Source organism: Streptomyces aculeolatus (assembly GCF_020400605.1).
Lineage (GTDB): Bacteria > Actinomycetota > Actinomycetes > Streptomycetales > Streptomycetaceae > Streptomyces > Streptomyces aculeolatus.
On record NZ_JAINRD010000005.1, the window covers coordinates 115344 to 230686 of the forward strand.

Here is a 115343-nt window from a genome sequence, read left to right on the forward strand (position 1 = left end):
GGCCGAACTTGTAGCCCACGGCGTACGCGCCGGTGTCGCTGATCACCGTGAGGATCAGGAACGTCAGCACCCGCTGCGGCCCGTCGTCGTCCGCGGCGAGCATCAGCGCGACGAAGGAGGCGAGGAACGGCACGTAGAACGCGGCGAAGACGCCGGCGGTGACGTCGCGGAGGTAGTCCTCCGCGGGGCCCGTCAGCCGCCACACGGGGACGGCGAGGGCGGTCAGCGCGAGCGCCGCCCCGGCGCCCTCGGCGCCGCGCGCGTACCCGGCGATGACCATCGCGACGCCGCCGAGCACCAGCGGCACCAGCGGGGTGCGGATGCCGCGGCACTCCGTCAGCCGCGACGTCAGCTCCCAGAGCCCGACCGCCACGGCGACGACGATGACGCCGAGGAAGAGCACTTTCACGACGAACAGCGTGGCCAGCACGATGGCGCCGAGGCCGAGTCCGACGCCTATGGCCGCGCCGAGGTCCCGGCCGCCGCGGCGCCGCTTGGGCGGGGGCGGCGGCGCGGAGGAGGCGTCGCCCGGGACGCCCGGTTCCCCGGAGGGACCTGGGGAGGGTTCGTCGGCAGGGGCGTCGCCGGACACGATGGGCATGCGCGGAGTCTGCGCCCTTTCACCCCCGCCGTACACGGGACCCGCCGGGGCCCCCCTGGAGGAGTCGTTCATCAGACCTCGAGCAGCTCTGCTTCCTTGTGCTTGAGCAGCTCATCGACCTGGGCCACGTACTTGTGCGTGGTGTCGTCGAGCTCCTTCTCGCCGCGGCGGCCCTCGTCCTCGCCGATCTCGCCGTCCTTGATGGCCTTGTCGATGGTCTCCTTGGCCTTGCGGCGTACGGACCGGATGGCGATCCGCGCGTCCTCGCCCTTGGCCTTGGCGACCTTGATGAACTCCTTGCGGCGTTCCTCGGTGAGCTGCGGGAAGACCACCCGGATGATGTTGCCGTCGTTGGAGGGGTTGACGCCGAGGTCGGAGTCCCTGATGGCCTGCTCGATGTTGCGCAGGGCGCTCTTGTCGAACGGGGTCACCACCGCCATCCGCGGCTCCGGCACCGAGAACGACGCCAGCTGGTTGATGGGCGTCTGGGCCCCGTAGTAATCCGCCGTGATCTTGTTGAACATCGCCGGATGGGCCCGCCCGGTGCGGATCGCGGCGAGGTCCTCCTTGGCGACCACGACGGCCTTCTCCATCTTCTCCTCGGCTTCGAGGAGGGTCTCTTCGATCACCACTGGCTCCTGGTCTCTTCCGTGAGCGGCCCGGGGGTGCGCCCCCGTTCCGCCCGTACCATGCCTGCACGGTGTCCGACCGGCAGGCCGTTGTCCATCCCTCAGACCCGGCTGCCGTGCGCGCTCACGAGCGTACCGATCTTCTCACCCCGCACCGCCCGGGCGATGTTGCCCGCCTTCAGCAGCTCGAAGACGAGGATGGGCAGTTCGTTGTCGCGGCACAGGGTGACGGCCGTGGCGTCGGCGACCTTGAGGTCGCGGGTGATGACCTCGCCGTATTCGAGCGCGTCGAACTTCACCGCGTCCGGGTTCTTCTTGGGGTCGGCGTCGTAGACCCCGTCCACGCCGTTCTTGCCCATGAGCAGGGCCTCGGCGTGGATCTCCAGCGCGCGCTGCGCGGCGGTGGTGTCCGTGGAGAAGTACGGCATGCCCATGCCTGCGCCGAAGATGACGACGCGGCCCTTCTGCATGTGCCGGATGGCGCGCAGCGGGATGTAGGGCTCGGCGACCTGGCCCATGGTGATCGCGGTCTGCACCCGGGAGTCGATGCCTTCCTTCTCCAGGAAGTCCTGGAGGGCGAGGCAGTTCATGACCGTGCCGAGCATGCCCATGTAGTCGGAGCGGGCCCGGTCCATGCCGCGCTGCTGCAGTTCGGCGCCGCGGAAGAAGTTGCCACCGCCGATCACCACGGCGATCTCGTACCCGTCGCGGACGACGGCCGCGATCTCGCGGGCGATGGCGTGCACGACGTCCGGGTCGACGCCGAGATCCCCGCCGCCGGAGAACGCCTCGCCGGACAGCTTCAGCAGGAAGCGCGAGCTGTCCCTCTTCGTGTGGTGGCCGTGGTCCGCCTTCTCCCAGTGGCCGTGGTCCGCGTCGGCGTCCTCGTTCATGAAGTCTCCTCGTGCGCATGCGAAGGAGGCCATCGCCGTGGGGTTCTCATCCACCCATTCCCGGCAATGGCCTCCTCGTCACTTCCGCGGCCCGGCGTCGGTCGCCCGCGCCGGCCCGCTACAACTCAACCCGACCCTAGCGGGGCCGGTGGCCGTTCGCCGTACACCGTGCGCGCCGTTCGCCGTGGCGACGCGCCCTGCGGCGCGTACCACGGCGGCGTGCGCCGTCCGGTCGCGCTTACGCGCGCCGGGCGGCACGGTGCACGCCGGTGGCGCCTGCGGTCAGGCGCCGACGCGGATGCGCGCGAAGCGGGTCACCTGCGCGCCCGCCTCGTCGAGCACCTTCTGCACCGACTTCTTGGGGTCCTTGGCGAACGGCTGGTCCACCAGCACGTTCTCCTTGAAGAAGCCGTTCACGCGACCCTCGACGATCTTCGGCAGGGCGGCCTCCGGCTTGCCCTCCTCGCGGGAGGTGGCCTCGGCGACGCGGCGCTCGTTCTCCACCGTGTCGGCCGGGACCTCCTCGCGGCTCAGCCAGCGCGGGCTGAAGGCGGCGATGTGCTGCGCCACCTCCTTGGCCGTCTGCGGGTCGGCCTTGTCGAGCTCGACGAGCACGCCGACCTGCGGCGGCAGGTCGGGCATGGTGCGGTGCATGTACGTGCCCACGTAGGCGCCCTCGAAGCGCGCGAAGCGGTCGAGGACGATCTTCTCGCCGAGGGTGGCGTTGGCCTCGTCCACGAAGACCTGGACGGTCTTGCCGTCGATCTCGGAGGCGAGCAGCGCCTCCAGGTCGGCCGGCTTGGTGGCCGCGACGTGCTCGGCGAGCGCGTTGGCGACGGCGATGAACTTGTCGCCCTTGGCGACGAAGTCCGTCTCGCACTTCAGCTCCAGCAGGACGCCGGAGGAGTTGTCGTCGGCGATCAGGGAGACGACGGCGCCGTTCTCGGCGGAGCGGCCCTCACGCTTGGCGACGCCCTTCTGGCCCTTGACGCGGAGCAGCTCCACGGCCTTGTCGACGTCGCCCTCGGCCTCTTCCAGCGCCTTCTTGCAGTCCATCATGCCGGCGCCGGTGAGCTCCCGGAGCTTCTTGACGTCGGCGGCGGTGAAGTTCGCCATGATTGGGTGGTTTTCTCTTCTCGACGGGTGACTGGGATCGGCGGATCAGGCCTGCGGAGCGTCGCCGGCGGGCTGCTCGCCCTCGGCGGCGGCCTCGGTGGAAGCCACGGCCTCCTCGGCGGTGGGCGCCGGGGTCTCGTCGGCCTGCTCGGCGGCGGCGACCTCGGCGGTCTCGGCGGAGGTCTGGACCTCGGCCTCGGCGGCCGCCTCGTCCTTCTCCTCGACCGGTGCGTCGGCGGCGGCCTTGGCCTCCTTGGCCTCCTTCTCGCCGGCGAGAAGGTCGCGCTCCCACTCGGCGAGCGGCTCGGCGTCGGTCTTGACGGCCTTCTCGTCACCGGTGGCGGCACCGGAGCGGGCGATCAGACCCTCGGCGACGGCGTCGGCGATGACGCGGGTCAGCAGCGTGACCGAGCGGATCGCGTCGTCGTTGCCCGGGATCTTGTAGTCGACCTCGTCGGGGTCGCAGTTGGTGTCGAGGATCGCGACGACCGGGATGCGCAGCTTGCGCGCCTCGCCGACGGCGATGTGCTCCTTCTTCGTGTCCACGATCCAGACGGCGCTCGGCACCTTCTGCATGTCGCGGATGCCGCCGAGGGTCTTCTCCAGCTTCGCCTTCTCGCGGGAGAGGACGAGCAGCTCCTTCTTGGTGAGGCCGGAGGCGGCCACGTCCTCGAAGTCGATGGCTTCGAGCTCCTTGAGGCGCTGCAGCCGCTTGTGGACCGTGGAGAAGTTGGTGAGCATGCCGCCGAGCCAGCGCTGGTTGACGTACGGCATGCCGACGCGGGTGGCCTGCTCGGCGATGGCTTCCTGGGCCTGCTTCTTCGTGCCCACGAACATGATGGTGCCGCCGTGCGCGACGGTCTCCTTCACGAACTCGTAGGCGCGGTCGATGTACGACAGCGACTGCAGGAGGTCGATGATGTAGATGCCGTTGCGCTCGGTGAAGATGAAGCGCTTCATCTTCGGGTTCCAACGGCGGGTCTGGTGCCCGAAGTGGACGCCGCTCTCCAGCAGCTCCCGCATCGTGACGACGGCCATGGCCGCACTCCTCGTGTGTCTCGGTTGTCGCGGCGGCCGGCCGGCCACCGCTCCTGACGCCCCTGCGCGTCGTGCCTCCGGCGGGAAGCCGGCGGACCGAGTGACGCGGCCACCTTCAGGCAGGTGGCGGGGCGTGCGAAGTCGACCCGGACAGCCGGGTCGCCACCAGAAGTGTACGGGACGGCATCACCCGCCTGCGCCACACAGCCCGGTCCCCGGGCGGGCGTCGGCGGGGTCCGCGGCGCCAAGTTGTCCACAACCCGCCGGTTATCCACAGAATCCGACCATGATCCCCCAGCCCCCCGGAGTCCGGCCAGGCTGTCCCCCATGAACGGACGACGCGAACACCGCGCGACGGGACACGACACCCCCGCGGCGCGGCTCGCGGGAACGGGCGTGCGGACGGCGGCGCAGAGGACGGCGGGCGCGCGGCCCGCGGCGCGGAAGGCGACGGCGGCGGCGCCGTGGCCGGCGCGGGTCCCGGGCCGCGCGGCTGGCGGCGCGGGCCGGCTGCCGCGGTGGCTGCTCGCCGTCGGGCTCGCCGCGGCCCTGACGGCGGGTGCCTGGCCGGCACCCCCGTTCACGACGACCGGCACGGAGGAGGAGGCGGGTGGGGAGGGGGCGGGGGCGGGGCGGGGGGAACGGGGGACGCGGACGGCGGCCGTGAGTCCGGCGCCCGGGGTGGGGGACGCGGTGTGGCCGGTCGACGGGGGCGCGCGGGGGCGGCCCGTGGTGGAGCGGGGGTTCGAGCCGCCGGCCTCGCCGTACGGGCCGGGGCACCGCGGCGTCGATCTGCGTGCCGGGGCCGGGCGGCCGGTGCTGGCCGCGGCGGGGGGCCGGGTGTCGTTCGCGGGCCGGGTGGCGGGGCGGGGGGTGCTGGCGATCGAGCATCCGGGCACGGGCCGCCCGCCGCTGCGTACGACGTACGAGCCGGTGGTGCCGGCGGTGCGCAAGGGGGAGCGGGTCGAGGCGGGGCAGGTGGTGGGTCGTCTGCAGGGCGGCGGGCATCACTGCGCGACGGCTTGTCTGCACTGGGGGCTGCGCCGCGGTGCCAGCTACCTCGACCCGCTGTCGCTGCTGCCGCCCCGGCTGCTCACGGCGGGGCATGCGCGGCTGCTGCCGGTGTTCGGTGTTCCGCCACCGGCCGGCGGCGCCTGACGGCGCGCGGACCGGGGCGGTTCCGTCAGCGTGCGGCGCCGCGGAGGGCTAGGGCGACGGCGGTGTCGGCGACGGTCTCCGGGGGGTCGGTGCCGAGTTCGGTGCGGCGGACGGCCGCGTCGACGACGCCCTGCAGCAGGGTGGCGGCGAGGCGGGGCTCGTCGTGGCCGAGTTCGGCGAGGGCGTCGACGACCATCGTGATGAGCCCGCCGTGCGCGGCGCGGATCCGCTCCCGGGCGCCGGCGTCGAGTTCGCCGGCGGAGATGGCGACGACGGCCCGGTGGCGGCGGTCGCCGACCAGGGCGAGTTGCGTGCGTACGTATGCCTCGACCTTGGCTTCGGGGGTGTCGGCGCGTTCCATGGCCGCTTCGACCTCCGCGGCCCAGCGCGGGAAGTCGACGGCGCAGAGTTCCTGGACCACGGCGGCGCGGCTGCGGAAGTACTCGTACACCGACGAGCGCGCGAGGCCGGTGCGCTCGGCGAGGGCGGCGAAGTTCAGCGCTTCGGTGCCGCCTTCGCCGAGGAGTTCGCGCGCGGCGTCGAGCAGCGCGGCGTGCTGCATGGTCCGGTGCTCGGCCACGGAGGCCGCTCGAATCTTCGGCACGGTCCAACTTTAGACCGCGGATGTCGTTCAGCCGCTGGAGTCGGCCAGCTTCGCGCGCAACTGCAGGACGGACTTGGTGTGGATCTGGCTGACCCTGCTCTCGGTGACGCCGAGGACCTGGCCGATCTCGGCGAGTGTGAGGCCCTCGTAGTAGTAGAGGGTGACGACGGTCTTCTCGCGGTCGGGCAGGGTGTTCACGGCGCGGGCGAGCAGCCGGCGCAGCTCGCGGTCCTCGGCGACCTCGACGGGGTTGTCGGCGGCGGTGTCCTCGAGGGTGTCCATGAGGCTGAGGCGGTCGCCGTTGTCGGAGCTGACGTGCAGCAGTTCTTCGAGGGCGACGACGTTGGCCAGGGAGAGCTGGCTGAAGACCCCGTGGAGTTCTTCCAGCTGGATGCCCATCTCGTCGGCGACCTCGGCCTCGGAGGGGGTGCGGCGGAGGGCGGCTTCGAGGGTGGCGTAGGCGCGTTCGACGGCGCGGGCCTTCTGCCGTACGGAGCGGGGGATCCAGTCGAGCGCGCGGAGTTCGTCGATCATCGCGCCGCGGATGCGGGTGATGGCGTACGTCTCGAACTTGATGGCGCGCTCGGGGTCGAACTTCTCGATGGCGTCGATGAGTCCGAAGACTCCGGAGGAGACGAAGTCGGCCTGTTCCACGTTGGCGGGCAGGCCGACGCTGACGCGCCCGGCGACGTACTTCACCAGGGGTGAGTAGTGCAGGATGAGCTGCTCGCGCAGCCGGCCGTCACGCGTCTCCTTGTACGACCGCCACAGCTCGTCCACCGAGGAGGGCGCTGTGCGTGATACGGCGCGGTCGGACCCGGAGATGTGCTGGGGCATGCGTCGTCGCCTTGAACCGTTCTGGTGGGGGACTGGGTTCGGGTGGGGCTCGGGGGATGCGAGGGGTGTGGGGAGGGAGCGGGGCGGGGAGGGTGGAGCGGTGGGGGATGAGGGAACGTTCCGCGAGCGTAGCGTGACCGTACGGTCGCATTCTGCGACTGACGGCTCTTCATGAGTACGCAGATCCGTTCCGCGCGCCGCCCCTGCGGGTTATCGGGAGGTCACAGCGGGGGGACGGCTGCTGCGGCACCGGGTGGGGGTCGGTTTGCATCTCCCCCACCCTTTCACCCGAACGTCCCAGGTCAAGGAACGGCTCGTCACCTTTTGGGGTGCTCACTGGAGCGCGGGGCCAGGCGCCAGCCGGTGCCGTCGCGGGCGACGAAGCCGAGGGACTGCAGCTCATGAAGCCTGCCCAAGGCTTCGTCGCGCTCCGTGCCCGCTGCTTGTGCGATCTGTTCCGGCCGCAGCGTCCCTCTCCCGGGGAGTGCTTCGAGCACGCGTGCGGTGGCGGGTGGGAGCAGATCGCGTGGTACGACGGGGCCGCGGCGGGCCGGGGCGAGGTCGGCGCCGATGCGGCCGACCAGCTCGACGACTTCGGCGGCCTCCGTGACGAGCTCCGCCTCGCCGCGCAGCAGCTCGTGCACTCCTGCGGACAGCCCTGACGTGACCGGACCGGGTACGCCCATCGTCGGGCGGCCGAGGCGCTGTGCCCAGCGGGCGGTGACGAGGGAGCCGCTGCGGCGCTCGGCTTCGACGACGACGGTGCCGCGGGTGAGTGCGGCCATGACGCGGTTGCGCAGGAGGAACCGCGACCGGGTGGGGTGGTCGCCGGGGGCGAGTTCGGCGACGATCAGGCCCTGCTCGGCGACGCGGCCGAGGAGTTCGGCGTGGCCGGGCGGGTAGACCCGGTCGACGCCGCAGGCCAGCACGCTGACGGTGGCTCCGGTGGCGGCGAGCGCGCCGCGGTGTGCGGCGGCGTCGATGCCGTAGGCGGCGCCGGAGACGACGGCCCATCCGGCGTGGGCGAGGCCGCCGGCGAGGGTCCCGGCGACGTGCGCGCCGTATTCGGTGCAGGCGCGGGCGCCGACGACGGCCACGGACTGCAGCGCCCACAGCCGCAGGTCGGCGCGGCCGCGGACCCAGAGGCCGATCGGGCGGGCGGCGGCGAGGTCGTCGAGCTGCCGGGGCCATTCGGCGTCGCCGGGGCAGACGAACCGTGCTCCGGCGGCCTCGGCGGCGGCGAGGTCCTGCCGGGCGTCGGGCCCGCCGAGCCGGCGCCGGTACCGGACGAGCCGGGCTTCGGCCTCCGGGGACGGCGGCGGGGTGTCGCCGGTCACCCAGCGCAGCAGCGTCACGGCCCCGTGCGTACGCAGCCACCGGCCGGCGGCCTCGTCCCCCGGCTCGACCAGCCGCGTCAGGGCCGCCCGCGCCAGCCGCTCCGCGTCGCCGTCCCCGGGGACGGCACCGGACGGCGGGTCCGGCTGCGGTGCTGTGGCCGCCGCGCTCCGCGGCCCGTCCGGCAGGCCGCTCCGCGGCTTCCACGGGGGCTTGTGGGTCGTGTTCATTCCACGGTCTCCATCGTCGCCGGGGCGCGGGCGCCGCGGGGCACTCCCGTGCGGAGTTCCAGGGCGGCCGCCACGTCCTCCGGCCCCGGGCGGTCATGGCCCGCGAGGTCGGCGATGGTCCAGGCGACGCGCAGCACGCGGTCGAGGCCGCGGGCGGTGAGCAGGCCGCGTTCCAGGTCGCGCTCGGCGGGGGCGAGGACGCCGGGCGCGGGGTGCCAGCGGCGGCGCAGCTCGTGTCCGGGGACTTCGCCGTTGGTGCGCCAGGCGGTGTCCGCGTAGCGCGCGGCGGCGCGGTCGCGGGCGGCCCGGACCCGCGCGGCGGCGTCGGCGGTGGGCTCGGCGCGTACGCCGGCGGCCGAGAGCTCGGCGCGGCTGACGGCGTCCACGGCGACGCGGAGGTCGACGCGGTCGAGGAGCGGTCCGGTGAGGCGGCCCTGGTAGCGCCGGATGGCCATGGGGGCGCATTCGCAGCCGCCTTCCTGCCGGGCGAAGCGGCCGCAGGGGCAGGGGTTGGCGGCGAGGACCATGAGGAAGCGGGCGGGGAACTGCACGACGCCCGCCGATCTGGCCACGACGACGTGTCCGGATTCGAGCGGCTGTCTGAGGGCGTCGAGGATCCGGCCGCTGAATTCTGGTGCTTCGTCCAGAAAAAGTACGCCTCTGTGTGCGAGGGAGACGGCTCCCGGCTTGGGCAGGGCGTTGCCGCCGCCGATGAGGGCGGGCAGGGTCGCGGAGTGGTGCGGGGCGGCGTAGGGGGCTTCGCCGACGAGGGGTTGGCCCGCGGGCAGGGTGCCGGCCACCGAGTGGATGGCGGTGACTTCGAGCGCTTCGGTCTCGGTGAGCGGCGGCAGGAGTCCGGGCAGCCGTTCGGCGAGCATCGTCTTTCCTGCTCCCGGCGGTCCTTTCAGGTAGAGGTGGTGGCCGCCCGCGGCGGCGACTTCGAGGGCGAAGCGCGCCCGGTGCTGTCCGGCGACGTCGGCGAGGTCCGGCCGGTACGCGCCGGGGCCGCAGGCCGCCGGGGTGCACCAGCCGGCTCCGGGGACGGCGAGGCGGGGCGACGGGACGGCCGGTGCGGTGTCGGGGTCGGCGGGTTCGTCGGGGGGCGGTTCGTCGTTGAGGACGGCGATGAGCTGGCGCAGGCTGCGGACGCCGAGGACGGAGACGTCGGGCACGAGGGCGGCCTCGCCCGCGGCGGCTTCGGGGACGACGACCTGGCGGCAGCCGGCGTCCGCCGCGGCGAGCACGGCGGGCAGTACGCCGGGCACGGGCCGGACGCGGCCGTCGAGGCTCAGCTCGCCGACCATGACGAGCCCGGTGAGCGCGTCGGGCGCGATGCGTCCGGCGGCGCCGAGGGTGGCGCAGGCGATGCCGAGGTCGAAGCCGCTGCCCGACTTGGGGACGGCGGCGGGGCTGAGGCCGACGGTGAGCTTCTTCTGCGGCCAGTCGACGCCGGAGTTGACGACGGCGGCGCGTACGCGGTCGCGGCTTTCCGTGAGGCTCTTGTCGGGGAGCCCGACCAGCGTGAACGTGGCGACGCCGGGCTCCAGGTCGGCCTGGATCTCGACGACGACGCCCTCCACGCCGACGAGGGCGACCGAGCACGTACGGGCGAAGGCCATCAGGCGGCCCCCCGTACGTGCTCGACGACGGGGGCGCCGCGCTCCGGCAGCACCACGCCGACGACGTCGATCCGCACGCCGCCCGGCGGGGGGCCGCCGTGCCGCAGGACCCAGGCTTCGGCGAGCCGCCGCAGCCGGTCGGCCTTGGCCGGCGGGACGCCGGCCATCGGATGCTCCCAGCCGCCTGCCCGTCTGGTCTTGACCTCGCAGACGACGAGGGCTTCGCCGTCGAGCGCGACGATGTCGATCTCGCCGTCGGTGCCGCATCTCCAGTTCCGCGCCAGGACGGTCATGCCCGCCTCGGCGAGCCGCCGCTCCGCGATCCGTTCCCCGTACTGTCCGAGCGCCTGCCGCTGCTTCGGCATGTCGCACCACCTCCGCGTCCGACTGTGGCGCGCCGCGGAGAAAGTTGTTGATCTTGGTGGATAACCGGCGGGTTGTGGACAACTCCCTCACCCATGAGGGTGAGGGAGGCGGGGAACTCAGCCGAGGTCGTCGGAGGGCAGCTCCAGGTCGGACTTGCTCAGCTCCTCGATGTTCACATCCTTGAACGTGAGCACCCGCACCTGCTTGACGAAGCGGGCCGGCCGGTACATGTCCCAGACCCAGGCGTCCGCCATGGACACCTCGAAGAACACCTCGCCCTGGACCGAGTGGACCTGCATCTCGTAGTCGTTGGTGAGGTAGAAACGCCGCTCGGTCTCGATCACGTATTTGAACAGACCGACGACGTCGCGGTACTCCCGGTAGAGCTTCAGCTCCATCTCGGTCTCGTACTTCTCGAGGTCCTCGGCGCTCATGGCACGTTCCCCTTCCGCCTGTGCGTGACCCCATTGTGCGTCTCCCGGGCGCGACGGGCCCGGGCATAGCCGGAAACCGGCCCGTAGGCGGCCCCGCCCAGGATCAGCGCCGCCCCGGCGACCACTGCGAACACCAGCATCCGCAGCGGCCCGGGCCCGGAGAGCCCGCCGGGAAGCGCCGCGAAGCCGTCCGGGCGCTCCAGCATGCCCGCACTGCCCAGGGGCCACGCCGTCGCGTCGACCCGGCCCTTGACGGCGTCGCGGGGTATGGCTCCGCCGCCCGATTCGGCCAGGTGGTTGCGGGAGTCGACGGAGTCGCCGCGGTGGTCGCCGAGGAGGAAGATCATCCCCTCCGGCACGGTGGTCGCGGGGAAGTCCTCCTGCGCCGCCCGCTCACCCTCCGTGACGTACGGCTCCGCCACCGGCGTGCCGTCGATCGTCAGCCGCCCCTGCCCGTCGCAGCAGCCGACGGTGTCCCCGCCGACCGCGACGACCCGCTTGACCATCGGCAGGTCGCCCCACGCCGTGTCCTCGAAGACCACGACGTCGCCGCGGCGCACCTCGTCGCCCGAGATCCGCTCGGCCAGCACCCGGTCGCCGGAGGCGACGGTGGGCGCCATGGAGGACGTCGGCACGGTGTACGGCACGTACGCCACGGCTCCCCAGACAAAGCCGCCGAGGAACAGCACGCACCCGGCCGCCACGGCCAGGCCCGACAGCACGTTCCCCTTGCGACCGGCTCCGCTGCTCATGGCCGCACACTACCCAGAGGCCCGCCAGGCAGTCAGCCCGCTCGGTGAACCACCGCGGCCGGCGACGCCGGCCCCCGCCGCAGAACCGCCCCGGGCCCGCAGAACCGCAGGTCAGGCCGATCGCGTACGCGCTGGAGGCCGCCGGCGCCCGACGATCACGTCACCCGGACGGCCCTCTGGGCCCAGACCGCCCGGCGCCGCTCTGCCGCGCCCGCCCCGGCCAGGGGCAGGCACCCGCCCCGGCCGGGGACTGGCGCCCGGCCGGCCTCAGTCGTTCAGGTCCGCCTTGCGGATCAGCCGGCGCCGCCGCCAGAGCACCAGCGGCACCGCGCCCACCAGCCCCAGGGCCGCGGGCGCCGCGCCCGCGGCGGCGTTCAGCCCGGGCTGGTCGAAGGTGCCCGGCACCGGCAGCGTGCCCCAGCGGTCGATCGGCCAGGCCCGCGCGATGGCCCGGCCGACGACCAGGTCCTCGTCGACGAAGCCCTTGTCCGGCGACTTCTCGTGGTAGCGGGAGTCGAGCGAGTCCTGCCGGTGGTCGCCCATCACCCACAGCTTGCCCTCGGGCACCTTCACCGGCCCGAAGTCGTTGTCCTCGCAGGGGGTGTCACCGGGGAAGATGTACGAAGTCTCGTCCAGCGCCTTGCCGTTGACCTTCACCGGGCCGACGCCCTTGCACTCCACGGTGTCCCCGCCGACGGCGATGACGCGCTTGATGAGGTCCTGCTCCTCCGCCGAGGGCATGAGGCCGATGAAGCTCAAGCCCTTCTGGATGCCTTCGAGTACGGGCCCGGAGTCGGACGGCGGCGCCTCGTTCAGCCAGCCGCCCGGGTCGTGGAAGACGACGACCTCGCCGCGCTCCGGCTCGGCGCCGAACCACGGCGTGAGCTTGTCCACCAGCACGCGGTCGCCGACCTGCAGGGTGTTCTGCATGGAGTTGGAGGGGATGGAGAACGCCTGCACCAGGAAGGTCTTGATGATCAGCGCGAGGACCAGCGCGACCAGGATGAGGATCGGCAGCTCCTTCCAGAAGGAGCGCTGCTTCTTCGCACCCGCGTCTGCCGTGCCCGCGCCGTCGTCGTCCCCGCCGCTCCCCGTGCTGCCGCCGTCCGTGCCGTCCCCGCCGCCGTCGCTCATCGCTCCCGCTTCCGTCGCCGCAGGGCCGTCGGGAGCACCGGGCGCCGCGTCCTGCCGGACGTCGCCCTTGGCGAGTGAGGGTCGGTGGGCGTCGTCCCCGGGGGTGTCCGCCGTCGGGCCGTCGGCCGCCTGCTCCGGAGGGCCGCCAGGAGGGCCCGCAGCCGGCTGCTGCGCCCGCCCCTGACCGGGCCGGTCCTCGGGACCTTCGTGACCGGACCGGGCGCTGACTGCCACGTCCCCCACATCCACTCCTCACCTTGCCGCTGCCTGCCCCGGGTCAGGTGCAGGCCCACCACTCCCATAACGAGCGAGAGTTCCGCAGGAGTCGGGAGGGGCTCCATTCGGCCCACTTCTTTCGAGGACACCTTATTCGCCTGCTCGTCCGGGTCCGGAACCGAGGCATAGGTGTCCGGTGAGTCGAATTTGTTCCAGTGGTCGAGCGGCCAGGCGATGGCCATCGCCCTGCCGACGACGTCGTCCTCGGAGATCGTGCCCTGGTACGGACCGTCCAGGTGGTAGCGCGAGTCGGCGGAGTTGGAGCGGTGGTCGCCCATGACGAAGATCCGGCCGTCCGGCACGGTGACGTCGAAGGTCGCCTTCGACGGCTTGTCGCCGGGGTTCAGGTAGGGCTCCACCAGTGCGGTGCCGTTGACCGTGACCCGCCCCGAGTCGTCGCAGCAGACGACCCGGTCGCCGCCGACCGCCACGGCCCGTTTGATCAGATCCTGCTCGTGCTCCGAGGGCAGCAGCCCGATGAACGTCAGCACGTCCTTGGCCTGGGCGATGCCCACCGGGTCGTCGAGGCGGTCCTCCTCGCGGTTGCTGAGCCAGCCGCCGGGGTCCTTGAAGACGACGATGTCGCCGCGCTCCGGCTTCGCTCCGAACCAGGGCGTGAGCTTGTCCACGACGACGCGGTCGCCGATCCGGATCGTCTGCTCCATGGATCCGGAGGGGATGACGAACGCCTGCAGCAGGAAGGTCTTGACGCCCAGCGCGATGAGCATGGCCGCGCCGATGATGAGCGGGATCTCCTTTATCCGCGACCGGGTTCTGCGCCGCCGCGCCCGCTTGGCCGCCTTGCGGCGCTCCGCGCGCCCGCCAGTGCGCGGCGGCGGCTCGCCGCCCCGCCTGCGGGTGCCTTCCGGCTCGCCGCCGTCTCCCGGCTCGTACGGGTCGTCGCCCCCGCCGCCGGGACCGTACGGGTCGCCCTCGCGCCCTCCGCCCGGTCCGTACGGGTCCTCCCCGCCGCCTCCGCCTGCGTAGGGATCCCCGCTGCCGCCGCGTGCGTACGGATCCCTGCCGCCGCCGCGTCCGTACGGGTCCTCACCGGCACCACCGCGCCGATACGGATCCCCGCCGCCGCGTCCGTACGGCTCCTCGCCGCCTCCGCGTGGGTACGGACCTCCCTGCCCGCCACCGGTGCCGTACGCGCCGCCGCCGCCGTGGGGATCGCGGCGCCCCCGCCCGCCTCCCGTGCCGCGCCGGTCCTCCTGACCGCCGCCGCCCGCGTGACGCCCGTGGCTACCCCCCATATCCCGGCCGCCCCAGCGAGCCGACGCGATCCGGCGGCCACCCCCGCCAGTCCGCCCTGCCGATCACCTTGTCCACCGAGACGGTGCCGCCGCCCGGCGACCCGAGGTGGTCGCGGGAGTCGCGGGAGTCGCTGCGGTGGTCGCCCATGACCCACAGCCGGTCCGGCGGCACGATGGTGTCGAACTCGACCAGCGACGGGGCGTCGCCCGGATACAGGTACTCCCGCTCGTCGAGCGGCTCTCCGTTCACCGTCACCCTCCCCCGTGCGTCGCAGCAGGCCACCCGGTCGCCGCCGACACCGATGACGCGCTTGACGTAGTCGGTGCCGTCGGGCTCCGCAAGTCCGGTGGCCGCGCCGGCCTTGCGCAGCAGGCCCGGCACCGGTCCCCCGTCGTCGCCCGCGGCGGCGAAGGTTCCGGAGCCGTCGAAGACGACAACGTCTCCGCGCTCCGGTTCGTCCCCGAACGCGTAAGCGAGCTTGTTGACCAATACCCGGTCACCGGGCTGGAGAACCGGCTCCATGGAACTGCTCGGCACCAGGAACGGCTGGACGACGAAGGCGCTGACGAGCAGCCCGACGACGGTGCAGCCGGCCGCGAAGGCGAAGGCCCAGCGCAGCGGACGGACAAAAGAGGAGCGCGACTTCTCCTCCTGCCCGGACTCCGGGGAGGAGGAGTCGTCGCGCTCCTCGGGCCGCGGCTGAGTGTCCATCGCAGCGAAGCCTAATATGGCGGTTCGCCCGCGTGGACCGGCCGCGTCAGCTCTCGCGCTTCTCCTTGATCTTCGCGGCCTTGCCGCGGAGGTCGCGCAGGTAGTACAGCTTGGCGCGGCGCACCTGGCCGCGGGTCACGAGCTCGATCTTCTCGACGACCGGGGTGTGCACGGGGAAGGTGCGCTCGACGCCGACGCCGAAGCTGACCTTGCGGACCGTGAAGGACTCGCGGACCCCGGCGCCCTGCCGGCGGATGACGACACCCTTGAACTGCTGGACACGGGAGCGGTTGCCCTCGATGACGCGCACGTGCACGTTGACCGTGTCACCGGGCCGGAAGGGCGGTACGTCGTCGCGCAGGGAGGCTGCGTCGACGCTTTCGAGAAGGTTCATGACCGTCTGCTTTCTTCGCCGATGCCACAGGTCATCGACAAGAGTCCGAAGTGGGACGAGGATGCTGCAGCGTCGTACGGGCGTCGTGTCCCCCTGTGGCAGGGGCGCCGCGTCGGACGGCAGGCAGCAGCCGCCTATTCTTCCACGTCGCCGGCCGTACGCCAAAATCGTCCGTCGGGCCCCTCGGTCCAGCCGAGTCCGGCGAGCAGCGCCCTGTCGTGCTTGTCGTACGCGCCCGGGGCGGCCCGTTCGATCAGGTCGGGGCGGACCTCCGCGGTGCGGCGCAGGGCCTCGTCGCGGCGCCAGCGGGCGATGCGGCCGTGGTCGCCGCTGAGCAGGACGTCGGGTACGGGCCGGCCGCGCCAGTCGGGCGGCTTGGTGTAGACGGGGCCTTCGAGGAGGTCGGCCATGGCGCCGGGGGCGAAGGAGTCGTCCTGGTGGGAGGCCGCGTTGCCGAGGACGCCGGGCAGCAGCCGCACGACGGCTTCGGCGATGACGAGGACGGGGGCCTCGCCGCCGGCCAGGACGTAGTCGCCGATGGACACCTCGTGCAGGCGGTAGCGGCCGGCGTACTCCTCGACGAGGCGGCGGTCGATGCCCTCGTAGCGGGCGGGGGCGAAGACCAGCCAGGGCTCGGCGGCCAGTTCCACGGCCAGTTCCTGGGTGAAGGGGCTGCCGCTGGGCGTCGGGACGACGAGCACGGGGTCGCCCGGCCCGGATTCGGCGACGGCGTCGAGGGCGGCGCCCCACGGCTCGGGCTTCATGACCATGCCGGGACCGCCGCCGTAGGGGGTGTCGTCCACGGTGTTGTGCCGGTCGAACGCCCAGTCGCGCAGGTCGTGGACGCGGACGTCGAGCACGCCGCGGTCGATGGCCTTACCGAGAAGCGAGAGCCGCAGGGGCTCCAGGTACGCGGGGAAGATCGAGACGACGTCGATCCTCACGCGGGGCCCTCTCCCCCGCGGCGGTCCTCGGGCCCGTCCCCGCGCCCGTCGTCGGAGCCGCCGTCCCGGCCGCCGCCGGCGGTCACGTCGAGCAGCCCGGGCGGCGGCTCGACGACGACGCGCTGCGCGTCGAGGTCGATCTCGGGCACGATCTCGGTGACGAACGGGATCAGCGCCTCGCCGCCGTCGGGGCGGGCGACGACCAGCAGGTCCTGGTACGGCAGGTGGGCCACCTCCGCGACGCGCCCCACGGGGGTGCCGTCGCGCAGGACGACGTCGAGGTCGGCGAGTTGGTGGTCGTAGTACTCCTCGGGGTCCTCCGGGGTCGCCTCGGGGTCCACGTCGGCGACGAGGAGGATGTTGCGCAGGGCCTCGGCGGCGGTGCGGTCGGCAACGCCCTCGAAGCGCAGCAGCAGCCGGCCGCTGTGGACCCGCCCGGTGGCGATGGTCAGCGGCCCGGCGTCCGCCGGGTCGGTGGTGAGGACGGCGCCGGGGGCGAGCCGCCGCTCGGGCTCGTCGGTGCGTACCTCGACGGTGACCTCGCCCTTGATCCCGTGGGCGCGGCCGATCCGCGCGACTACGAGTTGCACGGGTGCCTTCCTCTTCGTACGTCGTCGGCCGTCACCCGGCGCACGCCGGGCCTCGCGGGCGTACGGGACGCCCCGCCGCCCGGGTACGGCGACGGGCCGGGGCGCCTGCCGGCCTCCCCGGCCCGTGCCGGTGACGACTGCTCCGTCCGTCGGTGCGACGGCGGGTCAGCGGACCTCGTCCACGTCGACGAGGTCGACGCGGATGCCCCGGCCGCCGAGCGCGCCGACGACGGTGCGCAGGGAGCGGGCCGTACGGCCGTTGCGGCCGATGACCTTGCCGAGGTCCTCGGGGTGCACCCGGACCTCCAGCACCCGCCCGCGGCGCAGGTTGCGCGAACTGACCTCGACCTCGTCGGGGTTGTCGACGATGCCCTTCACCAGGTGCTCAAGGGCTTCTTCGAGCATCGTCAGGCCCCGGCGGCCTCGGCCGGCGGGGCCTCGGCGGGCTCGGTGTCGGCCTTCTTCTCGGCCTTGTCAGCCTTGTCGGCCTTGTCGCTCTTCTCGGCCTTCTCAGCCTTGTCGGCCTTCTTCGCCTTGGGGGTCACCGCGCCGCCCTTGGGCTCGTCGGCGGCGTCCTTGGCGGCGGCCTCGAAGAGGGCGCGCTTGTCGGCCTTCGGCTCGGGGACCTTCATCGGCTCGGGCGCCGGCAGGCCCTTGAACTTCTGCCAGTCGCCGGTGACCTTGAGGATGGCCAGCACGGGCTCGGTCGGCTGGGCGCCGACCCCCAGCCAGTACTGCGCACGCTCGGAGTCGACCTCGATGCGCGAGGGGTTCTGGACCGGGTGGTACAGCCCGATCTCCTCGATGGCCCGGCCGTCACGGCGGGTGCGCGAGTCGGCGACGACGATGCGGTAGTGCGGCGACCGGATCTTGCCCAGACGCTTCAGCTTGATCTTGACTGCCACGGGAGTGGTGTCTCCTGGAGTTGACGTGATTGGGCCCACCGAGGTGCTGCGTGGGGTTGCAGAGCCCTGGCGCCCGATGGACGCGTCAGCCGGAGGAGAGAGGGTTCCTGTGCGGCTGTCGAGTTCAGCTCACCATTGTGCCACACGGTCCCGACGCCCCTGCCCGCGCGGTCGCACGCGTCGTACCGCCCGCCGGTGCCCGTGCGGGCATGCCGGTCGGGCGGCTGGGGTGACGTACCCGTATGGGCGGCGCATGCCGTTCAGGCGGCCGCCTCCGCGATCCGGCCGGCGCCGCCGGCGGTCGGCCGGTGTCCGGGCGGGATCGGGGGATCGGGGTCAGGAGCCGGCGGGCCGGGTCAGGCCGCGGCAGCGGCCTCCGGGATGCGGAACGGCTTGCCGCAGCCGCCGCAGACGATCGGGGCCTGGGCCAGGACCGAGGGCACGACGCGGACGTTCCGCCCGCAGTCGCACACGGCCTTCACCCGCACGCCGCCGCCCGACGACCCGTGCCGGGCCGCGGGACCGCGGAAGCTGCGGGGGCTGTCGGCGGCGGTGGCCGCGTCGTGCGCCCGCAGCGCCTTGCGCAGGCGCTCGCCGGCCGCGCGATAGCGCTTCTTGGCCGCCGGGGTGAGGGTGACGAGGGAGAACCCGCTGCTGGGGTGGGGCTCGTCGGGGTGGTCGAGGCCCAGCTCCTCGGCGATGGAGAGGAAGCGTCTGTTGTGGTAACGGCCGGCCCTGGAGGTGTCCCTGACCCCGCGGGCTGCGGCAATGCCGTGTACGGCTTCGTGCAGGAGTCGCTCGAAGGACAGCTCCGCCCCGCAGGCGGACGAGGACTCCCCGATCAGTGATTCCGGCGCGGCGAGGTCCGGCAACTCCGGGTGGTGCCGCTGAATCTCGGCCCACGCGGCTGCCAGCTCCGCGGCAAGTACAAGTGGTGTCGTGCTCACGTCGGGACTAACGAGCGGAGGGCCGGCAGTGTTCCGATTCCCGGCATCCCAAATAATTTGCTCCTACCCGTCAGTTCGCGATGATGCGGTTGGGACCGGGGCGCCTGTGCTGATCTGTGGAGGTCTGCCGTTTAACTGATCAGGTCACAACAAAGCTATACGTGACCGCTTGTGCACCGTCATGCGCCCTTCGCACCGTGCGTCCCGGCCGCGTACTCGTCGGGCGGCCCCCGCCCGGGCGGTCAGTACGCCCGGGCGACGACGGCGAGCGTACCGGGCTCGTCGTCCGCTCCCGGCACCGACCCGTCCGGCCCGATCAGGCAGCGCACCGACACGGCCTGCTCCGCCAGCCGCGCCTCGCCCGCGGGGCCGAGGTCCGCCCACGGGATACGGGCCCAGCCGCCGGCCACCGCCGCCTCGGCCGCTTCCGCGACCGTACGCACGTCCGTCGTCCGCTCCTCACGCATTCGACGTGACTCGGCGAGCAACCGTTCCTGATCCTCTTCGAGAATCTTCGGCAGCATGCCGGCCCGCTCGTCGAGCAGGGCGTCGAGCGCCACCGGCTCCTTGGTGCCGGGCACGCGCCGGACGAGCGTCGCGGTGCCGGCGGCCAGGTCGCGCGGGCCGATCTCGATCCGTACGGGCACGCCCTTCAGCTCCCAGTCCACGGCCCGCCGCCCGAAGGGGACGTCGACGCGGTCGTCCACCCTGACCCGCACCCCGGCGGCGGCCAGCCTGTCGCCGGCCTCGCGCACCTTGGCGAGCACGGCCTCGTCGCCCTTCACGGCCAGCACCACGGCCTGCACGGCCGCCAGCCGCGGCGGGACGCGCAGCCCGTCGTCGTCGCCGTGCACCATGATCACGCCGCCGACCATGCGGGTCGTGGAGCCCCAGGAGGTCTGCCAGACGTGCTCGCGGGTGCCGTCCGCGGCCAGGTACTGCGTGCCGAAGGCCTTCGCGAAGTTCTGGCCCAGCTCGTGGCTGGTGCCCATCTGCAGTGCTTTGCCATCGCGCATCATCGCTTCGAGCGTGAGGGTGTTGAGGGCGCCGGCGAACCGCTCGGCGGCGGTCTTGCGCCCGGGGAGCACGTCGATCGCCAGCACGTTCACCATGAAGTCGGCGTAGACCTCGCGCTGGATACGGGCCGCGTAGTCCCTGGCCTCCTCGTACGTGGCGTGGGCGGTGTGCCCCTCCTGCCACAGGAACTCCGTCGTCCGCAGGAACACCCGCGGGCGCAGCTCCCAGCGCACCACGTTGGCCCACTGGTTGATGAGCAGCGGCAGGTCGCGGTAGCTCTGCACCCACTTGGCGAAGTAGTCGTTGACGATGGTCTCGGAGGTGGGCCGGACGACGACCGGCTCCTCCAGCTCCTTGCCGCCGCCGTGGGTGACGACGGCCAGCTCGGGCGCGAAGCCCTCGACGTGCTCGGCCTCCCTGGCCAGGTAGGACTGCGGGATGAGGAGTGGGAAGTACGCGTTCTGCGCGCCCGCCGCCTTGATCCGGTCGTCCATCTCCCGCTGCGTGCGCTCCCACAGCCCGTACCCGTACGGTCGGATGACCATCGTGCCGCGCACCGGGCCGTTCTCGGCCAGCTCGGCCTTGGCGATGAGGTCCTGGTACCAGCGCGGGAAGTCGTCCGCCTGGGGAGTGAGCACGGGTGCCTTTGCCATGGCGCAGATCGTAAGGGCTCACCGCGGGCCGCTGGTACTCGTTTTCGAGGACGCCCGCGGCCCGCCGGCCGCCGCCGTCACAGCAGCTTCTTGAACTCCTCCGGCAGCTCGAAGTCCTGCGGCGGCTGCTCGGCGCCGCCGCCGAACGGGCTGCCCGCGGCCCGGCGCTCGGCCGCGGCCTGCTCGTCGGCCTTGCGCTTCATCGGATTGCCGCTGCGCTGGCGCCCCTTGGCCTTCTTCTGCTGCTTGCCCTTGCGCTTGCCGCCGCCCGCGCCCGGCATCCCGGGCATGCCGGGCATCCCCGGCATGCCGCCGCCCTGGGCCATCTTCGACATCATCTTGCGCGCCTCGAAGAACCGCTCCACCAGGTTCTTCACGGCGCTGACCTCGACGCCCGAGCCGCGCGCGATACGGGCCCGGCGGGAGCCGTTGATGATCATCGGGTCGTGGCGCTCGCCCGGCGTCATCGACTTGATGATCGCGGCGGTGCGGTCCACGTCCCGCTCGTCGAGGTTGTTGATCTGCTCCTTCATCTGGCCCATGCCGGGCATCATGCCGAGCAGCTTGGAGATGGAGCCCATCTTGCGGACCTGCTCCATCTGCGCCAGGAAGTCGTCGAGCGTGAACTCCTTCGGCCCCTTCGCCAGCTTGGCCGCCATCTTCTCGGCCTCTTGCTGGGTGAAGGTCTGCTCGGCCTTCTCGATCAGCGACAGCATGTCGCCCATGCCGAGGATGCGGGACGCCATGCGGTCCGGGTGGAACGCGTCGAAGTCGTCCAGCTTCTCGCCGTTGGAGGCGAACATGATCTGCTTGCCGGTGACCTGCGCGATCGACAGCGCGGCGCCGCCGCGGGCATCGCCGTCGAGCTTGGAGAGCACGACGCCGTCGAAGCCGACGCCGTCGCGGAACGACTCCGCCGTGCTGACGGCGTCCTGGCCGATCATCGCGTCGACGACGAAGAGGATCTCGTCGGGGCCGACCGCGTCGCGGATGTCGGCGGCCTGCTGCATCATCTCGGCGTCGACGCCGAGGCGGCCGGCGGTGTCGACGATCACCACGTCGTACTGCTTGTCGCGGGCGTGGGCGATCGAGTCCTTCGCGACCCGGACCGGGTCGCCGACGCCGTTGCCCGGCTCGGGGGCGAAGACGGCGACGGCCGCGCGCTCGCCGACGACCTGCAACTGGTTGACGGCGTTGGGGCGCTGGAGGTCGGCGGCGACGAGCAGGGGCGTGTGCCCCTGGCCCGCCAGCCACTTGCCGAGCTTGCCGGCCAGGGTCGTCTTGCCCGCGCCCTGGAGGCCCGCGAGCATGATCACGGTCGGCGGGGTCTTGGCGAACCGGAGCCTGCGGGTCTCGCCGCCGAGGATGCCGACGAGCTCCTCGTTGACGATCTTGATGACCTGCTGGGCGGGGTTGAGCGCCTGGGAGACCTCGGCGCCGGCCGCGCGCTCCTTGACCTGCTTGATGAAGGCCCGTACGACGGGCAGCGCGACATCCGCCTCCAGCAGGGCGACGCGGATCTCCCGCGCGGTGGCGTCGATGTCCGCCTCGGACAGCCGGCCTTTCCCACGGAGGGTCTTGAAGGTCGCTGCTAGGCGGTCGGAGAGCGTATCGAACACGGCGTTCGCGATTCCTTGGCTCGGGTGGTGAGGCGGTGTCGGCTCCCCAGGGTATCCGCCCGGCGGCGCGCGCGGACCGGCGGTGCGCGGACGCCCGGATCAGACCAGCGCGGACTGGAGCCGCCGGGCCAGCTCCTCGGCGTCGCGGTCGGCGAGCGGGCGGCCGGCGGGGTCGGTGACGTAGAAGGCGTCCACGGCGTTGGCGCCCAGGGTGCTGACGTACGCGCCGCGCACCCGCACGCCGGGCGCCTCCAGCGCGCGGCCGATGCGGTGCAGCAGGCCGGGGGCGTCCTGGGCGCGGACCTCGATGACGGTGGCGAACCGGGAGCTGCCGTGGGCGACGGCCACGCGGGGCGGCGGCGCGGGGGCGGCGCGGCGGCGGGGGCGGTACGCCTTCTCCCGCTCGGCGAGGCGGGCGGGGACGTCGAGGGTGCCGTCGAGGACGCGCACGAGGTCGGCGCGGAGGCGGTCGGCGGCGGGGAGGGAGCCGAACTCGGCGGCGACGCGCCAGGTGAGGAGGAGGACGTGGGGGACAGCAGCGTCGTCGGGGCCGTCGGGGCCGTCGGCGGCGGGCTCGGACCGGTCCGGGGCGGGGCTGCCGGGGGCGGGGGCAGCCGGGGCGGTGGTGTTCGCGGTGTCCGGTGCGCCCGCCTCCGTCGCGGGTACGGCGGATTCGCCGGCCACGCCCGGGGGCAGCCGCAGGGGGCGCAGCTCCGCGGTGCGTACGGTCAGCCGGTGCAGCGCCAGTACGCCCGCGAGTGCGGCCAGCGCGTCGGGGCGGTCGGGGACGGCCACGAGCAGCTCCACGCCCAGCGGCAGGGTGCCGCCCTGCTCCGTACCTGCCGCGCCTGACGCCTCCCCGGCCGCCGCACCCGCCGCCGCGGGCTCCCCCGCCGCGGGCGGCGGCTGCTCGGTCCTGGCGCGCATCGTCAGCGCCGGTGCGCGCGTACGCCACGCCTCGACCGCAAGCCGCTCCTCCGCCGCCCCCGGCGTCCGCCCGGGCCGCTCCCCCGCCGCCGCCCCGGCCGGCCCGCCGGCCAGCGCGGCGTCGACCCGCCGCGCCAGGTCGGCGACCAGCGAGGCCCGCCAGGCGCTCCACGCCGCCGGGCCGGTGGCCAGCGCGTCGGCCTCGGTGAGCGCGTGCAGCAGCTCCAGCGTGCCGCGGTCGCCGACGGCGTCGGCCACGAGGCGTACGGTCGCGGGGTCGTCCAGGTCGCGGCGGGTGGCGGTCTCGACGAGCAGCAGGTGGTGGCGGACGAGGGCGGCCAGGACGCCGGCGTCGGCGGGCGGGAAGCCGATGCGCCGGGCCATGTCGCGGGCGATGGTCTCGCCGGTGGCGCTGTGCCCGCCCGGGCCGTCCGGCCAGCCCTTGCCGATGTCGTGCAGCAGCGCGGCGACAAGCAGCAGGTCCGGCCGGCCCACGCGGCGGGTGAGCGCCGCGGCCCGTACCGCGCTCTCCACGAGGTGGCGGTCGACGGTCCAGCGGTGCACGGCGTTGCGCTGGGGCCGGCAGCGCACCCGCTCCCAGTCGGGCAGCAGCCGCGTGATGAAGCCCTCCGCCTCCAGGCTCTCCCACACCGGCACCGTGGCCTCGCCGGCGCCGAGCAGCGTGACGAGCTGCTCGCGCGCCTCGTCCGGCCACGGCACGGGCAGCGGCGGCGCCTGCGCGGCCAGCAGCCGGACGGCGTGCAGCGACAGCGGCAGCCCCGCCTGCGCGGCGGCGGCAGCGGCGCGCAGCGGCAGCACGGGGTCGCGGGCGGGCCGGGCCGTACGGGCGAGGACGACCTCGCCGTCCTGCTCGACGACGCCGTCGGCGAGGGGGGTGCGCGCGGCGGGGCCGCGCTGGCCGGAGCCGATGAGGCTCCGCAGCCGGGCGGCGCCGCGGCGGCCGCCGCGGGCGCGCAGGACGCGGTCGACCTCGCGCCAGGTGACGTCGGTGGCGTACGCGAGGGTGCGCGCGGCCTCGTAGACCTCGCGCAGCAGCGTGTCGGCGTCGAGCAGGCCGAGGGCGGCGGCGACCTGGTCCTGCTCCTGCAGCGCGAGGCGGTCGGTGGCGCGGCCGGTGGTCAGGTGCAGTACGTCGCGGGTGTCGAGGAGCCGGACGCGGGCGCGGTCCAGGCCCTCGCGGGGTGCGTCGGCGAGCCAGGAGGCGGCGACGGCACGCAGGGCGGTGGCGTCGCGGAGGCCGCCGCGGGCCTCCTTGAGGTCCGGCTCCAGCAGGAACTGCAGCTCCCCGTGGCGCTCGGCCCGCTCGCAGCCCAGCTCGCGCAGCTCGGGCAGGCGGCGGGCGGCGCGGTTGCGCCAGTCGGCGAAGACGGCGGTGCGCAGCGCGGAGGTGAGGGCCGCGTCGCCGGCGACGTGGCGGGCGTCGAGCAGGCCGAGGGTGACCTTGAGGTCGTCGCCGGCGGTCTTGAGCGCCTCGGCGGGGGTGCGTACGGAGTGGTCGAGGGCCAGGCCCATGTCCCAGACCGGGTACCAGAGGCGGTCGGCGAGGGCGGCCAGGGCGGCGGGCTTGAGGGAGCCGTCGTGGAGGAGGAGCAGGTCGAGGTCGCTGCGGGGGGACAGCTCACCGCGCCCGTAGCCGCCGACGGCGACGAGCGCGACGCCCCGGGTACCGCGGGGTCCGCGGACGTCGCCGGGGGCGAGGGTGCGGCGGGCGTCGCGGGCGTCAGCGGCACCGCGGATGCGGCGGGCGTCGCCGCTTTCGTGGTGTGCGCCGTCGCCGGCGGGTGGCAGGGGTCCCCGTACGCCGCCGGAGGGGCCGGGCTCGCGTTCGTTCGCCCCGGGGGCGCCGCCGGTGGCCCCGTGGAGCAGGCCGGCGAGCCACCGGTCCGTGGCCCGCGCCAGCGCGGCCCGCCGCGCCGCGCCGCCCTCGGCGCCGAGCAGCCGCACGCGCGCCGCGGCGTACGCCTCCTCGGCCAGCGGCGCGTCGGGGTCACCGGCCTCCGGTACGGAGTACGCGGCAGGGCCCGCCGGTTCCCCGCCGTGCGGACCGTCCGGCGGTACGGACCCGGCCGCAGCCGCGCCGCCTGCACTGCGCCCCGCAACGGGGCCGTCCGGCCTCGTACCGGCCGCCGCCGGGCCCGTGCCCTCGGGTGTGGCGGCCCCGGCGAGGCCCTCGGCCGCGGGCCCTCCCGTCGCGGTGTCCGCGCCCGGGACCTGCCGGGACCCGCCGGGTGTCCCGGCGCCGGCTCGCGCCGCGGACGCGGGCACGCCCGGGCCGCCGGGTGTGCCGGCCCCGGCTGGTCCCCCGGCTGCCACACCCGCGGGACCGCCCGTCGCGACGCCCGCGCCCCGCCGGGCCCCGCCGGGTGTTCCGGCGGCAGCCCGCGCCGCGGACGCGGACCCTGCGCCGGGCCCCGCACGCTCGCCCGGTCCCTCGGGTGCCGCCTCGGCGGACTCGGCCGGCACCGTTGCCCGCCCGGCAGGGCCGCCCGGAGCCGCCCCCCGTGAGGGGCCCCGGGGGCCCGTCCCGGTGGCGGGCTCCCCCGGCTTCCCGCCCGTGTGTCCCCCCGGCTGCTGTCCGGTCTCCGTCACCCGCGTACTCCCGCCAGTTGGTACGCCCACGGCCGGCCCGCCTCCTCGCGGGCCCGGCCGTGGGCGGGGGTCGCCGACCGCCAGGTCAGAGCGCGTCCGGGCCGCGCTCGCCCGTGCGGACCCGTACCGCCGTGTCCACCGGGACGCTCCACACCTTGCCGTCGCCGATCTTGCCCGTCCGCGCCGCCTTCACCACGACCTCCACCAACTGCTCGGCGTCGTCGTCCTCCACCAGCACCTCGATACGCACCTTCGGCACGAGGTCCACGGTGTACTCCGCGCCCCGGTACACCTCGGTGTGGCCGCGCTGCCTGCCGTAACCGCTGGCCTCCGTGACCGTCAGCCCGTGGACGCCGAAGGCCTGGAGGGCCTCCTTCACCTCGTCCAGCCGGTGCGGCTTGATCACTGCCGTGATGAGCTTCACGCGTCCACCCTCTTGTCCGCGGCCGCGGCCGCCGTCTCCCTGTCCGTGCCCGGCACCTGGCCGCCCGCCGGCCCCGGCACCGGCGCCGCGGCCACCGCCGCCGAGCCCACGCCGCTGAAGTCGTACGCGCTCTCCGCGTGCTGCGACCTGTCGACGCCCGCGAGTTCCTCGTCCTCGCCGACCCGGAAGCCCACCAGCCGGTCGATGCCCTTGGCAAGCAGCCACGTGACGGCGAACGTGTACACGAGCACCACGCCCGCGCCCGCCGCCTGCCGGCCGAGCTGCTCCAGCCCGCCGCCGTAGAACAGGCCGATCTCGTCGATGGCGAAGAAGCCGATCGCGAGCGTGCCGATGATCCCGCCGACGAGGTGGACGCCGACGACGTCGAGCGAGTCGTCGTAGCCCAGCTTGTACTTCAGGCCCACGGCCCAGGCGCAGCCGACCCCGGCGATGATCCCCACGGCCAGCGCGCCCACGGCGTTGACGGACGCGCCGGAGGGGGTGATCGCCACCAGGCCGGCGATGGCGCCGGACGCGGCGCCGAGCATGGTGACGGAGCCGTGCCGCACCTTCTCGTAGATGAGCCAGCCGACGACCGCGGCGCCGGTGGCGACCTGGGTGTTCAGGAGCATCGTCGCGGCGACGCCGTCGGCGGCCAGCTCGGAGCCGGCGTTGAAGCCGAACCAGCCGAACCACAGCAGCGCGGCGCCCAGCAGCACGAAGGGCAGGTTGTGCGGCCGCATCGGGTCCTTCTTGAAGCCGATGCGCTTCCCCACGACGAGCACGGCGGCCAGCGCCGCGATGCCCGCGTTGATGTGCACGGCGGTGCCGCCCGCGAAGTCGATGGCCTTGATGTCGCCGTTGAGCCCGATGAAGCCGTCGGGGCCCCAGACCCAGTGCGCGACGGGGAAGTAGACGATCGTGACCCACAGGGCGATGAACAGCGCCCAGGCGGTGAACTTCACCCGGTCCGCGAGGGCGCCGCTGATGAGGGCGGGGGTGATGATGGCGAACATCAGCTGGAAGGCGGCGAACGCCAGCACCGGGATGCCCTCGTCGCCCCCCGTCAGCGTCTCGGGGGTGATCCCGGCCATCCCGACGTGGTCGAGGTCGCCGAGGATGCCTCCGCCGATGTCGTCGCCGAAGGTGAGGCTGTAGCCGTAGAGCACCCACAGGATGCTGACGATCCCGAGCGAGATGAAGCTCATCATCAGCATGTTCAGGGTGCTTTTGACCCGCACCATGCCCCCGTAGAAGAAGGCAAGACCGGGCGTCATCAACATGACCAGCGCCGCGCTGATCAGTACGAATGCGGTATCGGCGCCATTCAACGTCGCGTCTCCTCCTCGTGTGGCCCGTGCGGCCCGAGCGGGCTGAATCGGTGCGGGCCGGAATGCGCACGAGGCTGGCGCAGCGGGGTTTCCGCCACCGCCCCCCGGTGTTTCGGGAAGGTGACGAAGGCCACGGAGGTGTTACGGCACGGTGAAATTCCAGCGGGCGCGGGCGGGCCCCGTTACTCTCAGCCGGACCAGGGGGCGGCCCGTCCGGGGGACGGGCCAGGGTGACCGGGTGCCGGGGAAGCCGCGGGCGGGATCAGCCGGCGGCTTCCACGGTCTCGGGCAGCTCGCGGGCGAGCCGGTCGGCCAGGTCGGCGACCTCGCCCACGGCGCCGTACCGGCGCACGGCGGTGTCGACGGTCTTCCGCAGCCGGGTGTTGACCCGCTCGGAGCGCACCTGGCCGGCGACGGTCAGCGCCTCGCCGGCGCACAGGGCGCACTGCTCGGGCTCCTCCTCCAGCAGGTGGACGGTGGCCAGGCCGACGAGGTTCAGCGCGTACGAGCGGCGGCGTTCGGCGTCGGCGGCGAACAGCTCGACGGCGCGCGCCATCACGGGGCGGGCGAGGGCGGCGTAGGTGGGGCTGCGGCCGGCGACGTAGGCGAGGTCCCGGTAGGAGTGGGCGTTCTCGCTGTTCAGTTCGGCCTCGGAGAAGAAGCGGATCCAGTCGGGCTCGGGGCTGCCCGGGTCGATCTCGGTGAAGTAGTCCTGGGCCATGCGTACGGCCCGGTGGCAGCGGTCGGGGCGGCCGAGGTTGGCGTACGCGCGTGCCTCCATCGCATACAGCATCGACTGTGTACGGGCGGTGGCGCTGTCGCGGCTGCCGTACTGCGCGAGGTGGATCAGCTCCAGGGCGTCGTCGGCGCGGCCGAGGTGGATCATCTGGCGGGCCATGCTGGACAGGACGTACGCGCCGAGGGGGCGGTCGCCGGCTTCCTTGGCGGCGTGCAGGGCGAGGACGAAGTACTTCTGGGCGGTGGGCTGGAGGCCCACGTCGTAGCTCATCCAGCCGCCGAGCTGGGAGAGTTCCGCGGTGATGCGGAACAGCCGCTCGGCGACCGCGGGCGGGTGCGGCTCCTGCAGCAGGTCGGTGATCTCGTGCAGCTGCCCGACGACGGCCTTGCGGCGCAGCCCGCCGCCGCACTGGGCGTCCCACTGGCGGAACTTGGCGGTGGTGGTCTCCAGCAGCGCCAGCTCGGGGCCGGAGAGGGCGGAGGGCGGAGGGCCGCCGGGCGCGGCGGCGGCTGCGGGGGCCGCGGGGCCGCCGGGGGCCGGCGGGGGCGCCAGCCAGCGCTGCATGGGCTCGACGAGGACGGGGCCGGCGGCGACGTTCAGGGAGGTGCCGAGGAAGCCGCGGCGGGCGAGCATGAGGTCGCTGCGGGAGAACTCGCTGATCTGCTCGACCGTTTCGGCGGCGTTCCACGGCAGGTCGATGCCGGAGACGGCGGGGCGGGGGCGGGCGGCGTGCAGCCCGAGCTGGTCGACGCCGACGACGCAGCCGAACCGCTCGGAGAACAGGTCGGCGAGGATCCGCGGGATCGGCTCGCGCGGCTGCTCGCCGTCGAGCCAGCGGCGGACCCGGGAGGTGTCGGTGCTGATGTGGTGCGCGCCGAGCTGGCGGGCCCGGCGGTTGACCTGTCTGGCCAGCTCGCCCTTGGACCAGCCGCTGCGCAGGAACCAGGAAGTCAGCTCTTCGTTGGGCCCCTTGCCCGCCCCGGTGGCACCGGTCCGGCTGCCGCCCGTGCCGTCCAACTCCAACGCCCCCATCCCGCCTCGGCCGTCGTGGTGCCCCGGATTATCCCCGGAACCGAAGCCCCCGAAGCCCGGTGGGAATTTCCTGCCGTTGGCATATCCACATGTCGCATGCCGCCGCCGCCAGCACTGAAAGTAATCCTACGATCACCGTTTCGCGAGCGGGATCCCGAAAACGCCACCATTCGCCACCCCTACGAGTGAACACCGCACGGGAGACAGGAGGTTGACTTGGCGAGGACGACTCCGCAGCGGGCGAGGTGACGCCGGCAGGGCGCACGCCACGGGTCACGCTACCCCCTGGCGCGCCAGCACACCCCGAATACACCTCCCGGCGACACTGTGTTACCAGCAGACTGCTGTGAGTGAGAAGGCGGAGTAACCAACCGCACCGGCGAGCAGTTGGAGGGGGCATGGGTTTCACGATCGGCGGCATCCGCGGCCGACGCGACGTCGGATCCGTCCGCCGCGCCCGTACGTCCGCCGGACACGCGGTGACGGCGGTGGCGGAGTACACCGGGCTGTGGGGCTGGGACGTGCTGCCCGGCGCGCCCCTCGTGCGCTCCCCCGGCGGCGGGCGCGGCTGCTCCTGCCCGCGGGGCGCCGCCTGCCCCGTACCCGGCGAGCACCCGCTGCCGGATGCCCGCCCCGTCCCCGCCGGCACCCCGCTGGACGAGGTGACCGACGCCTGGGCGGGTGCGCCGGGGGCCGCCGTGCTGCTGCCGGTGGGCCGGTCGTTCGACGCCCTGGAGGTCAGCGCCGCCGCCGGGCGGCGGGCGCTGCCCCGGCTGGAGCGCCTCGGGCTGCCGCTCGGCCCCGTCAGCGTCGCCCCGGACGGGCGGGCGCACTTCTTCGTCGCGCCCGGCGCCGCCGCCGAGCTGCCCCGGCTGCTGTACCGCATGGGCTGGGACGGCACCCGGCTCGACCTGCGCTGCCTGGGCCGGGGCGACCACCTCCTCGCCCCGCCCTGCGATCTGCGCGGCCTCGGCCCGGTGCGCTGGCTGCGCCCGCCGACGCTGGACACGGCGGGCGGCCCGCCGCCGGCCCGGCTGCTGCTGGGCACGCTGGCGTACGCGCAGAGCGCCTGGCTGCGCTCGGGCTGACGGCCGGGTTCGCCCGCCGAAGCGCCCCGGTCCGCCGGGGCGCTCTCGGCAGGCGGCTCAGTCGCCGATCAGCGCGTCCACGAACGCCTCGGGCTCGAACGGCGCCAGGTCGTCCGCGCCCTCGCCCAGGCCCACCAGCTTGACCGGCACGCCCAGCTCCCGCTGCACCGCGATCACGATGCCGCCCTTGGCCGTGCCGTCCAGCTTCGTCAGCACCAGCCCGGTGATGTCCACGACCTCCGCGAAGACCCGCGCCTGCACCAGGCCGTTCTGCCCGGTCGTGGCGTCCAGCACGAGGAGCACCTCGCCGACCGGCCCGTGCTTCTCCACCACCCGCTTGACCTTGCCCAGCTCGTCCATGAGCCCGGTCTTGGTGTGCAGCCGCCCGGCGGTGTCGATGAGCGCCACGTCAGCGCCCTCGTCGATGGCCTCCTTCACCGCGTCGTACGCGACGGACGCCGGATCCCCGCCCTCCGGACCGCGTACGGTGCGGGCGCCGACCCGCTCCCCCCACGTCTGCAGCTGGTCCGCGGCGGCGGCCCGGAAGGTGTCCGCGGCGCCCAGCACCACGGACTTGCCGTCGGCGACCAGCACCCGGGCGAGCTTGCCGGTGGTCGTGGTCTTGCCGGTGCCGTTCACGCCGACGACCAGCACGATGCCCGGCACCTCGGCGCCCTCGGGGCCGACGGACTCGGCGGTGTCCAGCGTCCGGTCGGCCTCCGTGCCGACGAGCGCGAGCAGTTCCTCGCGCAGCAGCGCGCGCAGTTCCTCGGGCGTGCGCGTACCGAGGACCTTCACGCGCTCGCGCAGCCGCTCCACCAGCTCCTGCGTCGGCTGCACGCCGACGTCGGCGGTCAGCAGCGTGTCCTCGATCTCCTCCCAGGTGTCCTCGTCGAGGTGTTCGCGGGAGAGGAGGCCGAGCAGGCCCTTGCCGAGGGAGTTCTGCGAGCGGGCCAGCCGGGCGCGCAGCCGTACGAGCCGGCCCGCCGCGGGCGCGGGGACCTCCAGCTCCGGCGCCGCGGGCGGCGGCGGCTCGGCGACGACGGTGCCGGCGGCGGCCTCGGGCTCGCCGGGCAGGTCCACCTCCTCGATGGTCCTGCGCTGCTCGTCGCCGGGCTCCCCCGCTTCCTCGCCGACCTGCGGCTCTGCGGGGGTCCGGGGGGCGGGCGGCGGCGGGGGTACCTGCTTCCGGCGGCGGGAGCCGACGACCAGGCCGCCCGCGGCGAGGACTGCGACGACGGCGATGGCGATGACGATGACGATGATGTCCATAACGCCCACCAGTATCGCCCGCCCGCGCCGTGTTCGCGGCACCCCGCCCGCTTCCGGCCCTCCGAGGGCGGGCCGGCCCGTTCAGTTGAGCCGCTGGCTGATCACCTTGGAGACGCCGTCGCCCTGCATCGAGACGCCGTAGAGGACGTCGGCGACCTCCATCGTGCGCTTCTGGTGCGTGATCACGATGAGCTGTGAGGTGCGCTGCAGTTCCTGCATCAGCCGCACCAGTCGCTGCAGGTTGGTGTCGTCGAGGGCGGCCTCGACCTCGTCCATCACGTAGAACGGGCTCGGCCTGGCCATGAAGATCGCCACCAGCATCGCCACCGCCGTCAGCGACCGCTCGCCGCCGGACAGCAGCGACAGCCGCTTGACCTTCTTGCCCGGCGGGCGCGCCTCCACCTCCACGCCGGTGTTCAGCATGTCGTCCGGGTCGGTGAGGACCAGCCGGCCCTCGCCGCCGGGGAAGAGGCGGGAGAAGACGCCCTCGAACTCGCGGGCGGTGTCGTGGAAGGCGTCGGTGAAGACCTGCTCGACGCGCTCGTCGACCTCCTTGACCACCTGCAGCAGGTCGGCGCGGGTGCGCTTGAGGTCGTCGAGCTGCTCGGTGAGGAACTTGTGCCGCTCCTCCAGCGCCGCGAACTCCTCCAGCGCCAGCGGGTTGACCTTGCCGAGCTTGGTGTACGCGCGCTCCGCGGCCTTCAGCCGCTTCTCCTGCTCGGCGCGCGCGTACGGCCGCGGCCGGTTGCGCGGGTGCTCGGGGTCGTCGGGCAGTTCCTCGCCCTCCGCGGGCAGCGACGGCGGCACGAGCTGGTCGGGGCCGTACTCCGCCACCAGGTCGGCCGGCTCGACGCCCAGCTCCTCCAGCGCCCGGCCCTCCAACTGCTCGATGCGCAGCCGCTTCTCGGCGCCCAGCACCTCGCCGCGGTGCACGGAGTCCGTCAGCTTGTCCAGCTCGCCGGCCAGCTCGCGGGAGAGCCGGCGCTGCCGGCCCAGCTCCTGCTCGCGCTCGGCCCTGGCCCGCTCGGCGGCGGCGCGCTCCTCCTCGGCGCGGGCGAGGGAGACCTCGACGTGCGCGAGGAGTTGCCGGGCGCCGGCGGCGACCGCGGTGGCGACGGCCGCCTCGTGCCGCAGCCGGGCGCGGCGGCGCTCGGCGCGGGCGCGCGCCTCGCGCTCGGCGCGGGCGGCGCGGTCGAGTCCGTCGGCGCGGCCGGCGAGGCCCTTGACGCGCTCCTCGTGGGTACGGACCTGGAGCCTGGCCTCCATCTCGGTCTGCCGGGCGTTGGCACCGTCGGCGGCGAGCCGGTCGCGTACGGAGGGGTCGGACCCGTCGTCGGCGTCCTCGGCGGCGCCGGCCTCCTCCTCGGCGGTCTCCAGCTGCGCCGCCAGCTCCTCCGCCTCGGCGGCCGCGCGGGCCAGGGCCTCCTCGGCGCGGGCCGCGGCGGCGGCGCTGCGCTCGGCCTCCCCGGCGGCGGCGCGGGCCTGCCCGCCGAGGCGGCCCAGCTCGCCGGCGACGCGGGACTTCTCCCGGTCCGCGGCGCTGCGCCGGCCGCCCAGCTCCTCGACGAGCGCGGCGCACTCGGCACGGCGTGCGACGGCGGCCTCCTGCCGCAGGGCCAGGTGCGTACAGCGGGCGTCCAGCTCGGTCAGCTCGGCCGCCGCCTCGTCGACGGACGCCTGCACCTCCAGCAGGCTGGGGGCGCCGGCGGAGCCGCCGTGGGCGAAGTGGCCGCCGAAGACGTCGCCTTCCGCGGTGACGGCGGTCAGCTCGGGCCGGGCGGAGACGAGGTCTTCCGCGTCCTCCAGCGTGGCGACGTACACGGTACGGGCCAGCAGCCGCCGTACGGCGGGCAGGAGCTGGTCGGGGCCGGCGACCAGGGCGGCGAGGTGGCGGGCGCCGGGCGGGAGTTCGCCGGCGGGGGCCGGCTCGTACGGGGCGTCGCCGAGGAGCAGCGCGGCGCGGCCGGCGTCGTGCTTGCGCAGCAGCCGCAGCGCGTCGGCCGCGGCGGCGGGGCCGGAGACGGCGAGGGCGTCGGCGGCGGCACCGAGCGCGGCGGCGACGGCGACCTCGTACCCGGAGGCGACGGTGAGCAGTTCCGCGGCCGGACCGAGCACGCCGGTCAGCTTGTCGCGGGCCTGGAGCAGGGTGCCGGTGCCGTCCTTGCGGCGCAGGCCCAGGGCGAGCGCGTCGCGGCGGGCGGTGGTGGCGGCGCGGGCGCGTTCGGCCTCGGCCGCCTCGTCGCGGGCGGCGGTCAGCTCGGCCTCCGCGGCCTTGAGGGCGCTCTTCGCCGCCTCCTGCTCCGCGGCCAGTTCGCTGTCGCCCTCGTCCAGCCCGTCGACCTCGGCCTTCAGCGTCTCGTACGCCTCCTGGGCGACGGCGGCGCGCTCCTCGGCCTCGTCGCGGGCGGTGGCGAGCCGGTCGATCTCGGCCTGCGCGGAGGCGGCGCGGCCGCGGGCGGCGGTGACCTTGCCGCTGAGCCGGGCGAGCCGTTCGCGGCGGTCGGCGACGGCGCGGGCGGCGTCCTTCAGCCGCCGCTCCTCGGCGGCGAGCCGGCGCTCCAGCTCGGCGCGATGGGCGACGGTGTCCTCCAGCGCGAGTTGCGCGGCCTCCAGGGCGGCCTCGAGTTCGGCCTCCTGCTCGCGGATGCGCTGCGCCTCGCGCTCCAGGTCCTCCGGGTCGCGCCCGCGCCGCTCCTCCTCGGGGGCGGCGGTGGCGTGCTTGGCGCGGGCGTCGGCGAGGCTGACGGTGCCGCGCACCCGCTCGGCGAGCTGGCCGAGTTCGTGCCAGGCGCCCTGGGCCTCGGTGAGCCGCGGGGTGAGGGCGCGTACCTGCTCCTCCAGGGCGGACTCGCGGGCGCGGGCGGCGGCCAGCTCGGCCTCCGCGGCCTCCTTGCGCGCCTTCAGGGCCGCTTCGTCGGCGATCTCGGCGGAGAGCGCCGCGCGCAGGGTGACGAGGTCGTCGGCGAGCAGCCGCAGCCGGGCGTCGCGCAGGTCGGCCTGGATGACGGCGGCCCGGCGGGCGACGGCGGCCTGCCGGCCCAGCGGCTTGAGCTGGCGGCGCAGTTCGTCGCTGAGGTCCTGGACGCGGGCGAGGTTGGCCTGCATCGCGTCCAGCTTGCGCAGCGCCTTCTCCTTGCGCTTGCGGTGCTTGAGGACGCCGGCGGCCTCCTCGATGAAGGCGCGGCGTCCCGACGGGTCGGCGTGCAGGACGGAGTCGAGCTGCCCCTGGCCGACGATGACGTGCATCTCGCGGCCGATGCCGGAGTCGGACAGCAGTTCCTGGATGTCGAGGAGGCGGCAGGTGTCGCCGTTGAGCTGGTACTCGCTGCCGCCGCTGCGGAACATCGTGCGGGTGATGGTCACTTCGGCGTAGTCGATGGGCAGCGCGCCGTCGGAGTTGTCGATCGTCAGCGAGACCTCGGCGCGGCCGAGCGGCGGCCGGCCGGTGGTCCCGGCGAAGATGACGTCCTCCATCTTGCCGCCCCTGAGGGACTTCGCCCCCTGCTCTCCCATCACCCAGGACAGCGCGTCCACCACGTTGGACTTTCCGGAGCCGTTCGGGCCGACGACGCAGGTGATACCCGGCCCGAAGCGGAGGGTGGTGGCGGAGGCGAAGGACTTGAACCCCCGGAGCGTGAGGCCCTTCAAGTGCACTGGCGAGCTCTCCTCCGGCGACGAAACATGTGCCGGAGACTCTATCGCGCAAGCCGGTTTCACTGGGTAACCGTCGGGGCACATCAATTACGGAGCATCACCCCCCGGGGTGCCGGCTCCGGGGCGGGTTCCCTCCCGGGGTATCCGTAAAGCGATGGAGAAACGACGAAGGGACGCGGTTAAGCGTCCCTTGACAGTTATCTCAAGCGGTTGAGGTGCAGACCTGACGGTTCTCGCATGATTGTCAGGTAAGCGCAGGCTCCGCCTGGGATACGTCGAGCAGTGACTCGCTGTTGTGAGCAGCGGCGGCGGCGAGCATGTCGTTCTCGGCCTGGACGCGGACAAGCTCCGACTCCAGGTCCTGGACACGCTGCTGCAGCCGTCGCATCTCGGCGAGGAGTCGCGGGTCAGTGCCGCCGACGTAACCGAGAAGCGCCTTTGCCATGATTGAAGGTCCTCCACACTGATGTGACCGACCGAGCGGTGTGGGTCGTGAGGGATTCGCACCCGCGTGTCTGCCCATGGCGCAAAACAGCTAGGGTGCGCGGGGCTTCAAGCGTCTCACCAAATAGTTTGACGGTCAACACGATCACACCCCGTATCGGGCGCGGCCCGTGCAATTGCAGGCCGCGGGGGGTGGCAGGACCCGTCTGGTGTGAGAGCTTTGCACGGCCGGAAGCCGTTGGCAACCCGCTGGTCATCCCTGCTGGACCAGCCCTTATGGCGCAGCGTGCTCAACGGATGGCAAATGAGTGATATCCGCCGCGCGGCTCGTCCCAGATCTCCGTCACACCCGACACGCGCCCCGGCGTGTCGGCGGACCGCAACCACTCCAGCAACTCCTGGCACTGCTCTCGCGGACCTTCGGCGACGATCTGGACCCGGCCGTCCGCGAGATTCGCGGCGAAGCCGCTGAGGCCGCCGATCTCCAGCGCCCGGGCGCGGGTGAACCAGCGGAATCCGACCCCCTGCACCACACCGCGCACCCATGCCGTCATGCGGACGTCTGTACTCATGTGACGCACGCTATCCGGACGATCGGCCCGCGGGCACGTGAGGTGCGGGGGTCATGGCGTACAGTCTGCCGACAGCAATATCACTCGTGTGTGCGAGTGGCGTATGCACAGTAGTTGTTGTCGTCGGACGTGAGGGGTCAGCCGGATGGGCCGCCACAGACGCTCGGAGCCGCAGCCCCCGGCAGGCAGCCGGGACGCCCCCGGCGCATACGGCTCCTACGACCGGTACGACTCGTACGAGCCGTACCCCGGCCGCGAGGCGCACGGCGCCGGCCGGACGCGGGGGCAGCACCGCAGGCAGAGCCCCGCCAGGGCCGGGATGCTCGGTACGTCGGCGGCGCTGGCCGTCGGCGCGGTGGCGATGGCCTCCGGCGTCCTCGGCAGCGGCTTCGACCTCGACCGCGGCAACGGCGGTCCCGCCGGGCACGTCGAGGCGGGCGACCCGCCCTCCCCCAGCACGCAGGGGTCCTCCGACCTGCCGACGCGGGAGGCGTCGCCGTCCGCGAGCCGCGGCTCGGACCGGTCGGAGAGCGGCAAGCCGGAGGCGAAGAAGGCGGCCGGCAAGGACGGCGGGCGGGACAAGGAGTCGAAGAGCGCCTCGCCGTCGACCTCGGCACCCGAGCGTGAGAAGCCGGAGTCCGCCGACCCGTCGTCGAAGGCCCCGAGCCCGTCCCGTACGCAGTCGGAGTCGCCGTCCCCGACGCAGTCGGAGACCTCCGAACCCACCCGCTCGGCGAAGCCGACCGCCACCGCCGACGCCACCACCGCCGCCGAGGCGGAGGTGCTGCGGCTGGTCAACCAGGAGCGCGCGCAGGCGGGCTGCCGCCCGCTGACGAACGACCCGGAGCTGGCGAAGTTCGCCGGCGACTACAGCCAGGACATGGCCCAGCGCGGCTTCTTCGACCACACCGACCCCGACGGGAACGACCCGTGGGAGCGCGCGCAGGACTACGGCATAGCGGACCTCGGCGGGGAGAACATAGCCCGCGGCCAGGCCAACGCGCAGTCGGTGATGGACGCCTGGATGAACAGCGAAGGCCACCGCGCGAACATACTGAACTGCGACTTCCGCACCCTGGGCGTCGGCGCGCACTTCGCCGACGGCGGCCCCTGGTGGACGCAGAACTTCGGCTTCTGAGAAACCCCGCGCCCGCCGCTCGCGTCAGTTGCGCGGCGGGCGCTGGCAGCGCGGGCAGAAGTAGCTGGAGCGGTTCATCCACGGGCGGCGGCGGATCGGGGTGCCGCAGCGGCGGCAGGGTTCGTCCTCCCGGCCGTACGCGTCCAGCGAGCGGGCGAAGTAGCCGGACTCGCCGTTGACGTTGACGTAGAGGCTGTCGAAGCTCGTGCCGCCGACGTCGAGCGCGGCGTTCAGCACCGCGCGGACGTGCCCGAGCAGTTCCTCGGTACGGGGGCGCGTGAAGCCGGCGGTGGGGCGCTCGTAGTGGAGGCGGGAGCGCCACAGCGCCTCGTCCGCGTAGATGTTGCCGACGCCGCTGATCAGCGACTGGTTCAGCAGCGCCCGCTTGATCGTGGTCCGGCTGCCGCGCAGCGCCGCGTGGAACGCCGCATCGTCGAACGCCGGGTCGAGCGGGTCGCGGGCGATGTGCGCGATGACGTCGGGCAGTCCCCCGGCCGCGTTCGGGTGCAGCGAGAGCCCGCCGAAGGTGCGCTGGTCGACGAAGCGTAGCTCCGTGTCCGTCTCGTCATCGAAGCGGACCCGGATCCGCAGGTGCTTCTCGTCCGGCGCCGCCTCCGGCTGGACCAGCAGCTGGCCGCTCATGCCGAGGTGCGCGAGCACCGACTCGGGCCCGTCGGCCAGCGGCAGCCACAGGTACTTGCCGCGGCGCCGCGGCTCCCCCAGCGGGTGCCCGGTCAGCCGGGCGGCGAAGTCGGCGGGGCCGGCGGCATGCCGGCGTACGGACCTGGGGTGCAGCACCTCGACGGAGCCGACCGTGCGGCCCGCGACCCACTTCGCCAGGCCGCGGCGCACCACCTCGACCTCCGGCAGCTCCGGCATCGCCGCGCTACCGGTCGGCGGCCTGCGCCGCCCCGGCGGAACCCGCAGCGGCGTCGCCGTCCGCGGAGTCCTGCGCGTCCGCCGGCGCACCGGCGGAGGCAGCCCCGGGCGCATGCGCGGACGCCCCGTCGGACCCGTCGGCCGGCACGGCGGACTCCGGGGCCGCGACCGCGGAGCCGTTGCTCCCCGCCGTGCCCGTGCCCGCCCCGCCGTCCGCCGCGGTCGCGCTGATCGCACGCCACGCGGTGTCCGCCGCCTGCTGCTCCGCTTCCTTCTTGCTGCGGCCGGTGCCGGTGCCGTACGTGACACCACCGACGCGGGCGGCAGCCGTGAAGGTCTTCTCGTGATCCGGGCCGGTCTCGCTGACCAGGTACTCCGGCACGCCCAGTCCCCTGGCGGCCGTCAGCTCCTGGAGCGAGGTCTTCCAGTCCAGGCCCGCCCCGAGGTTCGAGGACTTCTCGATCAGCGGGTCGAAGAGCCGGTGCACCAGCTCGGACGCCGCCTCGAGTCCCTTGTCCAAGTAGACCGCGCCGATGACGGCCTCCAGCGTGTCCGCGAGGATCGACGCCTTGTCCCGGCCGCCCGTGCCCTCCTCGCCCCGGCCGAGCCGGATGAAGGCACCCAGCTCGAGTCCGCGGCTGACCTCGGCGAGCGCACGAGAGTTGACCACCGCGGCCCGCAGCTTGGCCAACTGGCCCTCCGGCAGGTCGGGGTGGCCCCGGAACAGCGTGTCGGTGACCACCAGGCCGAGCACCGAGTCCCCGAGGAACTCGAGCCGCTCATTGGTGGGCAGACCGCCGTTCTCGTACGCGAACGAGCGGTGGGTCAGGGCGCGCACCAGAAGGGCGGGCTCGAGTTCGTACCCGAGCCGCCCTTCCAGGATCTTGGGGGACGAGGCTGTGTCGGCCGGCGCCTTCCGCGGCGTAGTGGCATCTGACATGAGCCTTCTCCCCGTCGCTCAGACCTCGAGGACCTGGCGGCGGTTGTACGTGCCGCAGTTCGGGCATGCGATGTGCTGCTGCTTGGGCTCGTGGCAGCGCTCGCATGCCACCAGGTGCGGGACCGCAGCCTTCCACTGCGACCGGCGGTGGCGCGTGTTGCTGCGCGACATCTTCCGCTTCGGAACGGCCACGGCTACTTCTCCTGCTTCTCGCCGGCGCCGTCGTCAGCGCCGCTCGTGTCGTTCTTCTCGCCGTCCGAGACGGTCTCGGCGAGTCCCTGCAACGCCGCCCACCGGGCGTCGACGACGTCGTGCCGGTGGTCCGGGTCGTCCGCGAGCCGCGCCCCGCAGTCGGGGCACAGGCCCGGGCAGTCCTCCCGGCACACCGGCTGCAGCGGCAGTGCGAGCACCACCGCGTCGCGCAGCTCGGGTTCGAGGTCGAACATGTCGTCCTCGAGGTACAGCGCCTCCTCCTCCGCGTCCGCCTCCTCGGCGTCCGCACCGGACCCGCCGCCGCGGGCCACACGGCCCCTGGCGTCGGTCTCCGGGTAGGAGTACAACTCCTGGATGTCCACTCGGAGCTCCTGCCCGAGCGGCTCCAGACACCTTACGCACTCGCCCGTCGCCCGTGCCCGGGCGGTGCCCGTGACGAGCACCCCCTCCATCACGGACTCGAGCCGCAGCTCGAGCTCGACGGGGTCGCCCTCCGGCACGCCCACCACCTCGTTGCCGAGGTCCTTGGGCGCCGGCACGGTGCGGGTCAGCCGCTTGAGCGTACCGGGACGACGGCCCAGGTCCCGTGTGTCGAACACGAGAGGGGCGCGGTGGTCCGGATGGGCTTTCAGGGCTTTCCTGCTTTCGTGCACCCTGCGCATGACGGGCAGGGACGGGCGCGGCGCGATACGGCGAGGGTCCAGAATACTTGAGACCCCGCCCAAGACCCAATCCGGGCACCGGTCGGCGGCCGGGCCCGGGCGGGCGCTCCCCCGCGGCTCAGCGGCCGCGGTCGTCGTACTCCCGGAGCTGCGACATGTCGATCATGCTCGTGTCGAAGAGGCTCGTCTCGTCCAGCGCGGCCGGCGCCGGGGTGTAGCCGCCCTGCTGCGGCAGGTGCGCGTCGCCGTGGCCGTACGGCATCTGCTGGGTCCCGTCCGGGTACGCACCGGCCCCCTGCTGCTCCGGCTGCCCGGCCTGCTGCGGCCAGCCGTAGCCGGGGTCGGGCTGCTCGTAGCCCTGCTGGTAGCCCTGGCCGTAGCCCTGCGGGTAGTCCGGCTGCTCCGGCTGCGGGTAGCCGGTCTGGGCGTAGCCCTGGGCGGCGGAGGCGTCGTAGTACGCGGCGGCGGGCTGCGGGACGGCGTGCGGGGGCTGCTGGGCGGGCAGCGGCGGGACCGCGGGGTCCTGGACGCCGGGGCGGTGCCCGGGGCCGGGCGCCGGCGGGTCGGCCAGCTCGGCCAGCTCCGCGAGGTAGTTCTCGTCCGTCGTGCCCCCGTGCCCCGCACCGGGCTGCCCGAAGGTCTCGCCGAGCTGGTCCGTCGGCCGCGCGCCCTGGAGCTTCTGCCGGCCGCGGCCGACCGCCTCCAGGGTCTTGGTCAGCACCGACTGGAACGCCTGGAACTGCGCCTCGACGTACGTGTCCGCGCGCCTGCGCTGCTCCTGCGGGTCGGCGCTGCGCTCCGGCGCCTCGCCCGCCGGGTCCTGGCCGGCGTCGTAGGCTTGCGGGTCGTCGTACCCGGGGGCGCGGCCCAGCAGCTTGTCCCGGCCGCGGTCGACCGAGCCGATGGTCTTGGTGAGGACTACCTCGAAGTTGGCGAGCTTGCTGTCGACGTAGTCGTCGGCCTCGGCGCTGATCTGCTCGGCCTCCTGGCGGGCCTCGCCGAGGATCCGGTCGGCCTCGGCCTGGGCGTGCCGGGCGACCTCGGTGTCGGAGATCAGCGCGCCGCGCCGGGTCTGCGCCTCGTCGAGGATCTGCTCGGCCTCGCGGCGCGCCTCCTCGACCAGTTGCTCGCGCCCGCCGAGCAGCTGCTGCGCCTGGGCGAGCGACCCGGGGAGGGCCTCGCGCACCTCGTTCAGCATGCCGAGCAGCTCGGCGCGGTTGACCACGCACGACGCCGACATGGGCATGGACCGCGCGCCCTGCAGGGCCTCCGCGATCTCGTCGAGCTTCCTCTGCACGTCCATGGGGAAAGACTCTACGGCGCCCGGCTAGGAGTTGGTGAGGCGTTCGTCAAGTGCCCGGTTGACAACCGGGGGTACGAGGTGGGATACGTCGCCGCCCCAGGTGGCGACCTCCTTGACCAGGCTGGAGGAGAGGAAGCTGTACGTCGGGTTGGTGGGGACGAAGAGCGTCTCCACGCCCGACAGGCCGTTGTTCATCTGGGCCATCTGGAGCTCGTAGTCGAAGTCGCTGACGGCGCGCAGCCCTTTGACGATGGCGGGGATGTCGCGCTCCTTGCAGTAGTCCACGAGGAGGCCGTGGAAGCTCTCGACCTCCACGTTGCCGTACTCCTCGGTGCACTGGCGGATGAGGTCCATCCGCTCGTCGACGGTGAACATCCCCTTCTTCGACTTGTTGATCATCACGGCGACGTGCACGACGTCGTAGAGCTTCGAGGCCCGGGCGATGATGTCGAGATGCCCGTTGGTGATGGGGTCGAAGGACCCCGGACAGACGGCGCGGCGCAACGGTGGTTCCTCGCTCTCGGTTCCGGTCATGAGGGTCGTGGTTCGGAAAGGGTGCGGGCGGCGGGTCCTGAGGGTCAGCGGGCCGGTGAGGCGGCGCGACCGTACCAGAGCGTGCCCTCGCCGTAGCGCCTGGCCCGCAGCCCCTCGAACCCGCCGGGCCAGGGGAATTCACCGCCTCGCGTGCTGCGCTCCACGGTGGCGAGCGCGCCCGGGGACAGCCAGTCGTGCGCACGGAGTGTGACGAGTATCTCGCCCACCGCGGCGTCGGTCACCTCGTACGGCGGGTCGAGGAAGACCAGGTCGTACGGGTCCGGGGGCGGGGGCCCGGCGACGACCTGCTCCGCGCGGGCGGCGCGGACCTCGGCGCCGGGCAGGCCGAGGGCGCGGACGTTCTGCCGGATGACGCGGGCGGCGCGGGCGTCGGCCTCGACGAGCAGCGCGTGCCCGGCGCCGCGGGAGAGCGCCTCCAGGCCGACGGCGCCGGAGCCGCCGTACAGGTCGAGGACGCGCAGGCCGTCGAGGGTGCCGAGCAGGGCCTGCCAGGTGGAGAAGAGACCCTCGCGGGCGCGGTCGGAGGTGGGCCGGGTGCCGGTGCCGGGCGGCACGGCCAGGCGCCGCCCGCCGGCGGTGCCGGCGATCACGCGGGTCATGGCTGCTGGGTGTCCTTGTCCTCACGGGCGCGGTCCGTCCCACGATATGCCTCCGGGGTGACGGCCGCGGTGCCGCCCGGTGGCGCCCGCCCGACGAAGCGGCCACAATCGGCCGGCCCCCGGGCCCCGGCACGGCTCATGCCCGCACCGCCCGCACCTCGCGCGCGCCCCGGCCACGGCCTCAGCCCTTGTCGAGGAACTGTTCGCGTTCATCGTCCAGCAGGCTCGCCAGCGCTCCGCGCAGCTCCGGGTACGCGGTCAGCTCCGGGTCCTGCGCCACGATCGCCGCCGCGGCGTCCCGGGCCTCGGCGATGACGTCCTCGTCGTCGATGACCGCGAGCATCTTCAGGCTGGAGCGGGCCCCGGACTGGGCCTGGCCCAGGACGTCGCCCTCGCGGCGCTGCTCCAGGTCGATGCGGGAGAGCCGGAAGCCGTCCTGTGTGGCGGCGACCGCGTCCAGCCGGGTCCTGGCCGGGGTGCCCTCGGGCATCTCCGTGACCAGCAGGCAGAGCCCGGCGGCGGCGCCGCGGCCGACCCGGCCGCGCAACTGGTGCAGTTGGGAGACGCCGAAGCGGTCGGCGTCCATGATGACCATGCCGGTGGCGTTGGGGACGTTGACGCCGACCTCGATGACGGTCGTGGCGACCAGCACGTCGACGTCGCCGGCGGCGAACCGGCGCATCACGTCGTCCTTGGCGTCCGGCTGCATCCGCCCGTGCAGCACCTCGACCCGCAGTCCCGCCAGCGGCGCCCCGGGGGCGGCGGAGAGCTGCGCGGCGACGTCGAGGACCGCGAGCGGGGGCCGCTTCTCCGCCTCGTCCTCCGGCGACGGCGGCTCCGCCGCGCCCTTTCCGCTTCCCTTGCCGGTCTTCCCGCCCTTGGCCTCCGCCTCCTCGGCGGAGTCCCCGATGCGCGGGCAGACGACGTACGCCTGGTGGCCGCCCTCGACCTCCTCGCGCACCCGCTCCCAGGCCCGGGAGAGGAAGTGCGGCTTGTCGGCCGCGGGCACGACGTGGCTGGCGATGGGCGAGCGCCCGGCCGGGAGCTGGTCGAGCACGGAGGTCTCCAGGTCGCCGAAGACCGTCATCGCGACCGTACGGGGGATGGGCGTGGCGGTCATCACCAGCAGGTGCGGCGTGCGCTTGTCGTCCCCGCGGTTGCCCTTCGCGCGCAGCGCGTCCCGCTGCTCGACGCCGAAGCGGTGCTGCTCGTCGACGACGACCAGGCCCAGGTCGTGGAACTGCACCTTGTCCTCGATCAGCGCATGCGTCCCGACGACGATCCCGGCTTCGCCGGTGGCCAGGTCGAGCAGCGCCCTGCGGCGCGCCGCCGCGCCGGAGGAGCCGGTGAGGAGCTCGACCTTCGTGCCGTGCTCGGCGCCGCCCAGCAGGCCGGCCTCGGCCAGCTCGCCCATCATCTCGGTGATCGACCGGTGGTGCTGCTGGGCCAGCACCTCGGTCGGCGCGAGCATCGCGGCCTGCCCGCCCGCGTCCACGACGGCGAGCATCGCGCGCAGCGCCACGAGCGTCTTGCCGGAGCCCACCTCGCCCTGGAGCAGCCGGTGCATGGGGTGGTCGGTGGCCAGGTCGGCGAAGATGTCGGCGGAGACCCGCCGCTGCCCCTCGGTGAGGGTGAACGGCAGCCGCGCGTCGAAGTCCGCGAGCAGCCCCTCGGCGGGCGCCACCCGCGGCACCGCGGGCAGCTGCCCGGCGGCGTGCCGCCGGCGGGCCAGGGCGATCTGGAGGACGAACGCCTCGTCCCACTTCAGCCGGTCCCGCGCCGCCCACAGGTCGGCCTTGGTCTTCGGCCGGTGCACCTTCAGCAGCGCCTCGCGCAGCGGTACGAGCCCGCGCTCGGCCCGCAGCGCCGCGGGCAGCGGGTCGGCGACGCCCTCCCAGCCGGTGGCCTCCAGCCCGTCCACCACGGTGTCGACGGCCTGCTGGAGCTGCCAGGACGCGAGCTGCCGGCACGCCGGGTACAGCGGGAGGAGCTTGCCGGCCCACTCGTCCGCCGCGGCGTCGGCGCCCGCGCCTTCCTGGCCGGCCAGCGGCTTGTAGTCGGGGTGGGCGAGCTGGCGCTTGCCGTTGAAGACGGTGACCTTGCCGGCGAAGAGGGCGCGCCGGCCGGGGAGCAGCTCCTTCTGCGGGTGGTACGCGCCGCGCCCGAAGAACACGAGGGTGAGCCGGCCGCTGCCGTCGGTGATGACCACCTGGAGCCGGCGCCCCCGGCCCGTACCCAGCATGGCGGCCTTCTCGACCTGCGCGACGACCGTGACGTGCTCGTCGGTCTCCAGGTCGGCCAGCCGCGTCAGCTCGCCGCGCTCGGCGTACCGGCGGGGGTAGTGGTGCAGCAGGTCTCCGACCGTGTGCAGATCCAGGTGCTCCGCCATGGCCTTGGCGGTCCGGTCGCCGACGGTCGTCTTCAGGGGCTCTTCCAGCACGGACACGCGTCCATTGCACACCATCGGACCGACAGAGCGTGGAAACCCCTGGTAACGCGAGCCCGCCCGGTCCTACGATGGTCCGCCCCGAACTCCCCTTCGCGATCACCGACGACCGGGATCGCCCGACCCGCGCCGCCACGCCCACCCCCCGCCGGCGCTCTCGCGATGACTCCTGAGAACGCTGCGCACACCGCGTCCCACACCTTCCAGGTCGACCTGCGCGGCCTGGTCGACCTGCTCTCCCACCACCTGTACTCCAGTCCCCGGGTCTACCTGCGCGAGCTGCTGCAGAACGCCGTCGACGCGGTCACCGCCCGCCGCGCGGCCGACCCTGCCGCGCCGGACCGGATCCGGCTGTACGCGGCGCCGGAGGCGGAGCCCGCCGGCGGGCTCCGCGTCGAGGACAGCGGCGTGGGGCTCACCGAGGCGGAGGTGCACGAGCTGCTGGCCACCATCGGCCGCAGCTCCAAGCGCGCCGGCGGCCTGGAGTCCGCACGGGCGGAGTTCCTGGGCCAGTTCGGCATCGGCCTGCTGGCCTGCTTCCTGGTCGCCGAGCGGATCCGGGTGGTCAGCAGGTCGGCCCGTGAGCCGGCGGCGCCGCCGGTGGAGTGGACGGCCGCCGACGACGGTTCGTACACGGTGCGGACCCTCCCCCCGGCCGCCCGCCCGGAGCCCGGCACCACCGTGCACCTGACGCCGCGGCCCGGCTGCGCCGAGTGGTTCGAGCCCGCCCGCGTCGCCGCCCTCGCCCGCGAGTTCGGCTCCCTCCTGCCGTACGACGTGCGCGTCGGCGAGGCGCCGGTCACCGAGCTGCCGGCCGTCTGGGACCGCCCGTACCCGAGCCCGGCCGCCCGCCGGGTGGCGCTCGCGGGGCACTGCCGGGACGTCTTCGGCTTCACCCCCCTCGACGCCGTCGAGCTGGACGTCCCGCTCGCGGGCGTGCGCGGGGTCGCGTACGTCCTGCCGTCCGCCGTCAGCCCGGCCCAGCGCGCCGGGCACCGCGTGTATCTGAAGGGCATGCTGCTCACCACGCGCGCCGACGGGCTGCTGCCCGACTGGGCGTTTTTCGTCCGCTGCGTCGTGGACACCGACAGCCTGCGCCCGACGGCCTCGCGGGAGGCGCTGTACGAGGACGAGACGCTGCTCGCCGTACGGGAGGCGCTCGGCGGCGCCGTACGCGACTGGCTGACATCGCTGGCCACCGGCGACCCGGACCGGCTCGCGCAGTTCCTCTCCGTGCATCACCTGGGCGTGAAGTCGCTGGCCCGGCACGACGAGGAGATGCTGCGCACGATGCTGCCCTGGCTGCCGTTCGAGACTACCGACGGACAGGTGTCGCTGGCGGAGTTCGCGCAGCGCCACCCGGTGGTGCACTTCACGCGCAGCGTGGAGGAGTTCCGGCAGGTCGCGCCGATCGCCTCCGCGCAGGGCATCGGCGTCGTCAACGGCGGCTACACGTACGACGCGGAGCTGGTCGAGCTGCTGCCCCGGGTACGTCCCGGGACGGCGGTCGCCGAGCTGGACCCGGACACCGTCACCGCGCACCTGGACGGCGTCGACCCGGCCGAGGAGCTGGCCCTGTCCGGCTTCCTCGGCGTCGCCCGCGCCCGTCTCGACCCGCTCGCCTGCGACGTCGTGCTGCGCGCCTTCCACCCGCTGACCGTGCCCGCGCTCCACCTCGACGACCGCGCCGCCCGGCACGAACGGGCCCGTGCGGACGAGGAGGAGCAGGCCGACGAGCTGTGGGCGGGGATCCTCGGCAGCCTGCGCGGCGGCACCCCGCGCGCCCGGCTGGTCCTGAACCACCGCAGCCCGCTGGTGCGCCGGATCGGCGCGCTGGGCGCCCCCGAGCTGGTCGGCAGCGCGGTCGAGGCGCTGTACGGGCAGGCGCTGCTGATGGCGCAGCGCCCGCTGCGGCCGGCCGACTCGGCGCTGCTGAACCGGGCGTTCGCCGGCCTGCTGGAGTGGGCGGTGCACCCGCCGGGGGCGGCGGATCCCGCCGGCGGAGACCCCGGAGGCGACCCCGGAGGCGACCTCGGCGCCGGCGAGGGGGACGGCCGATGAGCACCGGTGCCACCTCCCCCGCGCCCGCCGGGCCCCCCGCCGACATCCACGCCTTCCGGCGGGCGATGCACGACAACGCGCGGGAGCCCGAGGGCCCCGGCCGCAACGCGGGCGCGGAGCGGCTGCTCGCCGAGGCGGAGCGGACGGGCGAGGCCGCGTTCGTCGTCGAGGGCCTGATCCACCTGCTGCAGACGTACAACTTCAGCTCCGAGCAGGACAAGATGTTCGTCCCCTTCGCGCGCCTGCTGCGCATGTGGGACGAGAGACCCGGGGACTTCGATGAGGAGGACACCCACCACCTGTTCTGGATGTTCAAGTGGGTCTCCTCCGGGATGACGGACCAGCCGCACATCCCGCTGGCCGCGATGGAGAAGTGGCTCGCCGAGATGGAGCGTCGCTACCGCCTCGCGGGCCACAGCGAACGCGCCGTGCGGCAGGCGGAGTACCACATCGCCGAGCACGTCGGCGACGACGCGCGCGCCGCCCGCGCGTACGCCGCCTGGCGCGCCGCGGAGCGCGACGCCAAGAGCGACTGCCACGCCTGCGAGCTGCGCGGCCAGGGCAGTTGGGAGGCGGGGCACGGCGACGACGACGCGGCGCTCGAACTGTGGGCGCCGGTCCTCGCCGGCGTGCACACCTGCGCGCACGAGCCGCACGCCACGCTCGCGGAGTCGCTGCTGCCGCTGCTGCGGCTGGGCCGCGCCGACGAGGCGCGGGCCAACCACCTGCGCGGGCACCGGATGGTGCGGCGGATGGAGAGCATGCGGTTCGCGTTCGCGCGGCACGTGGAGTTCTGCGCGCTGACGGGCAACGAGGCGCGGGGGCTCGAACTGCTGGCGGAGCGGCCGGCCTATCTGTCGGACAAGGGAGAGCCGTCCAGCCTCATGGCGTACCTGGCGGTCACCGCGCTGCTCACGCGGCGGCTGGCCGGGCTGGGCCTCGGCGGGGAGCCCGTGGTGGGCCCGCCGGGCGCCGCGGGCGCGGGCCGGGAGTGGACGGTCACGGAGCTGCGGGCCTACGCGGAGCGGGAGGCGCTGGCGCTCGCCGGCCGCTTCGACGCGCGCAACGGCACGGCGGCGGTGTCGGCGACCGTACGCGAGCGGATGACACGGGCGCCGCTGGCGGAGCGGCTGCCGCTGGGGCTGCGGGTGCGCCGGACGGGGCGGCGGGGCACGGTCCCCGCGACGGCCGCCCCGGCGCCTCGCGCCGCGGGGGTGCCCGCCGCGGCGGCACCGGCCGGGCGGACCGGGGTGGCGGAGTTGCTGCAGGCGGCGAGGGAGCGGACCGGGGCCCGTCACCCCGACGCGGTACGGGCCTGGGCGGACGTGGCGCGCGCGGCGGCGGAGACGGGCGCCGAGCTGTCCGCGGGTGACCGCGCGGAGGTCGCCGCCCACCGCGCGATACACCCGGACACGGCGGACGGCGAGGCCCCGGGCCTCTTCCGGACGGCGGCCGAGCTGTTCGAGGCCGCGGGCGACCCGGGCCGGGCGGTGGTGGCGCGCGCCCGCGCGGCGTTCGCCGTCGCACGCGAAGGCCGTACGGACGACGCCCTGGCGGCGGTCGCGGAGCCCTGCGCGCGGGCGCTGGAGCTGCACGCCGCGGGCCGCGCCACGGCGGCCGAGGCGGCGACGGCGCTGATCTGCCGGGCCCGTATCCACACCCTGGGCGGCGACGGCGGGACGGCGGACGCCGACGGCACGGCGGACGCCGGCGGGACCGGCGCTCCCGCGCGGGCCGACGCGGACGCTCCCCGTACCGCCGCCGAGGCGGTGGCCGCGGTGCTGGCCTTCGCCGCGCCGTACGCGGACGACCCGCGCGTCGCCGGCCGGATCGCCGAGGCGCACGAGCTCCGGGCCGAACTCGCCGCCCGCCGGGGCGAGATGGAGCGCGCCGCCGCGCTCTACGAGCAGGCCGTCGGCGGGTACGCCGCCGCCGGCGTGCCCTGGTACGCGGTGCGGGCCCTGTCCGCGCTCGCCGGCACCGCCTCCCGGCTCGGCGACGGCGAGACCGCGGAGCGCGCCGCGCGCGGTGCGCTGGAGCACAGCGCCGCGCACGGCCGGCCGGCCGGGCAGGCGGGCATGCACCTGCAACTAGCCGACATCCTCTGCAACACCGGCCGCGACGCCGAAGGCGCCGAGCACCTGCTCGAAGCCGCCCTGTGGGCCGACGAGGCCGGCGACTCCGACGGCATGGGCGCCTGGGCCCGCCACCACCTGGGAGGCGCCCTGCTCCGCCTCGGCCGCACGGCGGAGGCGGCGGCGGTGCTGGAGGACGCGATCGCCGACCTCGACGCGGAGGTGCACGGCGAGGGATCCGTGGTGCAGACGCGCTGGTGGCTGGGCGACGCCATGGGCCGGCTCGGGGAGCACAAGCAGGCTGCCGAGCAGTACGTGCTGGCCGCGGAGACCGCCGCGGGCTGGGACCGTGAAGGCGCCCGCGACCATGCGATGCTGGCGACGCTCGCCGCGCAGTCGCTGAACGCCGCCGAGCTGGACGCCCAGTCCGACCAGGCGTACGAGCGCGCGGGCGCGCTGTGGCGGGAGCTGGGCGACGTCCCGGCGCTGATCCGCACGCTGCGGTCGCGGGCCTGGCTGGCGCTCCGGCCGGGCCGGGCGGGAGCGGCGGCGGGCAGGGCCCTGATGGCGCAGGCGGAACGGGAGCTGACGACCGCCCTGGAGGCGGTGCCCGGGCCCGGCGACCCGCGCGAAGGGAGCGCCAACGGCGGCCCGACGGCGGACGACGCCCCCTCGGGCGCCGGGGCCGACGGCGCCGCCCCGGCGCGCGGTGGGCCCCGGGACCTCCTGCTCGCCGAACTCGCCGCCACGAACCGGCAGACGGGCGACCTCATCACGGCCGCCTCCGGCAGCACGCCGCACGACCCGGACGAGGCGGCCGCCGCGGGCGCCCGCGCCGCGTACGAAGAGGGCCTGGCCCACGTCGTACGCGCCGTGGCCGGCTTCGCGGAGCTGGGCCCCGACTGCCGCGACGAGTACACCGGTGCCCAACTGCTCGCCGCCTGGCTGGAGGCCGACCTCGGCCGCCCCGAGGCGGCGGCGGGGCGGGCCCGCGAGGTGCTCGCGGCGTACGGGGGCGGCGACGCCGGGAGCGAAACCGCCCGGTCCCGCCGCAACGAGGCCCGGGCCCTGCTGGAGTACGCGGAACGCTGACGCCCCCGGGCGGCGCACCGCGGGCCCCGGACGGCGCCGGACGCCCCGCCCGGGGTGTACTCGGCGCAGCCGCCCGCTACTCCACGCCGATCAGCAGCGGCGCCGACTGGCTCCCGCCCTCGTACACCACCGTGTCCACCGCCAGGTGCCCGCCGCGTACGTGCGCCTCCAGCCGGGCGCCGAAGCCCGGCGGCAGGTCCGGTCCCAGCACCAGCGTGACCAACTCCCCGCCGCCCGCCAGCATCCGGTCCAGCACCGCCTCCGCGGTCTCCGCGAGGTCGGTGCCGACCACCGCCACGTCGCCCTCCACCACCCCGAGCACGTCGCCCGGGCGGCAGATCCCCGCCGTCGTCCACGCCTCCTGCTCCGCGACCGCCAACTCCGCGTGCCGGGTGGCGCCGGCCGCGGCCGTCATGGAGACCACGTCCTCGTCGAACCGCCGCCCCGGGTCGTGCACCGCCAGCGCGGCCAGTCCCTGGACCGCCGCGCGCGTCGGGATGAGGGCCGCGCGTACGCCGGAGGCGCGCGCCTCCGCGACCGCCACGGCCGCGGTGTGGCGCAACTCGGCGTCGTTCGGCAGCAGCACGACCTCCGGCGCACCCGTCCGCCGCATCGCCTCCGCCAACTCCCCGCTCGCGGGCGGCTCGCCCTCCCGTACGGTCACCACCCCCGCGCCCGCCTCGGCGCACAGCGCGGCGAGCCCGTCCCCCGGCACCACGGCGACGACCGCCCGGCCCTCGTGCCCGCCGCCGCCGGAGGCGTCGTGCGCGGGGGTGTCGGAGAGGGCTCCGGCGGGGAGGTGGGTGATCTGGATGCGGTACGGGCGCCCCGCCTCGACGCCCGCCTCGACGGCGGCGCCGGCGTCGTCGACGTGCACGTGCACCCGCCACAGCCCGTCGCCGCCGACGACGACGAGGGAGTCGCCGAGCCCGTCGAGCCGCGGCCGGAGCCGGGTGACGGCGGCGTCGTCGGCCTCCAGCAGATAGATCACCTCGTACGCGGGCCCGTCCGCGCCCGGCACCGCGCACGCGGCGCCGTCGTGGCGGGCGGCCGTCCTGCGGCCCCCCGTGCCGCGGCCCGCCGGTCCTTCCGGCCCCAGCTCCGTGGGGCGGGCGGCGCCGCTCAGCGCGTCGGCGAGCGTGCCCAGCACCGCCACCAGGCCCAGTCCCCCGGCGTCCACGACGCCCGCCCGGCGCAGCACGTCCAACTGCGCGGTCGTCGCGGCCAGCGCCTCGCGGGCGCCGTCGTACGCGCCGCGCGCCACCTGCGCCACCCGCGTCGCGCCGCCCGCGGCCGAGCGCTCCGCCGCCGCGGCGGCGGCGTCGGCGACCGTCAGCATCGTGCCCTCGACCGGGTGTTCCACCGCGGCGCGCGCCGCGTCCGCGCCCCGCCGCAGCGCGGCGGCCAGCAGCTCCCCGTCCCCGGCACCGGAGTCGGAGTCGGAGTCGGCACCGGCAGCGGAGTCGGCGCCCGCCACCGCGCCCGTCAGCCCGCGCAGCAGCTCCGCCAGGATCGTCCCCGAGTTGCCCCGCGCCCCGATCAGGGCGCCGTGCGCCATCGCCCGCAGCACGTCCGCCACCGCCGGCTCCACGCCGCCGGCGCCCGCACCGTCCGCAGCGAACGCCCCGTACACCGCGTCCACCGCCTGCGCCGCCGACTCGACCGTCAGGTACAGGTTCGTCCCGGTGTCGCCGTCGGCGACCGGGAAGACGTTGACGGCGTCGATCTCCTCCCTGCCGCGGCCCAGCGCCTCCAGGGCCAGGACGCACCAGGCCCGCACGGAAGCGGCGTCGAGCACCTGCACAACCCCCTCGGAACGGACGACGGCACGGCCGGGTACGGTGTAGCCGCAGCGTAGCCGCTGGACCGGCGATTTCCTCCGCCGGGAAGCGCCGTAGTATGCTGCACAGGTTGCCCGGTCCCGTACCGGGCCTTCCTTCCCCGGCACGGCCGACCTGCTCCTTTCCAGGAGAAGGGCGTGCTGCCGGGATCCGACCGTACGTGCATCAGAAGCTTGGAGTGACCCGTGGCTGCCAACTGCGACGTCTGTGGCAAGGGGCCGGGCTTCGGCAACAACATCTCCCACTCGCACCGCCGCACCCGCCGCCGCTGGAACCCCAACATCCAGCGGGTGCGCGCCGTGGTCGGGGGGACGCCGAAGCGCCTCAACGCCTGCACCTCGTGCATCAAGGCGGGCAAGGTCTCGCGCTGACGTAGCGCAGCCGCCCACGCACGGCGAGCCGGTCCACCGCAGGGTGGGCCGGCTCTCTCGCGTCCGCGGGGCGCCCTCAGGGCGTACGGGCGGTGCCGCCCCCGGCCGTACGCCACCGCCACCCGTGATCCACCGGGCCCGTCCCCGCCCCCAGCGGGAACCCCCCGGCGATCGCCCCCGTCACGTACTCCTTCGCCGCCGCCACCGCCTCCGGCACCCCCCGCCCGCGCGCCAGCTGCGCGGCGACGGCGCTCGCCAGCGTGCAGCCCGTGCCGTGGGTGTGGGCGACGGCCTGCCGGGGCGCGCGCAGCCAGTGCTCCTCGGTGCCGTCCGTCAGCAGGTCCACGGCGCCCTCGTCCGCGGGCAGATGGCCGCCCTTGACCAGCACCCACCGCGGTCCGTACGCCAGCAGCGCCGCCGCCGCCCGCGGCATGTCCGCCTCGCCGGCCACCCGGACCCCCGTCAGCCATGCCGTCTCGGCCAGGTTCGGGGTGACGACGGTCGCCGCCGGCAGCAGCCGGGTGCGGACCACGTCCAGCGCCTCGGCGGCCAGCAGCCGGTCGCCGTGGGTGGAGACACCGACGGGGTCGACCACGACCGGCGCGGGCGTGCCCGCCAGCAGCTCCGCGACCACCGCCACCGTCTCGGCGCCGGCGAGCATGCCGGTCTTCACCGCCTGGACCCCGATGTCGTCGACGACGCTGCGGAACTGGGCGCGCACCGCCGCCACCGGCAGCGTCCAACTGTCCTGTACGCCCAGGGAGTTCTGCGCGGTCACGGCGGTCACGACGCTCATGCCGTGCACGCCGAGCGCGAGCATCGTCTTCAGGTCGGCCTGGATGCCCGCGCCGCCGCCCGAGTCGGAGCCGGCGACGGTCAGCACCCGCGGCGGCGCACCCCCGCCCGGGCCGGCGGCCCCGCCGGCGCCCGCCGACTCAGCCACCGAAGTGGTCCCAGCCGGCCGATCCCCGCCACGGCTCGCCGTCCACCGTCACCTGCGCCGCCGCCGACGGCGCCTGCACCTCGCCGACGACCCGCCACCGCGCCGGCAGCTTCACCTGCGGCGGGAACGTCGCCACGATCGCGTGGTCCTCGCCGCCCGTCAGCACCCACTGCAGCGGGTCCACGCCGACCGCCTTGCCGATGTCCGCCATCTGTCCGGGCACGTCGAGCGCCGCGGTGCGGATGTCGATACGGACCTTCCCGGCCGCCGCGACGTGCCCGAGGTCGGCCAGCAGCCCGTCGCTGACGTCCGTCATCGACGTGGCGCCGAGCCCCGCGGCCGCCGGGCCCGCCTGGTACGGCGGCTCCGGGCGGCGGTGCGCCTCGACGAAGGCGCGGGGCGAGCGGAAGCCGCGGGCCAGCACGGCGTGCCCGGCGGCGGACCAGCCGAGCCAGCCCGTCACCGCCACCACGTCGCCGGGGCGGGCGCCGGCGCGGGTGACGGGCTCGTGGCCCTGCATGTCGCCGAGCGCGGTGATGGCCAGGGTGATGGCGTCGCCCCGTACGACGTCGCCGCCGACGACGGCGGCGCCGGCGACCTGGCACTCGTCGCGCAGCCCGTCCATCAGCTCCGCGGGCCAGGTGACGAGCAGGTCGGCGGGGACGACGAGGCCGAGGAGCAGGGCCGTCGGCACGGCGCCCATGGCGGCGATGTCGGCGAGGTTCTGGGCGGCGGACTTGCGGCCCACGTCGTATGCCGTGGACCAGTCGCGGCGGAAGTGCCGGCCCTCGATCAGCACGTCCGTGCTGGCCACGACCCGGCGGTCGGGGGCGCTGATGACCGCCGCGTCGTCCCCGGGGCCGACGCGTACGGCCGGGGTCGTGGTCAGCCGGGAGGTGAGCTCCCGGATGAGCCCGAACTCGCCCAGCTCCCCCACGGTGCCCTGCCCCTGCCCGTGGCCCCTCATCGGATCGCTCCTTCCGTCAACCCGACGCCCGCGGTCTCGCCCGTCATGGCCGGTCCCGACCCTCCCGCGCCGGCCGGACTACGCGATACGGTTGCGTCTCTCCCCCCATGATCCTCGAAGCCGCCCCTGGAGGTTCCGTGGTACAGGCTTACATCCTGATCCAGACCGAGGTCGGCAAGGCGTCCGCCGTCGCCGAAGTCATCGCCAAGATCCCCGGAGTGATCCAGGCCGAGGACGTCACCGGCCCGTACGACGTGATCGTGCGCGCCCAGGCGGACACCGTCGACGAACTCGGCCGGCTCGTGGTCGCCAGAGTGCAGCAGGTGTCGGGCATCACCCGGACCCTGACCTGTCCGGTCGTCCATCTCTAGGCCCCCCGTATGCTCGGCCGGTGATGACGCTGAGCACACCGCCCCGGTGGGGCCGCACCGCCTCGCGCTCCGGCGCCGCGCACCGCCGTGCCCGGAGCGACCGCCCCGTCCTGCACTTCCGCCCCACCCGGCCATTCCGCTCCGCTCTCCGCCTGCCCGCCGCACTGCTGCTGCTCGCCGCCCCGCTCGCCTGTTCCGGGGGCGGCGGCGGCGCGCCGCAGGTGGCCGTGCCGACCCCGCAGGGGAAGGCCGTGGACCACTGCCGCGAGCTCGCCGACCGGCTGCCCGGCACCGTCGACGGCCAGGAGCGCCGCGAGACCGATCCGGTCTCGGAGCTGACCGCCGGGTGGGGTGACCCGGCCGTCGAGCTGCGCTGCGGCGTGCCCAGGCCGGAGGTGCTCACGCCCGGGAGTGAACACTACAACCCCGCCGCGGACTCGGTGAGCGTGAACGGCGTCGACTGGCTGTACGAGGACCTGGACGACGGGGCCCGCTTCACCACCACGCTGCGGGAGGCGTTCGTGGAGGTCACGGTGCCCGGGGCGTACGCGCCCGAGGTGAACCCGCTGACGGACCTCGCCGAAGCGGTCGACAAGGCCGTCCCCGGCACGCTCTGACGCCCGGCGCCCCTTGCGCCCGGCGGCCGGGGCCGCGGGCGCAAGCGGCCGCAGGCCGTGTATCGAAAGTGGATCTTGGGCTGTGAATGATCACAGTTCATGGGTCGGGGTGATCTCACGGACGAGCAGTGGGCGGTGTTGGAGCCGTTGCTACCGAAGGGTATGAGGGCGGGGCGGCCGCCCGTCTGGTCCCGGCGGCAGTTGATCGACGGCATACGCTTCCGAGTTCGGACCGGGGTTCCGTGGCGGGACGTCCCCGTCGAGTGCGGACCGTGGGGCCGGGTCTACGACCTCTTCCGCAGGTGGCAGCGGAACGGAACCTGGCAGCAGATCCTTACCCGGCTCCAGTCCCTGGCCGACGCGAGGGGTGCGATCACGTGGGACCTGAGCGTCGACTCCACGGTCTGCCGCGCCCACCAGCACGCGGCTGGAACCCGAAGGCAGGGTGGCCTGCAGAAGGAACCACCGGGCGGTGTCTTCGCCGAGCCCGGAGACCACGGACTGGGACGCTCACGCGGCGGGTTCACCACCAAGCTGCACCTCGCCGTCGAACAGGGCCAAAAGCCCATGTCGATCGTGATCACGGCCGGGCAACGCGGGGACTCGCCGCAGTTCGAACCCGTACTGGAGAAAGTCCGCGTGCCCGGCATAGGGCCGGGTCGGCCACGTGTCCGTCCCCGTCGGGTCCGCGCCGACAAGGCGTACGCCTCCCGCAGAAACCGCGCTTACCTGCGGCGCCGCAGAATCCGCTGCACCATCCCACCACGTTTCGACCCGGCCGACTACCGCAAGCGCCACGCGGTCGAGTGCGGGATCAACCGCCTCAAGAGGCACCGCGCCGTCGCCACGCGCTACGACAAGCCGGCGGTCCGCTACGAGGCGACCGTCCTGATCGCTGCTATCAACGAGTGGCTGTGATCGGCACCCGTCGCGCGACGGCCTCGAAGCAGGGCTGCGTGACCTGAAGGCGGCCGCGGAAGCCGGTACCCAGGACCGCCGGAACCGACAGACCGGCGACACCCCGCCGAACGGGCCGCTCAACTGGGGGGTTGTAGCGTGCCCGGATGAGGAGCGACGTCTATCGGGACGTGGGCGAGGCCGCCTGGTCGTGGGTGCTGGACCACGTGCGCGAGGCCGAGGGCCCATGGCTCGTGCAGGCGGTGGTGGAGGGCGGTCCGGAAACCGTGTCGCCGCCACAGGACCGCGATTCGCTGTACGCGGGGATCGCCGGCTTGGCCCCGGTGCTGGCCGAGATCGCGCAGTACCGGGAGCTGAGCGCGCGGGAAGCGGCACTGGCGACCGGCATCGTGACCAGGCTGTCGGCACAGGCCGGGCAGCGAACGGAACCCTCGCTGTACGAGGGCCTCGCCGGCGACGCGACGGCGCTCAGACTGCTCGCCCCGGGCGAGGAAGCGGTGGCACTGCGGCGGCTGGCCGCCCTGGCGACCGGCGACGGATGGAAGACCACCCTCGATTTCGAACCGGGCTCCGACGCGCCCCTCACCGACGTCATCATGGGGACCGCGGGCGTCGTGATGACGGCGGTCTGGGCGAAGAGCGAGTTCGCAGAGGCGATCGCGACGACGGGAGGCGAGGCGCTGCTGCGGGCGGCGGACCTTACGGAAGCGGGCCTCGACTGGGGCATGACGCCGGGGAGGCCGTCGAGGGCACCGAACTACTCGCACGGAACCGCCGGCATCGCGGCCGCACTGGCCGTCGCGGGCACCGCCCTGGACCGTCAGGACTTCATCGAGGCCGCGGTGGAAGGCGCCCGGCACGTCCTCTCGGTGGGGTCCTTGGAGGACGCCGGTTTCGTCGTCCCGCACACGATCCCGCCGTCGAAACGGGAGGTGGAACCGGTGACGTACACGTGGTGCCACGGCCCGGCGGGCACCTCGCACCTGTTCACCGCACTGGCGCACGCAGGGGTCGCCGAGGTGGCGGGCCATGACGTCGACGAACTGCGGCACCGCTGTATGGCCTCGATCCTCACCTCGGGCCTGCCGCAACGCCTCCGTCCCGGCTTCTGGGACAACGACGGCCGCTGCTGCGGAACGGCAGGCGTCGGAGACGTCCTGCTGGACGCCGCCCAGGACTGCCGGGCGCCGCAGCGGAGGCAGACCCTGCTGCGGGCCGCGCACCGGATGGGCGATGCGCTGGTCGACCGGGTCATCAGGGATGATGCGGGCGCCCGTTGGCGCTTTCTGGAACACCGCGAGGACCCGCCGCTGCTGCCGCCCCAGACGACGTGGATGCAGGGCGCGGCAGGCATCGCGGCCTACCTTCTGCGCCTCGCCCGGTACGGCGAGAGCGGCCCCGACGCCCCGGTCGTGGACCGCCCGGACCAGTGGTGGGCCGTGCCGGCGCACCTGCGGAGTACTCGCACGGACTCATGAGGAACGTCCAGACGAGAGGGCTATGTGGCTCAGTGACATGCCGACACCCGATGTACAGGATTCACTTCCGATACACGGCCTAGCGCAGCCCTGTCGAGCGGCGCAGCGCCGCCTGGATGAGCCGGTCGACCAGCTCGGGGTAGCTCACGCCGCTCTCCTGCCACATCCGCGGGTACATCGAGATGGGCGTGAAGCCGGGCATCGTGTTGATCTCGTTGATCACGAACCCGCCGTCGTCGGTGCGGAAGAAGTCCGCCCGCACCAGCCCCTCGCAGGAGCACGCCTCGAACGCGGCGACCGCCAGGCGCTGCACCTCGGCGGTCTCCTCCGCGCTCAGCGGCGCCGGCACGATGCCGTCGGCGGAGTCGATGTACTTCGCCTCGAAGTCGTAGAAGTCGTGGCTGGTGGTCGGCGGGATCTCGGCGGGCACGCTGGCCCGCGGCCCGTCCTCGAACTCCAGCACGCCGCACTCGATCTCGCGGCCGCTGACCGCCGCCTCCACGATGATCTTCGGGTCGTGGCGGCGCGCCTCGGCGATCGCGTCCTCCAGCGCGCCGAGTTCGGCGACCTTCGTGATGCCGATCGACGAACCGGCCCGCGCGGGCTTCACGAACACCGGCCAGCCGTGGTCGGCGGCGAAGTCCACGATCTTCCTGCGGGCCGCCGCGCCCTCCTGCCCGGGGGCGCCCTCGCCCCACTCGCGCGGCCGGATCACGGTGTACGGGCCGACCGGCAGCCCGTACGAGACGAAGACCCGCTTCATGTACTCCTTGTCCATGCCGACCGCGGACGCCAGCACCCCCGAGCCCACGTACGGCACGCCGGACAGGTCGAGCATGCCCTGCAGCGTGCCGTCCTCGCCGTACGGGCCGTGCAGCATCGGGAAGACGACGTCGACCTCGCCGAGCGCCTTGGGCACCTGGCCCGGCTCGGCGTAGACGACCTCGCGGCTGCCCGGGTCGGCGGAGAGCACGACGGCGCCGTCCTCCGCCTCCTCGTCGACGAGTTCCTCCACGCGCGGCACCTGGCGGTCGGCGATGGCCATCCGCTCGGGGTCGTCCGCGGTGAGCGCCCAGCGGCCGTCGGAGGTGATGCCGATGGGCAGCACCTCGTACTTGTTCCGGTCGATGGCGCCCATCACGGCGCCCGCGGTGACCACGGAGATGCCGTGCTCGGAGCTGCGCCCGCCGAAAACGACGGCGACGCGCGGCTTGCGGCCCTGGCTTTCGTAGGAGTGCTCGCTGCTCATCGCTCGCACACTACCCGCTGCGTCCGGCGACGTCAGTGTCCCTCCGCCTTGGCGCTGCGCGACATCAGCTCCTTCAGCGCCACGAGCGGCGGCTTCCCGTCGTGCACGATGCTCACCACGGTCTCGGTGATCGGCATGTCGACCGCGTGTCTGCGGGCCAGATCGAGCACCGACTCGCAGGACTTGACGCCCTCGGCGGTCTGCTTGGTGGCGGCGATGGTCTCGGCCAGGGTCATGCCGCGGCCGAGGTTGGTGCCGAACGTGTGGTTGCGGGACAGCGGCGAGGAGCAGGTGGCGACCAGGTCGCCCATGCCGGCCAGGCCCGCGAAGGTGCGCGGGTCGGCGCCCAGCACGCTGCCGAGGCGGGCGGTCTCGGCCAGGCCGCGGGTGATGAGCGACGCCTTGGCGTTGTCGCCGAGGCCCATGCCGTCGGCGATGCCGACGGCCAGCCCGATGACGTTCTTGACGGCGCCGCCGAGTTCGCAGCCGACGACGTCGGTGTTGGTGTACGGGCGGAAGTACGGGGTGTGGCAGGCGGTCTGCAGCCGCCGGGCCACCTCCTCGTCGGCGCAGGCGACCACGGCGGCGGCGGGCTGCCTGGCGGCGATCTCGCGGGCGAGGTTGGGGCCGGTGAGCACGGCGACGCGGCCCCCGGTGCCGTCCGGGCCGGCGGCCGTGCCCTCCTTGGCGGCGACCTCCTCGATGACCTCGCTCATGCGCTTGGCGGTGCCCAGCTCGACGCCCTTCATCAGGCTGACGAGGACGGTGCCGGGGGCGAGGAGCGGCGCCCAGCGCTCCAGGTTGCCGCGGAGGGTCTGCGACGGCACGGCGAGCACGGTGAACTCGGCGTCCCGGGCGGCCTCGGCGGCATCGGCGGTCGCGGTGACCGCGTCGGGCAGGCGTACGCCCGGGAGGTAGTCGGGGTTCTCGCGGGTGGCGTTGAGGGTGTCGACGAGCGCGGCTCTGCGGCCCCACATCGTCACCCGGCAGCCGGCGTCGGCCAGCACCATCGAGAAGGCCGTGCCCCACGAGCCGGTGCCGAAGACGGCGCAGCGCGTCACGAGTTCTCCTTACGGTCCGCGGAGCGGCGGCGCTGCTGGGCGCGCACGGTCTTCGGGTCGAAGCGCTCGGCGGGCGCCTGCTCGCCGCGCAGCTCCTCGAGCAGGCGGGTGACGGCGTCCATGATGACGTCGGTGGCCTCCGCGAGCACCTGCGGGGTGGGCTCCTTGCCGTAGAACTCCGACAGGTCCACCGGCGGGCCGGCGAGCAGGTGGAAGGTCTTGCGCGGGAAGGGCCGGGGCTTGCCGTACGGCGGCAGCACCTCGTTGGCGCCCCAGTGGGCGACGGGGATGACGGGGGCCCGGGTGACGAGCGCGACCCGGGCGGCGCCGGTCTTGCCCTTCATCGGCCACAGCGCGGGGTCGCGGGTGAGCGTCCCCTCCGGGTAGAACGCGACGCACTCGCCGTCCTCGACGGCTTTGACCGCGGCCCGGAATGCCTTGGAGGCGTCGGTCGACTCGCGGTAGACGGGAATCTGCCCGGTGCCGCGCATCACGGTGCCGACGACGCCCTTCTTGAAGAGTCCGTCCTTCGCCAGGAACCGCGGCACGCGGCCGGTGTTGTACTGGAAGTGGGCATAGAAGAACGGGTCGAGATACGAGTTGTGGTTGACGGCGGTGATGAATCCGCCGTCGGCCGGTATGTGCTCCGCGCCACGCCAGTCCCGCTTGACGAGCAGCCGCAGCGGGGGCTTGCAGATGGCCGCGACCAGCCGGTACCAGAAGCCGATCCTCCGCCGTGGCACGGTCCTTTTCACCTTCCCGGATTTTCCTCGGTGCGCGTTTCGTGGCCGAAACAGTCTGGCCCCGGGTCTCACGTCTGTCGAGAACACCGTACGCCCATGTGACCGGCCCGCCCCGCCCCGCGGAGCACGGGCAGGCGACAATGGGGCGTAACGACGATGACGAAACGCACGGCACCTGCGCAGACGGAACTCCCCGGCCGACCGGGCCGGCGGCTCTGGCATGTCGTCGTGCCGCTGAAGCCGCTGGCGCTGGCGAAGTCCCGGCTGGGTCCGGCCGCGGGCGAGCCGGGACGGGGCCGGCTGGCGCTGGCGTTCGCGCTCGACACGGTGGCCGCGGCGCTCGCCTGCCCGCCGGTGGGCTCGGTCACGGTCGTCACGGACGACGCCGAGGCGGCGGGGCAACTGGGGGCGGCGGGGGCGCGGGTCGTACCGGACGCCCCGCGGGCGGGCCTGAACGCCGCGCTGGCGCACGGGGAGCAGCGCGTACGGGCCGTGGAGCCCGGCGCCGCCGTCGCGGCGCTCAACGCGGACCTGCCGGCGCTGCGGCCCGCGGAGCTGGCCCGGGTGCTCGCGGCGGCGGGCGGCGGGCGGGCGTTCCTGGCCGACGCCCCCGGGACGGGCACGACGCTGCTCGCGGCGGACGCGGGGGTGGCGCTCGCGCCGGGGTTCGGGGTCGCGTCGCGGGCGCGGCACCTGGCGTCGGGGGCGCGGGAGATCGGGCTGGGCGGTGTGGACTCCGTGCGGCAGGACGTCGATACGGGCGCGGACCTGCGGGCGGCGCTGGCGCTGGGGGTGGGGCGGCACACGGCGGCGGAACTGGACCGCCTGGCGGCGTACGGGCGCCAGGCCGGCGACCGGGACGGCGGGGCGGCCCGGTGCCCGTTCCAGGGGCGCGCCCCGGGGTCGCGGGCGGCGTCCGACGGCGTGTGCGGCTGAGCGGCGGCCGGTAACCTGCGGCGCATGCAGGCCACAGCGTTCACGTACGACCCGCAGACCGGCAGCGGCAGCGTGCTCCTCGACGACGGCACGCCGCTGCCCTTCGACGGCGCCGCGTTCGCGGCGGGGGGGCTGCGGCTGCTCAGGCCGGGGCAGCGGGTGCGGATCGAGACCGAGGGTGCGGGCGAGGCGCGCAGGATCGTCCTGGTGACGCTGCAGACCCTCTGAGGCCGCGGACCGGGCCGTACGACGGGCTGGGCAGCGCGCCGCGGAACGGGCTGGGCACCGGGCCGCGGAACGCCCCGGGGGCCCGGCTGCGGACCGGGGCGGGGGCCGGGGCCCGGGCTCCGGCCCGTACGCGGGCGTGCGGCCGGGCCCGGACATGCCGCGGGCCGGTCTCCCCGAGGGGAGCCGGCCCCGCTTGCGGACCCTGCGCCGGGTCCGTCATCGCTTCCTGGCAGTGGTCTTCTTGGCCGTGGTCCGCCGGCCGGCGGCCTTGCGGGCGGGCGCCTTCTTGGCGGTCGCCTTCTTCGCCGGGGCCTTCTTGGCCGACTTCTTGGCGGCCGTCTTCTTGGCGGACGCCTTCTTCGCCGAGGACTTCTTGGCCGTCGTCTTCTTGGCCGAGGCCTTCTTCGCCGTCGTCCTCTTCGCCGGGGCCTTCTTGGCTGCGGTCTTCTTCGCGGTCGTCTTCTTCGCCGTGGCCTTCTTGGCGGCGGCGGTGGCCTTCTTGGTGGCCTTCTTGGCGGCGGCCTTGGCGGTGGTCTTGGTGCCGCCGGACAGGCTGCCCTTCGGGGCCTTCTTCACGGCCGTGTCGTTCTTCGGCAGCCGCTTGGAGCCGGAGACGAGGTCCTTGAAGCCCTGCCCCGCGCGGAACCGCGGCACGGAGGTCTTCTTGACCCGGACGCGCTCGCCGGTCTGGGGGTTGCGGGCGTAGCGCGCCGGGCGCTCCACCTTCTCGAAAGAGCCGAAGCCCGTGACCGATACACGCTCGCCGGAGACGACCGCACGAATGATCGCGTCGAGGACGGCGTCCACGGCGTCGGAGGCCTGCTGGCGGCCACCCATCTTGTCGGTAATAGCTTCAACGAGCTGGGCCTTGTTCACGTCTTCCCCTTCTGAGGCATTGATTGCCGGAACGAAATGTTCAAGCTTTTTCGCACGTTAGGCAGATATATACCGCAAATCAAAGGCAAAACGTCTCTCATCACCCTTGTGTCGCAACGGACTCCCGCTACGAGCGCGCGTCCAGCTCCCGCCGCAGCCGCTCCAGCCGCCTTGCGGCTCCGGCGAGATCGTGCTTCGCGGCACCCGTGATGGCGAGCAGGCGCCTTGTCAGCTCTGCCCGTTCGGCGTCCGTCGCCGCCACCTCGCGCACCTGGCGGTGGGCCTCCTTCAGCCCGGCGGCGACGGCCTCGTAGAGCGCGAGTTGGCCGTCGGGTTCCATGCGCCGATTGTGTCATCTGCGGTGAGTTGTCGCCCGGCGGCAGGCCAACGCACCGGCGCACAAAGCCCCGCGCCCGCCACCTGTCGGCGGCGGGCGCGGGGCCTCGGCTGGGGCGGAAACCGCCGGTCAGCCCTGTACGGTCTGCGGTTTGAACGCCGGCCGGGCCGCCTCGAAAGCGGCGATGTCGGCTTCGTACCGAAGGGTGATGCTGATGTCGTCGAGGCCGTTCAGCAGCCGCCAGCGGGCGTTCTCGTCCAGCTCGAACGAGGCGGTGAACGCGGGCGCGCCGGACGCGGCGCCGGCGCGCACCTCCAGGGCCTGGAGGTCGACGGTCACCTCGGTCTGCGGGTCGGCCTCGACCAGCTCCCAGAGCCGCTCGACGTCCGCCTGCGGCAGCACGACGGTCAGCAGGCCGTTCTTGAGCGAGTTGCCGCGGAAGATGTCGGCGAAGCGGGACGAGACGACCGCCTTGAAGCCGTAGTTCTGCAGCGCCCACACGGCGTGTTCGCGGGACGAGCCGGTGCCGAAGTCCGGGCCGGCCAGCAGGACGCTCGCACCCCGGTACGCCGCGCTGTTCAGCACGAACTCGGGGTCCTTGCGCCACGCCTCGAAGAGGCCGTCCTCGAAGCCGTCCCTGGTGACCTTCTTCAGCCAGTGGGCCGGGATGATCTGGTCGGTGTCGACGTTGCTGCGGCGCAGCGGCACGCCGCGCCCGGTGTGGGTGGTGAAGGCTTCCATGGATCAGACCTCCGCGGTGATCAGGTCGGCCGGGGAGGACAGCCGGCCGGTCACGGCGGTGGCCGCGGCGACCTGCGGGGAGACCAGGTGCGTACGGCCGCCCTTGCCCTGCCTGCCCTCGAAGTTGCGGTTGGAGGTGGACGCCGAGCGCTCGCCGGGGGCGAGCTGGTCGGGGTTCATACCCAGGCACATCGAGCAACCGGCGTGCCGCCATTCGGCCCCGGCGGCCGTGAACACCTTGTCGAGCCCTTCCTCGACGGCCTGCAGCGCGACCCGTACGGAGCCGGGAACGACCAGCATCCGTACGCCGTCGGCGACCTGCCGGCCGCTGACCACCTCGGCGGCGGAGCGCAGGTCCTCGATCCGGCCGTTGGTGCAGGAGCCGACGAACACGGTGTCGACCACGATCTCGCGCAGCGGCTGCCCGGCGGTCAGGCCCATGTACTCCAGCGCCTTCTCCGCCGCCAGCCGCTCGCTGGCGTCGCCGAACGACGCCGGGTCGGGCACCTGCGCCGACAGCGGCGCGCCCTGCCCGGGGTTGGTGCCCCAGGTGACGAACGGGGCCAGCTCGGCGGCCTCGATGACGACCTCCCGGTCGAAGACCGCGTCGTCGTCGGTGCGCAGCGTGCGCCAGTACTCGACGGCCGCGTCCCAGCCGGAGCCCTCCGGGGCGTGCGCGCGGCCCTTCAGGTACGCGAACGTCGTCTCGTCGGGCGCGACCATCCCGGCGCGCGCGCCGGCCTCGATGGACATGTTGCAGATCGTCATCCGCGCCTCCATCGAGAGCTTCTCGACGGCCTCGCCGCGGTACTCGATCACGTAGCCCTGCCCGCCGCCGGTGCCGATGCGGGCGATGATCGCGAGGATCAGGTCCTTGGCGGTGACGCCGTCGGGCAGCTCGCCGTTGACGGTCACGGCCATGGTCCTGAACGGGGCCATCGGCAGGGTCTGCGTGGCCAGCACGTGCTCGACCTGGCTGGTGCCGATGCCGAACGCCAGCGCGCCGAACGCGCCGTGCGTGGAGGTGTGGCTGTCGCCGCAGACCACGGTGGTACCCGGCTGGGTCAGCCCCAGCTGCGGGCCGACGACGTGCACGACGCCCTGCTCGACGTCGCCGAGCGGGTGCAGCCGGACGCCGAAGTCCGCGCAGTTCTTGCGCAGGGTCTCCAGTTGCGTACGCGAGACCGGGTCGGCGATGGGCTTGTCGATGTCGAGGGTCGGGGTGTTGTGGTCCTCGGTGGCGATGGTGAGGTCGGTCCTGCGCACCGGCCGGCCCGCCTTGCGCAGGCCGTCGAACGCCTGCGGGCTGGTCACCTCGTGCAGCAGGTGCAGATCGATGAAGAGAAGGTCGGGCTCGCCCTCCGCGCGCCGGACGACATGGTCGTCCCAGACCTTCTCCGCGAGTGTCCTTCCCATCGCATTCCCATCGTCGTCGATTGCGAACTGCGTGTGCGCATGTCCGTGCCGGCAGCCGCCGGCACCGGCCGCTCCCCTCGCTCCGGACGGGGACCGTTCCGTCCAGGGTGACGCGTTCACCGGAAATATGAACTTGCGTTTCACAGTGTGAGACGCGAATATCGTTGCATGGACAACTCTAGCGGCGTCGGCGTACTCGACAAGGCGGCTGTGGTACTGAGCGCGCTGGAGTCCGGTCCGGCCACCCTCGCCGGGCTGGTCTCCGCGACCGGTCTCGCCCGCCCCACGGCCCACCGGCTCGCGGTGGCGCTGGAACACCACCGCATGGTGGCCAGGGACATGCAGGGCAGGTTCATCCTCGGCCCCCGGCTCGCCGAGCTGGCGGCGGCGGCCGGCGAGGACCGGCTGCTCGCCGCGGCCGGCCCGGTGCTCACGCACCTGCGGGACGTCACCGGCGAGAGCGCCCAGCTCTACCGCCGCCAGGGCGACATGCGGATCTGCGTCGCGGCGGCCGAGCGGCTCTCGGGCCTGCGCGACACCGTCCCGGTGGGCTCCACCCTGCCGATGAAGGCGGGATCGGCGGCGCAGGTGCTGCTCGCCTGGGAGGAGCCCGAGCGGCTGCACCGGGGGCTCCAGGGCGCCCGGTTCACGGCCACGGCCCTGTCGGGCGTACGGCGCCGGGCGTGGGCCCAGTCCGTCGGGGAGCGGGAGCCGGGCGTCGCGTCCGTCTCCGCGCCCGTACGCGGCCCGTCGAACCGCGTGGTGGCCGCCGTCTCGGTCTCCGGGCCGATCGAGCGCCTGACCCGGCACCCGGGGCGGATGCACGCCCAGGCGGTCGTGGACGCCGCGGCCCGGCTGTCGGACGCCCTGCGCAGGACGGGCTGAGCCACAGTGCGGACTCCGCGCAGCGGCCGCGGTACGCCACGGCCGACCGTCCGGTCACGGACGGTGCGCGCGCACGCCGTTCGTGTACACCGCGCACGGCCGGGCCGGGCCGGGGCGATCGCGTCGTCGGCGAGCACCCGCTGGAAGAGCGCAACCGCCGCCGGGGGCGTCTGCGGCAGCAGCGCGGGCCCGCGGTCGCGCGAGACCCAGCCCCTGACCAGGCCGCGCCGGCGGGAACGCAAAAAAAACCCGCCCCCGCTGAAGCGGGAACGGGCCGAGTTCTCTGCGGTGGTACCCCCGACCGGATTCGAACCGGCGCTACCGCCTTGAGAGGGCGGCGTGCTAGGCCGCTACACAACGGGGGCCTTGGACGATCCTCCCCTCGCGATGGAGAGGACCTGTACCCCCGACCGGATTCGAACCGGCGCTACTGCCTTGAGAGGGCAGCGTGCTAGGCCGCTACACAACGGGGGCGGGCACATCTGCAACTGCGTTGCGCTGGGGTACCAGGACTCGAACCTAGACTAACTGAACCAGAATCAGTCGTGCTGCCAATTACACCATACCCCACCAAAACACAACCCCCGCCAGGGGGGCTCTGTTCCGGTGGCCGCCGTTCCCGGCGACGGACAGAACATTACCCGATCGCAGACCGCACTCCAAAACGGGTTACGGCAGGCCCTAGCGGAGCCTGGCCATGAGGGCGTGCTCGACGAGCGTGATCAGCGTCGACTTGGACTCCGACCGGTGGCGGGCGTCGGTCCTGAGGATCGGCGTCTCCGGGCCGATCTGCAGCGCCTCACGCACCTCGTCGGGCGAGTACGGCTGATGCCCGTCGAACCCGTTCAACGCGATCACGAACGGCAACCCCGAGTTCTCGAAGTAATCCACCGCCGGGAAACAATCCGCCAACCGCCGCGTATCCACCAACACCACCGCACCGATGGCACCACGCACCAGATCGTCCCACATGAACCAAAAACGATCCTGACCAGGCGTCCCGAACAGATACAGGATCAAATCCTGATCCAACGTGATACGACCGAAATCCATCGCCACCGTCGTCGTGGTCTTCCCCGACACCTGCGACAGATCATCGATCCCCGCAGACGCCGACGTCATCACAGCCTCGGTACGCAACGGATTGATCTCCGACACCGAACCCACGAACGTGGTCTTCCCCACCCCGAAACCACCCGCCACCACGATCTTCGCCGACGTGGTCGCACGAGCCGGAGAAGAACCGGCCACACCACTAGAGCTTGCGAAGTCCACTGAGCACCCTTTCGAGCAAAGTCACATCTGGCTGGCCCCCCGCGGAGTCGCCGCCGCCCGGCTGGTGGATCGTGACCAGGCCGGCTTCCGCGAGGTCGGCCACGAGGATGCGCGCGACGCCCAACGGGAGGGTCAGCAACGCGGAGACCTCCGCGACCGACTTGAGTTCATAGCACAGTCGGCAGATGCGCTGGTGCTCGGGGAGCTGGGAAGTGAGGCGGGAGGGATCGGCAGTGGTCTGCACCAATGCCTCGATGGCGAGCTGATAACGCGGCCGGGTCCGGCCGCCGGTCACGGCGTACGGGCGCACCAGCCGCGACTGCGGGCTCCGGGCCGCGCGGCCGCCGCGCGCGGCGGCGGGCTGGGCATGGGGCTGCGGGGCGGGGCGGCCGCGGTGCTGCGGCGGGCCGTCGCCGTACGGCGGCGGGGGCGGAGGCTGCGGCTGCCCGGGGGACGGGGGCACGCCCGGGGCCGCGTACGGTACGCCCGGAGCCCCCGGCCACGAGGGCGTCCCGTGCTGCGGCGGCGTGCCCGGCCGGTCGGACTGCCGGCCGTAGCCGTATCGCCAGTCCTCACCGCCGTGAGGTACCTCTTGGTGCGCTGCCACTGCGTTCCCCTTCCCCGACGGCGTGCCGGAGCTTCACTGCACTCGACGCACCTTAGCCCGGCGAGCGGGCAACGTGCATCGGTTGTCGGCTAGTTCAGCAGGCTGCCTTGCAGCTCCGCGCGCAGGTCGGGGGTGAGCACGGCGCCCGCCCGGTCGACCAGCAGGGCCATCTCGTAGCCCACCAGACCGATGTCGCACTCCGGGTGCGCCAGCACGGCGAGGGCCGAGCCGTCGGAGATCGACATGATGAAGAGGAAGCCGCGCTCCATCTCCACCACCGTCTGGTTGACGTAGCCGCCCTCGAAGATGCGCGAGGCGCCGGCCGTCAGCGACGTCAGTCCGGATGCCACCGCCGCCAGTTGGTCGGCGCGGTCGCGGGGGAAGCCGTCGGACATCGCGAGGAGGAGTCCGTCGGCGGAGACCACCACCGTGTGCGACACCCCCGGGGTGTTGTCCACGAAATTGGTGATCAACCAGTTCAGGTTCTGCGCCGCCTGGCTCATCGGGCTCACCTAACGCTCCTGATCGTATGTGCCGGGGCCCACGCCCGGTCCGTCGTTCTGCTGCGGCCCCCGCTCGCGGCCCTGCTGGACTCCGCGGCGCAGCTTGCTCAGCCTGCCGCGTACGTCCTCCGGGGCCCGGGAGACCTGTGGGCCTCCCAGCGGGGCCTGCTCCGCGGTGCCCTCGACCAGGTTCTGGCGGGGCACCCGCCGGGGAAGGCCCGCGGGGGTGACCCCGCCCGCCTTCGGTTCTCGCACCTGCTCGGCGCGCTCCCAGCGTTCGTCGTTCGCCGACCTCCACTCGTCGTCGGCCGGGGCCGGCTCCGGTTCGCCGAAGCCGAAGCCCCCGCGGCCGGTGCCGAGCTGTGCCGTGGATTCCGTTTCCGATTCCGGCGGGCTGTCGTACGCGCCCTGTCCCGTCCAGTGGTTCGGCGCGGTGCCGGGATCTACTTGGCCGTAGGTATCGTACGCGGGCTCCGCCGGGATACCCCCGGCCGTGAAGGCATCCGTACCCGGCGCCTCCGCTTCGGTGTCGTGGAAGCCCGGCGTACGGTCCTGCGCCGCCGCTTCGAGCGCGGCCCTGCGCTCCTCGCGCAGCAGCGAGCGCTGGATGGGGTCGAAGACCCCCTCCTGGCCGCCGAGCGCGGGCATGGCCGGGCGGGGCGCCTCGACCTGCGGGTACGGGGAGTCGTCGAAGCCCAGTTCCGCCGCGCTGCGCGGCCGGCCGCCGGCGAAGCCGTTGCCGGCCGGCTGGAAGGACGGCCGGTCGGCGACGATCCGGGAGACGGTGAACTCGTCCTGCTGCTCGGGTGCCTCGGTGGCGCCGCCGAAGGCGATGGCCTCGGGCAGCATCACCAGCGAGGTGGTGCCCGACTGCTCGCCAGAGGGGCGCAGCTGTACGCGGACGCCGTGCCGGTCGGCGAGCCGGCCGACCACGAACAGGCCCATGCGCTGCGAGATCGCGACGTCCACGGTGGGCGGGTTGGCGAGCCGGTGGTTGATGTCCGCGAAGTCCTCGGCGGTCAGGCCGATGCCCTTGTCGTGGATCTCGACCATCACCCGGCGGTCGGGCAGCCGGGTGGCGGTGACCCGGACCTTGGTGTGCGGCGAGGAGAACGTGGTCGCGTTCTCCAGCAGCTCGGCGAGCAGGTGCACGAGGTCGGTGACGGCGCTGCCGTGGATCTCGCTGTCGGGCACGCCCTCCAGCTCGATGCGCTCGTACGACTCGACCTCCGAGGTCGCCGCGCGTAGCACGTCGACGAGCGGGACCGCCTCGTCCATGTGCCGGCCGGTGTCCTCGCCCGCGAGCACCAGCAGGTTCTCGCCGTTGCGGCGCATGCGGGTGGCGAGGTGGTCCATGTGGAACAGGTTCTCCAGCTGCTCCGGGTCCGCCTCGTGGTCCTCCAGGCCGGAGATGAGTTCGAGCTGGCGCTCGATGAGGCCCTGGTTGCGCCGGGAGAGGTTGGTGAAGATCGCGTTGAGGTTGCCCCGCAGCAGCGCCTGCTCGGCGGCCAGCCGGACCGCCTCGCGGTGCACCTGGTCGAAGGCGCGGGCGACCTCGCCGATCTCGTCCCTGCTGTGCAGCGGGATCGGCTGCACCCGGGTGTCCACCCGGCCGGGGTCGGTGCGGGAGAGCTGGTCGACCAGCATCGGCAGCCGCTGCTCGGCGATGCCGAACGCGGAGTTGCGCAGCAGCCGCATGCTGCGGCCCATGGAGCGGGCCATCAGCGCGGCGATGACGAAGCCGATGAGCAGCGCGCCGACGGCGATGGCGGCGCCGACGACGGTGTCGCGCTTGGCGGACTCGACGATGTCGCGGGCGTCGGCCACGGCGCGGTCGGCGAACTCGATCTCGACGGTGCGGTACGCGGCGATGGGCACGCTCGTGGCCGCGTACCAGGTCTGCGGGGTGATGCCCTGCTCGGCGAGGTCCGCGGGAGTGGTGCCCTCGCCGATGCCGGCGACGCCGGCGAGCATCTCCTCGGGCTTCGGCGGCGGGGTGAACTCGCCGCCGCCGCCCTCCGCCTCGCGCTGCGCCTCGGCGAGCCGCTGCTTGGCCTCTTCCTCCTGGTCGGCCAGCGCGTCCTTGAGCATCCGGTTGTCGGCGGCGGTGCTGCCGGTCCTGAACTCGTCGAGGGCGATGGGCTCCAGATAGGCGAAGGAGGCGAGCGCGGTCTTCTCCGCCGCCAGCACCTCGGCCTTCTCGGGCGGGCTGACGAGCAGCTCGGTGCCGATGGAGCGGACCAGCGAGGCGGCGGACTTGGAGAGGGAGATCGCGTACATCGCGCGGCCGTAGCTGGTGATGTTGCCGGTGCCCAGGCCGAGCTCGTTGGCGAAGGTCATCAGCGGGCGGTACATCTCCGCGTACCCGAGGTGGGTGTCGGTGCCGGGAGCCTGGGGCGTGAACGCGGCCTCGCGCATCTGCTCCAGGTTCTTCTCCTGCTCCCGGAAGGCGTTCAGCCTGCGCTGCAGGCCGGACGTGTCCGGCATGTCCGCGACCTGCCGGTCGAACTCGGCCGCGGCGGCGTCGGTGGCCTTGCGGGCCTCGGTCACCCGGCTCGCCTCGCGGTCGCCGTGGAGCAGCGGCTGCACGGAGACGTCGCGCTCGGCCATGAGGCGCTCGGCGTAGTCGCCGGCGGCCTTGGCGACCTTGGCGGTGTTCTCCGCGTCCTGGGCCTCCTGCCAGGTGTCGACGGAGTTGTTCACCTGGAAGCCCGCGAAGACGATGGCCACGAGCACCGGGATCAGCAGGATCGCGTTCAGCCGGGTGGCCACCCGCCAGTTGCGGGGCGAAAATCTGCTGCCGCTGGGCGGCGGCGGGGCCGGCTGCGCCCCGGCAGGGGGCGGCACCGCCGCGTGCGACGGCGGGCTGAAGTTGCCCCGCGCCTCCTGTGCGGGGCCCTTGCTGCTGCGCCTCACCGGACCAACAACCTCTCGGCCTACTCTCGGGTCAGTTCCTCGAATTCCAGCACGCCGCGCGGCACATTCCAAACGCCTGTCGAGGACTTCGTACGATCACGCAGGCACCGTCAAAAAGGACGTAAGCGGCGCCAACCGACAAAGTGCAACCACGGCATCAGCGGAACGGAGTCGACCGCCTGCGTCCTGTGCAACGCACCCCCTCAATCTGCTTCCAAACGTTATCAACGCCTCAGGGGCAGGTTGCACCGTACGGTGCAACCTGCCCCTGGCGAAGTCTCCGGCCCGCGGCGCGCGGCCGGGCCGGCCGGTGCGCTCAGCGCAGCCGGGCCATCAGCGCGTGCTCGACGAGCGTGATCAGCGTGGACTTGGACTCGGACCGCTGCCGCGCGTCCGTCGTCAGGATCGGCGTCTCCGGGCCGATCTGCAGCGCCTCACGCACCTCGTCGGGCGAGTACGGCTGATGCCCGTCGAACCCGTTCAACGCGATCACGAACGGCAACCCCGAGTTCTCGAAGTAATCCACCGCCGGGAAACAATCCGCCAACCGCCGCGTATCCACCAACACCACCGCACCGATGGCACCACGCACCAGATCGTCCCACATGAACCAAAAACGATCCTGACCAGGCGTCCCGAACAGATACAGGATCAAATCCTGATCCAACGTGATACGACCGAAATCCATCGCCACCGTCGTCGTGGTCTTCCCCGACACCTGCGACAGATCATCGATCCCCGCAGACGCCGACGTCATCACAGCCTCGGTACGCAACGGATTGATCTCCGACACCGAACCCACGAACGTGGTCTTCCCCACCCCGAAACCACCCGCCACCACGATCTTCGCCGACGTGGTCGCACGAGCCGGAGAAGAACCGGCCACACCACTAGAGCTTGCGAAGTCCACTGAGCACCCTTTCGAGCAAAGTCACATCGGGGGTTCCGTCGGCATCCGTGCCGCCGCCGGGCTGGTGGATCGCCACGAGGCCGGCCTCGGCCAGGTCGGCGACCAGAATGCGCGCGACGCCCAGCGGCAGGGTCAGCAGCGCGGAGACCTCGGCAACGGATTTCACCTCTCGGCACAGGTGGCAGATCCGCTGGTGCTCCGGAAGCAGCCCCTGCAGCCGCATCGGGTCGGCCGACGTGCTCACCAGCGCCTCGATGGCGAGCTGATAACGGGGCCGGGTCCGGCCGCCGGTCATGGCATAGGGCCGGACCAGCGGCTGATCGCCTTCACCTTCGTAGGGCTGATGCTGGGCACCACCGTACGAGTCGGGTGAGGCGGGTGGCGGGGTCATGGATCCTCCGGACGGGAACATGGCCGATGGGGAAGGGTCTGATAAAGCGGGCGGCCGGGGCGGCCGGCCGTGGTTCAGTGCAGCAGGCTGCCCTGCAGTTCCGCGCGCAGGTCGGGGGTGAGCACCGCGCCCGCCCGGTCGACCAGCAGCGCCATCTCGTAACCGACCAGGCCGATGTCGCACTCCGGGTGCGCCAGCACGGCGAGCGAGGAACCGTCGGAAACGGACATGATGAAGAGGAAGCCGCGCTCCATCTCCACCACGGTCTGGTTCACGCTGCCGCCTTCGAAAATGCGCGAGGCGCCGGCCGTCAGCGACGTCAGTCCGGACGCCACCGCCGCAAGCTGGTCGGCACGGTCCCGCGGAAAGCCGTCGGACATCGCCAGAAGCAGTCCGTCGGCGGAGACCACCACCGTGTGCGACACCCCCGGGGTGTTGTCCACGAAATTGGTGATCAACCAGTTCAGATTCTGCGCCGCCTGGCTCAATGGACTCAACTAACGCTCCTGCTGATAGGTGGGACCAAAGCCGTTGCCGCCGAGGGTCTCGCCGGTGCCGCCGGCCTGGCGGCCCCGCTGGATTCCCCGGCGCAGGCTCGTCAGCCTGCCGCGCACGTCGTCGGGCGCGCGCGAGACCTGGGTTCCGCTGGCGTTCGCGGACTGCTGCGCGGTGCCCGCGACGAGGTTGGCGCGCGGTACCCGCCGCGGCAGCCCCGACGTGGTGACGCCGCCCGCCTGCGGGGTGCGCAACTGCTCCGCACGGCGCCAGCGGTCGTCGTTGGGCGAGGGACCCCAGGCCGCCGCGGGGGTGGCCGTGGCCGGCTGGGCCGCGGGGGCGGCGGGCGGGGACGCGGGCCGGGCCGGCGCCTCCTGGTCCGGCTGGGCGGCGGGCGGCGCGTCGGCCGCGGGCTGCTCGGCCGCGGGTGCCGCGGGTGCCTCCCCGCGGCCGCGGTTGCCGCGGAACCAGTTCGACTCCATCGAAGCGAAGATCGGCGTGGGTTCGTCGCCGGTGGTGGGTACGGGGCCGCCGTCGAGGAGGCCGTCGTCCAGCGGCGAGCCGGCCCGCTGCTGCGGCACCGCGGTCGGGTACTCGCCGGTGTCCTGCGGACCGGGGCGCTGCCACGGCATCGCGTACTCACCGGTGTCGCCGGGACCGGGACGCCGGCCCGGCATCGCGTACTCGCCCGTGTCGCCCGGGCCGGGGCGCTGCCCCGGCATGGCGTACTCGCCCGTGTCGCCGGGGCCGGGCCGTGCCACCGGGTGCGCGCCCGTGTCGTACGACGACGCGGGGATCGCCGGCGGCACCGGGTGGGCTCCGGTGTCCTGCGGGCCGCCGCCCGGGCGGGCCACGGGGTGCGCCCCGGTGTCCCCCGGGCCGGAGCCGGGCTGCGGACGGCGCTGCAGGGGCGGCGCCGGATGCTCGCCGGTGTCCTGCGGCGCACCGTACGCGGCGGCCTCGCCGGGTACGGGCGACTGCGGGGAGCGCGGCGGCGGCACGGAGCCGAACGCCGGGATCCCCGCGGCCCCGCCGGGGGGCGGGCCGGAGACGTCGGGGCGGGAGAACTGGGTGGTGTCGGCGTCGTCGTGCTCGCGCGGTCCGTCGTGCCGGTCGCGGCCGGAGTCGCGCAGCCCGGCGCCGGTGTGCTGGGCGTCGGCCGGCTCGCGGGCACCGGAGTCGGCGCCCGGCCTGGCGGGCAGCCCGGGACGGGCGGGCGGGGCTGCCTGCCCCGGGGTGCCCGTACCCGAATGGGAGTTCGCTCCGGGGGCGGCACCGAAGGCCGAGCCGCCGGGGAAGGCGGAGCCCGTACCGGAGCCGGAGCCCGGCGAGCGGCCGAAGGCCGAACCGGCACCTGCGGGTTCGCGCCCGGGCAGGCCGGGCCGCTGGCCCGGGCCGCCGGAGCCGCCGGGACCGCCGCCCGAGCCGCCGACGTCGCGGCTGGGCAGCGCGGGCCGGCCGGCGCCGGCGCCCGCCCCCACCTGGCCGCGCTGCTGCGCGGCGCCGAGCCTGCTCATCGCACCGCCGCGGCCCGCGGCGGCGCCGCGTGCCGGGGCGCTCTTGCCGGGGCCGCCGGTGCCCGCACCGGGCGTGCCGGCCGCGGCGCCCGACGGCTGCTTGCCGCCCGCGCCGCCGCCGTTCTGCGTGACGTCGACCGGGAGCATGACCAGCGCGGTGGTGCCCCCGGAGTCGGAGGGGCGGAGCTGGATGCGGATGCCGTGGCGCAGCGAGAGGCGGCCGACCACGAACAGGCCCATGCGGCGGGAGACGGAGACGTCGACCGTGGGCGGGTTGGCCAGCCGCTCGTTGATCGCCCCGAGGTCCTCGGGCGACAGCCCGATGCCGGTGTCGTGGATCTCGACCAGCACCCGCCCGTCGGGCAGCGCGTGGCCGGTGACCTTGACCTTGGTCTGCGGCGAGGAGAACGACGTGGCGTTCTCCAGCAGCTCGGCGAGCAGGTGGACGAGGTCGTTGACGACGCGGCCGGCGACCTGGGTGGCCGGTACGGCGGACAGTTCGATCCGCTCGTACTGCTCCACCTCGGAGGCGGCGGCGCGCAGCACGTCGACCAGCGGGACCGGGCGGGTCCACCGGCGGCCCGGCTCCTCGCCCGCGAGGACGAGGAGGTTCTCGCCGTTGCGGCGCATGCGGGTCGCGAGGTGGTCGAGCTTGAAGAGGTTCTCCAGCTGGTCCGGGTCGGCCTCGCGGGACTCCAGTTCGGATATGAGTGAGAGCTGACGCTGGATGAGGCCCTGGCTCCGGCGCGAGAGGTTGGTGAACATCGCGTTCACGTTGCCCCGCAGGAGCGCCTGTTCGGCGGCCAGCCGGACCGCCTCGCGGTGCACGTCGTCGAACGCGGACGCCACCTTGCCGATCTCGTCCCGGCTGCGGATGCCGACGGTCTCGACGGAGGTGTCGACGTCCTGCGGGTCGGCGTCGGAGAGCTGCTTGACCAGCTCGGGCAGCCGCTTCTGGGCGACGGTCTGCGCGGTGTCCTGCAGCCGGCGCAGCGAGCGGACCATGGAGCGGGCGACGACGAAGGCGCCGGCCAGCGAGATGAGCAGCACGAGGAGGATCAGGACGCCGTTGAAGATGGCGTCGTTCTGGGCCTCGGACCGCAGATCGCGCGCAGCCTGCTCCATCTCCTGGAGCAGGTGCTGCTCGATCTTCTTCATCTCTTCGATCTTGACGCTGTCCAGCTCGTACCAGTGCCGGTAGCTCATGTCGGCGTTCTTGATGCTGTCCGGGTTGTTCACCAGGTTCTTGGCGAACGTGTCGGCCTGCTGCACGGAGGCGTTGCCGCCGTCCAGCGAGCGCATCAGATCCGTCAGGCCGATCCGGCCGGAGTACAGGTGGGCGAAGAGCTTGAGCGAGGAACTCTCGGCCTCCTGGGCGGAGGCGGCCTCCAGCCGGTCGGCCTCGGCGAATTCGTCGCGCGGCTCCTCGGCGAGCGCGGCGCTGATGATCGCCTGCTGGACGGAGGCGTACTCCTTGGCGGAGGAGAAGGTCGCCAGTGCCCGGGTCTTGGCGATCATGTCCGGGTTGCTCGTGGCCAGGGCCATGTCCTGGGAGAGCGAGACCAGGGAGTCGACGAGTTCGCCGTACGCCTTGACCGTCTGGGCGGCGCCGCCGGTGTCGTCCGCGTAGGCCGTCTTGCGAATGCTGTTGATCTTGTTGAGCTTCTCGATGACGCTCGTCAGCGAGTTGTTGACCCCGGCGAGGTCCTCGTCGTCGGTGGTGTCGATCTCGTCCGCGGACCGGGTGAAGGCGATAAGGGCCTTGTCGGTCTCGTCGCGGGCGTCGGTGATGTCCGGGTGCTTGGGGTTCCCGTCGACGATGAGGCCGGCCGACTTGTCGCGCTCCTGCTGGAGCATGTCGGCGAGTTCGGTGGCCTCCTCGGTCATGTCCGTCAGCAGCTTCATGTTCTCCAGCTGCTGGAGGTTCTGCCAGGAGTCCTCAATGCGGAAAGCCCCCAGCGTGGTCGCGGCGACCACGGGGAGCGCGAGGAGCGAGACGAGTCTGGTGCTGATGCGCCAGTTGCGCAGCAGGATCCGGGAGCCCGGCCCCTTCGAGCCCTTGGGCTGCTGCATGTTGGCGAAGTCGCCGGCCTCGGGCGCGGGTATTCGGGCGCCGCCGCGGTCGGCGTTCCGGTCCGGCGAGGAGCTCGCGCTCTGGCCGTACCGAAGGGAGGCTGCGCGGTCGGTCTTCCCACGCACCTCAGGCTCGCCCGGAACGCTGCCGTCAGTCTTCAATCGTCCCTGCACTAGCGTCGCAACCTCTAGGACCGGCTCCGGCGCATGCACCGGAGCGTTGTCTGGTCGTGCGGGAGCTTAGGCCCCCACCCGCCGTGAACCAACCGGCGCAAGCTCCCCGCACAGTCCCCCGCGTGGCGCCCCGTTGCGCCTTTGCGTCGACTGCACCCCAGCGACGGTCCGTGGAATTCCAGCACAGTGCCGGGATCTCCAACAAGGCCCGGGGGTAACAGCTCGACTGCAACTACTCACCGTGCCGGTCACATTACACGCCGTCCAAGCAGCGGGTGGGGATAACGGACATTTTCCTACGAGGTGCATGGCGCAGGCCCGTGTCCCGGGTCGGGACCATCGGTCGGGAAATGTCTCCCCTATGCAGACATCGACTGTTTCCACCCCTCGTCGGGCTCGACGATATTTGGCATTCGTCACCGGCGAGGTGAGGAAAGTCACAATGCCGTACGGGATGGGTCCCGACGGCGCGGGGAATAGCGGCGCCTACCCTTCCCTTGACACAACGGATCGTTCCGTAAAGCCAGTTCTCGTCGGCCCGGCAGCGGGCCCCGGCACGTAAAGGCGCGCGTAACCGCCATGATCTTCCGCACGATAGCCAACCCGCGGCGCACCACCCTCGCCCACCTCGACGACGCCGGGGACCTGCTGCTTCCCGAGCCGCCCGAGGCACTCGCCGCCCGGATCGCCGCCGCCGCCCCCGGCGCGCAGCCGCCGGACCGGACCGCGAACCCGCGCCGCACCGTGCTGGAAGAACTCCCGTCCGGCGCCTGAACCCGCGCGGCGCGACGCACCGTGGCGGGGCGATAACCTGGGCCCCGTGCGTATCGCCAGGTTCTCCGTCGACGGCAGTGTCGCGTTCGGTGTGGTCGAAGGCTCCGACGGCTTCGACGGCGCCGGCACCCCCCGGGGCGAGGTCACCCTCGACGTGATCAAGGGCCATCCCTTCGCCGAGTTCGAGCGGTCGGGCCGCAGGCTCCCGCTGGACAAGGTGCGGCTGCTGCCCCCCGTGCTCCCCAACAAGGTCGTCGCGATCGGCCGCAACTACGCCGAGCACGCCGCGGAGCTGGGCAACGAGGTGCCGGAGGTACCGGTCACCTTCTTCAAGCCGTCCACCTCGGTGATCGGCCCCGGCGACCCCGTCGCGTACCCGTCCTTCTCCCAGGACCTGCAGCACGAGGCGGAGCTGGCCGTGGTCATCGGCCGGCTCTGCCGCGACGTGCCGCTGGAGCGGGCCCAGGACGTGATCCTCGGCTACACCTGTGCGAACGACGTGACCGCGCGCGACGTCCAGCGGCGCGAGAAGCAGTGGGCCAGGGCCAAGGGGTTCGACACCTCCTGCCCGCTCGGCCCCTGGGTCGAGACGGACCTGGACCCGGCCCGGATCGCCGAGGGCATCGCCATCCAGTGCACCGTGAACGGCGAACAGCGCCAGCTCGGCCGGACGACGGACATGGTCCGCTCGATCCCCGAGCTGATCGTGCACATCACCGAGGCGATGACCCTGCTGCCCGGTGACGTCATCCTGACCGGAACCCCCGCGGGCGTCGGCCCGCTCCACGACGGCGACGAGGTAGCCGTCACCATCGAAGGCATCGGCACTCTCGCCAACAAGGTGATCAAGCGTGGCTAGCGCAGCCCCCCCGGCCCCCCTGCGGGTCCGCTTCTGTCCCTCCCCCACCGGCAACCCCCACGTGGGCCTGGTCCGCACCGCCCTGTTCAACTGGGCGTACGCGCGGCACACCGGCGGCTCGCTGGTCTTCCGGATCGAGGACACCGACGCGGCCCGGGACTCCGAGGAGTCGTACGAGCAACTGCTCGACTCCTTCCGCTGGCTGGGGATCGACTGGGACGAGGGCCCCGAGGCCGGCGGCCCGCACGCGCCCTACCGGCAGTCGCAGCGCATGGACATCTACGCGGACGTGGCCCGCCGGCTCCAGGACGCCGGGCACGCCTACCGCTGCTACTGCACCGCGGCCGAGCTGGAGGAGCGCCGCGAGCAGGCGCGCGCCGCCGGGCGGCCCTCCGGGTACGACGGGCACTGCCGCGAGCTGACCGCCGAGCAGGTGGCCGCGTACGAGGCCGAGGGCCGCACCTCGATCGTCCGCTTCCGCATGCCGGACGAGACGATCACCTTCACCGACCTGGTGCGCGGCGAGCTGGCCTTCGCCCCCGAGAACGTCACGGACTACGGCATCGTGCGCGCCAACGGCGCCCCGCTCTACACCCTGGTCAACCCCGTCGACGACGCGCTGATGGAGATCACGCACGTGCTGCGCGGCGAGGACCTGCTGTCCTCCACCCCGCGGCAGATCGCGCTCTACCGCGCGCTGATCGACCTCGGCGTCGCCAAGCGGGTGCCGGACTTCGGCCACCTGCCGTACGTCATGGGCGAGGGCAACAAGAAGCTCTCCAAGCGCGACCCGCAGGCCTCCCTCAACCTCTACCGCGAGCGCGGCTTCCTGCCCGAGGGGCTGATCAACTACCTCTCCCTGCTGGGCTGGTCGCTCTCCGCCGACCGCGACGTCTTCACCCGCGAGGAACTGGTCGCGGCCTTCGACATCACCGACGTGGTGCCCAACCCGGCCCGTTTCGACCTGAAGAAGGCCGAGGCCATCAACGCGGACCACATCCGCATGCTCGACGTGAAGGACTTCGCCGAGCGCTGCACCCCCTGGCTGCGGGCGCCGCACGCGCCGTGGCCCGCGGAGGCATTCGACGCGGACGCCTTCGCGGCGGTGGCGCCGCTGGCGCAGACGCGCCTGACGGTGCTGTCCGACATCACGGCCAACGTCGACTTCCTCTTCCTCGACGAGCCGGTGTCCGACGAGAAGTCGTGGGACAAAGCGATGAAGCCGGGGCAGCCGGGTGCGGCCGACCTGCTGCGGACCGCGCGGGCGAAGCTGGCGGCGGCCGAGTGGGCCGCGGAGCCGCTGAAGGAGGCGGTGCTCGCCGCGGGCGAGGAGCACGGGCTGAAGCTGGGCAAGGCGCAGGCGCCGGTACGGGTTGCGGTGACGGGGCGGACGGTGGGGCTGCCGCTGTTCGAGTCCCTGGAGGTGCTGGGCCGCGAGCGCACGCTGGCGCGGGTGGACGCGGCGCTGGCGCGGCTGGCGGCCGAGCAGGGCTGACGGGTACGGGCGCGGTGCGGCCGGGCGGCCGTCCGCACCCCGGTCACCTGCGCGAACAGCCGCGGGTATGGGGCATTATGGGCCGGTGCCCACCCGGACGGACATCACGGACGACCCCCAGGCGCCCCGTGGCGGTTCCGGTGCGGCGGAAGGGCGCCCCGGCGGACGCGGGGTCCTGACGGCCGGCCGGCGACGGGCCCGGAGGGCCGCGGGCGGACCCGGCCCGGCCCGCTGGAGCGCCGTCGCCGTGATGGCGGCGTTCGCCGCCGTGTACGTGGCCGCCGGATCCCCGCTCGTACTCCTTGCGTTCACCCTCCAGCTCGGCCAACTGGTCCCGGCCCTGCGGCAGTCGGGGCCGCGCCTCGTGCTGCTGCTCGCCGCCCAGGCGGCCGCGTGCGGGGCCGCGGTGTACGCCACCGGCACCTCCGTCGCCGTCCTCGGCTTCCTCGGCGGGTCGCTGCTGCTCACGCCCTGGTGGCCGGCCGCCGTGCCGGTGGCCGCCGCGGCGGCGCTGACCGGCCCGGTGGACTCGTTCATCAGCATGCTGCTGATCAGCCTGGTCTGCTACGGGCTCACCCGGCTCGCCGACCTGGCCGACGAGGTCCACGCCGCCCGCCTCGACCTCGCCGCCGCGGCCGTCGGCGAGGAGCGGCTGCGTATCGCCGCCGAACTCAGCGAGGGGCTCGGCCGCGGACTGGCCGGCATCACCATGGGGGTCCGCGCCGCGCTGGACCGGCCCGAGCGGTCCGCGGAACTGCTCGCCGAGGTCGCCGGTGCCGCCCGGGACTGCCTGGCGGACGCCCGCGGCTCCGCCGACCGGTTCCGGGCCATGGCCCTGGCCCCCGAGATGACCTCCGCCCGCGCCCTGCTGGCCGCCGCGGGCGTCGCCACCGAGGTGCGCACCGGGCACAGCGAGCCGCTCGGCTCCGCGGGCGCGCTGCTGGGCGGGGTGCTGCGGGAGGCCGTCACCGCCCTGATCAGCCGCGGCACCGCCACCCACTGCCTGATCGAGACCGGCTGCGAACCGGGCCGGGTGTGGCTGGCGGTGGTCAGCGACGACACCACCACCGCGGAGGAGGACGTCCTGGGCGGCCTGCCGGAGCGGATCGCCGCCGCCGGCGGCAGCCTCACCACCGCCCTGACCCCCGAGGGCCGCCGGGAGGTACGGGCCGTACTGCCCGACGCCGGGCGGCCGGCGGCGCCGGACGGGGACAGCCTGCGGTGGGCGTACCGGCTGTCCCTCGCGGTGCTCGCCGCCGTCCTGGCCGGCTTCTCGCTCAAGGCGCTGCTGCTCGTGTCCGGCCACCAGGTGCTGCCCGCCGCCGCCCTGCTGGCGGTGGTCGTCACCCTGCACCTGCGGTCGGTGCACGGCAGGCATCCGGTGCACCTGGCCCTGATGGCGCTGCTCACGTATCTGCCGATGGCGGAGTTCGGCCGGGGCTGGCTGGGCACGGCGGGCTTCCTCGCCGGGCCCGTCCTGCTCGCGCTGCCCTGGGCCGTGGCCTGGCCGGTCGTGGGCGCCGTCATGGGGAGCGTCGCCGTCATCGGGGTGCAGCTGAGGCTGTCGCCGGCGCTGACCGTCAACTACACGCTCAGCACGATGGTCACCGGGCTGGTCATCCACGGGCTGCTGCGGCTGCCCGGGATCGTGCGGGAGTTGCAGGCGGCCCAGCGGCGGCTGGCCCGTGCGGCGGTGGTGGAGGAGCGCCTGAGGGCCGCCCGGGACCTGCACGACCTGCTCGGCCACAGCCTCGCCGCCATCCTCCTGACCTGTGAGCTGACTCGCCGGCTGCCGCCGGAGCGGGCCCGGGGCGAGTTGCGGAACATCCTGGTGATGGCCGAGCGGGGAGAGGCCGATCTGCGGTCCGCTGCGGGCGGCGTGGGCCGGATGCCGCTGGACACGGAGGCCGGCTCCGCCCGCTCCGTGCTGGCCGCGGCCGGGATAGACACCGGGGTCTCGCTCGCCCACGACGGGCTGCCCGCCGGTACGGAGACGGCTCTCAGCGCGGTGCTGCGGGAGGCGGTGACCAACGTGCTGCGGCACAGCGACGCGCGGACGGCGGAGATCTCCACGGCCGCGGAGGCCGGCGGGGTGCGGCTGCGGGTGCGCAACGACGGCGTACGCGGGACCGGCGGCCGGCGGGACTCCTCGGGGCTCGGCAACCTCACCACGCGGCTCGCGGCGCTCGACGGGACGCTGACGGCGGGAGCGGGGGACGGCTGGTTCGAGCTGTCCGCGTGGGTGCCGGGCCGGAGTTGAGGACACCTCCCTCCGCGTACGCCCGCTATATCCAGCCGGCCTCCGTGGCGATCCGCACCGCGTCCGTGCGGTTGCGGGCGTCGAGCTTGGCGACGATGCCGGTGAGGTAGTTCCGTACGGTGCCCGCCGTCAGATGCAGCCTGCCCGCGATCTCGGTCGGCTCGGCGCCCCCGGCGACCTGCCTCAGCACCTCCGCCTCCCGCTCCGTGAGGGGGTTGTCCGCCAGGTCCCAGGCGGCGACCGCCAGTGCGGGGTCGAGCACCCGCTCCCCGGCCGCCAGCTTGCGGATCGCGGTGAGGAGTTCGTCCGGCGGCGCGGTCTTCAGCACGAAGCCGTGCACACGCGCGGCGAGCGCCCGGCGCAGGTGCCCCGGCTTGCCGTACGCGGTGAGCATCAGCACCCGGCTGTCCGGGAGTTCGTCGTGCAGCCGGGCCGCCGCCGCCAGGCCGTCCAGTTCGCCGGGCATGTCGATGTCCAGGACGGCCACGTCGGGGCGGTAGACCCGGGCCGCGTCCACGGCCGCCGCGCCGCTGTCCACCGACGCGACGACCTCCAGGTCGGGTTCGAGGTCGAGCAGGGCGGACAGCGCCCGTCTGATCACGTGCTGGTCCTCTGCCAGCAGTACCGATATCACCCTGTCAGGTATAGCAGTGTCCGGATCATGACGACGTCATGCCGCATGCGTGACGGCGTCGGTGGGAGGCGTCCGCGCCGGGCGGCAGGCTCGTACCCATGGCGGACACAGTGCAGTTGGAAGCGGTCAGCAAGGTCTACGGCAAGGGACAGGGGGCGGTGGCGGCACTGCGCGAGGTGTCCGTCGCCATCCCGCGGTGCAGCTTCACCGCGGTGATGGGTCCTTCGGGTTCGGGCAAGAGCACGTTCCTGCACTGCGCGGCGGGACTGGACAGCCCCACCTCGGGCACCGTGCGGCTCGGCGGCACCGACCTGACCCGGATGAACGAGACGAAACTCACCGAACTGCGGCGGCAGCGCATCGGTTTCGTCTTCCAGGCGTTCAACCTGATCCCCTCGCTCACCGTGCTGGAGAACATCACCCTGCCGCTGCGGCTCTCCGGTACCCGCACCGACAAGGCGCGGCTGCGGGACATCGTGGACCGGGTGGGCCTGACCGGGCGCACGGACCGGCGGCCCGCGCAGCTCTCCGGCGGCCAGCAGCAGCGGGTGGCGCTCGCCCGCGCCCTGGCCACCGGACCGGAGGTGATCTTCGGCGACGAGCCGACCGGCGCACTGGACACGATGACCGCCCGCGAGGTGCTGAACCTGCTGCGCGAGACGGTCGACTCACTCGGCCAGACCGTGGTGATGGTGACCCACGACCCGGTGGCCGCCTCCTACGCCGACACGGTGCTGTACCTCGCCGACGGGCGGATCGTGGACGAGACGCAGGACCCCACCGCGGAGAAGGTCGCCGAGCGGATGACCCGGCTGGGGGCGTGGAAGTGAGGGCGCTGCTGTCGTTCTCCCTGAAGACCCTGCGGCACCGCAAGGCCGCCTTCGCCGGCGCCTTCGTCTCCCTGTTCTGCGCCGCCGCCCTGGTGAGCGCCTGCGGGATGCTGCTGGAGACCGGCCTGCGCGGCCACGTCGACCCCGAGCGCTACGCCGGCGCCCCGGTCGTCGTGGCCGGCGACCAGTACGTGCACAAGACCATCACGAAGGGCAACGGCAAGACCAAGCACAAGTCCAAGGCCATCTCCGAACGGGCCTGGATCCCCGAGTCGCTGACGGAGGAGGTGGCCGGGGTGCCGGGCGTGCGCAAGGCGGTCGCCGAGGTCGCCTTCCCGGTCGGCACCCCGGACGGCGAGGCGGCGGGGCACGGCTGGGACTCGGCCGTGCTCACCCCCTTCACCCTGGCCGACGGCCGCGCCCCGCGGCAGGCCGGCGAGGTCGTGGTCGACGGCGGCTCCGCGCTGCGCACCGGCGACCGGTTGCGCGCGCTGACCCCCGCCGGCGCCGCCGAGTACCGGGTGACCGGCGTGACCGCGCAGACGGTGGCCGGCCAGGACACGCTGTTCTTCGCGCCGGACGAGGCCCGGCGGCTGGCCGGCCGCCCCGGCCTGGTGAGCGCGATCGGCGTGTTCACCGCGCCGGGCGCCGAGCCCGACCTCGCGGCCGCGTTGCGCGGCACCCGGGCGCTGGCGCACACCGGCGCGGACCGCGGCACGGCGGAGTTCCTCGACGCCGAGCAGGCACGGATCAAGCTGATCAGCATGGGCGGCGCGCTGGGCGGCACCTCGCTGATCGTCGCGGTGCTCGTGGTCTCCGGCACCTTCGCCCTGTCCGTACAGCAGCGCCAGCGCGAGATCGCCCTGCTGCGGGCCGTCGCTGCCACGCCGCGGCAGCTTCGCCGGCTGCTCGGCGGCGAGGCGCTGGTGATCGCGCTGGCCGCCGGGCCCGCGGGCGCCGCGGCCGGCTTCGGGGTGGGGTTCTGGCTGCGCTCGAAGTTCGTGGAGCTGGGGACGATGCCGGCGCACCTGCCGCTGGTGGTCAGCCCGTTCCCCGCGGTCGCCGGGCTGCTCGCCACGGTGCTCGCCGCCTGGGCGGCGGCCCGGCTGGCGGCCCGCCGCGCCGCCCGGGTCCGGCCGGTGGAGGCCATGGGCGAGGCGGCCCTGCCCACGGCGCGGCTGCCGTGGCCGCGGCTGGTCGCGGGGGCGGTCGCCACCGCGGGCGCGGTGGTCCTCACCCTCGTGCTGTCGGGCCTGTCGACGGAGGCCGCCGCGAGCCCGGTGACCATGCTCACCGCTCTGGTGTGGACCATCGCGGTGGCGCTGCTGGGCCCGCCGCTGGCCCGGGCCGCGGCCGCGCTCGCCGCGATACCGCTGCGCGCCTCGCGGGTCAGCGGCCACCTCGCCGCCGCCGGCATGCGCACCGGGGCCCGCAGGACGGCCGCCGTCGTCACCCCGCTCAGCCTGCTCATCGGGCTGGCCTGCACCATCCTCTTCGTACCGACCACCCTGGGGCACGCCGCCGAGCGGGAAGCCGCGGCCGGGACGCGGGCGGACTACGTCGCCGGCCCGCGGATCCCGGCCGGCGCGGCCGAGGCGCTCCGCGGGGAGCCGGGCGTCGAGGCGGTCACCGAGGTTCTGCACACCGAGGTACGGGCCGGGCTGACCAAGCTCACCGCCCGGGGCGTCACGGCCGGGAAGCTGGCGCGGACCACCGACCTGGGCGTGGTCTCCGGCAGCATGGCCGGCTTCGACGCGGAGGCGGTGGCGGTCAGCGAGAACGCCGCGGGCCGGCTCGGCGTCGGAGTGGGCGACGAACTCGCCCTCACCCTCGGCGACGGCACCCCCGCGGAGCTGACGGTCGCGGCGGTCTACTCGCGCGGCCTCGGCTTCGGCGAACTCACCCTGGCGCACGACCTGGTGGCCGGGCACGTGGACGACCGGCTGGGCACGCTGCTGGTCGCGGCCCCCGAGCTGACCCGTGCCGAGTTGGCGGAGCTGCTCGCCGGCGTGCCGGGGGCCGAGGTGCTCGACCGGGCCGAGGCGGTCGCCGCGGAGCCGGAGAACGCCGCGGTGAACTACGTCGCCATGGGGCTCATCATCGCCTTCACCGCGATCGCCGTGGTCAACACGCTGGCCATGTCCACTGCGGACCGCGTACGGGAGCTGGCGCTGCTGCGGCTGGTGGGCACCACCCGGCGGCAGGTGCTGCGGATGCTGCGGCTGGAGACGCTGTCCGCCCTGCTGCTGGCCGGGGTGCTCGGCACCGGGATCGCATACGCCACCCTGACCGCCTTCGCGGCCGGCATGACCGGCACCGCAGTCCCGCACATCCCGCCGGCCGGCTACCTCGCGCTCGTCGCGGGCGTCGCCGCCCTGGCCCTGGCGGCCACCGCGCTCCCCGGCCGCGTCGCCCTGCGGCAGCACCCCGCGGAGGCGGTCGCGGGCCGCGAGTGACGTGCGCCCGGTTCGCCGCCGCGGGCCCGCCCCGCGGGCACCGGCGGCGGCGCGCCGGTGACATGCGAAGGCCCCGCCTGCGGCGGGGCCTTCGGGTGTGCGGGGCGGCGGGCGCCGGTCAGCGCTGCCAGCTGTGCGGGGCGCGGAAGCCGTGCTGGCGCTCCAGCCGGCGCCAGCGGGCCGCGGAGCCCGCGTGCCCGCCGCGGCGGGCGTGCGTCGGCTGCGGGGCGGCGGCCCGGGCGAGCAGCACCGCGGTGAGCGCGGCGAGCTCCTCCTCGCTGGCCTCGCCCTTCTCGACGCGGACGAGGTTCTCGGTGTGGTGCGTGGTCACGTGTGTGCTCCTGGGCTGTTCTGCGCGGTCGGCTGCGGGCTGCGGGGTGTGCGGAAGCGGCGGGGTCACTGCGGCGGGTTGCCGTGCTTGCGCGCCGGCAGGTCCGCGTGCTTCGTACGCAGCATCGCCAGGGACCGGATGAGGGTCCGGCGGGTGTCCACGGGGTCGATGACGTCGTCCACGAGGCCGCGTTCGGCCGCGTAGTACGGGTGCATCAGCTCGGCCTTGTACTGCTTGACCATGTCGGTGCGCTTGGCCTCGGGGTCGTCCGCGGCCGCGATGTCGCGCCGGAAGATCACGTTCGCGGCGCCTTCCGCGCCCATGACCGCGATCTCGTTGGTCGGCCAGGCGTACGTCAGGTCGGCGCCGATGGACTGGCTGTCCATGACGATGTACGCGCCGCCGTACGCCTTCCTGAGCACCACCGAGATCCGCGGGACGGTGGCGTTGCAGTAGGCGTAGAGCAGCTTCGCTCCGTGCCTGATGATCCCGCCGTGCTCCTGGTCGACGCCCGGCAGGAAGCCCGGCACGTCGAGCAGGGTGATGATCGGAATATTGAAAGCATCGCACATCTGGACAAAGCGGGCACCTTTCTCGCTCGCCTCGATGTCCAGTACGCCGGCCAGCGACTGCGGCTGGTTGGCGACGATGCCGACGACCTGGCCGTCCAACCGGGTGAGCGCGCAGATCAGGTTCGTCGCCCAGCGCTCGTGCACCTCGAGGTACTCGCCGTCGTCGACGATCTCCTCGATCACCTTGCGCATGTCGTACGGCCTGTTGCCGTCGGCCGGCACCAGGTCGAGCAGCACCTCGCCGGCGCGGTCGGCCGGGTCCTCGGCGGTGACCGCCGGCGGGTTCTCCCGGTTGTTCTGCGGCAGCATCGACAGCAGGTAGCGCACCTCCTCCAGGCACGTCACCTCGTCGTCGTACGCGAAGTGGCACACGCCGGAGGTCTCGGCGTGCACGTCGGCGCCGCCCAGCCCGTTCTGGCTGATCTCCTCGCCGGTCACCGCCTTGACCACGTCCGGTCCCGTGATGAACATCTGCGAGGTCTCGCGGACCATGAAGACGAAGTCGGTGAGCGCCGGGCTGTACGCCGCGCCGCCGGCACACGGGCCGAGCATCACCGAGATCTGCGGGATGACGCCGGAGGCGCGGGTGTTGCGCTGGAAGATGCCGCCGTAGCCGGCGAGCGCCGAGACGCCCTCCTGGATACGGGCGCCCGCGCCGTCGTTCAGCGACACCAGCGGGGCGCCCGCGGCGATCGCCCGGTCCATGATCTTGTGGATCTTGTCCGCGTGCGCCTCGCCGAGCGCGCCGCCGAAGATCCGGAAGTCGTGGGCGTAGACGAAGACCGTCCGCCCGTGCACCGTCCCCCATCCGGTGATCACGCCGTCCGTGTACGGCCTCTTGGCCTCCAGCCCGAAGCCGGTGGCGCGGTGCCGGCGCAGCGGCTCCACCTCGTTGAACGACCCCTCGTCCAGCAGCAGGTCGATCCGCTCCCGGGCAGTGAGCTTCCCCTTGGCCTTCTGCGCGGCGGTCGCCCGCTCGCTGGGCCCCGCGTGGGCCTGCTCGCGAATGCGGCGCAGCTCGGCCGCCCGCCCCCGGGCCTCGTTCTCGACGGCGCCTGCCGCCGCTGCCGCGTCGGAGGGGGCGTAGTCCACTGTGGTCATGGAATGACGGTACGGGTACTTGGGCATCGAAGCTTATGTCATTTCCCTACAACGTCGGCCGGGAAATCATGAGCACCCGGCACTATGTGCAGGTGACGGGGCCAGAGATCGGCCAACGACACGTCGATCGGGGCTGTAGGGCTTCGACAACGCAGTTGGACAGATCGTTGATACACGAGAATGTTCCGTAGCAGACCTTCTTGTTAGCCTGGGCGCATGGTCACCATGCCCGTATCCCGCGCACCCGCCCGCGCCGTGCCGGACCTCACCGGCATCCTCATGCACACCGCCCACGTACTCAACACCCGGCTGTCCGCCGCCCTGGACGAGGTCGGCCTGCTTCAGCGCGAGCAGTGCGTGCTCGTGCACGCGCTGGCGGCCGAGCGCACCCAGGGCCAGCTCGCCGAGCTGTCGCACATGGACAAGACGACGATGGTCGTGACCGTGGACGGCCTGGAGAGGGCCGGCTACGCCGAGCGACGGCCGTCGAGCAAGGACCGCCGGGCCCGCATCATCCACGTCACCGAGGCCGGGGCGGAGATCGCGGCGCGCGGCCAGGAGGTCGTCGACCGGGTCCACCAGGAGGTGCTGGACACCCTCCCGGAGGCGCAGCTCTTCATCGACGCCCTGGAGGGCCTGCTGGAGGGGCCGCTCGCCCAGCCCGTCACCTCCGAGCAGCCGGTCCGCCGGTCACGGCAGGCCCGGCGGTAGCCGGCGAGAAGGTCCGTACAAGAAAACTGCGTAAAAGATAGTCCCGTACGAAACTATCTGCTACGGTCTCTCCTGTTGCCGCACGCACCAGGAGAGGCCGCATGAACGCCACCGACCCGCAGTCAGACCGATCCCGCTGGTTCGCACTCGCGATTCTCTGCACCGGCGCGCTGATGATCATCCTCGACGGGAGCATCGTCACCGTCGCCCTGCCCGCCATCCAGCGGGACCTGGGGTTCTCCCCCGCCGATCTGACCTGGACGGTCAACGCCTACATGATCGCCTTCGGCGGGCTGCTCCTCCTCGCCGGCCGCCTCGGCGACCTGCTCGGCCGCAAGCGGGTGTTCGTCGCCGGCATCGCGCTCTTCACCGCCGCCTCGCTGCTGTGCGGGCTGGCCGCCGAGCCCTGGATGCTGATCGCCGCCCGCTTCCTGCAGGGCGTCGGCGGCGCGCTGGCCTCGGCCGTGGGGCTCGGCATGATCGTCACTCTCTTCACCGACGCGAAGGAGCGGGCGAAGGCCATCGGCGCCTTCGCCTTCACCGGCGCCACCGGCGCCTCACTGGGCCAGGTGCTCGGCGGCGTGCTCACCGACGCGCTGAGCTGGCACTGGATCTTCTTCATCAACCTGCCCATCGGCCTGGCCACCGTCCTGCTCGCGCTGCGGGTCCTGCCCGGCGACCGCGGCGTCGGCCTGGCCGCGGGAGCCGACGTCGCCGGGGCGCTGCTGGTCACCTCCGGGCTGATGCTCGGCGTCTACACCATCGTGGAGACCGAGAGCCACGGCTGGGTCTCCGGCCGCACCCTGGGCTCCGCGGCGGTCGCCGCCGCCCTGCTCGCCGGGTTCGTGCTCCGCCAGGCCCGGGCCGCGGCGCCGCTGCTGCCGCTGCGCGTCTTCCGTTCGCGCACCGTCGCCGGCGCCAACGCTGTCCAACTGCTCGTCATCTCCGGAATGTTCGCCTTCCAGATCGTCGTCGCGCTCTACATGCAGCAGGTGCTGGGCTACGGGGCCGCCGAGACCGGACTCGCCATGCTGCCGGCCGCGCTCACCATCGGGATCACCTCGCTGCTCATATCCGCCCGGCTCGTGGCGCGGTTCGGCGAGCGGTCGGTGCTGTTGGCCGGCCTCGTGCTCCTCGCGCTCGCCCTGGCGCTGCTGATACGCATCCCGCGGGACCCGGCCGAGGTGAGCTACGCGACCCACCTGCTGCCGACGATGCTGCTGATCAGCGGCGGCGGGCTGGTGCTGCCGTCGATGACCGCGCTGGGCATGTCCGGCGCCCGGCAGGACGACGCCGGGGTGGTGTCGGGGCTGTTCAACACCGGGCAGCAGATCGGCGGCGCGCTGGGCGTCGCGGTGCTGACCACGCTGGCGGCCGGGCGTACGGAGTCGCTGGCGGCGGCCGGCGAGGGCCGGGACGCGGCGCTGACCGGCGGCTTCCAGCTGGCGTTCGGCATCGGGGCGGCGCTGGTCGCCGCGGCGGCGGTGCTGACGCTGGTGGTGCTGCGGCCCCGCACGGCGGGCGGGCCGCAGTCGCCGGACGGCGGCACGGCGGCGGGCGGCGGTGTGCAGAAGGCCGGTGCGCAGGGCGCCGGTGCGGAGGGCGCCGGCGCGCGCAGCGCCGGGGCGGAGGGCGCCGGGGCGGCTCCCGGCGCCTCCGCGGCGACGGCCGCTACTCCTGCGGCACCACCCCGGCCCGCAGCAGACCGTAGGCGTACGCGTCGTCCAGTGCCTGCCACGACGCCGCGATGACGTTGTCCGCGACACCGACGGTGTCCCACTCGCCCCGGCCGTCGCTGGTGGTGATGAGCACGCGCGTGGTCGACTCCGTGCCGTGGGTCCCCTCCAGGATCCGCACCTTGTAGTCGATCAGCTCGAAGTCGGCGAGCTGCGGGTAGATCCGCTCCAGCGCCACCCGCAGGGCCCGGTCCAGTGCATGGACCGGGCCTTTGCCCTCGGCCGTGACGACGGTCCGCTCACCCTTCGCCCACAGCTTGACCGTGGCCTCGTTGGCGTGGGTGCCGTCCGGCCGGTCCTCGACGATGGCCCGCCAGGACTCGGTGCGGAAGTAGCGCCGCGCCCGGCCGGACTCGCGCAGCTGCAGCTCCTCGCGGAGCAGCAGCTCGAAGGAGGCGTCGGCGGCCTCGTACGTCAGCCCGCGCAGCTCGTTCTCCTTGACCCGCTCCACCACCCGGCTCAGCAGCTCGCGGTCGTCGCCGAGGTCGAGGCCGAGGTCCTTGCCCTTCAGCTCGATGGACGCCCGGCCGGCCATGTCGGAGACCAGCATGCGCAGCCGGTTGCCGACGAGATCGGGGTCGATGTGCTGGTAGAGGTCGGGGTCGACCTTGATGGCGGAGGCGTGCAGGCCGGCCTTGTGGGCGAAGGCCGAGACGCCCACGTACGGCTGGTGGGTGGCGGGCGCGATGTTGACGACCTCGGCGACGGCGTGCGAGATCCGGGTCATCTCCGCCAGCTTGCCCGCGGGCAGCACCCGCATGTCGTACTTCAGCTCCAGCGCGGCCACGACGGGGAAGAGGTTCGCGTTGCCGACGCGCTCGCCGTAGCCGTTGGCGGTGCACTGCACGTGCGTGGCGCCGCCGTCGACGGCGGCCAGGGTGTTGGCCACGGCGCAGCCGGAGTCGTCCTGGGCGTGCATGCCCAGGCGCGCCCCGGTGGCGGCCAGCACCTCGGCGACGGTCTCGCGCACCTGGCCGGGGAGCATGCCGCCGTTGGTGTCGCAGAGCACGACGACGTCGGCCCCGGCCTCGTGCGCGGCGGCGACGACCTGCTTGGCGTACGCGGCGTTGGCGCGGTGGCCGTCGAAGAAGTGCTCGCAGTCGACGAAGACGCGGCGGCCGTGCTCGCGCAGGAACGCGACCGTGTCGCGGACCATCGCCAGGTTCTCCGCGAGCGTGGTGCGCAGCGCCAGCTCCACGTGCCGGTCGTGCGACTTGGCGACCAGCGTGACGACGGGGGCCTTGGACTCCAGCAGCGCGAGCACCTGCGGGTCGTCCTCGACCCGTACGCCCGCCCTGCGGGTGGCGCCGAAGGCGACGAGCTGCGCGTGCCGCAGGTCGACCTCGTCGCGGACGCGGCGGAAGAACTCCGTGTCCCGGGGGACCGCGCCGGGCCAGCCGCCCTCGATGAAGCCCACGCCGAAGTCGTCGAGGTGCCGGGCGATGGCCAGCTTGTCCGCGACGGTCAGGCTGATGCCCTCGCGCTGCGCGCCGTCGCGCAGCGTGGTGTCGAAGACGTGGAAGGCGTCGTCGGGAGTCGCGGGGGCGGCCGGCTCTGTGCTCATCGAAGTGCTCCTGTCGGGATGGTGTGCTCTCCGGTCCCGGAAATGGAAAAGACCCCTCGCGGGTCGCGAGAGGTCTGCGCGCGGGTCTGGGACGCGGTGAGCCAGCACCGCATGCGGATCGCGGTACGGGTCAGCGCGGACCGGCGCGCCTGTTGCCAATAATCATGACGGCAAACGGGGTCACGTCGGGCAGTCTGGCACACACCTCGCCCGACCTGGAGTCCCGTCTCACGATACGGGCAGCGTGCCCACGATCCGTACGGCGAGGTCAGGGCGCAATGCGGTCTTGTGTGGATGACATGCGCGTGCCAATTTGGTCCCCGACCAGTCGGTACGGCACCTCCCACACACCCCCACATGGTTCACACAAAGGAGAACCACCGCATGAGACCCCAGATGTCCGCGCGTCTGGGCGGCACCCTCGCCGCCCTTCTCCTCCTCGGTACCGCCGCACTCGGCTCCACCGCAGCCGCGGCACCCCCGCCGGCCGACAGCCCCGACCGGGGAGTACGGGCCGACGCGGCGACGATCGCGCTCAGCGCCGATGTCACGCGCACCCTCGGCGCCGACAGCGCCGGCACGTACCTGGACGCCGACACCGGCGAGCTGGTCGTGACGGTCACCGACAAGGCCGCCGCCGCGGAGGCCCGCGCCGCCGGCGCCCGCGCCGAACTGGTCGAGCACAGCGCCGCGGAGCTGCGCTCCGCGATGGGCGCCTTCGAGAGCCGCGCGAAGATCACCGGCACCTCCTGGGGTGTCGATCCGGCCACCAACCAGATAGCGGTGCAGGCCGACTCCACCGTGTCCGCCGCCGAGTACGCGAAGCTGAAGCGCGTCGCGCAGAGCCTCGACGGCGCGGCCCGGGTGGAGCGGGTACCCGGGGCGTTCCGGCAGGAGGTCCTGGGCGGCGACGCCATCTACGGCGGCGGCTACCGCTGCTCCGCCGCGTTCAACGTGACCAAGAACAACGCCCGCTACTTCGTCACCGCGGGCCACTGCACCAACGAGGCCACCTCCTGGTCGGCCACCAGCGGCGGCGCGGCCGTCGGCACCCGCGAGGGCACCAGCTTCCCGACCAACGACTACGGCATCGTCCGCTACACCGACGGCTCCTCCCCCGCGGGCACCGTGAACCTCTACAACGGCAGCTCCCGGGACATCACCGGCGCCGCCAACGCCGTCGTCGGCCAGGCCATCCAGAAGAGCGGCTCCACCACCAAGGTCACCAGCGGCACCGTGACCGCGGTGAACGTGACCGTCAACTACAGCGACGGCCCCGTCTACAACATGGTCCGCACCACCGCCTGCTCCGCGGGCGGCGACAGCGGCGGCGCCCACTTCTCGGGCAGCGTCGCGTACGGCATCCACTCCGGCAGCTCGGGCTGCTCCGGCACCAGCGGCTCCGCCATCCACCAGCCGGTCACCGAGGCGCTCAGCGCGTACGGCGTGAGCGTCTACTGACACACCGGCAGCAGCACGACGGCACGAAGGGGGCCGCCGCCGGATCCCGGCGGCGGCCCCCGGCGCGGTGCGGAGCCACCGGCCCCGCACCGCGCCGCCCGCCCGGCCCGTACGCCGGGCCGGTCCGTGCCTCAGCCCGGCTCGTGCGTCAGCCCAGCTCGTGCATCCAGCCGTGCGGGTCCGGGGCCTGCCCCGTCTGCACGTCGACCAGCGCCTTGCGCAGCCGCGCCGTGATCGGCCCCATCGCCCCGTCGGCCACCGTCCACTCCGCGGTGCTCGACTTCGCGTGCCCCACCGGCGTGATGACCGCGGCCGTGCCGCAGGCGAAGGTCTCCGAGATCGTGCCGTCGGCGCAGCCGGCCTGCCACTCCTCCTTGGAGATCCGCACCTCGCCGGTCCGGTAGCCGAGGTCGGCGGCGATGGTCAGCAGCGAGTCGCGGGTGATGCCGGGCAGCAGCGTCCCGGTCAGCTCGGGGGTGACCACCTCCGCCTCCGGGCCCTCGCCCCGCACGAAGTACAGGTTCATCCCGCCCATCTCCTCGATCCACCGGCGCTCCACCGCGTCCAGCCACACCACCTGGTCGCAGCCCTGCTGCACGGCCTGGAGTGTCGCGGCCATCGCGCCCGCGTAGTTGCCCGCGCACTTGGCCTCGCCGGTGCCGCCGGGTGCGGCGCGCACGTACTCCTCGGTGAGCCACACCGACACCGGCTTGATGCCGCCGTGGAAGTACGCGCCCGCGGGCGAGGCCAGCACCATGAACAGGTATTCGTGCGCCGGCGAGTTCACGCCGAGGCCGACCTCGGTGGCGAACATGAAGGGGCGCAGGTACAGCGACTCCTCGCCGGTGCCCGGCACCCACGCCTTGTCCTGGCGCACCAGCACGTCGATGGCCTCCACGAAGGTCTCGACGGGCAGCTCCGGCATCGCCAGCCGGCGCGCGGAGAGCTGGAAGCGGCGCGCGTTGGCGTCGGGCCGGAAGGTGCGGACGCTGCCGTCGGGCTGCCGGTACGCCTTCAGCCCTTCGAAGATGGACTGCCCGTAGTGCAGGGCCATCGTCGCCGGGTCGAGGGTCAGCGGCGCGTAGGGCTGGAGCTGGGCGTCGTGCCAGCCGCGGCCTTCGGTCCACTTGATCGTGACCATGTGGTCGGTGAAGTGCTTGCCGAAGCCGGGGTTGGTCAGGATCGCCTCGCGCTCCGCGTCGGACAGCGGGTGCGCGGACGGCTTGAGCTCGATCGTGGTCATGAGATTCGTGTCCTTCACCGTTCGGTGTGTGGCGGACCGCGTCCCGTACCGAGGTCCTCGTACCCGAAGGTACTAGGACGTCCGAGCATTACCCCGTGCCGCGGCCCCCTGTCGATTATGACGGGGGCGCGGGCAGCGGCAAGCGTGGCGGTGGTACGCGGCCCGAAGGGTCATCGTCGCACCGGCCCCGCCCGGAGGGCAGGGCCGTCGGCCGTACGGAACTACCTGACCGGCCGGGCCGGCCGCGGCGAGCGTGTGGTCCCGGCGGTCAGCCGGATACTCGGGCGGCGAGCGCGTCGCCGATCTGGTCCGTGGTGCGCGCGGCGGCGCCCCGCCCGGCGAGGTCGGCCTCGACGGCCTCCTCGACGCGGGTGGCCTGCGCGGCGTAGCCGAGGTGGCGCAGCAGCAGGGCGACCGACAGGACCGTGGCCGTCGGGTCGGCCTTGCCGGTGCCGGCGATGTCCGGCGCGGAGCCGTGGACCGGCTCGAACATCGACGGGAAGGCGCCGGCCGGGTTGATGTTCCCGGAGGCGGCGAGGCCGATGCCGCCGCTGATGGCGGCGGCGAGGTCGGTGAGGATGTCGCCGAAGAGGTTGTCGGTGACGATCACGTCGAACCGCTCGGGCTGGGTGGTGAGGAAGATCGTCGCGGCGTCGACGTGCAGGTAGTCCGTGGCGACGTCGGGGTACTCGGCGCCGACCCGGTCGAAGGTGTTCTTCCACAGGTGGCCGGCGTAGACGAGCACGTTGTTCTTGTGCACGAGCGTCAGCTTCCGGCGCGGGCGGGCCTGGGCGCGCTCGAAGGCGTCCCGGACCACGCGCTCCACGCCGTACGCGGTGTTGACGCTGACCTCGGTGGCGACCTCGGCCGGGGTGCCGGTGCGCAGGCTGCCGCCGTTGCCGGTGTACGGGCCCTCGGTGCCCTCGCGGACGACGACGAAGTCGATGGCGGGGCGGCCGGCGAGCGGGGTGTCGGTGCCCGGGAAGAGCTTCGACGGGCGCAGGTTCACGTAGTGGTCGAAGGCGAAGCGCAGCTTCAGCAGCAGCCCGCGCTCCAGCACGCCGGACGGCACCGAGGGGTCGCCGATGGCGCCGAGCAGGATCGCGTCGTAGTCCTTGAGCGCCGTCAGCTCCGCGTCGGGCAGGGTCTCGCCGGTGGCGTGCCAGCGGCGGGCGCCGAGGTCGTAGCTCTCGGTCTCCAGCTTCACGTCCTGCGGCAGGACGGCGGAGAGCACTTTCAGGCCCTGGGCCACGACCTCGGGGCCGATGCCGTCGCCGGGAATGGACGCGAGACGAATGCTGCGAGACATGTGGGGGAGCCTACGCGCTACGTCTTGCGGGATGACACCGCCGTCCGGGATGTGGACATTGCGGAGGCGTTCACCACGCCGACGGCAGCGGTTCTCCGGTGCGCAGCCCCGAAGGGGGAATGCTCGGGCATATGGACACCCCCGGGTTCGGCATCCCCCCGCGGCTCGCCCGCGGCATGAGCATGGCCGAGCAGCACGAGTACCTGCGCCGCGCGCTCTCCCGCCGCCGCGTGGTCGCCGGCGCGGGCGGGCTGGCCGGCGGGCTGCTGCTCGCCGGGTGCGGCGACGGCGGTGACGGCGGCGGGGGCGGGGGGTCCCGGCGTACGGACGACTCCCCCGCCGACTCCGTCAGCCCCGCGCCCACCGGGGCGCCCGCGGCGTTCGGCCGGCACCTGGCGTTCGGCGCCGACCCGCGCAGCCAGATGCGCGTCGGCTGGCAGCTCCCGCTGCCGGTGCGCCGGCCGTACGTCCGCTTCGGCACGGACCGCGGCGATCTGGGCGAGCGCGTCGAGGCGGAGGTCCGGCCGCTGAAGACCCCGGCGCTCGGCGGGCTGCCGGCGGTGGAGCAGCACTACGTGCACGCCGCACTCGACGGGCTGGAGCCCGGCACGGAGTACGTCTACGGGCTCGGCCACGAGGAGTTCGACCCCGCCGCCTCGCCGGGCGCCGAGGCGCACCTGGCGGGGTTCCGTACCGCGCCCGCCCGGCCGGAGCGCTTCGTCTTCACCGCCTTCGGCGACCAGGGCACCGGCCGCGCCGCCCGCGCGATCACCCGGCGCATCGGCGCGCTGCCCGGCGGCCCGCCGGCGTTCCACCTGCACGCCGGCGACATCTGCTACGCCGAGGACTCCGGGCAGGGCCTGGAGGGCGACCACTACGACGCCCGGGTGTGGGACCGCTTCCTGCGGCAGATCGACCCGGTGTCCTCGCGGGTCCCGTGGATGGCGGCGATGGGCAACCACGACATGGAGGCGTGGTACTCCGCCGACGGCTACGGCGGCCAGCGCGCCCGCTGGAGCCTGCCGGACAACGGCTTCGACCCGCGGGAGGCGCCCGGTTCGTACTCCTTCGTGTACGGCAACGTCGCCGTGGTGGCGCTGGACGCCAACGACGTGTCGTACGAGATCCCCGCCAACCTCGGCTACACCGGCGGCGCGCAGGCGCGCTGGCTGGACCGGCGGCTCGGGGAGCTGCGCAGGAGGCCGGGCGTCGACTTCCTCGTGGTCTTCTTCCACCACTGCGCGTACTCCACCAGCACGCACGCCTCGGACGGCGGGGTGCGGGAGCACTTCACACCGCTGTTCGACACCCACCGCGTCGATCTGGTGGTCAACGGCCACAACCACGTCTACGAGCGGACCGACGCGCTGCGCGCCGGAGCCCTGACCCGGCCGCTGCCCGTCGGCGGCTCGGTGGACACCGAGCGGCACGGCGCGGTCTACGTGACCGCGGGCGGCGGCGGGCGCAGGCTGTACGACTTCAGCGCGCCGGACAGCTACGAGGGCCGGCGCCGCGACCGCGACGTCGTGCACACCTTCTCCTGGGCGCGCGGAGGCGAGAAGGCCCTGGAGGACGTGGAGTGGTCGCGGGTGCGCTACACCGGCTACTCGTTCCTCGCGGTGGAGTCCCGGCCGGGCACCGCACCCGCGCTGCGGGTCGCCGCGTACGCCGACGACGGCACGCGGATCGACCGCTTCGAGCTGGTACGGGGCCGCTGAGCGGGCTCAGTGGCCGGTCGAACCGCCGTTGTCGCGGCGGTCGAACGCCCGCTGCAGCGCGGCGGCGGCGTTCTTCCGGGCGAGGGCGGTGTCCCGGTTCTGCTCGGTGCGGGCGGAGTAGCGGGCGCGGCGGACCGTGGTGGTGGCAGCCATGGGGCAGCTCCTTGGGGGGCGCTGGAGATACGTGGGGACGCCGCTGGGGCGGGAGCGGCGCCGCAGGGGTGACCTGCCTGTGAGGCGCCATGCCTCGACCACCGTCGCTTGTTCCGCGAGCGTTCGGCTCCTACAAAAGTAGGACGTCAAAGCGTTCTTGTCTCGCCATATACTCGGGCTTCCTACTATCTGAGACGACACCCCCTCCGACCTGCGGTGATCGTCAGGTGTCCAGGGTGTCGAGCAGCGCCGCGAGCTGGCCGGGCGACGTGATGCGGCGCACACCCGCGGGCGGGTCCCCGGCCGCGGGCGGGGACGCGCCGCGGTCCAGCCAGATCCCCGTCAGCCCCGCCGCGTCCGCCCCCGCCGCGTCGGTGTCCGGCCGGTCGCCCACGTAGGCGACGCGCTCAGGCGGCAGCCCGAGGGAGGCGCAGGCGGCGTGGAAGGCGCCGGCGGCGGGCTTGGCGACACCAAGCTCCTCGGAGCACACCAGCGCCTCGAAGCGGTCGTGCACGCCGATGGCGCGGAGCTTCTCCTCCTGGTGCGGGGCGCTGTTGTTGGACAGCAGGCCGTGCCGGCGACGCGGGGCGAGGGCGTCGAGCGCCGGCACGACGTCCGGGAAGACCCGCCAGTGCCGCCGGTACGCGGCCAGGTAGCCGGCCATCCAGACGTCGGCCTCGGCGTCGGTCAGCGGCCGGCGCGCGAGCACCCGTGCCCGCTCGCGGCGCTGGGCCACGAAGGTGAACTCGCCGGCGAGATAGCGGTCCACGTACTCCTCGGAGACCGCGTGCCAGTGCGCCGCGGCCTCCTCGGGCGAGGCGTACCGGCCCAGCAGCCCTCGGGCGGTCAGGTACTCCAGCGCGGCGCGCCGCTCGGCCCCGGAGTGGTCGAAGATCGTGTCGTCGATGTCCCAGACCACGGCGAGTATCCGCATGTCATCGACGGTAGCGCGAAAGCCGGGCCGACGAGCCCGGGGAGCCCGGCGAGCGGGCCGGCCGGGGGGCCTCAGACGGTGAAGCGGTCCGGGTCGGCCGCAGCCCAGTCCGCGGCCCAGGCCCGGGGCGGCTCGGCCAGCAGCTGCCCGGGCGCCGGGGGCGGCAGCGGCCGGTCGTCGCGGCGTACGGCGCGGGGCTCGATCCGGACGCGCAGCTGGTGCCGGCGCAGCTGGGCGGGGTCGTCCACGCCCATCGCCGACATGATCTCCAGGGCGCTCTGCACGGTGGCGCGCTGGAAGCGCTCGACCCGCACGGTCTTGTCGGCCACGTCCAGCGCCCGCACCCGGCGCGGGTCCTGGGTGGTCACGCCGACCGGGCAGGTGTTGGTGTGGCAGCGCTGGGTCTGCAGGCAGCCGAGGGCGAACATCATCGCGCGGGCCGAGTTGGCGTAGTCCGCGCCCTGTACGAGCCGCTTGACGAGGTCGGCGCCGGTGGCGACCTTGCCCGCGACGCCGATACGGATCCGGTCCCGCAGCCCGGTGCCGATCAGCGCGCCGTGGACGGCCGCCAGCCCCTGGGTGAGCGGGGCGCCGATGTTGTCGGCGAACTCCAGCGGCCCCGCCCCCGTACCGCCTTCCGAGCCGTCGACCAGGATGAAGTCCGGCGTGGTGCCCTCGTCGAGCATCGCCTTGCAGACCGCGAGGAGCTGCACCCGCGAGCCCACGCACAGCTTGATCCCGGCCGGCTTGCCGCCGGCCAGCTCCCGCATCCCGGCGACGAACCGCACCAGCTCGCGCGGGGTGGAGAAGGCCCGGTGGTACGGCGGCGAGACCACGGTCTCGCCCCGGGGCACGCCGCGCGTACGGGCGATCATGGCGTCGACCTTGGCGCCGGGCAGCAGCCCGCCGATGCCGGGCTTGGCGCCCTGGGACAGCTTCAGCGACACGCACTTGACCCGGTCGTCGGCCGCCTTGTCGGCGAACTGCCGGGCGTCGAAGCCGCCGTCCGGGGTGCGGCAGCCGAAGTAGCCGGTGCCGATCTCCCACACCAGGTCGCCGCCGGGCCGCAGGTGGAACTCGGAGATGCCGCCCTCGCCGGTGTCGTGCGCGAAGCCGCCGCGGGCGGCGCCGCCGTTGAGCGCGAGGATGGCGTGGGAGGACAGGGCGCCGAAGCTCATCGCGGAAACGTTCAGCAGCGCCATGTCGTACGGCCTGGTGCAGTCGGGGCCGCCGACGCGGACCCGCGGCGGGGTGGTGGGCATCCGCACCGGGGCCATGGAGTGCACGAGGAACTGGTAGCCGGGGACCTCGACGTCGCGCTCGGTGCCGAAGGGCTCCTCGGCGTCGGTCCCCTTGGCGCGCTCGTACACGATGCTGCGGACGTTGCGGTCGAAGGGCCGGCCGTCGAAGTTCCGCTCGATGAAGTACTGCTGCATCTCGGGGCGGAGCTTCTCCAGCAGGAAGCGCAGGTGGCCCACCAGCGGGTAGTTCCGCAGCACCGAGTGGCGGCGCTGGAGCAGGTCCCACACGCCGAGCGCCGCGAGCGCGAGCAGCACGCCCGCGGCCGGCCACCACCCGGCCGAGACCAGCGTCGCGGCGAGGGTGCACCCGATGGCGGCCACGACGACGGCGGCGAAGAAGCTCGTCCTCTTCATACGCCGTCCATACGACCACAGCCCCGGCCCGCGCGCACGGGACCGCCCCCGGCCGACGGGGGAGGCGACCGGGGGCGGTGTACGGAGGGACCGCGCGGGGGCGGTCCGTGGGGCGTCAGCCCATGTGGGGGTAGCGGTAGTCCGTCGGGGCGTCCATCGTCTCCTTGATGGCGCGCGGCGAGGACCAGCGCAGCAGGTTGAACTTCGAGCCCGCCTTGTCGTTGGTGCCGGAGGCGCGGGCGCCGCCGAAGGGCTGCTGGCCGACGATCGAGCCGGTGGGCCGGTCGTTGACGTAGAAGTTGCCGGCCGCGAAGCGCAGCCTGCGGGACGCGTCGGCGATGACCGCCCGGTCCTGCGCGAGGACCGCGCCGGTCAGGGCGTACGCGGCGACGGACTCCATCTGGTCCAGCATCGCGTCGTACGTGTCGTCCTCGTACACGTGCACGGCGATGATCGGGCCGAAGTACTCCTCGGTGAACACCTCGTTCTCCGGGTCCGAGCAGACGACGACGGTGGGGCGGACGAAGTAGCCGACGGAGTCGTCGTACGTGCCGCCCGCGACGATCTCGCACGAGGGGTCGGCCTTGGCGCGGTCGATGGCGGCCTTGTTCTTGGCGAACGCGCGGTCGTCGATGACCGCGCCGACGAAGTTCGCCAGGTCGGTGACGTCGCCCATGGCCAGGCCCTCGGCCTCGGCGACCAGCGCGTCCTTCAGGCCGCCGTCCCAGAGCGAGCGCGGGACGTACGCGCGGGAGGCGGCCGAGCACTTCTGGCCCTGGTACTCGAAGGCGCCGCGGGTGATGGCGGTCTTCAGCTTCGCCGGGTCCGCGGTGGGGTGGGCGACGATGAAGTCCTTGCCGCCGGTCTCGCCGACGATCCGCGGGTACGCCTTGTAGCCGGGCAGGTTGCGGCCGACCTCGCCCCACAGGTGCTGGAACGTGCGGGTCGAGCCGGTGAAGTGGATGCCGGCCAGGTCCGGGTGCGGCAGCGCGGCCTCGGAGACCTCCTTGCCGTCGCCGGTGACGAGGTTGATGACGCCGGGCGGCATCCCGGCCTCCTCCAGCAGCCGCATGAGCAGCACGGCGGAGTGGGTCTGGGTCGGCGACGGCTTCCAGACCACGACGTTGCCCATGAGGGCGGGCGCGGTCGGCAGGTTGCCGGCGATCGCGGTGAAGTTGAACGGCGTGATCGCGTAGACGAACCCCTCCAGCGGGCGGTGGTCGAGCCGGTTCCACACGCCGTGCGGCTGGATCGGGGGCTGCTCGTCCATGATCTGGCGGGCGAAGTGGACGTTGAAGCGCCAGAAGTCGACCAGCTCGCAGGGCGCGTCGATCTCCGCCTGCTGCGCGGTCTTGGACTGGCCGAGCATGGTGGACGCGGCGATCGTCTCGCGCCACGGCCCGGCGAGCAGGTCGGCGGCCTTGAGCAGGATCGCGGCGCGGTCGTCGAAGGACAGCGCCCGCCAGCCGGGCGCGGCGGCCAGGGCGGCGTCGATCGCGTCCTGCGCGTCGGCGCGGGTGGCGGTGGCGTAGGTGCCGAGGACGGCCCTGTGGTTGTGCGGCTGCACGACGTCGACGCGCGCGCCGCCGCCCATGCGCTGGACGCCGCCGATGGTCATCGGCAGCTCCATCGGGCTCTCGGCCAGCTCCTTGAGCCTGGCCTCCAGCCGCGCACGCTCCGGCGTGCCGGGGGCGTAGGTGTGCACCGGCTCGTTGTACGGGGCGGGGACCTGGGTCACAGCGTCCATGGTTGCCGTTCTCCTTCGGGGTGCTGAGCCTCGCGGGGCTCTCGGGGGCTCGCGGGGGTCGTCATCGGCGGCCGGCCAGGGCACGCAGGAAGAAGGCGGTGTTCGCCGGGCGCTCGGCGAGCCTGCGCATGAAGTAGCCGTACCAGTCGGTGCCGTAGGGGGTGTAGACGCGGACCCGGTGGCCCTCGGCCGCCAGGCGGTGCTGCTCCTGCGGGCGGATGCCGTAGAGCATCTGGAACTCGTACTCGTCGTGCTTGCGGCCGTGGCGGCGGGCCAGTTCCTGGGTGATGGCGATCATCCGGGGGTCGTGCGTGCCGACCATGGGGTAGCCGCGGCCGGTCATGAGGACCTTCAGGCAGCGCACGTACGCCCGGTCGACCTCCTGCCGGTCCTGGAAGGCGACGACGGCCGGCTCCTTGTACGCGCCCTTGACCAGCCGCACCCGGGACCCCTCGCCGGCGAGGTCGCGGCAGTCCTCCTCGGTGCGGAAGAGGTACGACTGCAGCACGGCGCCGGTCTGCGGGAAGCGCTCGCGCAGGGTGCGCAGGACGGCGAGGGTGGAGTCGACGGTGGTGTGGTCCTCCATGTCGAGGGTGACCGTGGTGCCGGCCGCGGCGGCGGCTTCGACCACCGGAGTGACGTGGGCGAGCGCGAGGTCGTGGCCGCCGGGCAGCGCCTGGCCGAAGGCGGAGAGCTTCACGGACATCTCGGCGCGGGTGCCGAGCCCTTCGCCGGACAGCGCCTCGGTGAGCCTGAGGTACGCGTCGCGGGCGCGCAGCGCCTCGCGGGGGTCGGTGACGTCCTCGCCGAGGTGGTCGAGGGTGACCTCCAGGCCGCGGGCGGCCAGGTCGCGGACGGCGGCGACGGCGTCGGCCAGCTCCTCGCCGGCGACGAAGCGCGCGACGACCTGGCGGCTGACCGGCGCGGCCGAGACGGCGCGACGGATTCCGTCGCTGCGCGCGGCGGCGAGAAGCACGGGACCCAGCACTGGGCACCTCCACGGTCGGGGCGCAGGTAACACCTCCGTGAAATCTAAGGACCGCTTCGATCGTGGGCCAGCGACACCTGTCACGCATCCGAGAGCCCGCTCTCATACAGATGTATGAGAGGCTGCGGTCATGCGCGGCGACTACCAGCAGTTGGTGGACGAGGTCTCGGCGGCGCTCGGCGCCCCCGCCACCCTGGAGGACCGGGACTTCGGGCTGATCGCCTTCGGCGTCCACGACACGGGCGACGGCTCGTCGGGCGGCGTCTCCTCGCTCATGGACCCGGTGCGCACGAAGTCCATCCTGCACCGCCGCTCCACGGCGGCGGTGCGGGCGTGGTTCGAGGCGTACGGGATCGCCCGCGCGACCGGGCCCCTGCGGATCCCGCCAGACCCCTCCGCGGGGGTGCTCACCGGGCGGATCTGCCTGCCGGCGCGGCACGACGGCGTGGTGCAGGGGTACGTCTGGCTGCTCGACGACGGGCATCTGGCGGACGTCGAGCTGGGCGGGCCCGGCCGGGCGCCGGACCCGCGGATCGCGCAGGCCATGCGGACGGCGGCCCGGATCGGGGCGCTGCTGGCGGCGGAGACCCGGGCGGGTGCGGCGGCCGGGGCGCTGCTGCACGACGTGCTCGCGGGTCCGGCGGCGGGGCGGGAGGCGGCGCTGGCGGAGCTGCGGGACGCGCTGCCGGGCGGTGCGGCGGGGCCGGTGGCGGCGGTGGCGGTGCTGCCCTGGCGGCCTGCGGACCCGGCGGCACCGGGCCCCGGGCTGCCGCGGACGGCGGCGACGGCGGTGGTACGGCTGCGGGGGGCCGGCGGCGGCCGGGACGCGGCGGGTACGGAGGCGGAGCCCGCGTCCGGGCCCGGCGGGGAGGCGGCGCCGGTACGGGCGCTGGCGGCGCTGGTGTTCCTGCCGTCCGCGGGCGCGGTGGAGCCGGCGGTGACGGCGGCGGAGCGGCTGCTCAGCGCCGCGGGGGGCAGGGCGCCGGGAGCGGCGGCGCGGAGCGGAGCGCGTACCCGCGCCGGCGCGACGGGCCCCGAGCCCGCCGCGTCCGGTGCGGCGGCCGCGGCCGCCGCACCGGAGGCGGTCGCCGGTGTCGGCGACGGGCGGGCCGGGCTCGCCGGGCTGCCCGGCAGCTGGCGCGAGGCGCTGGCCGCCGCCCGGGCGGCGTGGGCCGCACCGCGCCTGGGCCCGGTGGCGCGCTGGCCGGACATCGGCCCGTACCGGCTGCTCACCGACCTGCCCGGCGGCGTCGACCCGGTGGTCGGCCGGCTGCTGGAGCCGGCGCACGCGGAACTGGCCCGCACCGCGGAAGTGTACCTGGACCACGCCGGCCAGGCCGCCCGTACCGCCGCCGCGCTGGGCATCCACCGGCAGACGCTGTACTACCGGCTGTCCCGGGTCGAGGAGCTGACCGGCCTCGACCTCACCTCCGGCGAGGACCGCCTGCTGCTCCACATGGCCCTGAAGTCCGCCCGCCTCTGACCGCGCGGAGGACCGAACGCGAAGAACCGGGACGCCGCGCCCGCCCCGGACGGCACGGCCGGGGGGCGCGCCCGGCCCGCCCCCTGACGGGCCAGGCGCCCCCGGGCCCGCCACGGGAGTGGGCGGACCGGGAGTTCCGGCGCCGGGGACCGGGCCCGCCACGGGGGTGGGCCGGGCCGGAAGTCCCCGGCGCCGGTGGCCCGGCCCGCCACGGGGGTGAGACGGACCGGGGGTTCGTCAGCTCAGCCCAGGTGCGCCGCCGGCGCGGCGGCGGCCGCACCCGCGCGGTCGGGGCGGGGGGTGTTCATCAGCACCGCGACCACCACCGCGACCGCGAGCAGAGTGACCGACGCGACCAGGTACGCGGAGGTGAAGCCCTCGACGAGCCCCGCCTTGACCACGTCCGGCACCGGCCCGCCCGCGGCCCGCCGCTCCTCCAGCGCCCCCGCGTCCGGCACCCGCTCGGCGAGGTAGTCGGCGGTGGCGCTGGTGGCCACGGTGTTGAGCAGCGCGGTGCCGATCGAGCCGCCGATCTGCTGCGAGGTGTTGACCGTCGCCGAGGCGACGCCGGCCTCCTCCTCGCGGACGCCGTGGGTGGCGTAGTTGATCGCGGGGGCCATCACCAGGCCCATCCCGACGCCCACCACCAGCTCCGCCGGCAGCACCCCGGCCGCGTACGAGGAGCCGGCGTCCAGCGTCGCCAGCCACCCGGTGCCCGCCGCGGCGCAGAGCAGGCCGGGGACGATCAGCGCCCGCGGCGGCACCTTGGGCAGCAGCCGGCCGGCGAGCCCGCCGGCGCCGACCAGCACCCCGGCGGCCAGCGGCAGGAACGCCACCCCGGTCTTCAGCGCCGAGTACCCCATGACGACCTGCATGTAGTACGTGAGGAAGAGGAACATCGCGAACATCCCCACGGTGGCCAGCGCGATGCTCAGGAACGCGCTCCCCCGGGCCCGGCTCTGCAGCACCCGCAGCGGCAGCAGCGGCTCCGCCGCGTTGCGCTCGTACAGCACGAAGCCGGTGAGCAGCGCGACGCCGAGGAAGAGCAGGCCGAGCACGACCCCGGAGTCCCAGCCCTCGGACTCCGCCTCGCTGCACCCGTAGACGACGGCGACCAGGCCGGTCACGGCGAGCAGCGCGCCGGGCACGTCGATCTTCCGCCGCTGCTGCTGGCGGGTGTCGGCGGGCAGCACCCACCAGCCGGCCGCGGCCGCCACCGCGATGGGGACGTTGACGTACAGGCACCAGCGCCAGTCCAGGTACTCGGTCAGCGCCCCGCCGGTGACCAGGCCGATCGCGCCGCCGCCGGCCGCGATCGCGCCGAAGATGCCGAAGGCGCGGGCGCGTTCGCGCTGCTCGGTGAAGCTCGTCGTGAGCAGCGACAGCGCCGCCGGCGCGAGCAGTGCGGCGAACGCCCCCTGCGCGGCCCGCGCGCCCAGCAGCGCGCCGAAGCCGGGCGCCGCGCCGCCGACCGCGGAGGCGGCGGCGAAGCCGACGAGCCCGGTCAGGAAGGCCCGCCGGCGGCCGGTGTAGTCGGCGATCCGGCCGCCGAGGAGCAGCAGGCCGCCGAAGGCCAGGGTGTACGCGGTGATCACCCACTGCCGGTCTCCGTCGGAGATGTCCAGGTCCGCCTGGGCGGACGGCAGTGCGATGTTCACGATCGTGACGTCCAGGACGATCATGAGCTGCGCCAGCCCGATGAAGGCGAGCGCGAGCCAGCGCCGCGGGTCGGCCGCCGCGGCCGTCTCGTTTTTTGTAGTGTCCATGCCACTACCTTTCTCGTGCGTGGTCCGGGTTCGGGTGGCTGCGTGCGGGGCTTGCGGGCGGTACGGGCGCTAGCGGGCGCTCCCGCCGACGATGCGGTCCGTCGCCCGGACGAACCGGGCGGCGGTGATGGCGGGGCCGGGCAGCGCGGCGCCGCGGGCCCGGGCGGCCTCGGGGCGGAGCCCGTCGAGGTACAGCTCCAGATGCCGGTGCGCGAGCGCCTCGTCCTCCAGCAGCCCGCCGCCGGGCAGCAGCATCGTCAGCCGCATGATCATGAACGGTACGTCGCCGAAGACGACGTCCTCGCGGAGCCGGCCGGCCCGCTGCGCCCGTACGATCAGCTCGTGCACCGGGCGCAGCGTCCGCGCGCGCTGCTCCGCCAGCTCCTCGTCGATCCGGATCCGGCCGGAGAGCGCGGGCAGCACCGCGCCGATGCGCATCCTCAGCGCCGCGTGGCCGAACCCGCGCAGCGCCTCGAACGGCTCCTCTCCGCCGGCCAGCGCCTCTTCCGCCGCCGCGCCCAGTTCGGTGAGCTTGGCGTGGGCGACGCCGCGGATCAGCGCCTCGCGGCTGGCGAAGTTCCGGTAGAGCGTCGCGATGCCGACGCCGGCCCTGCGGGCGACCTCCTCCAGCGGGGTGTCGGGGCCCTCGCCCACGAAGACCTCGCTCGCCGCCTTCAGGATCAGCTCGCGGTTCCGCCGCGCGTCCGCGCGCATGGGGGTCCGCATGACGACTCCTCAACCGAAGGGAAATTCTCCACTTACCCCGACCGTAGGAGGGAACCGGAGAGATTTCATCCAGCTGGAGGGAAGTGAGAGGGGATCGCCCGAAGATCCTCCGCATCGCGCCGCGCGCCCCGGGGGACACGCGAACGGGCCCGGGCCGGCGGCATCGCTGCCGCCCGCCCGGGCCCGTACCCGGAGGTCTCCCCCGGTCCGCTGCTCCGCTACTCGGTGAGGTTCACCGCGCGCGCCGAGGCCGCGCCGATCTCACCGGCGATCTCCTGCACGACGGCCGGCGGGATGGTGTCGTCCACGGTCAGCGCCACCAGCGCCTCGCCGCCCGCCTTGGCCCGCGACACCTGCATGCCGGCGATGTTGATGCCCGCCTCGCCCAGGATCCGGCCCATGGTGCCGACGACGCCGGGACGGTCGCCGTAGCTGAAGAACGCCATGTGGTCGGCGAGCGTGAGGTCGACGTCGTGCTCGCCGACCGCGACGACCTTCTGCTGGTGCTTCGGCCCGGAGAGCGTGCCGGAGACCGACACCTCCTCGCCGCTGGCGAGCGTGCCGCGCACCGTCACCACGTTGCGGTGGGCGTTCGACTCCGAGCTGGTGGTCAGCCGCACCTCGACACCGCGCTCCTGCGCGAACAGCGGCGCGTTCACGTAGCTCACGGTCTCGGCGACGATGTCCTCGAAGACGCCCTTCAGCGCGGACAGCTCCAGCACCTTCACGTCGTGCTGCGTGATCTCGCCGCACACCTCCACGTCGAGGCGGACCGCGACCTCGCCGGCCAGCGCCGTGAAGATCCGGCCCAGCTTCTCCGCCAGCGGCAGCCCGGGGCGCACGTCCTCGGCGATGACGCCGCCCTGGACGTTGACCGCGTCCGGCACCAGCTCGCCGGCCAGCGCGAGCCGCACCGAGCGGGCCACCGAGATGCCCGCCTTCTCCTGCGCCTCACCGGTGGAGGCGCCGAGGTGCGGGGTGGCGACGACGCTGTCGAACTGGAACAGCGGCGAGTCCGTACACGGCTCGGTGGCGTAGACGTCGAGGCCCGCGCCCGCGACCCGGCCCTCCTTCAGGGCGGCGGTCAGCGCCTCCTCGTCGACGATGCCGCCGCGGGCGGCGTTGACGATCCGGACGGACGGCTTGACCTTGTTCAGCGCCTCGTCGCCGATCAGACCCAGGGTCTCGGGGGTCTTCGGCAGGTGGACGGTGATGAAGTCGGAGGTCTCCAGGAGCTCGTCGAGCGAGACGAGCTTGACGCCCATCTGCGCGGCGCGCGCGGCCTGCACGTACGGGTCGTACGCCACGACGCGCATGCCGAACGCGGCCATGCGCTGCGCGACGAGCACGCCGATCCGGCCGAGGCCGACGACGCCGAGCACCTTCTCGTTCAGCTCGACGCCGGTGTACTTCGAGCGCTTCCACTCGCCGGCCTTGAGGGCGGCGTTGGCCTGCGGGATGTTCCGCGCGCTGGCGATGATCAGGCCGCAGGCCAGCTCGGCGGCGGTGACGATGTTGGAGGTCGGCGCGTTGACGACCATCACGCCGGCCTTGGTGGCGGCCGGCACGTCGACGTTGTCGAGGCCGACGCCCGCGCGGGCGACGACCTTCAGGCGGCGCGCGGCGGCGACGGCCTCGGCGTCGACCTTGGTCGCGCTGCGGATCAGGATCGCGTCGACGTCGGCGATGGCCGAGAGCAGCTCGGCCCGGTCGGCGCCGTTGCAGTGGCGGATGTCGAAGTCGGGACCGAGGGCGTCGACGGTGGCCGGCGAAAGCTCCTCGGCGATCAGTACGGCCGGCTTCCCGGGGGTGGCGCCGGATGCTGGGGCAGTGCTCACGTGGTCCTCACTGGATTCCTGTGCGGGACGGCCGTCCCGACGGCCGCAGGTGGAGGGATGCAGCGCCGGTCCGCCGGACAGACGCGTGCTGCCGCGTTTGAAGGACACACGACGCTGTGAGCCTGACGCGCGATGTACGAAGAGTGTAGTGGCGCGGGGCGGTGGCCGGGCGCCGCTGCGCCCCGCCACCGCCCGAACGAGCGACCCGCTCCGCTCAGTCCTTGTCGTCGACCCAGCTCATGAGCTTCCGCAGCTCCTTGCCGGTGGTCTCGATCAGGTGGTCGCCGTCCTGCTTCTTGTACTCGTTGTAGCGCGGGAGGCCGTTGTGGTACTCGGCCATCCAGTCCTTGGCGAACGAGCCGTCCTGGATCTCGCCGAGGATCTTCTTCATCTCGGCCTTGGTGTTGTCGTTGATGATCCGCGGGCCGGAGACGTAGTCGCCCCACTCGGCGGTCTCGGAGACCGACCAGCGCATCTTCTCCAGGCCGCCCTCGTACATGAGGTCCACGATGAGCTTCAGCTCGTGCAGGCACTCGAAGTACGCGATCTCCGGCTGGTAGCCCGCCTCGACCAGGGTCTCGAAGCCGGCCTTGACCAGCGCCGAGGTGCCGCCGCAGAGCACGGCCTGCTCGCCGAAGAGGTCGGTCTCGGTCTCCTCGGTGAAGGTGGTCTTGATGACGCCGGCCCGGGTGCCGCCGATGGCCTTCGCGTACGACAGGGCCAGCGCGAAGGCGCCGCCGGTGGCGTCCTGCTCGACGGCCGCGATGCACGGCACGCCGCGGCCCTCCTCGAACTGGCGGCGGACCAGGTGGCCCGGGCCCTTCGGGGCGACCATGCAGACGTCGACGCCGGCGGGCGGCTTGACGAAGCCGTAGCGGATGTTGAGGCCGTGGCCGAAGAACAGCGCGTCGCCGTCCTTGAGGTTGTCCTTCACGGACTCCTCGTAGACCCGGCCCTGGACCGGGTCCGGCACCAGCATCATGATCACGTCGGCCTCGGCGGCGGCCTCGGCGGGGGTGACGACGCGCAGGCCCTGCTCCTCGGCCTTCGCCCGGGACTTGGAGCCCTCGTGCAGGCCGACGCGAACGTCCACGCCGGAGTCGCGCAGCGACAGCGCGTGGGCGTGGCCCTGGCTGCCGTAGCCGAGGACCGCGACCTTGCGGCCCTGGATGATGGACAGGTCGGCGTCGTCGTCGTAGAACAGCTCGGCCACTGAAGTCTCTCCTAGGTCTTGCGGATGGGCCCACCGTACGTCTGGTTCGGCGGGGGGTCGTCGGGGTCCGGGGGCCCGGGGGTCTCCCCGGAGATCTTCCTCCACCGCCACCGCACGGAGTGCGGCAGGGATGCGGAGGGGCGGGGCACCGCCGTTGCGGCACCCCGGCCGGGGGTCACGCCGTTCTGTCGAGGGCGCGCAGTGAGCGGTCCGTGATGGAGCGGGCGCCGCGGCCGATGGCGATCGTGCCGGACTGGACCAGTTCCTTGATGCCGTACGGCTCCAGCATCTTCAGCATCGCCTCCAGCTTCTCGCCGCTGCCCGTGGCCTCGATCGTGACCGCCTCCGGGGAGACGTCCACGGTCTTGGCGCGGAAGAGCTGGACGATCTCGACGACCTGGGAGCGGGTCTCGTTGTCGGCGCGCACCTTCACCAGAACGAGTTCGCGCTGCACCGCCGCTCCGGGCTCCAGCTCGACGATCTTCAGCACGTTGACGAGCTTGTTGAGCTGCTTGGTGACCTGTTCCAGGGGCTGGTCCTCGACGTTCACCACGATCGTCATCCGGGAGATGTCCGGGTGCTCGGTGGTGCCGACGGCGAGGGAGTCGATGTTGAAGCCGCGGCGGAAGAACATCGCGGAGATCCTGGCCAGGATGCCCGGCTTGTTCTCCACCAGGACCGAGAGCGTGTGCTTGGACATGTCTTCGTCTCTCTCTTCGCTTCCCGGCCTCAGTCGTCCGCGCCGTCGCCGAAGTCCGGGCGGACGTCGCGCGCGGCCATGATCTCGTCGTTGGAGGTGCCGGCCGCGACCATCGGCCAGACCATCGCGTCCTGGTGGACGATGAAGTCCACGACGACGGGGCGGTCGTTGATGGCGTTGGCCTTCTCGATGACGGCGTCGAGCTGCTCGGGGTCGTCGCAGCGCAGGCCGACGCAGCCCATGGCCTCGGCGAGCTTGACGAAGTCCGGGCACCGGGTGCCGGCCGCCTGGCGGGCCCGCTCCTCGGGGCCGCCGGGCTCCTCGGCGGCGCCGTTGCCGTTTCCGTTGGGGCCGGAGTGCAGGACGGTGTTGGAGTAGCGCTTGTTGTAGAACAGGGTCTGCCACTGGCGGACCATGCCCAGCGCGCCGTTGTTGATGATCGCGACCTTGATCGGGATGCCGTTCAGCGCGCAGGTGACCAGCTCCTGGTTGGTCATCTGGAAGCAGCCGTCGCCGTCGATGGCCCAGACCGTCGCCTCCGGCGCGCCGGCCTTGGCGCCCATGGCGGCCGGGACGGCGTAGCCCATGGTCCCGGCGCCGCCGGAGTTGAGCCAGGTGCGGGGCTTGTCGTACTCGATGTAGTGGGCCGCCCACATCTGGTGCTGCCCGACGCCCGCGGTGTAGACGGTGTTCTCCGGGGCCAGCTCGCCGATGCGCTGGATCACCTGCTGCGGCGACAGCGTCCCGTCGGTGGGCAGGTCGTAGCCGAGGGGGTACGTCTCGCGCCAGCGGTTGAGCTGCTGCCACCACTCCGCGTACCGGGCCGTGCCGGCGGGGGCGCTCCCGCCCTGCCCGTCGAGCTGCTCCTGCTCGCTCTGCACCGCCACGATCAGGTCGGCGATGACCTCGCGGGCGTCGCCGACGATCGGCACGTCCGCCTCGCGGTTCTTGCCGATCTCCGCGGGGTCGATGTCGGCGTGCACGATCTTGGCGTACGGCGCGAACGTGTCCAGCTTGCCGGTGACCCGGTCGTCGAACCGGGCGCCGAGGGCCACGATCAGGTCGGCCTTCTGCAGCGAGGTGACCGCGGCCACCGTGCCGTGCATGCCCGGCATGCCCAGGTGCTGGGGGTGGGTGTCGGGGAAGGCGCCGAGGCCCATCAGCGTGGTGACGACCGGGGCGCCGGTCAGCTCCGCGAGGACCTTCAGCTCCGCGGTGGCGCGGGCCTTGAGCACGCCGCCGCCGACGTAGAGCACCGGGCGCCGGGCGGCGCCGACCAGCCGGGCGGCCTCGCGGATCTGCTTGGCGTGCGGCTTGGTCACGGGGCGGTAGCCGGGCAGCTCGTGCCGCGGCGGCCAGGAGAAGACCGTGGGCGACTGCAGCGTGTCCTTGGCGATGTCGACCAGCACCGGTCCGGGGCGGCCGGTCGAGGCGATGTGGAACGCCTCGGCGATCACCCGCGGGATGTCCGCGGGGTCCGTGACCAGCCAGTTGTGCTTCGTGATCGGCATGGTGATGCCGCAGATGTCCGCCTCCTGGAAGGCGTCCGTGCCGATCGACTTGACGACCACCTGGCCGGTGATCGCCACCAGCGGCACGGAGTCCATGTGCGCGTCGGCGATGGGTGTGACGAGGTTGGTCGCGCCCGGCCCCGAGGTGGCCATGCAGACGCCCACCTTGCCGGTGGCCTGCGCGTACCCGGTGGCGGCGTGCCCCGCGCCCTGCTCGTGGCGGACGAGGACGTGCCGGACCTTCGTGGAGTCCATCAGCGGGTCGTACGCGGGGAGGATGGTCCCGCCCGGAATGCCGAACACCGTGTCCGCGCCCACGGCCTCCAGGGCGAGGATGAGGGACTGCGCGCCCGTCACGGTCTTTTCTGCCGGTGTGTGCCCCGGGACGCGGGACTGTCCCCCGCTGCGGGCCCGCGGCGGCTGCGGGTGGGGCTCACTCCGCGGGGGAGCCTGCTCGGTCATCGGTTTCTCTTCTCGTCTTCGAGTGGTGCGAGGGTCGGGGGAGGAGCAGCGGGTTCGAGCAACAAAAAACCCCTCGTGCCAGATGGCAAGCGAGGGGAGCGCGTCGGCGCGGTCCGGGAGTCGGGATCCGCTTCAGCCGACGCGCTGTCCAAGTACGAGAATTCGGGTGCGCATGGACCTGACCTTGCCCCCGGCGCGCCGGGGGTGTCAAGTTTGTGGGACCCGGGTCTCACTATGTGAGCGCAATGGCCGATGTGTCCTCTTCCGGCAGCGCGAACGCTCCCAGGGCCAGTGCGTCCCGTACCCGCTCCTCCTCCAGTGGTTCGCAGTAGGCCATGCCCTGCGCGTGCCGGCAGCCCAGCGCACGCAGCACCTCGGCCTGCTCGGGCAGGTCGACTCCCTCGGCCGTCGAGTCCAGGCCCAGCTCGCCGGCGATGCCGATCATCCCGGCCGCGATGGCGCGCAGCCGGGGCGACTCGGCCAGCCCGTCGACCAGGCCCCGGTCCAGCTTGAGCACGTCCACCGGCAGCCGGCGCAGCGCGGCGATGGCGGCGTGACCGCTGCCGAAGCCGTCGAGCGCGATGCGCACGCCGAGGCGGCGCAGCGCCACCAGGCGCCGCTCCAGCTCGTCCATGCCGGCCCGGGTGTCGCTGTCGGCGACCTCGATGGTCAGCGCGCCGGGCGGCAGCCCGTGCCGCATCAGCAGGGCCTCCACCAGCTGCGGGGACATGCCCCGGTCGGTGAGCCGCGCGGCCGACATCCGTACGGTCACGGGGATGCCCATGCCCGCCTCGTACCGCTCGGCGGCCTTCTCGACCGTCGACTCCAGCAGCCAGCGGGCCAGCTCCGCGGTCCGCGCCCGGTCCTGCGCGCTGCCGCCCCGGCCGGTGTCCGGCGGGCCCTGCATGAACTCGGCGGGCGCGTGCACGATGCCCTGCGGGGAGCGCCAGCGCGGCTGCGCCGACAGCGCCGCGAGGCGCCCGCTGGACAGCTCCACCACCGGCTGGTGGACGAGGGTGAACTGTCCGTCGTCCAGCGCGGAGCGCAGCCGGTTCGCCATCTCTATCCGGCGCACCACCTCGGCCTGCATCTGCGGAGCGTACAGCTCGACGCGCGCCTTGCCGGCCTGCTTGGCGCGGTACATCGCCAGGTCGGCGTTGCGCATCAGCTCCGCGGGGGTGCTGCCGGGCTCGGCGAAGGCCACGCCGATGCTGGCCGCGACCCGCACCTCGACGCCGCCCGCCGTGTAGGGCTCGGAGAGCCGCACCCGCAGCCGGTCGGCGACCTCGCGGGTACGCCGCTCGCGCCCGGTGCCGTCCGACCGGTTCTCCCCGGCCGCGCCGCCGACGAGCAGCACGGCGAACTCGTCGCCCCCGAGTCTCGCCGCCGAGTCCCCGGAGCGGATCGACTCCTGGAGCCGGCGGCCGGCCTGGATGAGCAGCTCGTCGCCGGCGGCGTGGCCGACGGTGTCGTTGACCGCCTTGAAGCCGTCGAGGTCGATGAAGAGCACGGCCGCGTTGGCGTCCCCGGCCCGCCGGCCGCCGAGAGCGTGGCCGACACGCTCGGTGAACAGCTCCCGGTTCGGCAGGTCGGTGAGCCTGTCGTGGGAGGCGCTGTGCTGCAACTGCGCCTGGAGCCGGACCCGCTCGGTGACATCCCGGGAGTTGAAGATCAGGCCGTTGTGGTGCCGGTTGACCGTCGACTCGACGTTCAGCCAGCCGTCCTCGCCGTACGCTTCCTGGCCGCCGGCTCTCGCGCCGCCGCGCCGGCCCCGGCCGGCCCGGAAGCGGCACTCGATGCGGATCGAGCGCGCCCCGCCCGGCGGCGCCGACAGGAACCGGCGCACCTCGTGCAGCACCCGGCCCAGGTCGTCCGGGTGGATGAGCCCGGCCAGCTCGCAGCCGACCAGCTCCTCCGGGTCCGTGCCGTAGACCCCGAGGGCCGCGGGGCTGACGTAGCGCAGCACGCCGGACGGCGCGGCGATCATGATGACGTCGCTCGAACCCTGCACGAGCGAGCGGAAGTGGTTCTCCTTCTGGGCGAGTTCCTGGGTGAGGCTGATGTTGTCCAGCAGCATGATCGCCTGGCGGACGACCAGCGCCAGCACGACCGTGCACGCGGTCATCAGCACCACGCGGTCCACGCTGCGGCCGTCCAGC

General features: G+C 73.7%; 98 protein-coding genes, 3 tRNA genes and 1 pseudogene (2 of these 102 cut by a window edge). 24 read left to right on the top strand and 78 right to left on the bottom strand.

Annotated elements, in window-relative coordinates; translation table 11 throughout:
• From LG396_RS11195 to rpsB, 5 genes are all read right to left on the bottom strand, one after another.
• On the bottom strand, positions 1-601 hold the 5' portion of the coding sequence (locus LG396_RS11195; protein WP_037743390.1) for a phosphatidate cytidylyltransferase. 329 nt of this gene lie to the left of the window's left edge; only the first 601 of its 930 coding nucleotides appear in the window; it begins with the start codon at positions 599-601; the stop codon falls past the left edge of the window.
• A 71-nt stretch (positions 602-672) separates the two neighbouring features.
• Positions 673-1230 carry a ribosome recycling factor gene (gene frr / locus LG396_RS11200; RefSeq protein ID WP_018844690.1) on the bottom strand — a complete coding sequence of 186 codons (558 nt, stop codon included), beginning with the start codon at positions 1228-1230 and terminating at the stop codon, positions 673-675.
• Between the two features lie 101 nt (positions 1231-1331).
• Positions 1332-2123, bottom strand: a complete 792-nt coding sequence (gene pyrH / locus LG396_RS11205; RefSeq protein WP_018844689.1) for a UMP kinase — start codon at positions 2121-2123, stop codon at positions 1332-1334.
• A gap of 282 nt (positions 2124-2405) precedes the next feature.
• Positions 2406-3239 (bottom strand): translation elongation factor Ts, encoded by an 834-nt coding sequence (tsf, locus tag LG396_RS11210; RefSeq protein ID WP_100298651.1) that lies wholly within the window; start codon positions 3237-3239, stop codon positions 2406-2408.
• A gap of 45 nt (positions 3240-3284) precedes the next feature.
• A complete protein-coding gene (gene rpsB / locus LG396_RS11215; RefSeq protein ID WP_018839612.1) occupies positions 3285-4277 on the bottom strand; it encodes a 30S ribosomal protein S2 in 993 nt (330 codons plus the stop codon).
• A gap of 327 nt (positions 4278-4604) precedes the next feature.
• Here rpsB and LG396_RS11220 point away from each other — a divergent pair, with 327 nt between their 5' ends.
• Positions 4605-5435 carry a murein hydrolase activator EnvC family protein gene (locus tag LG396_RS11220; protein ID WP_263978991.1) on the top strand — a complete coding sequence of 277 codons (831 nt, stop codon included), beginning with the start codon at positions 4605-4607 and terminating at the stop codon, positions 5433-5435.
• Between the two features lie 25 nt (positions 5436-5460).
• Here the strand turns inward: LG396_RS11220 and LG396_RS11225 are convergent, their stop codons facing one another.
• The 22 genes and pseudogenes from LG396_RS11225 to nsdA all read right to left on the bottom strand — a co-directional run bounded on the left by LG396_RS11225 (position 5461) and on the right by nsdA (position 29122).
• Positions 5461-6015 (bottom strand): TetR/AcrR family transcriptional regulator, encoded by a 555-nt coding sequence (locus LG396_RS11225; protein WP_225794846.1) that lies wholly within the window; start codon positions 6013-6015, stop codon positions 5461-5463.
• 51 nt (positions 6016-6066) lie between these two features.
• On the bottom strand, positions 6067-6876 hold the full coding sequence (whiG, locus tag LG396_RS11230; protein WP_018839615.1) for an RNA polymerase sigma factor WhiG: 810 nt from the start codon (positions 6874-6876) through the stop codon (positions 6067-6069).
• Between the two features lie 317 nt (positions 6877-7193).
• Entirely contained in the window at positions 7194-8441 is a 1248-nt protein-coding gene (gene dprA / locus LG396_RS11235) for a DNA-processing protein DprA (RefSeq protein WP_225794639.1), read from the bottom strand.
• The gene (locus LG396_RS11240) at positions 8438-10060 is read right to left on the bottom strand and encodes a YifB family Mg chelatase-like AAA ATPase (RefSeq protein WP_225794640.1); all 1623 of its coding nucleotides are present in this window, start codon (positions 10058-10060) and stop codon (positions 8438-8440) included. The genes dprA and LG396_RS11240 overlap by 4 nt, the downstream gene beginning before the upstream one ends.
• A complete protein-coding gene (locus tag LG396_RS11245) occupies positions 10060-10425 on the bottom strand; it encodes a YraN family protein (RefSeq protein ID WP_018851024.1) in 366 nt (121 codons plus the stop codon). Before LG396_RS11245 ends, LG396_RS11240 begins: the two co-directional genes overlap by 1 nt.
• Before the next feature lie 117 nt (positions 10426-10542).
• Entirely contained in the window at positions 10543-10860 is a 318-nt protein-coding gene (locus LG396_RS11250) for a DUF2469 domain-containing protein (RefSeq protein WP_018839619.1), read from the bottom strand.
• Positions 10857-11612, bottom strand: coding sequence for a signal peptidase I (gene lepB / locus LG396_RS11255; RefSeq protein WP_225794641.1), 756 nt, complete (start codon positions 11610-11612; stop codon positions 10857-10859). The genes LG396_RS11250 and lepB (LG396_RS11255) overlap by 4 nt, the downstream gene beginning before the upstream one ends.
• 267 nt (positions 11613-11879) lie before the next feature.
• Positions 11880-12989 (bottom strand): signal peptidase I, encoded by a 1110-nt coding sequence (lepB, locus tag LG396_RS11260; protein WP_372483488.1) that lies wholly within the window; start codon positions 12987-12989, stop codon positions 11880-11882.
• Positions 12928-13963: pseudogene (gene lepB, locus LG396_RS11265) on the bottom strand (signal peptidase I); the annotation flags it as partial. The pseudogene lepB (LG396_RS11265) and the gene lepB (LG396_RS11260), both read right to left, overlap by 62 nt.
• Positions 13964-14267: 304 nt before the next feature.
• Entirely contained in the window at positions 14268-14990 is a 723-nt protein-coding gene (lepB, locus tag LG396_RS11270) for a signal peptidase I (protein ID WP_225794642.1), read from the bottom strand.
• A 46-nt stretch (positions 14991-15036) separates the two neighbouring features.
• Entirely contained in the window at positions 15037-15384 is a 348-nt protein-coding gene (gene rplS, locus LG396_RS11275; protein ID WP_018839624.1) for a 50S ribosomal protein L19, read from the bottom strand.
• Between the two features lie 134 nt (positions 15385-15518).
• Positions 15519-16328 (bottom strand): tRNA (guanosine(37)-N1)-methyltransferase TrmD, encoded by an 810-nt coding sequence (gene trmD, locus LG396_RS11280; protein WP_018851025.1) that lies wholly within the window; start codon positions 16326-16328, stop codon positions 15519-15521.
• A complete protein-coding gene (gene rimM, locus LG396_RS11285) occupies positions 16325-16918 on the bottom strand; it encodes a ribosome maturation factor RimM (RefSeq protein WP_130457296.1) in 594 nt (197 codons plus the stop codon). The genes trmD and rimM overlap by 4 nt, the downstream gene beginning before the upstream one ends.
• A 165-nt stretch (positions 16919-17083) precedes the next feature.
• Positions 17084-17323 (bottom strand): RNA-binding protein, encoded by a 240-nt coding sequence (locus tag LG396_RS11290; RefSeq protein WP_018839627.1) that lies wholly within the window; start codon positions 17321-17323, stop codon positions 17084-17086.
• A gap of 2 nt (positions 17324-17325) precedes the next feature.
• Positions 17326-17823 (bottom strand): 30S ribosomal protein S16, encoded by a 498-nt coding sequence (gene rpsP, locus LG396_RS11295; protein ID WP_018851027.1) that lies wholly within the window; start codon positions 17821-17823, stop codon positions 17326-17328.
• Positions 17824-18179: 356 nt separating this feature from the next.
• Positions 18180-18770, bottom strand: a complete 591-nt coding sequence (locus LG396_RS11300) for a hypothetical protein (protein WP_018839629.1) — start codon at positions 18768-18770, stop codon at positions 18180-18182.
• 242 nt (positions 18771-19012) lie between these two features.
• A complete protein-coding gene (gene proS / locus LG396_RS11305; protein ID WP_225794643.1) occupies positions 19013-20440 on the bottom strand; it encodes a proline--tRNA ligase in 1428 nt (475 codons plus the stop codon).
• 77 nt (positions 20441-20517) lie between these two features.
• Positions 20518-22059, bottom strand: a complete 1542-nt coding sequence (gene ffh, locus LG396_RS11310) for a signal recognition particle protein (RefSeq protein ID WP_225794644.1) — start codon at positions 22057-22059, stop codon at positions 20518-20520.
• 99 nt (positions 22060-22158) lie between these two features.
• Positions 22159-25272, bottom strand: coding sequence for a [protein-PII] uridylyltransferase (locus LG396_RS11315; RefSeq protein ID WP_225794645.1), 3114 nt, complete (start codon positions 25270-25272; stop codon positions 22159-22161).
• Between the two features lie 409 nt (positions 25273-25681).
• Positions 25682-26020: a P-II family nitrogen regulator gene (locus LG396_RS11320; RefSeq protein ID WP_018839633.1), complete on the bottom strand. Its 339-nt coding sequence runs from the start codon at positions 26018-26020 to the stop codon at positions 25682-25684.
• Complete coding sequence (locus LG396_RS11325) at positions 26017-27351, bottom strand: ammonium transporter (protein WP_225794646.1); 1335 nt, start codon at positions 27349-27351, stop codon at positions 26017-26019. Before LG396_RS11325 ends, LG396_RS11320 begins: the two co-directional genes overlap by 4 nt.
• Positions 27352-27613: 262 nt before the next feature.
• On the bottom strand, positions 27614-29122 hold the full coding sequence (gene nsdA, locus LG396_RS11330) for a transcriptional repressor NsdA (RefSeq protein WP_037743359.1): 1509 nt from the start codon (positions 29120-29122) through the stop codon (positions 27614-27616).
• Between the two features lie 398 nt (positions 29123-29520).
• On the opposite strand from nsdA, the gene LG396_RS11335 reads away from it, so the two are divergent.
• Complete coding sequence (locus LG396_RS11335; RefSeq protein ID WP_018844678.1) at positions 29521-30210, top strand: bifunctional DNA primase/polymerase; 690 nt, start codon at positions 29521-29523, stop codon at positions 30208-30210.
• Between the two features lie 57 nt (positions 30211-30267).
• On the opposite strand, the gene ftsY is transcribed toward LG396_RS11335, so the two are convergent.
• The 4 genes from ftsY to LG396_RS11355 all read right to left on the bottom strand — a co-directional run bounded on the left by ftsY (position 30268) and on the right by LG396_RS11355 (position 36152).
• On the bottom strand, positions 30268-31482 hold the full coding sequence (gene ftsY / locus LG396_RS11340) for a signal recognition particle-docking protein FtsY (protein ID WP_225794647.1): 1215 nt from the start codon (positions 31480-31482) through the stop codon (positions 30268-30270).
• Positions 31483-31563: 81 nt separating this feature from the next.
• On the bottom strand, positions 31564-35136 hold the full coding sequence (smc, locus tag LG396_RS11345; protein WP_225794648.1) for a chromosome segregation protein SMC: 3573 nt from the start codon (positions 35134-35136) through the stop codon (positions 31564-31566).
• Positions 35137-35380: 244 nt separating this feature from the next.
• Positions 35381-35581: a hypothetical protein gene (locus LG396_RS11350; RefSeq protein WP_018839639.1), complete on the bottom strand. Its 201-nt coding sequence runs from the start codon at positions 35579-35581 to the stop codon at positions 35381-35383.
• Between the two features lie 289 nt (positions 35582-35870).
• Positions 35871-36152 carry an acylphosphatase gene (locus LG396_RS11355; RefSeq protein WP_018839640.1) on the bottom strand — a complete coding sequence of 94 codons (282 nt, stop codon included), beginning with the start codon at positions 36150-36152 and terminating at the stop codon, positions 35871-35873.
• A 145-nt stretch (positions 36153-36297) separates the two neighbouring features.
• Between LG396_RS11355 and LG396_RS11360 the strand changes: the two genes are divergently transcribed.
• Positions 36298-37290, top strand: coding sequence for a CAP domain-containing protein (locus LG396_RS11360; RefSeq protein ID WP_225794649.1), 993 nt, complete (start codon positions 36298-36300; stop codon positions 37288-37290).
• A gap of 24 nt (positions 37291-37314) precedes the next feature.
• Here the strand turns inward: LG396_RS11360 and mutM are convergent, their stop codons facing one another.
• The 8 genes from mutM to recG form a co-directional block, all read right to left on the bottom strand.
• On the bottom strand, positions 37315-38169 hold the full coding sequence (mutM, locus tag LG396_RS11365; RefSeq protein ID WP_018851037.1) for a bifunctional DNA-formamidopyrimidine glycosylase/DNA-(apurinic or apyrimidinic site) lyase: 855 nt from the start codon (positions 38167-38169) through the stop codon (positions 37315-37317).
• A gap of 7 nt (positions 38170-38176) precedes the next feature.
• Positions 38177-39109 (bottom strand): ribonuclease III, encoded by a 933-nt coding sequence (rnc, locus tag LG396_RS11370; RefSeq protein ID WP_225794650.1) that lies wholly within the window; start codon positions 39107-39109, stop codon positions 38177-38179.
• Between the two features lie 18 nt (positions 39110-39127).
• Entirely contained in the window at positions 39128-39301 is a 174-nt protein-coding gene (gene rpmF, locus LG396_RS11375) for a 50S ribosomal protein L32 (RefSeq protein ID WP_018844671.1), read from the bottom strand.
• Between the two features lie 2 nt (positions 39302-39303).
• Positions 39304-39984 carry a YceD family protein gene (locus LG396_RS11380; RefSeq protein WP_037730238.1) on the bottom strand — a complete coding sequence of 227 codons (681 nt, stop codon included), beginning with the start codon at positions 39982-39984 and terminating at the stop codon, positions 39304-39306.
• Between the two features lie 118 nt (positions 39985-40102).
• On the bottom strand, positions 40103-41287 hold the full coding sequence (locus tag LG396_RS11385) for a F0F1 ATP synthase subunit B (RefSeq protein WP_225794651.1): 1185 nt from the start codon (positions 41285-41287) through the stop codon (positions 40103-40105).
• Positions 41288-41311: 24 nt separating this feature from the next.
• Positions 41312-41791, bottom strand: coding sequence for a pantetheine-phosphate adenylyltransferase (gene coaD, locus LG396_RS11390; RefSeq protein ID WP_018839647.1), 480 nt, complete (start codon positions 41789-41791; stop codon positions 41312-41314).
• A 74-nt stretch (positions 41792-41865) separates the two neighbouring features.
• A complete protein-coding gene (rsmD, locus tag LG396_RS11395; RefSeq protein WP_018839648.1) occupies positions 41866-42441 on the bottom strand; it encodes a 16S rRNA (guanine(966)-N(2))-methyltransferase RsmD in 576 nt (191 codons plus the stop codon).
• Positions 42442-42622: 181 nt separating this feature from the next.
• Positions 42623-44887: an ATP-dependent DNA helicase RecG gene (gene recG / locus LG396_RS11400; protein ID WP_225794652.1), complete on the bottom strand. Its 2265-nt coding sequence runs from the start codon at positions 44885-44887 to the stop codon at positions 42623-42625.
• A gap of 162 nt (positions 44888-45049) precedes the next feature.
• Here recG and LG396_RS11405 point away from each other — a divergent pair, with 162 nt between their 5' ends.
• Both LG396_RS11405 and LG396_RS11410 read left to right on the top strand, forming a co-directional pair.
• Positions 45050-46948, top strand: coding sequence for an HSP90 family protein (locus LG396_RS11405; RefSeq protein WP_225794653.1), 1899 nt, complete (start codon positions 45050-45052; stop codon positions 46946-46948).
• Positions 46945-50115, top strand: coding sequence for a tetratricopeptide repeat protein (locus LG396_RS11410; protein ID WP_225794654.1), 3171 nt, complete (start codon positions 46945-46947; stop codon positions 50113-50115). The genes LG396_RS11405 and LG396_RS11410 overlap by 4 nt, the downstream gene beginning before the upstream one ends.
• 76 nt (positions 50116-50191) lie before the next feature.
• On the opposite strand, the gene LG396_RS11415 is transcribed toward LG396_RS11410, so the two are convergent.
• Complete coding sequence (locus tag LG396_RS11415) at positions 50192-51919, bottom strand: DAK2 domain-containing protein (RefSeq protein WP_225794655.1); 1728 nt, start codon at positions 51917-51919, stop codon at positions 50192-50194.
• Positions 51920-52141: 222 nt separating this feature from the next.
• Here LG396_RS11415 and rpmB point away from each other — a divergent pair, with 222 nt between their 5' ends.
• Positions 52142-52327, top strand: a complete 186-nt coding sequence (gene rpmB / locus LG396_RS11420; RefSeq protein WP_018839653.1) for a 50S ribosomal protein L28 — start codon at positions 52142-52144, stop codon at positions 52325-52327.
• A gap of 76 nt (positions 52328-52403) precedes the next feature.
• Here rpmB and thiD read toward each other — a convergent pair whose 3' ends face one another.
• Both thiD and LG396_RS11430 read right to left on the bottom strand, forming a co-directional pair.
• Positions 52404-53270 (bottom strand): bifunctional hydroxymethylpyrimidine kinase/phosphomethylpyrimidine kinase, encoded by an 867-nt coding sequence (thiD, locus tag LG396_RS11425; RefSeq protein ID WP_225794656.1) that lies wholly within the window; start codon positions 53268-53270, stop codon positions 52404-52406.
• Positions 53263-54237 carry a thiamine-phosphate kinase gene (locus LG396_RS11430; protein WP_018839655.1) on the bottom strand — a complete coding sequence of 325 codons (975 nt, stop codon included), beginning with the start codon at positions 54235-54237 and terminating at the stop codon, positions 53263-53265. Before LG396_RS11430 ends, thiD begins: the two co-directional genes overlap by 8 nt.
• 137 nt (positions 54238-54374) lie before the next feature.
• Here LG396_RS11430 and LG396_RS11435 point away from each other — a divergent pair, with 137 nt between their 5' ends.
• The 4 genes from LG396_RS11435 (at position 54375) to LG396_RS11450 (ending at position 57621) form a co-directional block, all read left to right on the top strand.
• Entirely contained in the window at positions 54375-54608 is a 234-nt protein-coding gene (locus tag LG396_RS11435) for an Lrp/AsnC family transcriptional regulator (RefSeq protein ID WP_018839656.1), read from the top strand.
• Between the two features lie 23 nt (positions 54609-54631).
• Positions 54632-55225: a DUF3515 domain-containing protein gene (locus LG396_RS11440; protein ID WP_308190090.1), complete on the top strand. Its 594-nt coding sequence runs from the start codon at positions 54632-54634 to the stop codon at positions 55223-55225.
• Positions 55226-55324: 99 nt separating this feature from the next.
• Positions 55325-56143, top strand: a complete 819-nt coding sequence (locus LG396_RS11445) for an IS5 family transposase (protein ID WP_225794657.1) — start codon at positions 55325-55327, stop codon at positions 56141-56143.
• Between the two features lie 146 nt (positions 56144-56289).
• Complete coding sequence (locus LG396_RS11450; RefSeq protein ID WP_225794658.1) at positions 56290-57621, top strand: lanthionine synthetase LanC family protein; 1332 nt, start codon at positions 56290-56292, stop codon at positions 57619-57621.
• Positions 57622-57700: 79 nt separating this feature from the next.
• Here the strand turns inward: LG396_RS11450 and LG396_RS11455 are convergent, their stop codons facing one another.
• The 3 genes from LG396_RS11455 to LG396_RS11465 are packed head-to-tail and all read right to left on the bottom strand — an operon-like array spanning position 57701 to position 60674.
• The gene (locus LG396_RS11455) at positions 57701-58870 is read right to left on the bottom strand and encodes a D-alanine--D-alanine ligase family protein (RefSeq protein ID WP_225794659.1); all 1170 of its coding nucleotides are present in this window, start codon (positions 58868-58870) and stop codon (positions 57701-57703) included.
• A gap of 32 nt (positions 58871-58902) precedes the next feature.
• Positions 58903-59931, bottom strand: a complete 1029-nt coding sequence (locus tag LG396_RS11460) for an NAD(P)H-dependent glycerol-3-phosphate dehydrogenase (protein ID WP_225794660.1) — start codon at positions 59929-59931, stop codon at positions 58903-58905.
• The gene (locus tag LG396_RS11465) at positions 59928-60674 is read right to left on the bottom strand and encodes a lysophospholipid acyltransferase family protein (protein WP_225794661.1); all 747 of its coding nucleotides are present in this window, start codon (positions 60672-60674) and stop codon (positions 59928-59930) included. The genes LG396_RS11460 and LG396_RS11465 overlap by 4 nt, the downstream gene beginning before the upstream one ends.
• A gap of 156 nt (positions 60675-60830) precedes the next feature.
• On the opposite strand from LG396_RS11465, the gene cofC reads away from it, so the two are divergent.
• Together cofC and LG396_RS11475 are read left to right on the top strand one after the other, a co-directional pair.
• Entirely contained in the window at positions 60831-61610 is a 780-nt protein-coding gene (gene cofC, locus LG396_RS11470) for a 2-phospho-L-lactate guanylyltransferase (protein ID WP_225794662.1), read from the top strand.
• 24 nt (positions 61611-61634) lie between these two features.
• Positions 61635-61838, top strand: coding sequence for a hypothetical protein (locus LG396_RS11475; RefSeq protein WP_018839662.1), 204 nt, complete (start codon positions 61635-61637; stop codon positions 61836-61838).
• A gap of 216 nt (positions 61839-62054) precedes the next feature.
• Here LG396_RS11475 and LG396_RS11480 read toward each other — a convergent pair whose 3' ends face one another.
• From LG396_RS11480 to leuC, 4 genes are all read right to left on the bottom strand, one after another.
• Positions 62055-62714 (bottom strand): HU family DNA-binding protein, encoded by a 660-nt coding sequence (locus LG396_RS11480; RefSeq protein ID WP_026276608.1) that lies wholly within the window; start codon positions 62712-62714, stop codon positions 62055-62057.
• Between the two features lie 127 nt (positions 62715-62841).
• Positions 62842-63054, bottom strand: coding sequence for an SCO5555 family protein (locus tag LG396_RS11485; RefSeq protein ID WP_018839664.1), 213 nt, complete (start codon positions 63052-63054; stop codon positions 62842-62844).
• A 126-nt stretch (positions 63055-63180) separates the two neighbouring features.
• Positions 63181-63792: a 3-isopropylmalate dehydratase small subunit gene (gene leuD, locus LG396_RS11490; protein WP_037743316.1), complete on the bottom strand. Its 612-nt coding sequence runs from the start codon at positions 63790-63792 to the stop codon at positions 63181-63183.
• A gap of 3 nt (positions 63793-63795) precedes the next feature.
• On the bottom strand, positions 63796-65208 hold the full coding sequence (leuC, locus tag LG396_RS11495) for a 3-isopropylmalate dehydratase large subunit (RefSeq protein ID WP_225794663.1): 1413 nt from the start codon (positions 65206-65208) through the stop codon (positions 63796-63798).
• A gap of 168 nt (positions 65209-65376) precedes the next feature.
• Here leuC and ndgR point away from each other — a divergent pair, with 168 nt between their 5' ends.
• Positions 65377-66093: an IclR family transcriptional regulator NdgR gene (gene ndgR, locus LG396_RS11500; RefSeq protein ID WP_018839667.1), complete on the top strand. Its 717-nt coding sequence runs from the start codon at positions 65377-65379 to the stop codon at positions 66091-66093.
• 289 nt (positions 66094-66382) lie between these two features.
• On the opposite strand, the gene LG396_RS11505 is transcribed toward ndgR, so the two are convergent.
• The 11 genes from LG396_RS11505 to LG396_RS11555 all read right to left on the bottom strand — a co-directional run bounded on the left by LG396_RS11505 (position 66383) and on the right by LG396_RS11555 (position 76906).
• A tRNA-Glu gene (locus LG396_RS11505) sits at positions 66383-66458 on the bottom strand.
• Between the two features lie 36 nt (positions 66459-66494).
• A tRNA-Glu gene (locus tag LG396_RS11510) sits at positions 66495-66567 on the bottom strand.
• A 24-nt stretch (positions 66568-66591) separates the two neighbouring features.
• Positions 66592-66663: transfer RNA gene (locus LG396_RS11515), tRNA-Gln, on the bottom strand.
• 111 nt (positions 66664-66774) lie between these two features.
• A complete protein-coding gene (locus LG396_RS11520; RefSeq protein ID WP_078536748.1) occupies positions 66775-67368 on the bottom strand; it encodes a GTP-binding protein in 594 nt (197 codons plus the stop codon).
• Positions 67349-67975: a DUF742 domain-containing protein gene (locus LG396_RS39650; protein WP_225794664.1), complete on the bottom strand. Its 627-nt coding sequence runs from the start codon at positions 67973-67975 to the stop codon at positions 67349-67351. Before LG396_RS39650 ends, LG396_RS11520 begins: the two co-directional genes overlap by 20 nt.
• Positions 67976-68064: 89 nt before the next feature.
• Positions 68065-68478, bottom strand: a complete 414-nt coding sequence (locus tag LG396_RS11530) for a roadblock/LC7 domain-containing protein (protein ID WP_078524293.1) — start codon at positions 68476-68478, stop codon at positions 68065-68067.
• 9 nt (positions 68479-68487) lie between these two features.
• Complete coding sequence (locus tag LG396_RS11535) at positions 68488-71250, bottom strand: sensor histidine kinase (RefSeq protein WP_225794849.1); 2763 nt, start codon at positions 71248-71250, stop codon at positions 68488-68490.
• Positions 71251-71710: 460 nt separating this feature from the next.
• Positions 71711-72304 (bottom strand): GTP-binding protein, encoded by a 594-nt coding sequence (locus LG396_RS11540; RefSeq protein ID WP_078572953.1) that lies wholly within the window; start codon positions 72302-72304, stop codon positions 71711-71713.
• Positions 72285-72695 (bottom strand): DUF742 domain-containing protein, encoded by a 411-nt coding sequence (locus tag LG396_RS11545; protein WP_026276533.1) that lies wholly within the window; start codon positions 72693-72695, stop codon positions 72285-72287. Before LG396_RS11545 ends, LG396_RS11540 begins: the two co-directional genes overlap by 20 nt.
• A 74-nt stretch (positions 72696-72769) precedes the next feature.
• A complete protein-coding gene (locus tag LG396_RS11550) occupies positions 72770-73192 on the bottom strand; it encodes a roadblock/LC7 domain-containing protein (RefSeq protein ID WP_078524120.1) in 423 nt (140 codons plus the stop codon).
• Entirely contained in the window at positions 73193-76906 is a 3714-nt protein-coding gene (locus LG396_RS11555) for a sensor histidine kinase (protein WP_225794665.1), read from the bottom strand.
• Between the two features lie 627 nt (positions 76907-77533).
• On the opposite strand from LG396_RS11555, the gene LG396_RS11560 reads away from it, so the two are divergent.
• From LG396_RS11560 to LG396_RS11575, 4 genes are all read left to right on the top strand, one after another.
• On the top strand, positions 77534-77728 hold the full coding sequence (locus LG396_RS11560; protein ID WP_018838961.1) for a hypothetical protein: 195 nt from the start codon (positions 77534-77536) through the stop codon (positions 77726-77728).
• Positions 77729-77774: 46 nt separating this feature from the next.
• Complete coding sequence (locus LG396_RS11565; protein ID WP_018838960.1) at positions 77775-78587, top strand: fumarylacetoacetate hydrolase family protein; 813 nt, start codon at positions 77775-77777, stop codon at positions 78585-78587.
• 19 nt (positions 78588-78606) lie between these two features.
• Positions 78607-80082, top strand: coding sequence for a glutamate--tRNA ligase (gene gltX / locus LG396_RS11570; RefSeq protein WP_078548545.1), 1476 nt, complete (start codon positions 78607-78609; stop codon positions 80080-80082).
• An 85-nt stretch (positions 80083-80167) separates the two neighbouring features.
• A complete protein-coding gene (locus tag LG396_RS11575; protein ID WP_225794666.1) occupies positions 80168-82342 on the top strand; it encodes a sensor histidine kinase in 2175 nt (724 codons plus the stop codon).
• A 25-nt stretch (positions 82343-82367) separates the two neighbouring features.
• Here LG396_RS11575 and LG396_RS11580 read toward each other — a convergent pair whose 3' ends face one another.
• Entirely contained in the window at positions 82368-82976 is a 609-nt protein-coding gene (locus LG396_RS11580) for a response regulator transcription factor (RefSeq protein WP_020610428.1), read from the bottom strand.
• Positions 82977-83074: 98 nt separating this feature from the next.
• On the opposite strand from LG396_RS11580, the gene LG396_RS11585 reads away from it, so the two are divergent.
• Together LG396_RS11585 and LG396_RS11590 are read left to right on the top strand one after the other, a co-directional pair.
• Positions 83075-83806, top strand: a complete 732-nt coding sequence (locus LG396_RS11585; protein WP_051642459.1) for an ABC transporter ATP-binding protein — start codon at positions 83075-83077, stop codon at positions 83804-83806.
• Positions 83797-86262 carry an ABC transporter permease gene (locus tag LG396_RS11590; RefSeq protein WP_372483489.1) on the top strand — a complete coding sequence of 822 codons (2466 nt, stop codon included), beginning with the start codon at positions 83797-83799 and terminating at the stop codon, positions 86260-86262. The genes LG396_RS11585 and LG396_RS11590 overlap by 10 nt, the downstream gene beginning before the upstream one ends.
• Before the next feature lie 118 nt (positions 86263-86380).
• On the opposite strand, the gene LG396_RS11595 is transcribed toward LG396_RS11590, so the two are convergent.
• The gene (locus tag LG396_RS11595) at positions 86381-86593 is read right to left on the bottom strand and encodes an acyl-CoA carboxylase epsilon subunit (RefSeq protein WP_018838954.1); all 213 of its coding nucleotides are present in this window, start codon (positions 86591-86593) and stop codon (positions 86381-86383) included.
• Positions 86594-86658: 65 nt separating this feature from the next.
• The gene (locus tag LG396_RS11600; RefSeq protein ID WP_037743557.1) at positions 86659-88266 is read right to left on the bottom strand and encodes an acyl-CoA carboxylase subunit beta; all 1608 of its coding nucleotides are present in this window, start codon (positions 88264-88266) and stop codon (positions 86659-86661) included.
• Positions 88267-88482: 216 nt separating this feature from the next.
• On the opposite strand from LG396_RS11600, the gene LG396_RS11605 reads away from it, so the two are divergent.
• Together LG396_RS11605 and LG396_RS11610 are read left to right on the top strand one after the other, a co-directional pair.
• The gene (locus tag LG396_RS11605; protein WP_225794667.1) at positions 88483-88977 is read left to right on the top strand and encodes a MarR family winged helix-turn-helix transcriptional regulator; all 495 of its coding nucleotides are present in this window, start codon (positions 88483-88485) and stop codon (positions 88975-88977) included.
• Between the two features lie 101 nt (positions 88978-89078).
• Positions 89079-90728, top strand: a complete 1650-nt coding sequence (locus tag LG396_RS11610; RefSeq protein WP_225794668.1) for an MFS transporter — start codon at positions 89079-89081, stop codon at positions 90726-90728.
• Here LG396_RS11610 and cimA read toward each other — a convergent pair.
• A complete protein-coding gene (gene cimA / locus LG396_RS11615) occupies positions 90649-92277 on the bottom strand; it encodes a citramalate synthase (RefSeq protein ID WP_037743293.1) in 1629 nt (542 codons plus the stop codon). The two genes, LG396_RS11610 and cimA, sit on opposite strands and share 80 nt — an antisense overlap.
• A 384-nt stretch (positions 92278-92661) precedes the next feature.
• Between cimA and LG396_RS11620 the strand changes: the two genes are divergently transcribed.
• Positions 92662-93738, top strand: a complete 1077-nt coding sequence (locus tag LG396_RS11620) for a S1 family peptidase (RefSeq protein WP_225794669.1) — start codon at positions 92662-92664, stop codon at positions 93736-93738.
• A 148-nt stretch (positions 93739-93886) separates the two neighbouring features.
• Here LG396_RS11620 and LG396_RS11625 read toward each other — a convergent pair whose 3' ends face one another.
• Together LG396_RS11625 and LG396_RS11630 are read right to left on the bottom strand one after the other, a co-directional pair.
• A complete protein-coding gene (locus LG396_RS11625) occupies positions 93887-94981 on the bottom strand; it encodes a branched-chain amino acid aminotransferase (protein ID WP_018842246.1) in 1095 nt (364 codons plus the stop codon).
• Between the two features lie 268 nt (positions 94982-95249).
• The gene (locus LG396_RS11630; protein ID WP_225794670.1) at positions 95250-96290 is read right to left on the bottom strand and encodes a 3-isopropylmalate dehydrogenase; all 1041 of its coding nucleotides are present in this window, start codon (positions 96288-96290) and stop codon (positions 95250-95252) included.
• 131 nt (positions 96291-96421) lie between these two features.
• On the opposite strand from LG396_RS11630, the gene LG396_RS11635 reads away from it, so the two are divergent.
• On the top strand, positions 96422-98008 hold the full coding sequence (locus LG396_RS11635; RefSeq protein WP_225794671.1) for a purple acid phosphatase family protein: 1587 nt from the start codon (positions 96422-96424) through the stop codon (positions 98006-98008).
• A 6-nt stretch (positions 98009-98014) separates the two neighbouring features.
• Here LG396_RS11635 and LG396_RS11640 read toward each other — a convergent pair whose 3' ends face one another.
• From LG396_RS11640 to LG396_RS11660, 5 genes are all read right to left on the bottom strand, one after another.
• Positions 98015-98161, bottom strand: coding sequence for a hypothetical protein (locus LG396_RS11640; protein ID WP_018838945.1), 147 nt, complete (start codon positions 98159-98161; stop codon positions 98015-98017).
• 223 nt (positions 98162-98384) lie between these two features.
• Positions 98385-99095, bottom strand: a complete 711-nt coding sequence (locus LG396_RS11645; RefSeq protein ID WP_225794672.1) for an HAD family hydrolase — start codon at positions 99093-99095, stop codon at positions 98385-98387.
• A 71-nt stretch (positions 99096-99166) separates the two neighbouring features.
• Positions 99167-100750 carry an FMN-binding glutamate synthase family protein gene (locus LG396_RS11650; protein ID WP_225794673.1) on the bottom strand — a complete coding sequence of 528 codons (1584 nt, stop codon included), beginning with the start codon at positions 100748-100750 and terminating at the stop codon, positions 99167-99169.
• A gap of 115 nt (positions 100751-100865) precedes the next feature.
• Positions 100866-102497, bottom strand: a complete 1632-nt coding sequence (pruA, locus tag LG396_RS11655) for an L-glutamate gamma-semialdehyde dehydrogenase (protein WP_225794674.1) — start codon at positions 102495-102497, stop codon at positions 100866-100868.
• A 61-nt stretch (positions 102498-102558) separates the two neighbouring features.
• Positions 102559-103485 carry a proline dehydrogenase family protein gene (locus LG396_RS11660; protein ID WP_225794675.1) on the bottom strand — a complete coding sequence of 309 codons (927 nt, stop codon included), beginning with the start codon at positions 103483-103485 and terminating at the stop codon, positions 102559-102561.
• Between the two features lie 130 nt (positions 103486-103615).
• Here LG396_RS11660 and LG396_RS11665 point away from each other — a divergent pair, with 130 nt between their 5' ends.
• On the top strand, positions 103616-104968 hold the full coding sequence (locus LG396_RS11665) for a PucR family transcriptional regulator (protein ID WP_225794676.1): 1353 nt from the start codon (positions 103616-103618) through the stop codon (positions 104966-104968).
• 242 nt (positions 104969-105210) lie between these two features.
• Here the strand turns inward: LG396_RS11665 and LG396_RS11670 are convergent, their stop codons facing one another.
• The 7 genes from LG396_RS11670 to LG396_RS11700 all read right to left on the bottom strand — a co-directional run.
• Positions 105211-106734, bottom strand: a complete 1524-nt coding sequence (locus tag LG396_RS11670; protein ID WP_225794677.1) for a DHA2 family efflux MFS transporter permease subunit — start codon at positions 106732-106734, stop codon at positions 105211-105213.
• Between the two features lie 69 nt (positions 106735-106803).
• Positions 106804-107460, bottom strand: a complete 657-nt coding sequence (locus LG396_RS11675; protein ID WP_037743265.1) for a TetR/AcrR family transcriptional regulator — start codon at positions 107458-107460, stop codon at positions 106804-106806.
• 218 nt (positions 107461-107678) lie between these two features.
• Complete coding sequence (serA, locus tag LG396_RS11680; RefSeq protein ID WP_018838937.1) at positions 107679-109298, bottom strand: phosphoglycerate dehydrogenase; 1620 nt, start codon at positions 109296-109298, stop codon at positions 107679-107681.
• Between the two features lie 214 nt (positions 109299-109512).
• Positions 109513-110511 (bottom strand): ketol-acid reductoisomerase, encoded by a 999-nt coding sequence (ilvC, locus tag LG396_RS11685; protein WP_018838936.1) that lies wholly within the window; start codon positions 110509-110511, stop codon positions 109513-109515.
• Positions 110512-110686: 175 nt separating this feature from the next.
• Entirely contained in the window at positions 110687-111211 is a 525-nt protein-coding gene (gene ilvN, locus LG396_RS11690; protein ID WP_018838935.1) for an acetolactate synthase small subunit, read from the bottom strand.
• A gap of 29 nt (positions 111212-111240) precedes the next feature.
• Complete coding sequence (locus LG396_RS11695; RefSeq protein ID WP_026278185.1) at positions 111241-113184, bottom strand: acetolactate synthase large subunit; 1944 nt, start codon at positions 113182-113184, stop codon at positions 111241-111243.
• Between the two features lie 232 nt (positions 113185-113416).
• Positions 113417-115343, bottom strand: the 3' portion of a protein-coding gene (locus LG396_RS11700) for a putative bifunctional diguanylate cyclase/phosphodiesterase (RefSeq protein WP_225794678.1). It continues 908 nt past the right edge of the window; only the last 1927 of its 2835 coding nucleotides appear in the window; the start codon falls outside the window, past its right edge; its stop codon occupies positions 113417-113419.

What these genes read in the sequence shown, in the direction of transcription:
- pyrH (WP_018844689.1), bottom strand. Translation starts at nt 2,123, where the DNA reads ATGAACGAGGACGCCGACGCGGACCACGGCCACTGGGAGAAGGCGGAC.
- tsf (WP_100298651.1), bottom strand. Translation starts at nt 3,239, where the DNA reads ATGGCGAACTTCACCGCCGCCGACGTCAAGAAGCTCCGGGAGCTCACC.
- rpsB (WP_018839612.1), bottom strand. Translation starts at nt 4,277, where the DNA reads ATGGCCGTCGTCACGATGCGGGAGCTGCTGGAGAGCGGCGTCCACTTC.
- LG396_RS11220 (WP_263978991.1), top strand. Translation starts at nt 4,605, where the DNA reads ATGAACGGACGACGCGAACACCGCGCGACGGGACACGACACCCCCGCG.
- whiG (WP_018839615.1), bottom strand. Translation starts at nt 6,876, where the DNA reads ATGCCCCAGCACATCTCCGGGTCCGACCGCGCCGTATCACGCACAGCG.
- dprA (WP_225794639.1), bottom strand. Translation starts at nt 8,441, where the DNA reads ATGAACACGACCCACAAGCCCCCGTGGAAGCCGCGGAGCGGCCTGCCG.
- LG396_RS11240 (WP_225794640.1), bottom strand. Translation starts at nt 10,060, where the DNA reads ATGGCCTTCGCCCGTACGTGCTCGGTCGCCCTCGTCGGCGTGGAGGGC.
- LG396_RS11245 (WP_018851024.1), bottom strand. Translation starts at nt 10,425, where the DNA reads ATGCCGAAGCAGCGGCAGGCGCTCGGACAGTACGGGGAACGGATCGCG.
- LG396_RS11250 (WP_018839619.1), bottom strand. Translation starts at nt 10,860, where the DNA reads ATGAGCGCCGAGGACCTCGAGAAGTACGAGACCGAGATGGAGCTGAAG.
- lepB (WP_225794641.1), bottom strand. Translation starts at nt 11,612, where the DNA reads ATGAGCAGCGGAGCCGGTCGCAAGGGGAACGTGCTGTCGGGCCTGGCC.
- lepB (WP_225794642.1), bottom strand. Translation starts at nt 14,990, where the DNA reads ATGGACACTCAGCCGCGGCCCGAGGAGCGCGACGACTCCTCCTCCCCG.
- rplS (WP_018839624.1), bottom strand. Translation starts at nt 15,384, where the DNA reads ATGAACCTTCTCGAAAGCGTCGACGCAGCCTCCCTGCGCGACGACGTA.
- LG396_RS11290 (WP_018839627.1), bottom strand. Translation starts at nt 17,323, where the DNA reads ATGCTCGAAGAAGCCCTTGAGCACCTGGTGAAGGGCATCGTCGACAAC.
- proS (WP_225794643.1), bottom strand. Translation starts at nt 20,440, where the DNA reads ATGGCAAAGGCACCCGTGCTCACTCCCCAGGCGGACGACTTCCCGCGC.
- nsdA (WP_037743359.1), bottom strand. Translation starts at nt 29,122, where the DNA reads ATGGGGGCGTTGGAGTTGGACGGCACGGGCGGCAGCCGGACCGGTGCC.
- LG396_RS11335 (WP_018844678.1), top strand. Translation starts at nt 29,521, where the DNA reads ATGGGTTTCACGATCGGCGGCATCCGCGGCCGACGCGACGTCGGATCC.
- ftsY (WP_225794647.1), bottom strand. Translation starts at nt 31,482, where the DNA reads ATGGACATCATCGTCATCGTCATCGCCATCGCCGTCGTCGCAGTCCTC.
- LG396_RS11350 (WP_018839639.1), bottom strand. Translation starts at nt 35,581, where the DNA reads ATGGCAAAGGCGCTTCTCGGTTACGTCGGCGGCACTGACCCGCGACTC.
- LG396_RS11355 (WP_018839640.1), bottom strand. Translation starts at nt 36,152, where the DNA reads ATGAGTACAGACGTCCGCATGACGGCATGGGTGCGCGGTGTGGTGCAG.
- LG396_RS11360 (WP_225794649.1), top strand. Translation starts at nt 36,298, where the DNA reads ATGGGCCGCCACAGACGCTCGGAGCCGCAGCCCCCGGCAGGCAGCCGG.
- mutM (WP_018851037.1), bottom strand. Translation starts at nt 38,169, where the DNA reads ATGCCGGAGCTGCCGGAGGTCGAGGTGGTGCGCCGCGGCCTGGCGAAG.
- rnc (WP_225794650.1), bottom strand. Translation starts at nt 39,109, where the DNA reads ATGTCAGATGCCACTACGCCGCGGAAGGCGCCGGCCGACACAGCCTCG.
- LG396_RS11380 (WP_037730238.1), bottom strand. Translation starts at nt 39,984, where the DNA reads ATGCGCAGGGTGCACGAAAGCAGGAAAGCCCTGAAAGCCCATCCGGAC.
- LG396_RS11385 (WP_225794651.1), bottom strand. Translation starts at nt 41,287, where the DNA reads ATGGACGTGCAGAGGAAGCTCGACGAGATCGCGGAGGCCCTGCAGGGC.
- rsmD (WP_018839648.1), bottom strand. Translation starts at nt 42,441, where the DNA reads ATGACCCGCGTGATCGCCGGCACCGCCGGCGGGCGGCGCCTGGCCGTG.
- LG396_RS11405 (WP_225794653.1), top strand. Translation starts at nt 45,050, where the DNA reads ATGACTCCTGAGAACGCTGCGCACACCGCGTCCCACACCTTCCAGGTC.
- LG396_RS11410 (WP_225794654.1), top strand. Translation starts at nt 46,945, where the DNA reads ATGAGCACCGGTGCCACCTCCCCCGCGCCCGCCGGGCCCCCCGCCGAC.
- LG396_RS11430 (WP_018839655.1), bottom strand. Translation starts at nt 54,237, where the DNA reads ATGAGGGGCCACGGGCAGGGGCAGGGCACCGTGGGGGAGCTGGGCGAG.
- LG396_RS11440 (WP_308190090.1), top strand. Translation starts at nt 54,632, where the DNA reads ATGACGCTGAGCACACCGCCCCGGTGGGGCCGCACCGCCTCGCGCTCC.
- LG396_RS11445 (WP_225794657.1), top strand. Translation starts at nt 55,325, where the DNA reads ATGGGTCGGGGTGATCTCACGGACGAGCAGTGGGCGGTGTTGGAGCCG.
- LG396_RS11450 (WP_225794658.1), top strand. Translation starts at nt 56,290, where the DNA reads ATGAGGAGCGACGTCTATCGGGACGTGGGCGAGGCCGCCTGGTCGTGG.
- LG396_RS11455 (WP_225794659.1), bottom strand. Translation starts at nt 58,870, where the DNA reads ATGAGCAGCGAGCACTCCTACGAAAGCCAGGGCCGCAAGCCGCGCGTC.
- cofC (WP_225794662.1), top strand. Translation starts at nt 60,831, where the DNA reads ATGACGAAACGCACGGCACCTGCGCAGACGGAACTCCCCGGCCGACCG.
- LG396_RS11475 (WP_018839662.1), top strand. Translation starts at nt 61,635, where the DNA reads ATGCAGGCCACAGCGTTCACGTACGACCCGCAGACCGGCAGCGGCAGC.
- LG396_RS11485 (WP_018839664.1), bottom strand. Translation starts at nt 63,054, where the DNA reads ATGGAACCCGACGGCCAACTCGCGCTCTACGAGGCCGTCGCCGCCGGG.
- leuD (WP_037743316.1), bottom strand. Translation starts at nt 63,792, where the DNA reads ATGGAAGCCTTCACCACCCACACCGGGCGCGGCGTGCCGCTGCGCCGC.
- leuC (WP_225794663.1), bottom strand. Translation starts at nt 65,208, where the DNA reads ATGGGAAGGACACTCGCGGAGAAGGTCTGGGACGACCATGTCGTCCGG.
- ndgR (WP_018839667.1), top strand. Translation starts at nt 65,377, where the DNA reads ATGGACAACTCTAGCGGCGTCGGCGTACTCGACAAGGCGGCTGTGGTA.
- LG396_RS11530 (WP_078524293.1), bottom strand. Translation starts at nt 68,478, where the DNA reads ATGAGCCAGGCGGCGCAGAACCTGAACTGGTTGATCACCAATTTCGTG.
- LG396_RS11545 (WP_026276533.1), bottom strand. Translation starts at nt 72,695, where the DNA reads ATGACCCCGCCACCCGCCTCACCCGACTCGTACGGTGGTGCCCAGCAT.
- LG396_RS11560 (WP_018838961.1), top strand. Translation starts at nt 77,534, where the DNA reads ATGATCTTCCGCACGATAGCCAACCCGCGGCGCACCACCCTCGCCCAC.
- LG396_RS11585 (WP_051642459.1), top strand. Translation starts at nt 83,075, where the DNA reads ATGGCGGACACAGTGCAGTTGGAAGCGGTCAGCAAGGTCTACGGCAAG.
- LG396_RS11600 (WP_037743557.1), bottom strand. Translation starts at nt 88,266, where the DNA reads ATGACCACAGTGGACTACGCCCCCTCCGACGCGGCAGCGGCGGCAGGC.
- LG396_RS11605 (WP_225794667.1), top strand. Translation starts at nt 88,483, where the DNA reads ATGGTCACCATGCCCGTATCCCGCGCACCCGCCCGCGCCGTGCCGGAC.
- LG396_RS11610 (WP_225794668.1), top strand. Translation starts at nt 89,079, where the DNA reads ATGAACGCCACCGACCCGCAGTCAGACCGATCCCGCTGGTTCGCACTC.
- cimA (WP_037743293.1), bottom strand. Translation starts at nt 92,277, where the DNA reads ATGAGCACAGAGCCGGCCGCCCCCGCGACTCCCGACGACGCCTTCCAC.
- LG396_RS11620 (WP_225794669.1), top strand. Translation starts at nt 92,662, where the DNA reads ATGAGACCCCAGATGTCCGCGCGTCTGGGCGGCACCCTCGCCGCCCTT.
- LG396_RS11625 (WP_018842246.1), bottom strand. Translation starts at nt 94,981, where the DNA reads ATGACCACGATCGAGCTCAAGCCGTCCGCGCACCCGCTGTCCGACGCG.
- LG396_RS11630 (WP_225794670.1), bottom strand. Translation starts at nt 96,290, where the DNA reads ATGTCTCGCAGCATTCGTCTCGCGTCCATTCCCGGCGACGGCATCGGC.
- LG396_RS11635 (WP_225794671.1), top strand. Translation starts at nt 96,422, where the DNA reads ATGGACACCCCCGGGTTCGGCATCCCCCCGCGGCTCGCCCGCGGCATG.
- LG396_RS11640 (WP_018838945.1), bottom strand. Translation starts at nt 98,161, where the DNA reads ATGGCTGCCACCACCACGGTCCGCCGCGCCCGCTACTCCGCCCGCACC.
- LG396_RS11645 (WP_225794672.1), bottom strand. Translation starts at nt 99,095, where the DNA reads ATGCGGATACTCGCCGTGGTCTGGGACATCGACGACACGATCTTCGAC.
- LG396_RS11650 (WP_225794673.1), bottom strand. Translation starts at nt 100,750, where the DNA reads ATGAAGAGGACGAGCTTCTTCGCCGCCGTCGTCGTGGCCGCCATCGGG.
- pruA (WP_225794674.1), bottom strand. Translation starts at nt 102,497, where the DNA reads ATGGACGCTGTGACCCAGGTCCCCGCCCCGTACAACGAGCCGGTGCAC.
- LG396_RS11665 (WP_225794676.1), top strand. Translation starts at nt 103,616, where the DNA reads ATGCGCGGCGACTACCAGCAGTTGGTGGACGAGGTCTCGGCGGCGCTC.
- LG396_RS11670 (WP_225794677.1), bottom strand. Translation starts at nt 106,734, where the DNA reads ATGGACACTACAAAAAACGAGACGGCCGCGGCGGCCGACCCGCGGCGC.
- LG396_RS11675 (WP_037743265.1), bottom strand. Translation starts at nt 107,460, where the DNA reads ATGCGGACCCCCATGCGCGCGGACGCGCGGCGGAACCGCGAGCTGATC.
- ilvN (WP_018838935.1), bottom strand. Translation starts at nt 111,211, where the DNA reads ATGTCCAAGCACACGCTCTCGGTCCTGGTGGAGAACAAGCCGGGCATC.
- LG396_RS11695 (WP_026278185.1), bottom strand. Translation starts at nt 113,184, where the DNA reads ATGACCGAGCAGGCTCCCCCGCGGAGTGAGCCCCACCCGCAGCCGCCG.